The organism is Kitasatospora sp. NPDC004289 (assembly GCF_053602875.1).
Genome location: NZ_JBSGEL010000035.1, coordinates 1 through 85,486 on the forward strand (window position 1 = coordinate 1; position 85,486 = coordinate 85,486).

At 74.0% G+C, this 85,486-nt stretch carries 80 protein-coding genes and 1 riboswitch; of the genes, 39 read left to right on the forward strand and 41 right to left on the reverse strand.

The annotated features are described in order from the left end of the window. Positions 1–62: 62 nt before the first annotated feature. Positions 63–2,552 (reverse strand): M60 family metallopeptidase, encoded by a 2,490-nt coding sequence (locus ACWEPF_RS23265; protein ID WP_452173977.1) that lies wholly within the window; start codon positions 2,550–2,552, stop codon positions 63–65. A 108-nt stretch (positions 2,553–2,660) separates the two neighbouring features. Here ACWEPF_RS23265 and ACWEPF_RS23270 point away from each other — a divergent pair, with 108 nt between their 5' ends. Beyond that, a complete protein-coding gene (locus ACWEPF_RS23270; protein WP_345281439.1) occupies positions 2,661–2,990 on the forward strand; it encodes a hypothetical protein in 330 nt (109 codons plus the stop codon). Between the two features lie 81 nt (positions 2,991–3,071). On the opposite strand, the gene ACWEPF_RS23275 is transcribed toward ACWEPF_RS23270, so the two are convergent. Continuing rightward, entirely contained in the window at positions 3,072–6,626 is a 3,555-nt protein-coding gene (locus tag ACWEPF_RS23275) for a S8 family serine peptidase (protein ID WP_452173978.1), read from the reverse strand. A gap of 244 nt (positions 6,627–6,870) precedes the next feature. Here ACWEPF_RS23275 and ACWEPF_RS23280 point away from each other — a divergent pair, with 244 nt between their 5' ends. From ACWEPF_RS23280 to ACWEPF_RS23300, 5 genes are all read left to right on the forward strand, one after another. Further along, a complete protein-coding gene (locus ACWEPF_RS23280) occupies positions 6,871–7,200 on the forward strand; it encodes a hypothetical protein (RefSeq protein WP_452173979.1) in 330 nt (109 codons plus the stop codon). A 113-nt stretch (positions 7,201–7,313) separates the two neighbouring features. Further along, complete coding sequence (locus ACWEPF_RS23285; RefSeq protein ID WP_452173980.1) at positions 7,314–7,982, forward strand: hypothetical protein; 669 nt, start codon at positions 7,314–7,316, stop codon at positions 7,980–7,982. Positions 7,983–8,206: 224 nt separating this feature from the next. Further along, positions 8,207–8,998 (forward strand): hypothetical protein, encoded by a 792-nt coding sequence (locus ACWEPF_RS23290; protein ID WP_452173981.1) that lies wholly within the window; start codon positions 8,207–8,209, stop codon positions 8,996–8,998. 26 nt (positions 8,999–9,024) lie between these two features. After that, on the forward strand, positions 9,025–9,411 hold the full coding sequence (locus tag ACWEPF_RS23295) for a VOC family protein (RefSeq protein WP_345281429.1): 387 nt from the start codon (positions 9,025–9,027) through the stop codon (positions 9,409–9,411). An 87-nt stretch (positions 9,412–9,498) separates the two neighbouring features. Then, positions 9,499–10,011 (forward strand): DinB family protein, encoded by a 513-nt coding sequence (locus tag ACWEPF_RS23300; protein WP_452173982.1) that lies wholly within the window; start codon positions 9,499–9,501, stop codon positions 10,009–10,011. Between the two features lie 7 nt (positions 10,012–10,018). On the opposite strand, the gene ACWEPF_RS23305 is transcribed toward ACWEPF_RS23300, so the two are convergent. The 5 genes from ACWEPF_RS23305 to ACWEPF_RS23325 all read right to left on the reverse strand — a co-directional run bounded on the left by ACWEPF_RS23305 (position 10,019) and on the right by ACWEPF_RS23325 (position 13,127). Continuing rightward, positions 10,019–10,567: a GNAT family N-acetyltransferase gene (locus tag ACWEPF_RS23305; protein ID WP_452173983.1), complete on the reverse strand. Its 549-nt coding sequence runs from the start codon at positions 10,565–10,567 to the stop codon at positions 10,019–10,021. Positions 10,568–10,623: 56 nt separating this feature from the next. Continuing rightward, the gene (locus ACWEPF_RS23310) at positions 10,624–11,289 is read right to left on the reverse strand and encodes a class I SAM-dependent methyltransferase (protein WP_452173984.1); all 666 of its coding nucleotides are present in this window, start codon (positions 11,287–11,289) and stop codon (positions 10,624–10,626) included. Positions 11,290–11,351: 62 nt separating this feature from the next. Then, on the reverse strand, positions 11,352–11,810 hold the full coding sequence (locus tag ACWEPF_RS23315; protein WP_452173985.1) for a GNAT family N-acetyltransferase: 459 nt from the start codon (positions 11,808–11,810) through the stop codon (positions 11,352–11,354). A gap of 5 nt (positions 11,811–11,815) precedes the next feature. Next, the gene (locus tag ACWEPF_RS23320; RefSeq protein ID WP_452173986.1) at positions 11,816–12,445 is read right to left on the reverse strand and encodes a transglutaminase-like domain-containing protein; all 630 of its coding nucleotides are present in this window, start codon (positions 12,443–12,445) and stop codon (positions 11,816–11,818) included. 85 nt (positions 12,446–12,530) lie between these two features. Then, a complete protein-coding gene (locus ACWEPF_RS23325) occupies positions 12,531–13,127 on the reverse strand; it encodes a hypothetical protein (protein WP_452173987.1) in 597 nt (198 codons plus the stop codon). 132 nt (positions 13,128–13,259) lie between these two features. Between ACWEPF_RS23325 and ACWEPF_RS23330 the strand changes: the two genes are divergently transcribed. Both ACWEPF_RS23330 and ACWEPF_RS23335 read left to right on the forward strand, forming a co-directional pair. After that, positions 13,260–14,075 carry an ATP-binding cassette domain-containing protein gene (locus ACWEPF_RS23330; protein WP_452173988.1) on the forward strand — a complete coding sequence of 272 codons (816 nt, stop codon included), beginning with the start codon at positions 13,260–13,262 and terminating at the stop codon, positions 14,073–14,075. Next, on the forward strand, positions 14,072–14,722 hold the full coding sequence (locus ACWEPF_RS23335; protein WP_452173989.1) for a hypothetical protein: 651 nt from the start codon (positions 14,072–14,074) through the stop codon (positions 14,720–14,722). The genes ACWEPF_RS23330 and ACWEPF_RS23335 overlap by 4 nt, the downstream gene beginning before the upstream one ends. Before the next feature lie 204 nt (positions 14,723–14,926). On the opposite strand, the gene ACWEPF_RS23340 is transcribed toward ACWEPF_RS23335, so the two are convergent. Beyond that, positions 14,927–17,842, reverse strand: coding sequence for an FAD-binding and (Fe-S)-binding domain-containing protein (locus ACWEPF_RS23340; RefSeq protein WP_452173990.1), 2,916 nt, complete (start codon positions 17,840–17,842; stop codon positions 14,927–14,929). Between the two features lie 165 nt (positions 17,843–18,007). On the opposite strand from ACWEPF_RS23340, the gene ACWEPF_RS23345 reads away from it, so the two are divergent. After that, on the forward strand, positions 18,008–18,421 hold the full coding sequence (locus ACWEPF_RS23345) for a VOC family protein (RefSeq protein ID WP_452173991.1): 414 nt from the start codon (positions 18,008–18,010) through the stop codon (positions 18,419–18,421). Positions 18,422–18,433: 12 nt separating this feature from the next. On the opposite strand, the gene ACWEPF_RS23350 is transcribed toward ACWEPF_RS23345, so the two are convergent. Then, positions 18,434–19,378, reverse strand: a complete 945-nt coding sequence (locus tag ACWEPF_RS23350; protein WP_452173992.1) for a quinone oxidoreductase family protein — start codon at positions 19,376–19,378, stop codon at positions 18,434–18,436. A gap of 109 nt (positions 19,379–19,487) precedes the next feature. Here ACWEPF_RS23350 and ACWEPF_RS23355 point away from each other — a divergent pair, with 109 nt between their 5' ends. Next, a complete protein-coding gene (locus ACWEPF_RS23355; protein WP_452173993.1) occupies positions 19,488–19,934 on the forward strand; it encodes a MarR family winged helix-turn-helix transcriptional regulator in 447 nt (148 codons plus the stop codon). A gap of 218 nt (positions 19,935–20,152) precedes the next feature. Here ACWEPF_RS23355 and ACWEPF_RS23360 read toward each other — a convergent pair whose 3' ends face one another. Further along, a complete protein-coding gene (locus ACWEPF_RS23360) occupies positions 20,153–20,518 on the reverse strand; it encodes a hypothetical protein (protein ID WP_452173994.1) in 366 nt (121 codons plus the stop codon). 195 nt (positions 20,519–20,713) lie between these two features. Between ACWEPF_RS23360 and ACWEPF_RS23365 the strand changes: the two genes are divergently transcribed. From ACWEPF_RS23365 to ACWEPF_RS23375, 3 genes are all read left to right on the forward strand, one after another. Continuing rightward, a complete protein-coding gene (locus tag ACWEPF_RS23365) occupies positions 20,714–22,741 on the forward strand; it encodes a DHA2 family efflux MFS transporter permease subunit (protein ID WP_452173995.1) in 2,028 nt (675 codons plus the stop codon). Positions 22,742–22,777: 36 nt separating this feature from the next. Continuing rightward, positions 22,778–23,248, forward strand: coding sequence for an SRPBCC domain-containing protein (locus ACWEPF_RS23370; RefSeq protein WP_452173996.1), 471 nt, complete (start codon positions 22,778–22,780; stop codon positions 23,246–23,248). 373 nt (positions 23,249–23,621) lie between these two features. Next, complete coding sequence (locus tag ACWEPF_RS23375; RefSeq protein WP_452173997.1) at positions 23,622–27,962, forward strand: galactose-binding domain-containing protein; 4,341 nt, start codon at positions 23,622–23,624, stop codon at positions 27,960–27,962. A 61-nt stretch (positions 27,963–28,023) separates the two neighbouring features. Here the strand turns inward: ACWEPF_RS23375 and ACWEPF_RS23380 are convergent, their stop codons facing one another. Beyond that, a complete protein-coding gene (locus ACWEPF_RS23380; RefSeq protein ID WP_452173998.1) occupies positions 28,024–28,674 on the reverse strand; it encodes an MSMEG_1061 family FMN-dependent PPOX-type flavoprotein in 651 nt (216 codons plus the stop codon). 160 nt (positions 28,675–28,834) lie between these two features. After that, positions 28,835–28,962, forward strand: a riboswitch (FMN riboswitch). Positions 28,963–29,140: 178 nt separating this feature from the next. On the opposite strand from ACWEPF_RS23380, the gene ACWEPF_RS23385 reads away from it, so the two are divergent. The 10 genes from ACWEPF_RS23385 to ACWEPF_RS23430 all read left to right on the forward strand — a co-directional run bounded on the left by ACWEPF_RS23385 (position 29,141) and on the right by ACWEPF_RS23430 (position 38,054). Then, positions 29,141–29,815, forward strand: coding sequence for a riboflavin synthase (locus tag ACWEPF_RS23385; RefSeq protein ID WP_452173999.1), 675 nt, complete (start codon positions 29,141–29,143; stop codon positions 29,813–29,815). A 56-nt stretch (positions 29,816–29,871) separates the two neighbouring features. Next, the gene (locus ACWEPF_RS23390; RefSeq protein WP_345281020.1) at positions 29,872–30,459 is read left to right on the forward strand and encodes a nicotinamide mononucleotide transporter family protein; all 588 of its coding nucleotides are present in this window, start codon (positions 29,872–29,874) and stop codon (positions 30,457–30,459) included. Beyond that, positions 30,456–31,739 (forward strand): bifunctional 3,4-dihydroxy-2-butanone-4-phosphate synthase/GTP cyclohydrolase II, encoded by a 1,284-nt coding sequence (locus tag ACWEPF_RS23395; protein WP_345281004.1) that lies wholly within the window; start codon positions 30,456–30,458, stop codon positions 31,737–31,739. The genes ACWEPF_RS23390 and ACWEPF_RS23395 overlap by 4 nt, the downstream gene beginning before the upstream one ends. 98 nt (positions 31,740–31,837) lie before the next feature. Beyond that, positions 31,838–32,323: a 6,7-dimethyl-8-ribityllumazine synthase gene (gene ribH / locus ACWEPF_RS23400; protein ID WP_345281002.1), complete on the forward strand. Its 486-nt coding sequence runs from the start codon at positions 31,838–31,840 to the stop codon at positions 32,321–32,323. 110 nt (positions 32,324–32,433) lie between these two features. Continuing rightward, positions 32,434–32,706 (forward strand): phosphoribosyl-ATP diphosphatase, encoded by a 273-nt coding sequence (locus tag ACWEPF_RS23405; protein WP_345281000.1) that lies wholly within the window; start codon positions 32,434–32,436, stop codon positions 32,704–32,706. Positions 32,707–32,760: 54 nt separating this feature from the next. Next, the gene (hisG, locus tag ACWEPF_RS23410) at positions 32,761–33,609 is read left to right on the forward strand and encodes an ATP phosphoribosyltransferase (protein ID WP_345280998.1); all 849 of its coding nucleotides are present in this window, start codon (positions 32,761–32,763) and stop codon (positions 33,607–33,609) included. Between the two features lie 119 nt (positions 33,610–33,728). Continuing rightward, positions 33,729–34,187 carry a PH domain-containing protein gene (locus tag ACWEPF_RS23415; RefSeq protein ID WP_452174000.1) on the forward strand — a complete coding sequence of 153 codons (459 nt, stop codon included), beginning with the start codon at positions 33,729–33,731 and terminating at the stop codon, positions 34,185–34,187. A 137-nt stretch (positions 34,188–34,324) separates the two neighbouring features. After that, the gene (locus ACWEPF_RS23420; protein WP_452174001.1) at positions 34,325–35,644 is read left to right on the forward strand and encodes a hemolysin family protein; all 1,320 of its coding nucleotides are present in this window, start codon (positions 34,325–34,327) and stop codon (positions 35,642–35,644) included. Next, positions 35,641–36,675 carry a hemolysin family protein gene (locus tag ACWEPF_RS23425; RefSeq protein WP_452174002.1) on the forward strand — a complete coding sequence of 345 codons (1,035 nt, stop codon included), beginning with the start codon at positions 35,641–35,643 and terminating at the stop codon, positions 36,673–36,675. The genes ACWEPF_RS23420 and ACWEPF_RS23425 overlap by 4 nt, the downstream gene beginning before the upstream one ends. A gap of 164 nt (positions 36,676–36,839) precedes the next feature. Next, positions 36,840–38,054 carry a C40 family peptidase gene (locus ACWEPF_RS23430; RefSeq protein WP_452174003.1) on the forward strand — a complete coding sequence of 405 codons (1,215 nt, stop codon included), beginning with the start codon at positions 36,840–36,842 and terminating at the stop codon, positions 38,052–38,054. Here ACWEPF_RS23430 and ACWEPF_RS23435 read toward each other — a convergent pair. From ACWEPF_RS23435 to ACWEPF_RS23445, 3 genes are all read right to left on the reverse strand, one after another. Then, positions 38,045–39,943, reverse strand: a complete 1,899-nt coding sequence (locus tag ACWEPF_RS23435) for a PP2C family protein-serine/threonine phosphatase (RefSeq protein ID WP_452174004.1) — start codon at positions 39,941–39,943, stop codon at positions 38,045–38,047. The two genes, ACWEPF_RS23430 and ACWEPF_RS23435, sit on opposite strands and share 10 nt — an antisense overlap. Before the next feature lie 157 nt (positions 39,944–40,100). Then, on the reverse strand, positions 40,101–41,969 hold the full coding sequence (locus ACWEPF_RS23440; protein ID WP_452174005.1) for an AAA family ATPase: 1,869 nt from the start codon (positions 41,967–41,969) through the stop codon (positions 40,101–40,103). A 242-nt stretch (positions 41,970–42,211) separates the two neighbouring features. Further along, a complete protein-coding gene (locus ACWEPF_RS23445; RefSeq protein WP_452174006.1) occupies positions 42,212–42,829 on the reverse strand; it encodes a uridine kinase family protein in 618 nt (205 codons plus the stop codon). A gap of 238 nt (positions 42,830–43,067) precedes the next feature. On the opposite strand from ACWEPF_RS23445, the gene ACWEPF_RS23450 reads away from it, so the two are divergent. Then, positions 43,068–44,231 (forward strand): acyl-CoA dehydrogenase family protein, encoded by a 1,164-nt coding sequence (locus ACWEPF_RS23450; protein ID WP_345280984.1) that lies wholly within the window; start codon positions 43,068–43,070, stop codon positions 44,229–44,231. Between the two features lie 96 nt (positions 44,232–44,327). Here the strand turns inward: ACWEPF_RS23450 and ACWEPF_RS23455 are convergent, their stop codons facing one another. The 4 genes from ACWEPF_RS23455 to ACWEPF_RS23470 all read right to left on the reverse strand — a co-directional run bounded on the left by ACWEPF_RS23455 (position 44,328) and on the right by ACWEPF_RS23470 (position 47,377). Continuing rightward, positions 44,328–44,759: a hypothetical protein gene (locus tag ACWEPF_RS23455; RefSeq protein WP_345280982.1), complete on the reverse strand. Its 432-nt coding sequence runs from the start codon at positions 44,757–44,759 to the stop codon at positions 44,328–44,330. Positions 44,760–45,034: 275 nt separating this feature from the next. Further along, positions 45,035–45,370: a DUF6204 family protein gene (locus ACWEPF_RS23460; protein ID WP_452174007.1), complete on the reverse strand. Its 336-nt coding sequence runs from the start codon at positions 45,368–45,370 to the stop codon at positions 45,035–45,037. Next, on the reverse strand, positions 45,367–46,077 hold the full coding sequence (locus ACWEPF_RS23465) for a TetR/AcrR family transcriptional regulator (RefSeq protein ID WP_452174008.1): 711 nt from the start codon (positions 46,075–46,077) through the stop codon (positions 45,367–45,369). Before ACWEPF_RS23465 ends, ACWEPF_RS23460 begins: the two co-directional genes overlap by 4 nt. Positions 46,078–46,165: 88 nt before the next feature. Further along, a complete protein-coding gene (locus ACWEPF_RS23470; RefSeq protein ID WP_452174009.1) occupies positions 46,166–47,377 on the reverse strand; it encodes a serine hydrolase domain-containing protein in 1,212 nt (403 codons plus the stop codon). Positions 47,378–47,538: 161 nt separating this feature from the next. On the opposite strand from ACWEPF_RS23470, the gene ACWEPF_RS23475 reads away from it, so the two are divergent. Next, the gene (locus ACWEPF_RS23475; RefSeq protein WP_345280974.1) at positions 47,539–47,979 is read left to right on the forward strand and encodes an Lrp/AsnC family transcriptional regulator; all 441 of its coding nucleotides are present in this window, start codon (positions 47,539–47,541) and stop codon (positions 47,977–47,979) included. 30 nt (positions 47,980–48,009) lie between these two features. Further along, entirely contained in the window at positions 48,010–49,620 is a 1,611-nt protein-coding gene (locus ACWEPF_RS23480) for an amidohydrolase (protein ID WP_452174010.1), read from the forward strand. Between the two features lie 9 nt (positions 49,621–49,629). Here the strand turns inward: ACWEPF_RS23480 and ACWEPF_RS23485 are convergent, their stop codons facing one another. After that, positions 49,630–50,139: a hypothetical protein gene (locus ACWEPF_RS23485; RefSeq protein ID WP_452174011.1), complete on the reverse strand. Its 510-nt coding sequence runs from the start codon at positions 50,137–50,139 to the stop codon at positions 49,630–49,632. 161 nt (positions 50,140–50,300) lie between these two features. On the opposite strand from ACWEPF_RS23485, the gene lnt reads away from it, so the two are divergent. Together lnt and fxsA are read left to right on the forward strand one after the other, a co-directional pair. Further along, positions 50,301–51,932, forward strand: a complete 1,632-nt coding sequence (lnt, locus tag ACWEPF_RS23490) for an apolipoprotein N-acyltransferase (protein WP_452174012.1) — start codon at positions 50,301–50,303, stop codon at positions 51,930–51,932. Positions 51,933–52,018: 86 nt separating this feature from the next. Beyond that, positions 52,019–52,594, forward strand: a complete 576-nt coding sequence (fxsA, locus tag ACWEPF_RS23495; RefSeq protein ID WP_449795302.1) for an FxsA family membrane protein — start codon at positions 52,019–52,021, stop codon at positions 52,592–52,594. Between the two features lie 93 nt (positions 52,595–52,687). Here fxsA and ACWEPF_RS23500 read toward each other — a convergent pair whose 3' ends face one another. The 3 genes from ACWEPF_RS23500 to ACWEPF_RS23510 form a co-directional block, all read right to left on the reverse strand. After that, positions 52,688–53,062, reverse strand: a complete 375-nt coding sequence (locus ACWEPF_RS23500) for an RNA polymerase-binding protein RbpA (protein ID WP_345286024.1) — start codon at positions 53,060–53,062, stop codon at positions 52,688–52,690. Between the two features lie 241 nt (positions 53,063–53,303). Beyond that, positions 53,304–54,914, reverse strand: a complete 1,611-nt coding sequence (locus tag ACWEPF_RS23505) for a hypothetical protein (protein ID WP_452174013.1) — start codon at positions 54,912–54,914, stop codon at positions 53,304–53,306. Positions 54,915–55,011: 97 nt separating this feature from the next. After that, complete coding sequence (locus ACWEPF_RS23510; RefSeq protein ID WP_345286020.1) at positions 55,012–55,206, reverse strand: hypothetical protein; 195 nt, start codon at positions 55,204–55,206, stop codon at positions 55,012–55,014. A 246-nt stretch (positions 55,207–55,452) separates the two neighbouring features. Between ACWEPF_RS23510 and ACWEPF_RS23515 the strand changes: the two genes are divergently transcribed. Together ACWEPF_RS23515 and ACWEPF_RS23520 are read left to right on the forward strand one after the other, a co-directional pair. After that, positions 55,453–55,863, forward strand: coding sequence for an ankyrin repeat domain-containing protein (locus ACWEPF_RS23515; protein WP_345286018.1), 411 nt, complete (start codon positions 55,453–55,455; stop codon positions 55,861–55,863). Between the two features lie 36 nt (positions 55,864–55,899). Further along, positions 55,900–56,385 (forward strand): GNAT family N-acetyltransferase, encoded by a 486-nt coding sequence (locus ACWEPF_RS23520; RefSeq protein WP_345286016.1) that lies wholly within the window; start codon positions 55,900–55,902, stop codon positions 56,383–56,385. A 21-nt stretch (positions 56,386–56,406) separates the two neighbouring features. Here the strand turns inward: ACWEPF_RS23520 and ACWEPF_RS23525 are convergent, their stop codons facing one another. From ACWEPF_RS23525 to ACWEPF_RS23535, 3 genes are all read right to left on the reverse strand, one after another. After that, complete coding sequence (locus ACWEPF_RS23525; protein ID WP_452174014.1) at positions 56,407–57,945, reverse strand: protein kinase domain-containing protein; 1,539 nt, start codon at positions 57,943–57,945, stop codon at positions 56,407–56,409. Beyond that, complete coding sequence (locus tag ACWEPF_RS23530; protein ID WP_452174015.1) at positions 57,942–58,457, reverse strand: hypothetical protein; 516 nt, start codon at positions 58,455–58,457, stop codon at positions 57,942–57,944. Before ACWEPF_RS23530 ends, ACWEPF_RS23525 begins: the two co-directional genes overlap by 4 nt. Before the next feature lie 85 nt (positions 58,458–58,542). Further along, positions 58,543–60,567: an N-6 DNA methylase gene (locus ACWEPF_RS23535; protein WP_452174016.1), complete on the reverse strand. Its 2,025-nt coding sequence runs from the start codon at positions 60,565–60,567 to the stop codon at positions 58,543–58,545. Between the two features lie 151 nt (positions 60,568–60,718). Between ACWEPF_RS23535 and ACWEPF_RS23540 the strand changes: the two genes are divergently transcribed. Beyond that, positions 60,719–61,462 carry a hypothetical protein gene (locus tag ACWEPF_RS23540; protein ID WP_452174017.1) on the forward strand — a complete coding sequence of 248 codons (744 nt, stop codon included), beginning with the start codon at positions 60,719–60,721 and terminating at the stop codon, positions 61,460–61,462. Positions 61,463–61,550: 88 nt separating this feature from the next. Here the strand turns inward: ACWEPF_RS23540 and ACWEPF_RS23545 are convergent, their stop codons facing one another. Continuing rightward, entirely contained in the window at positions 61,551–62,117 is a 567-nt protein-coding gene (locus tag ACWEPF_RS23545) for a hypothetical protein (protein WP_452174018.1), read from the reverse strand. Positions 62,118–62,250: 133 nt separating this feature from the next. On the opposite strand from ACWEPF_RS23545, the gene ACWEPF_RS23550 reads away from it, so the two are divergent. Further along, positions 62,251–63,249, forward strand: coding sequence for a Gfo/Idh/MocA family protein (locus ACWEPF_RS23550; protein ID WP_452174019.1), 999 nt, complete (start codon positions 62,251–62,253; stop codon positions 63,247–63,249). A gap of 39 nt (positions 63,250–63,288) precedes the next feature. Here ACWEPF_RS23550 and ACWEPF_RS23555 read toward each other — a convergent pair whose 3' ends face one another. The 3 genes from ACWEPF_RS23555 to ACWEPF_RS23565 form a co-directional block, all read right to left on the reverse strand. Continuing rightward, positions 63,289–63,894 (reverse strand): vitamin K epoxide reductase family protein, encoded by a 606-nt coding sequence (locus ACWEPF_RS23555; protein ID WP_452174020.1) that lies wholly within the window; start codon positions 63,892–63,894, stop codon positions 63,289–63,291. Beyond that, positions 63,891–64,715: a DsbA family protein gene (locus ACWEPF_RS23560; protein WP_452174021.1), complete on the reverse strand. Its 825-nt coding sequence runs from the start codon at positions 64,713–64,715 to the stop codon at positions 63,891–63,893. The genes ACWEPF_RS23555 and ACWEPF_RS23560 overlap by 4 nt, the downstream gene beginning before the upstream one ends. Before the next feature lie 108 nt (positions 64,716–64,823). After that, positions 64,824–65,468: a hypothetical protein gene (locus ACWEPF_RS23565; RefSeq protein WP_452174022.1), complete on the reverse strand. Its 645-nt coding sequence runs from the start codon at positions 65,466–65,468 to the stop codon at positions 64,824–64,826. An 874-nt stretch (positions 65,469–66,342) separates the two neighbouring features. Between ACWEPF_RS23565 and ACWEPF_RS23570 the strand changes: the two genes are divergently transcribed. After that, positions 66,343–67,116 carry a CHAD domain-containing protein gene (locus ACWEPF_RS23570; RefSeq protein WP_452174023.1) on the forward strand — a complete coding sequence of 258 codons (774 nt, stop codon included), beginning with the start codon at positions 66,343–66,345 and terminating at the stop codon, positions 67,114–67,116. Positions 67,117–67,276: 160 nt separating this feature from the next. Here the strand turns inward: ACWEPF_RS23570 and ACWEPF_RS23575 are convergent, their stop codons facing one another. Beyond that, positions 67,277–67,756, reverse strand: a complete 480-nt coding sequence (locus tag ACWEPF_RS23575; protein ID WP_452174024.1) for a hypothetical protein — start codon at positions 67,754–67,756, stop codon at positions 67,277–67,279. 87 nt (positions 67,757–67,843) lie between these two features. Here ACWEPF_RS23575 and ACWEPF_RS23580 point away from each other — a divergent pair, with 87 nt between their 5' ends. Then, positions 67,844–68,581 carry a uracil-DNA glycosylase gene (locus ACWEPF_RS23580; RefSeq protein WP_452174025.1) on the forward strand — a complete coding sequence of 246 codons (738 nt, stop codon included), beginning with the start codon at positions 67,844–67,846 and terminating at the stop codon, positions 68,579–68,581. Between the two features lie 131 nt (positions 68,582–68,712). Here ACWEPF_RS23580 and ACWEPF_RS23585 read toward each other — a convergent pair whose 3' ends face one another. The 4 genes from ACWEPF_RS23585 to ACWEPF_RS23600 form a co-directional block, all read right to left on the reverse strand. Continuing rightward, positions 68,713–69,048 (reverse strand): hypothetical protein, encoded by a 336-nt coding sequence (locus tag ACWEPF_RS23585; RefSeq protein ID WP_452174026.1) that lies wholly within the window; start codon positions 69,046–69,048, stop codon positions 68,713–68,715. Positions 69,049–69,221: 173 nt separating this feature from the next. Then, on the reverse strand, positions 69,222–69,590 hold the full coding sequence (locus ACWEPF_RS23590; protein WP_452174027.1) for a hypothetical protein: 369 nt from the start codon (positions 69,588–69,590) through the stop codon (positions 69,222–69,224). A gap of 186 nt (positions 69,591–69,776) precedes the next feature. After that, positions 69,777–70,226, reverse strand: coding sequence for a hypothetical protein (locus ACWEPF_RS23595; protein WP_452174028.1), 450 nt, complete (start codon positions 70,224–70,226; stop codon positions 69,777–69,779). Positions 70,227–70,316: 90 nt separating this feature from the next. After that, a complete protein-coding gene (locus ACWEPF_RS23600; protein WP_452174029.1) occupies positions 70,317–70,751 on the reverse strand; it encodes a hypothetical protein in 435 nt (144 codons plus the stop codon). Positions 70,752–72,007: 1,256 nt separating this feature from the next. Between ACWEPF_RS23600 and ACWEPF_RS23605 the strand changes: the two genes are divergently transcribed. Both ACWEPF_RS23605 and ACWEPF_RS23610 read left to right on the forward strand, forming a co-directional pair. Continuing rightward, a complete protein-coding gene (locus ACWEPF_RS23605) occupies positions 72,008–72,964 on the forward strand; it encodes a slipin family protein (protein ID WP_452174030.1) in 957 nt (318 codons plus the stop codon). Next, entirely contained in the window at positions 72,961–73,389 is a 429-nt protein-coding gene (locus tag ACWEPF_RS23610) for a CBS domain-containing protein (RefSeq protein WP_452174031.1), read from the forward strand. Before ACWEPF_RS23605 ends, ACWEPF_RS23610 begins: the two co-directional genes overlap by 4 nt. 85 nt (positions 73,390–73,474) lie before the next feature. Here the strand turns inward: ACWEPF_RS23610 and ACWEPF_RS23615 are convergent, their stop codons facing one another. The 4 genes from ACWEPF_RS23615 to ACWEPF_RS23630 form a co-directional block, all read right to left on the reverse strand. Beyond that, positions 73,475–73,888: a PaaI family thioesterase gene (locus tag ACWEPF_RS23615; RefSeq protein WP_452174032.1), complete on the reverse strand. Its 414-nt coding sequence runs from the start codon at positions 73,886–73,888 to the stop codon at positions 73,475–73,477. A gap of 70 nt (positions 73,889–73,958) precedes the next feature. Next, entirely contained in the window at positions 73,959–75,236 is a 1,278-nt protein-coding gene (locus tag ACWEPF_RS23620) for a serine-threonine protein kinase (RefSeq protein ID WP_452174033.1), read from the reverse strand. Between the two features lie 27 nt (positions 75,237–75,263). Further along, a complete protein-coding gene (locus ACWEPF_RS23625) occupies positions 75,264–76,742 on the reverse strand; it encodes a S8 family serine peptidase (protein WP_452174034.1) in 1,479 nt (492 codons plus the stop codon). A 68-nt stretch (positions 76,743–76,810) separates the two neighbouring features. Continuing rightward, positions 76,811–79,663, reverse strand: coding sequence for an FAD-binding and (Fe-S)-binding domain-containing protein (locus tag ACWEPF_RS23630; protein WP_452174035.1), 2,853 nt, complete (start codon positions 79,661–79,663; stop codon positions 76,811–76,813). Between the two features lie 73 nt (positions 79,664–79,736). Here ACWEPF_RS23630 and ACWEPF_RS23635 point away from each other — a divergent pair, with 73 nt between their 5' ends. Next, entirely contained in the window at positions 79,737–80,336 is a 600-nt protein-coding gene (locus ACWEPF_RS23635; protein ID WP_452174036.1) for a hypothetical protein, read from the forward strand. 29 nt (positions 80,337–80,365) lie between these two features. Here ACWEPF_RS23635 and ACWEPF_RS23640 read toward each other — a convergent pair whose 3' ends face one another. Both ACWEPF_RS23640 and ACWEPF_RS23645 read right to left on the reverse strand, forming a co-directional pair. Then, a complete protein-coding gene (locus tag ACWEPF_RS23640; protein WP_452174037.1) occupies positions 80,366–81,379 on the reverse strand; it encodes a glycosyltransferase family 2 protein in 1,014 nt (337 codons plus the stop codon). A gap of 177 nt (positions 81,380–81,556) precedes the next feature. After that, the gene (locus tag ACWEPF_RS23645; RefSeq protein ID WP_452174038.1) at positions 81,557–82,351 is read right to left on the reverse strand and encodes an aggregation-promoting factor C-terminal-like domain-containing protein; all 795 of its coding nucleotides are present in this window, start codon (positions 82,349–82,351) and stop codon (positions 81,557–81,559) included. A gap of 567 nt (positions 82,352–82,918) precedes the next feature. Here ACWEPF_RS23645 and ACWEPF_RS23650 point away from each other — a divergent pair. Further along, the gene (locus ACWEPF_RS23650; RefSeq protein ID WP_452174039.1) at positions 82,919–84,178 is read left to right on the forward strand and encodes a metallophosphoesterase; all 1,260 of its coding nucleotides are present in this window, start codon (positions 82,919–82,921) and stop codon (positions 84,176–84,178) included. Positions 84,179–84,322: 144 nt separating this feature from the next. After that, positions 84,323–84,718, forward strand: a complete 396-nt coding sequence (locus tag ACWEPF_RS23655; RefSeq protein WP_452174040.1) for a DUF1508 domain-containing protein — start codon at positions 84,323–84,325, stop codon at positions 84,716–84,718. 79 nt (positions 84,719–84,797) lie between these two features. On the opposite strand, the gene ACWEPF_RS23660 is transcribed toward ACWEPF_RS23655, so the two are convergent. Further along, a partial coding sequence (locus tag ACWEPF_RS23660) for a lysophospholipid acyltransferase family protein (protein WP_452174041.1) occupies positions 84,798–85,486 on the reverse strand: 689 nt, incomplete at its 5' end.

An 85,486-nucleotide genomic window follows, 5' to 3' on the forward strand; every position in this document is an offset into this window, starting at 1 on the left:
TGGAGCAGCTGGTCTGAACCGACGGTGGTGCCCGGCCCCTGCGGCCGGGTACCACCGTGCGGTCAGGGCTCCCGGCGACCCGTCAGACCGGCGGGGGCGGCCGGGAGTCCGAGCGCCGCCAGGTCCTGCCGGGCGGCGGCGGTGAGCGGGACGCCCCAGGCCAGGTAGAAGGCGGTCAGGTCCTGACTGGCCACCCGGCTGGTGGTCAGTGAGAGTCCGGCCCAGCGGTCGGTGCCCGTCGGCGGGTCGACCCGCACCGCGTGCTGGACGGCCGGCCAGAAGCCCTCGCCGTACTCGAGCGTCAACTGCTGGAGCATCACCAGCTGTTCGAAGGCGCCGAAGTCCGACCCGTAGGAGACGCCGGACCGTCCGAGCTTCGGCAGCGCGGTGTCGTAGGCCTTCTCGGCGACCAGCCGGGAGGGCCGGCCGAGCGCCTTGGCCACCGCGAGGGAGTGCAGGTTGACCGAGACCTCCGTCAACTCACCCGGCTTGACCGCCCGTTGCTGCCGGTGGTGGCCCTGCTCGTGCCAGACGCCCCAGCCCGCCGAGGCGCCGTCGGCGATCCAGGAGGCGGAGTCGTCCTGGAAGCCCATGTAGTCGTTGGTGGCGAAGGCGGCCCCGGCCCGCCGCTCCACCTCCACGTAGTGGAAGGGGAACACCCCGGGCGAGTCCGGCCCCGGCGCGGTGCTCGCGTCGGCGGCCCCGGGCGGGGTGAGCCCGGCGGAGGCGTCCTCGATCGCCCGGGCGCACTCCAGGTGCCGCAGCACCGGCTCCGGCGAGGCGGCCGCATACCGGGCGGCACCCTCCCGGGTGAGCGTCACCACCGTCCGACCGGCCACCAACTCGGCGTAGCGGGTGGGGCGTTCGGCCAGCAGGGTGCGCCACTCGGCGGCCGTGGTGCGGCCCAGCACGAAGACCGGGGCGGCCTGGCCGCCGTCCAGGGTGACGGTGACCCGGTCGGTGGCCGCACCGTCGAAGGCGAGGTACACCATGCCGCCGCGGTGGTCGTGGACCGGGGTGGAGCCGCTGGTGGCGACCGGGTAGCGGCGGGCGGAGACCAGCCGGGAGCCGACCGGCGGGCCGACCAGCACCCGCAGGCTCCCGGTGGCCGGGGCCCCGGTGACGGAGACGGTGAGCGTCCCGCCGGGCGGCAGGTGGAGACCGGTCGGCCGGATGTCGGAGGGCAGTTGGTCCAGCCCTTGGCGCTGCCGCTCCTGCTCCGCTGAGGGCAGGCCGGTGAGGGTGACGGCGTAGGGCCGGCCCGGTACCGGCGGGACGAAGGGCGGCAGGCCGTCCGGCCCGGTCGGGCTCGGACAGGCCGGGGCGGTGAGCACGGCCTCGGGGCTCGGGGCGGACTCGGCGCCGTCGGCGGAGACCGCGGTCACGGTGTAGCGGTGCAGGCCGCCCGGCCCCAGGCCGTCGTCCCGGAAGCTGCGCCCGGTGGTCACGCCGATCCGGCCGCCGTCGCGGCGGACGGCGTAGCCGGCCGGGGCGGGGCCGCTCGGGGCCGGCCAGGAGAGGGTGGCCGAGGTCGGTGAGGCGGCCTTGGCGGTGGGGGCGCCCGGAGCGGCCTGCACCCCGGCCGGGCCCGGTAGGTCGGTGGCGGGGACCGCGGCCCAGGACTGGTTGGCGCCGCCGTTCGCCCCGTACAGCCCGGCGGTGCCGGAGGAGCGGAAGTGGTCGAGCGCGAGCGTCGGGTCGGCGGCCCAGCGCAGCACGCCGGTGGCCGGGTCGTACTGCCAGCGGGCCCGGTCGGAGCCGTTGCTGACGGGGCGTCCGACCACGCTCCGGTCGGCGGTGACGTCCAGCACGGGGTACGGCGTGGTGGTGGACTGCACCCGGCCGTCGGAGGTGACCGTCCAGCGCTGGTTCGCCGGGGTGGGCGCCCCGTTGAGGGAGGCGCAGGGCTCGACGGTCAGGGTGCGGACCGGGGTCGGCACCGGATCGAGGGTCAGACAGCGGTTCTCGGTCCGCAGTTCGGTGGCGGTGCCGGTGGGCGGGGTGGTGGCCGTGACGGAGGGGGAGAAGGACCACTGCTGGTTCTCGCCGCCGTGCGGGGCGTAGAGCGAGGCCCGGTCCGCGCCGGTGTTGAAGTCCAGCACGTAGCGCGAGCCGTCCTGCCAGCCGAGGCGGCCGGTGGTGGTGTCGTAGGTCCACGGCCCGGTGGTCGCACCGCCGGAGCCGGTCACCGGGACGGCGGCCGTCAGCGCGCCGGAGACGGGGGCGCTCCCGGCGGGCAGGCCGAGCGCCAGGCCGCCGGGCAGGGCGCTGAGCAGCAGGCCCTGCCCGTCCAGCCGCCACTGCTGCCCGGCCGGGGTGGGCTCCCCGTACTGCGAGGCGCAGGAGCGCAGCCGTACCTCCCGGGATTCCTCGACGGTCAGGCACTGGCCGTAGGCGCGCAGCTCGGACCAGGGTCCGGCGGCCCGCGGCGGCGCGGCAGGCGGAGCGGCGGCGAGCAGCGGCAGGAGGGCCAGGCAGGAGGCGACGGGACGTCTCAGACGGCGGGGGAGGTGCACGGTTCCACCTTTACAAAAAGGGACAAAAGGGGACATGGCTGCGACCAGGATCACCGCACCCGTGGCTGAGGCACCGTCACCACAGCCCCCTGACCTGTGGAATCATCCCGTCGGAGGGGCCGGAAGTCGTCTACTCTGTCCGCCATGGCGACTGATGAGCTCCGCGCGGACGGGCCGGTGACGGCGTGGAACACGAGCTGCGGGCGGTGCGAGCAGGCCGACGGGCTGAGCCCGTTCACGGAACGGCGCACCTCGGTCACCGGGACCAGGGGCGTGCTGCGCTTCCTCGGTGCGGCGGTGCTGACGGTCACGGCCGTCGAGCTGCTGCTGCTCGGGAGCCCGACGGCCGCCACGGTCCTGCTCGCCCTCGCCGCCACGGCCGCGGCGGGCTGCGCGGTGGCGGTGCGCCGGGCCCGGGGGGAGACCGTCACCGTCCTGCACTGCCCGCACTGCCTGACCCGCACCGAGGTCTGAGGCGCCCCCGGGGAGTCCGGGAACGGCGGCGCGGGCCGCTCCCCCCGGAGAGGGGGAACGGCCCGCGCGGTGGGGAGCGGGTCAGCCCGTGAGGTCCGGGCGCTGGGTGACCCGGACCGCGTTGAGCAGGGTCTTGCCGTTGGCGGCGACGAAGCGCACGTCCAGACGGCCGTCGGTGACGGTGGCCGTGAAGGTCTGGGTGAGGGCCGTCCTGGTGCCGGACTTGAGGGCGATGTCCAGGTTGGGGATGACCTCCTTGTCCTCGATCAGCACGTCGAAGACCCGGGAGTTGGGCGACTTGCGGTCCAGCTCGGCGAAGTCCAGCTCGACGGTGTAGACGCCGTTCGGCACCTTGTCGAAGGCGTAGCCGTACATGCCCTCGCGGGCGGTCTGGAAGCGCTTGGGGTCGGCGGTGCCGGCGATGGCCTCCCGGGTGTCCTTGACGCCGGAGCGGCCCTGGTAGCCGTAGGAGCCGGCGGCGTACTCGCGGTCCTTGGTCCAGGTGTCGCCGAGCGAGTCGGTGAGGGTGCCCGAGGCCCCGGCGTCCAGGGCCACCTGGTAGGCCGGGACGACCAGGGTGACGGGCACCGTCAGCTGCGGGGCCCGGCCGCTCGCCGAGCGGACCAGCAGCTGGGCGGTGAGGACCGTGCCGGGCGTGACGCCGGTCGCGTCCAGCGCCAGGGTGACGGTCTGCTGCCCCCCGGTGGGCAGTTGACCGGCGGCCGGGGTGACCTTGAGCCAGGCCGCGTCCACCGCCTCGGTGACGGTGAACGCCGTCGCCGCACCGGAGTTGGCGAGCTGGAGGGTCCGGCTGCGGTTCTGCCCGGCCGGGACGACGGCGGTCAGGCCCGGTACGGACGCGGTGACCCGGCCGGTGGCCAGTGCGGTGGCGGGCCGCTGCACGGTGCCCGCGGTGACGGTGAACGGCGTACCGGAGGTCACGTAGTCGGGCGCCGCCACCTCCAGGGAGTAGTCCCCGGCGGCGGGCTGGACCAGGTAGCCGCCGTCGGTGCCGCTGACGGCGGTGCCGGCCGTGGCCCCGGCGGCTGTGAGCAGCTTGACGGTGGCTCCGGCCAGCGGCTTGCCGTCGTTGGCGTCGGTCACCGTGCCGCGCAGCAGACCGGTCCGGACCGGACGGAAGGTGAGCGCCAGACCGTCCGTCACCGATGCGGTGTTGAAGGAGTACTGGAAGCCGTCGGTGCCGGTGGCGTTCTCCAGGCCGACGGTGGCGCCGTTGCCGTTCGTGGGCGCGGCGCCGACGTCCTTGTACCGGTAGGTGAAGCTGCCGTCCTCCCCGATCGCCACCGAGAAGGAGAGCCGGGTGGTCTTGGCCGCGTAGAAGGCGGCGTTGCGCCACTCCACCACGAAGGTGCGGTTCGGCGCGGTGCCGGTGGTCGCGGTGTAGACCCCCGACTGGGCGTCCAGCCAGAGGTCGTCCCAGAACGGGTAGAGCGCCGCGTTGGGCAGCGAGGCCGAGGGCAGCGCGGTGTTGGCGTACACCGTGGAGGAGGCCGGGAAGGAGACGTGGCCGTCGGTGGAGAGGTACGCCGAGGTGTACACCGAGCCGTACAGGGCGACGGGGAAGGGGAGTTGGACCTGCTCGGCGGCGGTGTCGCCGGTCAGCGCCAGCTTGGTGGTGCCGGGCGTCCAGCCGCCGGTGGCGGCCGCGCAGGTGTAGCCGAAGGTGTCGCTGCGCACCGGGAGTTCGATGTCCAGCGCGGTGTCGGCGGCCAGCGCCACGTGGCGCCTGGCCTGGTCGGCGCAGCGGTACGGGGAGCTCGCGGTGAGGTCGTACTCGCCCAACGGGAGGGCGAGTTGGTAGCGGCCGGCGGCGTCCGTGGTGGCGCTGACCGGGGTGCCGGCGGCGGTGACCACCGAGCCGGCCGCCGGGGCGCCGCCGCTGCGGACGGTGCCGGAGACGGTGGCGCTCGGTGCCTGCTGCACGGCGAAGTCCCGGCTCACGGTCTGGTCGGCGACCACCGTCACCTCGGCGGTGGCGGCCAGGTAGCCGTACTTGGAGACCGTCAGGGTGTAGGCACCCTCGGCGAGGTTCGCCAGCGCGTATCCGCCGTCGGCACCCGTGGTGGCGGTGCGGTCGCCGCTCGCGCCGTGCACCAGCACGGTGGCCCCGGCCAGGGCCGAACCACCGGACGTGACGAGGCCGTTGACCGCGCCGACCGGCCCGTGCGGGGCGGCCGAGACGGCCGCGAAGGCGTCCAGCTTCCCCTCGCCGAAGACGTTGTTGCGGGCCGCGGTGCCGCCGCAGGCGGTGGCGTCGGTGTCGACGGCGGTGCGGTTGAGCAGCGCCTCGGTCTCGGCCACGTTGCCGCGCAGGGCGGGGGAGCGGGACCAGATCAGGGCCACCGTGGCGGCGGTGTGCGGCGAGGCCATCGAGGTGCCGCTGAAGGAGGCGTAGCCGCCGCCGGGCACGCTGGAGCGGACGTTCTCACCGGGGGCCGCCAGGTCCGGCTTCAGCTGGCCGTTCTCGCCCGGGCCGCGGGAGGAGAAGCTGGAGATGGCGCCGGCGCTGTTGAAGGAGCCGGAGGAGTAGCCGGTGGTGTAACCGCCCGGGTAGCCGTTGGAGTTGCAGCCCGGCCCGCTGTTGCCGTTGGAGAAGGCCGGGAAGATGCCCGCGTCGATCCAGGCCTGCACGGTCTGCCGGTACCAGGTGTCGTAGAGCGTGCCGCCCCAGGAGTTGTTGACCACGTCGGGTGCCAGGTCCGGGCGGGGGTTCTGCCCGGCCAGGTCGGTCGGGGCGATCACCCACTGGCCGGCCGCCAGCAGCGAGGCGTCCGAGCAGGAGTTGGACTCGCAGCCCTTGGCCGCCACCCACCTGGCGCCGGGCGCGACGCCGACCCGGTCGGCGCCGTTGGACCCGACCATGGTGCCCATGGTGTGGGTGCCGTGGTCGTTGTTGTCGCAGGGCGCGGCGGTGGAGCAGATCCCCGCCGGGTCGTACCAGTTGTAGTTGTGGTCGTAGCCGCCGCTCGCGGTCCGCCCGCGGTAGGCGCCGTTCACCGCCGGGTGGGTGTAGTCCACCCCCGAGTCGATGTTGGCCACCACGACGCCCTCGCCGCGGTCGCCCAGCTCGTCCCAGACCCGGGGCGCCCCGATCCGGTCCACGTTCCACTCGACCGCGTCGGCGGCCTTGGGTTCGGCCGTGCCCGGCAGCGCCTCGTCCAGCTTCACGGTCACGGCCGCCCGGACCTTGGCCACCTCCGGCTGACCGGCGATCAGCTCCAGCAGCTTGCGGTCGCCGGTGACCCGGATGGTGTTGACGATCCAGTACGAGCGGTACTCGGCCTGGGCGTTGTCCAGCAGGCCGCGCAGGTGCTTCTGGCTGGTGTCGGCGTGCTCGGTCTTGGAGCGGTAGAGCGCCTGGGTCTTGGCGGCCTTGGTGGTGGCGCGCTGCGCCTCCACCGTGCTGGCCTGGGAGTTGAGCTCGACCCAGTACACCGCCTTGTCCTCGTCGGCGAGTTGCTCCAGCACCTTGGGCTCGACCTTGGCCGCGACGGCGTCGGGTGTGCTGCCGGTCGGGGCGGCCTGGGCGGGAGCGGCCAGTGCGGCGGCCGGGATGGCGACGGCGGCGATCAGCGCGGTCAGCGCTGACCTCCATCGCCCGGTCGGATGTGCCACGGATTCTCCTTCACGCGGTGGCGGCGTACAGGGGGCGCCGCACGGTCGGACGAGATCGGTGGTGCGGTCGGCATCCCTGCCCGGCGGCCGGTGGCGGGGAAACGGATTTCACATGGCCGTGACATGACATGGCAGACAAGTGACGGACTGTGTCCTGAATCTGACGTTCGGTCAGCGGGCCGTCGGCCACACGGGTGGGCGATCCGGAGTTGCACGGCGCCGGCGACGTGCACAGAGTCGGATCATGACCGCCCCCGCGCATCCCCAGGCCGAGCGTCCGTCGCCCGAGTACCGGGGCCCCGCCGTCGTGCTGGCCGACGGTCGGGAGATCCCGGTCCGGGCCGAACTCACCGGCAACCTCCCGCAGCTCGGCCTGCCCAGCTGGACCGGCGAACTGCGGATGGCCGGGGCGGAAGGGGTCGGCGAGGCGGTGCGCACCGGCCGCCTGCGCCTCCCCGGCGGCTGGGAGGGCGGCTTCGCGGTGATCCGGCGGATCTTCGGCGTCTCCGCCGTCTGGGTGCGCGGCAACGACCCGGAGGTCTCCCCGGCGGACTGGCCGGGGCTGCCCGGCTGACCCGCCGTCGGGTGAGGGTCCACCCGTCGGGCGGAGGTTCGTCGAGGTGACTCCGCGCGTGACGTCGGCGGGTCGGCGGCCCGGCCGTGTACGCACGGGTATCGTGATGCCGCGTGACGGCAACGGGCTGGAAGGGCGTCGGGCTGCTGCTCTGCGGGCTGGCGATGGTCACCGGATGCTCCGGCGGTGGTTCGGGCGGTGGCTCGGGCGCAACGGCGACCACGACCGCACCGCCCGGGGTGCAGGCGAACTCGGGTCTACCGCAAGGGACTTCGGAGGCCCTGCCCGGTGAGCCGGACTCCGCCCCCGCAGTCGAGGGCTCCGGGAGGAGCTCGCCGCAGGAGCGCACCTCCCCCGGAGGCAAGCAGGGCGGGTTCGACCGGGCCGGCATGGTGTCGTCCCGGATCGACGGGATCTGGCCCAACGCCCGGGTGTCGGTGGAGAACAGGACGGACCAGGCCCTCACCGTGGCCGTCAGCCAGGTGGGCGACTGCCACGGCAGGGTGGCGGTCCCGGTCGACGACGCCGCGGAGCCCCGGACGATCGCGGCCCGGGGCGACATCGCCGTCGCCTTCGCGTTCCAGGGCCCGAGCCCCGGCAGCTTCCCGCTCACCACCTGCGGCACCGTCACCGTGGAGGGCTCACCGGTCCCGGTCAAGGGGGCGTTGACCAGCCCGTCCTTCGAACAGCGGGCCCCCTCGCAGCCAGGGCCGAAGAGCGCCTCGCCCGGCGGGGCGGTCACCTCCTCCGGCAGGCCCACGCCTTCTGCGAGCACCTCCTGAACGGACCCGCGGCGGAGGAGGAACGGGCCGGTGCGGGGGACGGCGAACGGGCCGGTGCGGGGGACGGCGAACGGGCCGGCCCGGGGGACGGCGAACGGGCCGGTGCCGGGGAGTGGACCCCTGTCGGGGAGGCGACCGGAGCGGCGGACGACGGCCCGCGGCTGTGGAGCAGCTGGATCAGCCGGCTCGCCGGCTGGATCGCGCCGACCACCTTCGTCACCGCCTTGCTGCTCTACTTCGGGTACGCCTACACCGATGCGCTCTACGCCCACTTCGGGGTGGACGCCGCGACCCTGGGCTTCTCCGTCCAGGACTTCCTGCTGCGCAGCTCCGCCGCGCTCTATCTCCCGGCCGGGGTGCTGCTCTGCGCCGCCCTCGCGGGCGTGCTCGTCCACTACCTGGTCGCCGCCGCCGCCGATGCCGACCCCGGTGCGGGCGCCTCCGTCTGGGCCCGGCGCGTCCGCCGCGGGTGCCGCGGCCTGACGGTGGTGGCCGTCCTCTGCCTGCTGCTCGGGCTGTCCGCCGGGTTCGGGGTGATCGACGCCGGCGCGCTGGGCACCCCGCTGCTGATCGGGGGCGGCCTGGTACTGGTCCTCTACGCCCGGGTGCTGTCGGTGCACAGCACCGGTGCGCCCTACCCGGTCGCCCGGGAGAAGGCGGCCCTGGCCGTCCTCGCGGCGCTGATCGCCCTCTGCTCCTTCTGGGCCGTGGGTGCCTTCGCCCAGGAGAAGGGACGCCGGGAGGCGCAGCGGATGGCGGGCAACCTCGCGCTGCGCCCGGCGGTGGTCCTCGACACCACCGAGCGGCTCTACCTCCAGTGGCCGGGCGTGGAGGAGCGTCAACTGCCCGGCGCCGGTGCCGAGCAGCGCTTCAAGTACCGCTACCGGGGCCTGCGGCTGCTGACCGACTCCGACCACCGGCTGTTCCTCGTCTCGCAGGACTGGACCTGGCGCGACGGCAACGTGCTGGTCCTCCCGGTCGACGACAGGGTCCGCGTGGCGTTCCACCCGGGCTGACACCCCCGGATGGCAGGATCGGGCCCATGAGGATCCATCTGACCAGCGTCTTCGTGGACGACCAGGCCGCCGCCCAGACCTTCTACACGGAGGTCCTCGGCTTCCGCACCAAGGCCGACGTCCCCCTCGGAGAGGACCGCTGGCTCACCGTCGTCTCCGCCGAGGACCCCGACGGCCCCGAACTCCTCCTCGAACCCTCCGGCCACCGCGCCGTCAAGCCCTACAAGCAGGCCCTGGTCGAGGACGGCATCCCCGCCGCCTCCTTCCTCGTGGCCGACCTGGCGGCGGAGCACCGGCGCCTGCTCGACCTCGGAGTCCGCTTCACCCAGCCCCCGACCCCGATGGGCCCGGTCTCCACCGCCGTCCTCGACGACACCTGCGGCAACCTGATCCAGCTCATCCAGCACCACTGACCGGCCCGGCAGGCGGTAGCGTGGCCGCGTTGACCGTCCGTCAGGGGTGGTTCAGGTGTGGTTCAGGGGCGGAGAGGTGCGTGCGTGATGGGTGCAGCCGACGAGCGGGTCGGACCGCCGCTGCTGGGCGACGAGCGCGGGACGCTGCGGGGATTCCTGGAGTACCAGCGGGCGACCCTGGCCATGAAGTGCGCAGGGCTCACGGACGAGGAGCTGCGGCAGAAGTCCTCGCCGCCCTCCGAGCTGTCGCTGCTCGCCCTGGTCCGGCACATGGCGGAGGTCGAACGCGCCTGGTTCCGGCGGGTGTTCGAGGACAACGAAGTGCCGTTGGTCTGGTCCGATGAGATCGACTTCCAGGCCGCCTACGACGCCTCCCGTTCCAACCGGGCCGAGGCCTTCGCGGCCTGGGAGGCCGAGGTGGAGACCTCCCGCCGGATCGAACGGGAGGCCGCCTCGCTCGACCTGGTGGGGCGTCAGCCCCGGTGGGAGGAGGACGTGTCGCTGCGGATGGTGATGGTGCACGTCCTGGTGGAGTACGCGCGGCACAACGGGCACGCCGACTTCCTCCGGGAGTCCGTCGACGGCACGGTCGGGGCCTGACCGCGGGTCAGCCCCGGGGCCGCCACTCCTCGCGGAGCATGCCGAACAGCACCTCGTCGTGGCGGACGCCGCCGACCATCACGGCGGAGCGGCGGCGTCCCTCCTCCTGGAAGCCCAGCTTGGAGAAGGCCCGCACCGCCCGCTCGTTCCCGCTCCAGGTGTCCAACTGGACGCGGACCAGCGGGAACTGGCCGAACAGGTGGTCCACCAGGAGGCCGAGCGCGTCGGAGCCGTGGCCCGTTCCCCAGAAGTCGCGCTCGCCGATGGTGATGCCGACGGTCACGGAGCCGGCCCAGGGGTCGAGGTCGCGGTAGTCGACCATGCCGATCACCTGGCGGTCCGTCAGCGTCTCGACCGTGAGGACCGCGGACTCGTTCGGGATCAGCCTCAGCATCCTCTCGAAGCCGAGCCCGACCGCCTCCCGGGTGGCCGGCCCGAAGGTCGGGTCCCCGGCGCAGGCCCAGTGCACCACCTCCGGGTCGTTGCGCCAGCGCAGGTGGTGCTCCGCGTCCTCCCCGCGCAGGGCGCGGAGGGCGACGAGACGGCCTTCGATCATGCGGGTGTCCCCTTCGGGGTGGGTGAGGGTCGACCGCACACCGTACCCGCCGGTGATCACGCGAGCGAGGGGTTTTCCTCCCCGGAGCGCCGCGCCAGCAGGAACGCCTGCGGGGCCGTCTCCCCGCGTTCCACGTCCTGCGCGCGCCGTACCTCCGCCCGCACGGTGAACCCGGCGGCCCGGAGCAGCCCGGTGAGCTGCTCCGGCTGCCGACGGCGGAAGTCCAGTGCGACCGGACGTCCGAACGGCTCGGCGACGTGCAGCGGCTCGGTGCCGGACTGGAAGCCGAGCAGCAGCAGGCCGTCGGGGGCCAGGAGACGCCTGAACTCGGCCAGTGCCCGGGGGAGTTGACTGTCGGGCAGATGGATCAGGGAGTACCAGGCCAGCACCCCGGCCAGGCTCCCGTCCGCCCGGCCGACGGCCGTCAGCGTGCCCTCCTCGAAGCGCACCCCCGGGTGCGTCCGCCGCGCCAGCGCGACCATCCGCGGTGACAGGTCGACCCCGAAGACGTCCACCCCGAGGCTCGCCAGATACCCCGTCACCTCCCCGGGACCACACCCCAGATCGGCCACCTCCCCGCCGCCGACACCCTCGGCGAACGCCGCGAGCAGGGCCCGGTCCAGTGGCTGCCCGCCGAGCACGTCCCGGAAGTGCTCGGCGTAGTCCTCGGCGATCGCGTCGTAGAAGGTGCGGGTGGGCGCGAGGAAGTCGTCGTCGGTCATACGGCGAACCTAGCGGTCGGCGGGGCGCGGCGGGTCGTCGCACGGTCCCGTCGGGCAGGCGCTCAGGGGCTGACGGAGAGGAGCAGCTGCGGGAGCACCCGGCCGGGGATCGACTCGGACGGGACGGTGCCGGTGCGGACGGCGCCCATCGCGCGGTAGAAGGGCTCGGCGTTCGGGTCGGCGTCGATGGTGAGGCCGGTGAAGCCCAGCTCCCGGGCAGTGGTCACCAGATGGTCGAGGAGCAGCCGGCCGATGCCCTGGCTGATCGCCTCCGGGGCGACGAACAGCATGCCCAGGTCGCCGGTGAGCGGTTCCCCGTCGAGCGTCGCGAAGCCCAGCACCCGGTCGCGGTCGTCGACGGCCACGGTCGCCCGTCGGGGGGCGATCTCGGCCGGAACGAGGGTGAGTTCGTCTCGGCAAGCCGCCATGAATGCGGCGTCGTAGCCCCAGTACGCCTTCGAGCGAAGGGCCAACTCGCTGAGGAGCCCCGCCTCGTCGGCCCGCGCCGCCCTGATCCGCATCGCCGTCACACAGCGACCAACGGCGGTGGCATCGGTGGCGTTCCCGACGGGGCGGAGTCGACGGTGACGGGCAGTTCGCCCGGCAGGTACCCGAAGCCGGCGCGGCCCGGCACGGCGCGGGCGAGGTCCTCGACCAGTGAGGCCGGCGGCGCGGCGAAGATCATCGGGTAGTCCCGCTCGCCCAGCTCCGGCCTGACCGGCCAGGCCAGGCGCTCCCGTACGAGGTCGTACTGCGCGTCCACCCCCTCCCGATTGCCCCGGGCGTCCAGCCGGGACCAACGGCCGTTGAGGTGTACGGCGTTGAGCGCGTGCAGCACGAACCCGCCCTCGTCGTCCTCCAGTCGCTGGTAACACAGGCCCGTCGGCACGCCCTGGGCCCGCATCAGCGCGGCCAGCAGGTGGGCCTTGCCGTGGCAGACCGCGTTCCCCGCCCCCAGCACCTCCGACGCCCGGAACGCCCCGCTCCACACCCCCACGTCGGCGGAGTGCGACACCTCGTCACGGACGAAGCGGAACGCCGCCTCGGGCCCGTCCAACCCGGCGGCCAGCGCTGCCAGCTCCGGGCGCCGATGGTCGATCACGTCGTCCGCCACCAGGTAGGCGGCCAGGTCCTCGGTCTCCGCTCGCAGCATCATGCCGCCCACTCTGTCGCCGACGGCGTCCGTCGCACGCGGGATTCCAGTCCGCGGACAGACCCCGGGACGCGGGTGCCGCCGGGCCTCACAACGGCACGTCCGCGCCGAACCCGCGGTCGGGGTGGGTGAGGGACGCGTTCAGCTCGCGCGCCACCACGCCACGGACGTGCGCGTCGGTCTCGGAGCGCCACATCCGCTCCAAGGCATCGGTACGCCGCTGCGCTCCCGAGTCGATCACGGAGACCAGCTCGGCCGCTCCGCTCCGCACGTGTGGTTCCGGGTGAGCCAACAGGGCGTAGTAGACGGGGCGTTCACGCAGCAGAAGGGCTTGGATCCGCTCCAGTTCGCCGTCGTCACCCGCCCTGGCCTCGTCGACGAACGGATACGAGCACGCGATCTCCGTCAGCAGGGAGACGGCACCGGCCACCGCATGGCCGTTCGGTGAGCCGCAGAGCCGGTTGAGGAACGGAACGACGTGCTCCGCGGTCCAGAAGTACCCGCCGGAGTGCGGATGGATGAGCACTCCCTCCAGCTCCGAGCGGATGTCCCAGACCTCATCCGGCCCGGCGCCCTCCAGCTGCCGAAGCAGCCCGGGGATGACCGACCGCAGCGAATGGAGACCCCACCCCTCGCGGATGCGCACCCACGGCACGTCGTCCAACCCGTCCAACAGCGATGTCATGCCGCGAGGCTAGAACCGGCCTCGGCCTGCCGTCGACCGGTTTCGCGGGCCGCGCGGCCGGCCGTGCCGACGACGCGGAGGCCGGAACCACCGGGGCGGGCCGGGCGTTGAGGGGCGGTCGGGTGATCGTGGGTGGAGGAACGGGTGCGGCTGGAGTCGGTGCGGGTGCGGTACGGGCGCCGGGGCGGGTTCGTGCTGGACGGGGTGACGCTGGAGCTGCCGGGCGGGGTGGTGACGGCGGTGGTCGGCGGGAACGGGTCGGGGAAGTCGACGCTGCTGAGGGTGGCGGCGGGGCTGGTGCGGGCGGACGGCGGGGTGGTGCGCGGGCGGCCCGGAAGGGTGGGGTACGTGCCGGAGCGGCTGCCGGCCGGGCTGCGGCTGTCGGCGCGTTCGTACCTGCGGCACATGGGGCGGATCCAGGGGCTCGGGACCGCCGCCGCGGCCCGGCGCGGCGACGAGCTGCTGGAGCGGTTCGCGCTCGCCGGGGACCCGGAGGCGCCGGTGGCCACCCTGTCGAAGGGGAACGCGCAGAAGGTGGCGCTGGCCCAGGCGCTGCTGGCGGAGCCGGAGTTGCTGGTGCTGGACGAGCCGTGGTCGGGGCTGGACAGCGAGGCGCACCGGGCGCTGGGGGAGTGCCTGGCCGAGCGGCGGGAGGCCGGGGCGGTGGTGCTGCTGACGGAGCACCAGCAGGGGACGGTGGCCGCCACCGCCGACGCCGTGCACCACCTGCGGGGCGGGCGGCTGGCGGGGGAGGAGACGCCGGCCGTGGTGGTGGTGCGGCTCGCGCGGCCGGCCGAGGAGCGGCTGAGCTCGCTGGCCGGTGTGCGGGCCCACGACGGCGACCGTCTGGAGGTCGACCCCGAGTACGCGGACGCGGTGCTCGCCGAGCTGCTGCGGCGCGGGCACTCGATTCACGAGGTCACCCGGGGCGGAGGGCGGCCCGCATGACCGCCGTCGCCCGCTACGCGCTCGCCGATTTCCTCCGCTCGCAGCGCTACCTGCCCCAACTGGTGCTCTACCTGTCCCTGCTGGCCGTGCTGCACGCCGTGCCCGGGCCGGTCCTCCAGGGCTACGGCGCTTCGGCCGGTGCGCTGCTGCCCGTCACGGTCTGGCTGGCGCTGGCCCTGCACAACACCGAGGACCCGCTCCAGGCCGCCGTCACCGCCGTCAACGCGGGCGGCCGCACCCGCGCCCTGCTCGGCCGCACCGCCGCCGCCGTGCTCTGCGGCCTGGCCCTGGCCGCCGTCGCGCTGGTCTGGCCGATGGCGGCGGGCGGGACGCTCCACACCGCGACGGAGCTGACGGACGGTCTGCTCGCCCACACCACCGCCGTCCTGACCGGCACCGCCCTCGGCGGGCTCTGCGCCCGCCCGGTGATCCGCCGCCCCGGCCACGCCTTCGCGACCGCAGCGGTGCTCAGCCTCACCGCCCTGGTCAGCCGCACCGCGAGCCCGGTGAACGGGACCGTCCGCCTGCTCAGTGCGGCCCCGCCCACCCCGGCCACCGCCACCCTGCTGGCACTCACCGCCTGGGCCGCCGCGCTGCTGGCCGTCCTCACCGCCGCCACCAGCCGGCTTGCCGCTCGCCGCCGCTGACTCGAACCGATCGGCAACGGGGCGGGCGCGTGGTGGTGCGCCCGGGGGCGCGGGGCTCTGCTGACCTGCGGCTCCGCCGCGGCGCGCGCGGGGGAACGGCACCACGGGCAACCGGCTCGGATGCCCCGATCCAGCGCTGGTCCGCCTTCCGATTCGCGCGGTTCCTCGCGCCCCTGCGGCGCACTCGCCGGTCGCCGGCCGGTCTCAAGGCCGGGTGGCGCGCTCCAGGTCGAGCAGGACGGAGTGGTACGGCCGGCCGGTGGCGTGCTCCATGCCGACCTCGCACATCCGGTTGGCCGAGACGTGGGTGGAGAACTGGCGGGCCGTCACCTCGGCGGCCTCGCGGGCGGTGGCGGACTCGGTCAGTTCGCGGTGCAGCATGCCCCGGTCGCCCGCGAAGGCGCAGCAGCCGGCGTCGTCGGGGACGACCACCTCGTCCGCGCAGGCCTCGGCCACCGCCCGGAGCTCGGTCTCGTCGCCGAGGTGCCGCATGGAGCAGGTGGGGTGGAGCACGGCGGAGTCCACGGTGCGCAGCACGGTCAGCGAAGGGAGCAGCTCGGCGGCCCACACGATCGAGTCCACCACCGTGAGTTCGGCGTGGAGTTCGCGGTTGAGGTCGGTGAGGTAGGGGACCACCTCGTGGGCGATGCCGAGGGTGCAGGAGGAGGCGTCCACCACCAGCGGCCGCTTGCCGCCGCCGGTCCAGCCCCAGGCAGCCTCGACGATCCGGTTGGCCATCAGGATGTTGCCCTCCTCGTAGCCCTTGGAGTGCCAGATGGTGGCGCAGCAGGTGCCGGCCACGTCCTCGGGGATCCAGACCGGACGCCCGGCCCGCTCGGAGACGGCGACCAAGGCCTCGGGCAGGGTGGGGCCCTTGTGGCCGGCCGGCTCGCCGAAGATGCGGTTGACGCAGGCGGGGTAGTAGACGGCTGCGGCGCCGACCCGGGAGGTCGGCGGCATCCGGCGGGTGGCTGCGCCGGGGATCTCGGGCAGCCACTCGGGCACCAGATCGGGCCGGACGGCCTTGCGGGCGGCCTCGGTGACGGTGGCCAGCAGCCGGTCGGAGATCCGTTCGGCGGCGCCGACCGCGAGCCGGGCGGAGGCCTCGACCTGCTTGTAGCGGGCGGCCAGCAGGGCGGCAGTGCGCTCCTCGCGCGGGGTGTGGCGCCGGTGCCGGAAGTCCTTCATCATGGCGCCGGTGTCGATGCCGACGGGGCAGGCCAGCTTGCAGGTGGAGTCGCCGGCGCAGGTGTCCACGGCGTCGTAGCCGTAGGCGTCGAGCAGCTCCACGGCGACCGGGGAGGATTCCGGTTGGCGCATCAACTCCCGGCGCAGCACGATCCGTTGGCGGGGCGTGGTGGTGAGGTCGGCGCTCGGGCAGGTGGGCTCGCAGAAGCCGCACTCGATGCAGGGGTCGGCCACCGGCTCGATCCGGGGGATGGTCTTGAGGCCGCGCAGGTGGCCCAGCGGGTCGCGGTCCAGCACCACCCTGGGCGCCAGGATGCCCTGCGGGTCGAGGAGTTGCTTGGTGCGCCACATCAACTCGGTGGCCTGCGGCCCCCATTCGAGCTCCAGGAACGGCGCGATGTTGCGCCCGGTGGCGTGCTCGGCCTTCAGCGAGCCGTCGAAGCGCTCCACGGTGAGCTCGCAGAACGCGGCCATGAAGGCGGCGTAGCGGTCCAGGTCGCCCTGGTCGGCCGGGTCGAAGGAGAGCAGGAAGTGCAGGTTGCCGTGGGCCGCGTGGCCGGCCACGGCGGCGTCGAAGCCGTGCTCGGCCTGGAGCTCCAGCAGGGCCTCGCAGGCCTCGGCCAGCCGGGACGGCGGCACCGCGAAGTCCTCGGTGAGCAGGGTGGTGCCGGGCGGCCGGGCCGAGCCGATCGCGGTGACGAAGGCCTTGCGGGCCTTCCAGTACCCGGCCACGGTGGCGGCGTCCCGGGTGAACGCGTTGGTCACCGAGGCGGCGGGGGTGGCCAGTTGGAGCTTGCCGAGCAGCTCGGCGGCCCGGGCCTCGGCGGTGGCCAGCGAGGCCTCGTCGGGGGCGCGGAACTCCACCAGCAGGGCGGCGGTCTCCTTCGGGAGGCCCGCCCAGTCGGCGGGTACCCCCGGCACGGCGGTGGAGGCGCGCAGCGTGTTGCCGTCCATCAGCTCGACCGCCAGTGCGCCGGCCTCGGCGAACAGCGGGACGGCCGCCGCGGCGTCCCGCAGCGAGGGGAAGAAGAGCAGCGCGGCGGAGGCGAGGCGGTGCAGCGGCAGGGTGTCGAAGACCGTCTCGGCGACGAAGCCGAAGGTGCCCTCGGAGCCGACCATCAGGCCGCGCAGGATCCGCACCGGGGTGTCGCCGTCGAGGAAGGCGTCCAGCCGGTAGCCGTTGGTGTTCTTGATCTCGTACTTGGCGCGGATCCGCGCCACCAGCGCCGGGTCGGCCTCGATCTCCGCCTTGAGGGCCAACAGGCCCGCGCAGAGCGCCGGTTCACGCTCCGCCAGCCGCCTGTCGGCCTCGGGGTCGGCGGTGTCGACCACGGTGCCGGACGGCAGCACGACGGTGAGCGACGCCAGGGTGCGGTAGGAGTTGCGGGTGGTGCCGGCGGTCATGCCGGAGGCGTTGTTGGCCACCACGCCGCCGATGGTGGCGGCGATGGCACTGGCCGGGTCGGGGCCGAGCACCCGGCCGTGCCGGGCCAGCGCGGCGTTGGCGCGGGCCACCGTGGTGCCGGGACGGATCCGGGCCCGTTCGCCCTCGACGGTGATCCCGGCCCAGTGCCGGCGCACGTCCACCAGCACGTCCTCGCCCTGCGCCTGCCCGTTGAGGCTGGTGCCGCCCGCCCGGAGCACCACCTGACGGCCCTTCCGGTGGGCGTAGGCGAAGACGGCCGAGACGTCCGCGACCGTCTCGGCGATCACCACCACCTGCGGCACGAAGCGGTACGGGCTGGCGTCCGAGGCGTACCGGACCAGGTCGGAGACCTTGCTCAGCACCTTGCCGGGCCCGAGCAGCGCGACCAAATCCTCCCGCAGTCCGGCCGGGGTGCCCTCCGCCCGCGCGTCGGCCACCCGGTCACCCGCCGGGGTGGTCGGTGCGGCGGGCCTCAGCGCCCGCGGGTCCGGCTCCAGCAGCGGCATGACGCGACACCCTCTCCTCGTCCCGAACGGCTCCGTCCATCTCTACACGAGGGCGGGCCGGGCACCAACGCGCCCGGCCGACCGCCCCGTTCGAGGTGTGGCGCGCGCACGGTGGTGCCAAGCTCGGTTCTGTCCCACCGAGCCGCGACAGAAACGGGCAGCACCATGCCTACGATGATCTTCGTCAATCTCCCCGTGCGTGACCTCGACCGCTCGCTCGCCTTCTTCAAGGCGATGGGGTACTCGCACAACCCGCAGTTCACCGACGAGACGGCCGCCTGTCTGGTCATCAGCGACACCATCTTCGTGATGCTGCTGACCGAGGCGAAGTTCAAGGAGTTCACGAAGAAGCAACTGGCGGACACGAACACCACCACCGAGGTGATCCTCGCCCTCAGCGCGGAGAGCCGGGAGCAGGTGGACGAGGTGGTGACCAAGGCCATCGCGGCCGGGGCCGGTCCGGCCAACGACCCGATGGACCTCGGCTTCATGTACAGCCGCAGCTTCCACGACCTGGACGGCCACCAGTGGGAGTACCTCTGGATGGACGAGAACGCGGAGCCCCCGCACGAGGGCTGACCCGACGGACCGTCAGGGGGCGAGCACGACCTTGCCCAGGTTGGCCCGGGCCTCGATCACCGCGTGCGCCCGGGCCGCCTGGGCCAGCGGCAGACGCGCGTGCACGGCGGCCCGCAGCCGGCCGGCCAGCGCCAGTTCCCAGAGCTGCTCGCCGTGCTCGCGGTACAGCTCCGGCCGGGTGCGCACGAAGCGGGACATCGAGAGGCCGGTGACGGTCTTGCCGCCGGCCAGCAGGTCGTAGGCGGGCAGGCTGCCGCCGCCGGAGGAGAAGTAGACCATCCGGCCGCCGGGGACCACCGCGTCCAGCGCCCGGGGGAGCAGCTCGCCGCCGACCCCGTCCAGCACCACGTCGGCCGGATCGCCCCACTTCTCGTCGGCGTACGACACCACCTCGTCGGCGCCCAGGCCGCGGACGAAGTCGGCCTTGGCCTCCGAGCTCACCGCGGCCACCACCCGGCGCACCCCGCGCAGCTTGGCCAGCTGCACCAGCAGGTGCCCGACGCCGCCGGCCGCGGCGGTCACCAGGACCGACTCCTCGGGCAGCGGCGCGGCGGTGGCCAGCACGGCCAGCGCCACCTGGCCGTTGCGGCGCAGCGCCAGCGCCTGCTCGGTCTCCAGCTTCGGCGGGATCCGCTCCGTCATGGCGACCGGGACGACGGCCAGTTCGGCGTACGCCTCGCCGAAGGCGAGCGAGACCACCCGCTCGCCGATCGCGAAGCCCTCGACCCCGGGGCCGCCCGCGACCACCCGGCCGGCCACCTCGCCGCCGATCACCCCGGCGCCCTCCGGCAGCGGTCCGGCCGCGCCGGCGCCGCGCACCTTGCGGACGCCGGGGAGGCTGACGCCGATCACCTCGGTGCGCACCAGCAGCTCGCCGGGGCCGGGCTCGGGCACCTCGCCGCGCTCGACCCTGAGCACCTCCGGGGCCCCGTACGCGTGGAAGCGGACCCGTCGCATCAGGACCTCCCGGGTGCTGTTCGTTGGTGTACCCAACGGATTCGTCGGCGACCCCACGGTATACCCAGATCATGGGGAGGTCCAACGATCATCGGGCTAGGCTTGTAAGGTGAACCAACCACCGCAGGCCCCCGACGCGATCCGGACCCTCCCGAGCTGGCTGCTCGGCCGGGCGTCGGCCCGGGGCCACCGGCTGGTCGGCGAAGCGCTGGCCCTGGCGGGCCTGCGGATGCCGCAGTACGCGGTGCTGGCCGCCGTCGCCGAACTGGCGCCCGTCTCCCAGGCCGAGCTCAGCCGCAGCACCGGGATCGACCCGAAGGACATGGTCACCCTGGTCGGCGAGCTCCAGGAGGACGGACTGGTCGAGCGGGCACCCGACACCCGGGACCGGCGCAAGAACGTCATCACCCTCGCCCCGGCCGGGGTCCGGCGGCTGCGCCGCGGCGACCAGCTCTGCCGCGAGGCCAACGACGAACTCACCGTCGCCCTCAGCTCGTCCGAGCGGGAGCAGCTGGCGGAGCTGCTGGCCCGGCTGGTCCGCTCCGGCGAGCTCTGAGCGGCCGCCCCGCGCGGGGGCGTCACGCTCGACCGGGAGCCGGGAGCCGGGAGCCGGGAGCCGGGAGCCGGGAGCCGGGAGCCGGGAGCCGGGAGCCGGGAGCCGGGAGCCGGGAGCCGGCGCGGCCCGCCGGTGCCCGTTGGCCTCGGCTCGTGCCCGGTCGTCGCCGCACCGCTCCGTCACGCCCGTGCTCCCCGTCGCTGCGGCCCGGGCCCGGGTCAGCCCAGGTAGCCGGCGAGCCGTGCGGCGTCGGCGCGGAGCTGCGCGGCCTGCTCGTCGCGGCCCAACCGCTCGTACTCGGCGGCCGCGTCCTCCCGTTCGGCCAGCTCGGCGCGGACGATCGCCGCCACGTCCGCCTCGGTGAGCTCGCGGCGCTCGGCCTCGGCGGCGCCGGCCCCGACCGGCAGCAGCTCGACGGCCAGCGGGCCGGTGGGCTCCGGCACCGCCACCGCCTCGGCGTTCTCGATCGCGGCCAGGGTGGCGCGCAGCACGGACGCGGCGGCGCGGTCACGGGCCTTCAGGGCGGTGGTCAGGTCGGAGCGCAGCCGCTCGCGGAGCGGGGCGGGGGTGGAGTCGGTCGACATACCGTCAGACCCTAGGCAGCGGGCGGGCGCCGAAGCGAGCGGGTTTCGGGCGGCCGGATCCGCGGCGGCGCGAGGGTGGCCGCCAGGGGTACCGGATCACCCGGTCCGCCGTCAGCGGTGGCGGCCCGGGCCCGGCGGCCCAAGGCTGGCGGTACCTGTCAGCCCGAACGCCCGCCAGCCCGAACGGGAGGCCGTGTGTCCGCCACCGCCGTCGCCGAAGCGTCCAAGGCGCCACCGGCGCTGAGCCGCCGTCAGACCAACGTGGTCTTCGCGACCATCGTGCTCGGCATGCTGATGGCCGCGCTCGACCAGACGATCGTCTCCACCGCGCTGCCCACCATCGTGGCCGAGCTGGGCGGCGGCGGGCACATGGCCTGGGTGGTGACGGCGTACCTGCTGGCCGAGACGGTGGCCACCGTGCTGGTCGGCAAGTTCGGTGACCTGTTCGGCCGCAAGATCGTCTTCCAGGTCAGCGCGGTGGTCTTCGTCGCCGGCTCGGTGGTCTCCGGCGCGGCCAACGGCATGCTGCTGCTGATCGTCGGCCGCGCCGTCCAGGGCATCGGCGGCGGCGGGCTGATGGTCACCGCGATGGCGCTGATCGCGGACGTGATCCCGCTGCGCGAGCGCGGCAAGTACCAGGGCGCGCTGGGCGCGGTCTTCGGCGTGACCACGGTGGTCGGCCCGACCCTGGGCGGGCTCTTCACCGACCACGCCTCCTGGCGCTGGTGCTTCTACGTCAACGTGCCGATCGCGGTCGTGATGGTGGTGATGGCGGCCAGGACGATCCCGTCGGTCCGGGCCGCCGTCCGTCCGGTGATCGACTACGCGGGAATCGTGCTGATCGCGCTCGGCGCCTCGGGGCTGGTGCTGGGGCTGGAGTGGGGCGGCAACGAGTACGCCTGGGGCTCGCCGGTGATCATCGGGCTGTTCGTCGGCTCGGTGCTGCTGCTGGCAGCCTTCGTGGTGGTGGAGTTCCGGGCGAAGGAGCCGATGCTGCCGATGCACCTGTTCCGGAACTCGGTGTTCACGGTCTGCTCGATCCTCTCCTTCATCGTCGGCTTCGCCATGCTCGGCGCGATGACCTACCTGCCGACCTACCTGCAGTTCGTGGACGGGGTCTCGGCCACCATGTCGGGCGTGCGGACGCTGCCGATGGTGGCCGGTCTGCTGGGCACCTCGATGCTCTCCGGCGTGGTGGTCAGCCGGACGGGGAAGTACCGGATCTTCCCGATCCTGGGCACCGCGGTGATGGCGCTCGGCCTCTGGATGATGTCCACCATGGGCCCGGGCACCGGGGTCTGGCTGGAGTCGCTGTACATGCTGGTGCTCGGCCTCGGCATCGGGCTGGCCATGCAGGTGCTGACCATCGCCGTGCAGAACACCGTGCCCTACCACGAACTCGGCACCGCCACCTCGGGCGTGACCTTCTTCCGCACGCTCGGCAGCTCCTTCGGGACGGCGGTCTTCGGCACGCTGTTCAGCAGCCAGCTGACGCCCAACCTGGCGAAGGCCTCCGCCGAGCAGCCCTCGGTGCCGCCCGCCGCCGTGCAGAGCCCGGCCGGGCTGGACGCGCTGCCCGCCGAGCAGGCCGCGCCCTTCGTCACCGCGTACGCGGACACGGTGAACTACGTCTTCCAGTGGGTGGTGCCGGTCGCACTGGTCGGCTTCGTGGTGGCCTGGTTCCTCAAGGAGGTGCCGCTGCGCGACAGCGCCCGGGCCGGGGCCGGGGACATCGGCGAGGGCTTCGGCGCGCCGGACTCGGCGGACGCCGACCGGCAGCTGGAGCGGGCGGTCTCCAACCTGCTGCGCCAAACCAAGGGGCGCCAGGCGGTCAAGGAGCGGATCCTCGCCGACTCCGGCACCGCGCTGACGCCCGGTCAGGCCTGGGCGGTCGGGCAGGTGTACTGGCGCGGCCGGTACGGCGGGGGAGCGGACGTGGAGTCGATCGCGGTCGCCCACCACGTGCCGGGCGAGGTGCTGGAGCCCGCCTTCGAGAAGGTGGTGGACAGCGGTCACGTGACGGCCGCGGACGGCCGGCTCGCCCTCACCCCGGCCGGGCAGGCCGAGGTGGACCGGATCGGCGAGGCCTGGCGCCAGTGGCTGGGCCACCACCTGGACGACTGGGACGTCACCGATCCGGAGGACCGGGCCCGGCTGGACCGGGCGATCGAGACCATGGCGGCCCGGCTCTACCAGGAGGAGCAGGAACACGCCCCGGCGTGACGGGGGCGGCGGGCTCCGAGGGCGCATGATCGTGCCATGGAACGACTGGAGCTGACCCACGAGCCCGCCGCCTACGCCTGCATGATGGTCCGTCGCCCGGCGGCGGAGGTCTTCGCGGCCTTCGCCGACCCGGCGGTGACCACCCGGGTCTGGTACACCCGCAGCAGCGGCCCGATGGTGGAGGGCGCCGAGCTGACCTGGGAGTGGGCCACCTACGGGGTCTCGGTCGAGGTCCGGGTCCGGGAGGTGGTCGACCACCGGATGATCCGCTTCGAGTGGGGCAACTACGACCAGCCGACCAGCGTCGAGCTGACCTTCACCCCGCGCACGGCGGACACCACCTTCGTGGAGGTCACCGAGACCGGCTTCCAGGGCAGCGGCGACGAGGCCGTGCGGTGGGTGAACGACACGGTGGGCGGTTTCACCACGGTGCTCTGCGCGGTGAAGGCCCTGCTGGAGCACGGCATCGAGCTGAACGCCGTCCCTGACCACCACCCGGCGGACTGACGGACCGTCCGAGCGGCACCCGACTCGACGGCCGGTACCGGATCGAGCGACGGTTCGCGGGCGCGGGCCGCCCGACATGGATGGTCGGTATGCGGAGTGCCTCACTGGCCCCGATGGAGGGCTCCTTCGGGGTCAGTCCGCCCGGGAGCTCGGTGACGTCGTGATCGATGCCGACGGCGCCGCCCGGACCAGGGGCGAGGACCCGGCACGGACGGGCGGTCGACCAGCTCTCCCGACTGGGTGTGGATGCCGCCGCCGTTGACACTTTTGACATCTCTCTGTAACTCTTGGCGCACCCTCACGCAAAAACTGAACAAGCAGCGATCAAATTCTCGACTCCCACCCCCACCTACTGCAGAGACAGAGGGACGTCATGAGATCGAATCGCATACTCCCGCGACTGACGGCGACGTCGGTCGCGGTGGGCATGCTGCTGCTCGCCGGGCCCGTCCTGCCGACCCACGCGGCGGGCGGGCCCAACCTCGCCGCCGGGCGGACGGTGACCGCGAGCAGTGCCAACGGCCAGTACGTGGCCGGGAACGTCAACGACGGGAACCAGGCCAGCTACTGGGAGAGCGGCAACGGCGCGCTCCCGCAGTGGGTCCAGGTGGACCTCGGTGCCACCGCCTCGATCGACCAGGTGGCGCTCAAGCTGCCGGCCGGCTGGGGGAGCCGCAGCGAGACGCTGACGGTGCTCGGCTCGACCGACGGCTCCGCCCTCTCGGCGATCGTGGCCTCGGCGGCCTACACCTTCGATCCGGCCGCCGGGAACACCGTCCGGATCAACTTCCCTGTCACCAGTGCCCGTTGGGTCCGCATCCAGGTCGCGGCGAACACGGCCTGGCCGGCCGCCCAGTTCTCCGAGTTCGAGGTCTACGGCGCCGCCACCGCCTCGGCCGACCTGCTCCGGGGCCGCACCCTGACGGCGAGCAGCGCCAACGGCCAGTACGGCACCGGCAACGTCAACGACGCCAACCAGGCCAGCTACTGGGAGAGTTCGTCCAACGCCTTCCCGCAGTGGATCCAGGGCGACCTGGGCGCGGCCACCCAGGTCAACCGCCTGGTGCTCAAGCTGCCGGCCGGCTGGGAGCAGCGCAGCCAGACCGTCAAGGTGCAGGGCTCCACCGACGGCAGTGCCTTCACCGACCTGCTGGCCCAGGCCGCCTACAGCTTCGACCCGGCGGCGGGCAACGTCGTCACGGTCTCGCTGCCCACCGCGACCACCCGCTACCTGCGGCTGCTGTTCACCGCCAACTCCGCCTGGCCGGCCGCCCAACTGTCCGAGTTCGAGGCGTACGGCCCGGTCGGCGGCGACACCCAGGCGCCCACCGCCCCGGCCGACCTGACGTACAGCCAGCCCGAGACGGGCAAGATCCGGCTGGCCTGGACGGCCGCCACCGACAACGTCGGGGTGACCGGGTACGACGTGTACGCCAACGGGGCGCTGCTCGCCTCCGTCGCGGCCGGCGTGCTGACCTACACCGACACCCGCCCGGCCACCGAGAGCGTCACCTACACCGTGCGGGCCAAGGACGCGGCGGGCAACCAGTCCAACCCGAGTGCCCCGGTCACCCGTCCCGGGGAGAACCCCGGCGACACCGTGAAGCCGACCGCGCCCGGGAACCTCGCCTACACCGAGCCCGCCGCCGGACAGATCCGGCTGACCTGGGACGCGGCCACCGACAACGTCGGCGTGACCGGCTACGAGGTCTACGCCGACGGGCAGTTGAAGGCGAGCACGGCCGCCACCGTCCGCACCTTCACCGACAGCCAGCCCGCCTCCGCCACCGTGACCTACACGGTGCGGGCCAAGGACGCGGCGGGCAACCTCTCCGACCCGAGCGCCGCCGTGACCCGCCCCGGCGACCCGGGCACCCCCGGGAGCAACCTGGCGGGCGGCAAGCCGATCGAGGCGTCCGGGCAGGCCTGGACCTTCGCCCCGGCCAACGCCAACGACAACAACACGGCCACCTACTGGGAGGGGAACGCCGGCGCGTACCCCAACACCCTGACCGTGAAGCTGGGTTCGGACGCCGACCTGCAGCGCATCGTGCTCAAGCTCAACCCCGACGCCGCCTGGGGCGCCCGCACCCAGAACGTCCAGGTGCTCGGCCGGGCCGACGCCGCCACCGGCTTCACCAGCCTCAAGGCCGCCGCCGACTACCGCTTCGACCCGGCGAGCGGAGCCAACACGGTGACCATCCCGGTCACCGGCCGGGCCTCGGACGTCCAGCTGAGGATCACCTCCAACTCCGGTGCGCCGGCCGGGCAGGTGGCCGAGTACCAGGTCATCGGCACCCCCGCGCCCAACCCCGACCTCACCGTCACCGACGTCTCCTGGACACCGGGGACGCCGAACGAGACCACCCCGATCACCCTGCGCGCCACCGTGAAGAACGTCGGGAACCTGCCCTCGCCCGCCGACACCGTCGACTTCCTGCTCGGCGGCGCGCTCGCCGACAGCGTGGCCGTCCCGGCGCTCGCCGCCGGCGAGTCGGCGACGGTCTCGAAGTCGATCGGCACCCGCCCGCAGGGCTCCTACCTGCCGAGCGCCCGGGTGGACGCCGACAACTCGGTGCGGGAGCGGAACGAGGACAACAACCTGCTGGCGGCCGCCGGCCCGATCACGGTGACCCAGGCCCCCGGCCCGGACTTGGAGGTCCTGGACGTCACGCCGAACCCGGCCAGCCCGGCCGCCGGCGCGCCCACCTCCTTCACCGTGCAGCTGCGCAACCGGGGCATCGACCCGGCCCCCGCCGGTGTCACCCGGCTCACCGTCGGCACCGCCACGCTGAACACCGCCACCCCGGCCGTCGCGGCCGGACAGACCGTCAGCCTGCCGGTCACCGGCACCTGGACGGCGGTTGCCGGCGGCGCGACGATCACCGTCACCGCCGACGCCACCGGCACCGCCGCGGAGACCAACGAGAACAACAACGTGCTCGCCAGGCCGATCGTGGTCGGCCGGGGCGCGGCCGCTCCCTACACCTCCTACGAGGCCGAGGACGGCGCCTACCAGGGCGAGTTGCTCCAGGCCGACGCGGAGCGCACGTTCGGGCACACCAACTTCGCCTCCGAGTCCTCCGGCCGCAAGTCCGTCCGGCTGACCTCCACCGGCCAGTACGTCGAGATCACCTCGACCGTGCCGACCAACTCCATCGTGGTCCGCAACTCCGTCCCGGACGCCCCGGGCGGCGGCGGCACCGACGCCACGCTGAGCCTCTACGCCAACGGCGTCTTCGTGCAGAAGCTCCAACTCTCCTCCAAGCACAGCTGGTTGTACGGCACCACCGACCAGCCCGAGGGCCTCACCCAGACCCCGCAGGCCGACGGCCGCCGGCTCTTCGACGAGGCGCACGCGCTGCTCCCGCAGAGCTACCCGGCCGGCACCAAGCTGCGGCTGCAGAAGGACGGTGGTGACGGCGCCGCCTTCTACGCGATCGACCTGATCGACCTGGAGCAGGTCGCCCCGCCGACCGCCAAGCCGGCCGAGTGCACCTCGATCGCCGACTTCGGCGCCGTGCCGAACGACGGGCTGGACGACACCTCCGCGATCCAGGCCGCCGTGACGGCCGATCAGAACGGCACCATCGCCTGCGTCTGGATCCCGGCCGGCCAGTGGCGCCAGGAGAAGAAGATCCTCACCGACGACCCGCTGAACCGGGGCGCCTACAACCAGGTGGGGATCCGGGACGTGACCGTCCGCGGCGCCGGCATGTGGCACTCGCAGCTCTACTCGCTGATCGAGCCGCAGAACGCCACGGGCTCCATCAACCACCCGCACGAGGGCAACTTCGGCTTCGACATCGACGACAACACCCAGATCTCCGACATCGCGATCTTCGGCTCCGGCCGGATCCGCGGCGCCTCGGACGGCTCGGAGGGCGGCGTCGCCCTGAACGGCCGGTTCGGCAAGAACACGAAGATCAGCAACGTCTGGATCGAGCACTCCAACGTCGGCGTCTGGGTCGGCCGCGACTACGACAACATCCCGGACCTGTGGGGCCCGGCGGACGGGCTGCAGTTCAGCGGCATGCGGATCCGCGACACCTACGCGGACGGCATCAACTTCTCCAACGGCACCCGCAACTCCAAGGTCTTCAACTCCACCTTCCGCACCACCGGTGACGACGCGATGGCCGTCTGGGCCAACAAGTACGTCAAGAACACCTCGGTGGACATCGGACACGACAACAGCTTCACCAACAACACCGTCCAACTCCCGTGGCGGGCAACGGGCATCGCGGTCTACGGCGGCTACGGCAACAAGATCGAGAACAACCTGGTCTACGACACCGCCAACTACCCCGGCATCATGCTCGCCACCGACCACGACCCGCTGCCCTTCTCCGGGCAGACGCTGATCGCCAACAACGCGATCGTCCGCAGCGGCGGCGCGTTCTGGAACGAGGACCAGGAGTTCGGCGCGCTCACGCTCTTCGCCGCCAACCAGGACATCCCGGGCGTGGTGATCCGGGACACCGAGATCCTCGACTCCACCTACGACGGCATCCAGTTCAAGACCGGAGGGGGCACCATCCCCGACGTGAAGGTCACCAACGTGCGGATCGACAGGTCCAACAACGGCGCGGGCATCCTGGCCATGTCCGGGGCCCGCGGCAGCGCGACCCTGACGAACGTGACCGTCACCAACTCCGCGAAGGGGGACGTGGTCCGCCAGCCCGGCACCACCTTCACCTTCACCAACGGGTAGCCGTCCGTCCCGGCCACGGGGTCGGTGGTCCGCCGTAGGGCGGACCACCGACCCCGTGGCGCTACTCGTACCGGTACAGCAGGGCCTCGCGCTCGGACTGCTCGATCATCTCGACGGTCAGCCCCGGGTCGCCGATGTTGGCCTGGGTGACGCGGGCCGAGCTGGGGGCGCGGTCGGGGGCGAGCCACTGCTCGGGCTTCCAGGCGGAGCCGCGCAGGAAGGCCTTGGGACAGTGGCCGTAGACCTCCTCGACCCGGACCACGATCGCGCTGCGCGGGGGCTTGCCGACGGCGGTGAGCCGGCCGAGCAGTTCGGCGTCGGAGGAGACCAGGGCGCGGCCGTTGACCCGCAGGGTGGTGTCCCGGCCCGGGACCACGAAGAGCAGGCCGACCCGGCCGGTCTCGACGATGTTGTGCAGGCTGTCGAGGCGCTTGTTGCCGGTGGCGTCCGGTATCGCGAGGGTCCGCTCGTCCAGGACCGAGACGAAGCCGGGCGGGCCGCCGCGCGGGGTGACGTCGCAGCTGCCGTCCGCGCCGTGGCTGGCGAGCATCACCAGCGAGGCGCAGGCGATGAGTTCGCGGGAGGTGTCGTTGACGTGGTCGACCTGCTTGCGGCGGGCCGTGTCGCCCGGGTGCTCGTACAGCTCGCGCAGCTGCTCGACGGAGGACAGGGCGCCGGCTCGGAGTGCCTCGAAGGCATCGGATGTCGTCACGTACCGGCACGGTAGCCCACGGACGATCTTGGCGGCAGGGGATATTCCCACCGATACGGCCGCACCGCGACCTGACGGAGTGAAACATGACACAGGAGCGGCCCCTCCCGGCCGGTTCCGCGCACGTGGCACAATGTCGGCAGAAACAGCAGTGACGTTCAGCGCACTCCGGGGTCGGTGAAAATCCGAACCGGCGGTTACAGTCCGCGACCCGTCCGCAGCCAGCGGCCGGTTGACCAGGTGAAATTCCTGGACCGACGGTTAAAGTCCGGATGGGAGGCGTGCGCGGGCGGGTAGTGAACAGCGGTGTGCGGTACCACGGCTCTTCCCCGAGGAGTCGTGTCTTCCACGGGAGAGCTCTCTGTCGAGGGCCGTCCCGGTGCACGCACCGTCGTCCAGGCACCCGTCGTGTCATCTCCCAGTGCCGCCCCGGAGTCCGCGCCCTAGCAGCGCGAGGAGAACCCGGGTGTTCACCGGCATCATCGAAGAGCTCGGCGAGGTCGTCTCCATCGAGGAGATCGGCGATTCCTCGCGCATCCGCCTGCGTGGCCCCGTGGTCTGTGCCGACGCCGGGCACGGCGACTCCATCGCGGTCAACGGCGTCTGCCTGACCGTGGTCGACAGCCCCGAGCAACTGGCAGCCGGCACCGGTGAGTTCAGTGCCGACGTGATGGCCGAGACGCTGCACCGCTCCAGCCTCGGCGCACTCGCCCCCGGCTCCCGGGTCAACCTGGAGCGGGCCATGGCGCTCGGCGCCCGGCTCGGCGGCCACCTGGTCCAGGGCCACGTGGACGCCACCGGCACCCTGCTCTCCCGCGAGCCCGGCGACCTGGACGCGGACGGCAACCTCCGCTGGGAGGTGCTCCGCTTCTCGCTGCCCCAGGGCATCACCCGCTACCTGGTGGAGAAGGGCTCGATCACGGTGGACGGCGTCAGCCTGACCGTGGTGGAGGCCGCCCTCGACAGCTTCACCGTCAGCCTCATCCCGGCCACCCTGGCCCTGACCACGCTCGGCGCCAAGCAGGTCGGCGACCCGGTCAACCTCGAGGTGGACGTCCTCGCCAAGTACGTCGAGCGGCTGCTCGACGCGCGCACCCTCCCCATCGACCTGCCCACCATCCTCCCCGGGGACGCCTCGTGAACTGGCTCAACGAAACCGCCTTCTCGATATTCGGCCAGACCGTCAAGTGGACCGACATGGTGGGCAACCTGCTCGGCCTGGCCGCGCTGGCCCTCGGCTGGCGCCGCTCGGTCTGGAGCTGGCCGGTCCAGCTGCTCTCCGGCGTGGTGCTGATCGGCGCCTACCTCTCGGCCCACCTGACCGGCCTGATCGGCAAGCAGGGCATCGTGATCGTGGCCGCCGTCTGGGGCTGGACCCAGTGGCAGCGCGGCCGCCGCGCGACCGGTGAGATCGAGGTCCGGTTCGCCACCGCCCGCGAGCGCGCCGCCCTGATCGGCGCCACCGCGGTGGCCACCGTCGCCCTCGCCGGGCTGTTCATCGCCGTCCCGGAGCTCTCCTGGAGCCCGTGGGCCGACGCCTACATCTTCACCGGCACGCTGGCCGCGATGTACGCGCAGGCCAGGGGCTGGGTGGAGTTCTGGTTCGCCTGGATCGCCGTCGACCTGGTCGGCGTCCCGCTCGCCTTCACCAGCGGCTACACCTTCTCCGGCATCACCTACGCCATCTACTTCGTGCTCGTGCTGCTGGGCCTGCAGGCCTGGTGGACCCGCACCCGCACCCCCCGGCCCGCCAACAAGGCCGTCCCGCAAGGAGTTTCGGCATGACCGTGCAGCCCGAGAACGACATCCGTCAGCTGGTCGACGACGCCTTCGCGCTCGACCCGGTGGAGCGGGCCGTGGCCGACATCGCGCTCGGCCGGCCGGTCATCGTGGTCGACGACGAGGACCGCGAGAACGAGGGCGACATCGTCTTCGCCGCCTCCGCCGCCACCCCCGAGCTGATGGCCTTCACCATCCGCTACTCCTCCGGCGTGATCTGCGTGCCGATGACCGGCGAGGAGCTGGACCGGCTCAAGCTGCCCCCGATGACCCAGGTCAACGAGGACCGCAAGGGCACCGCCTACGCGATCTCGGTGGACGCCCGCGACGGCGTGGACACCGGCATCTCGGCCGCCGACCGGGCCCGCACCGTCAAGCTGCTCTCCACGGTGGCCACCGAGCCGGGCGACCTCACCCGCCCCGGCCACGTCTTCCCGCTGCGCGCCGTCGAGGGCGGCGTGCTGGTCCGCCCCGGCCACACCGAGGCCGCCGTGGACCTGGCCCGCCTCGCCGGGCTGGCCCCGGCCGGTGCCATCGCCGAGGTGGTCAACGACGACGGCACCATGGCCCGGCTGCCCGAGCTGGTCGCCTTCGCCCGCGAGCACGGCCTGGCGATCATCTCGATCGAGGACCTGATCGCCTACCGGCGCCGCACCGAGCTGCACGTCAAGCGCACCGCCGTCACCCAACTGCCCACCGAGCACGGCGAGTTCACCGCCGTCGGGTACAAGGGCACGCTGGACGGGGTCGAGCACATCGCGCTGGTGGCCGGCGGGCTGACCGCCGACGGCAAGCTCCCGGTCGGCGAGGACGTGCTGGTGCGCCTGCACTCCGAGTGCCTCACCGGCGACGTCTTCGGCTCGCTCCGCTGCGACTGCGGCCCCCAGCTGGCCGCCTCGCTGGAGGAGGTGGCCGCCTCCGGCCGCGGCGTGGTGGTCTACCTGCGCGGCCACGAGGGCCGGGGCATCGGCCTCACCCACAAGCTGCGCGCCTACGAGCTCCAGGAGCAGGGCCGCGACACGGTGGACGCCAACCTCGAACTCGGCCTGCCGGCCGACGCCCGGGACTACAGCATCGGCGCCCACATGCTGGTCGACCTCGGGGTCCGCTCGCTGACCCTGCTCACCAACAACCCCGACAAGACCGCCGCGCTGACCGAGCACGGCATCAAGGTCAAGGGCCGTCGGGGCCTGGAGACCCAGCCCGGCGAGCACAACGCCGCCTACCTGCGCACCAAGCGGGACCGGATGGGCCACGAGCTGACCCGGCTCGACCCCGAGGCCTGACCCGCCACCGCGCACCCGCCACCGCGCACCCGCCACTGCGCACCCGCCGAACCCGCAGACCTGACGAACCACCACCACCCAGAGAACGGACCACCCACGTGAGCGGCCACGGAGCCCCCGAGCTGACCCTCAAGAACTGCGCCGACCTGCGGGTCGCGGTGATCGCCGCGCAGTGGCACCAGCAGGTGATGGACGGCCTGCTGGACGGCGCGCACCGCGCGCTCAAGGAGCTCGGCATCGAGGAGCCGACCATCGTCCGGGTGCCCGGCACCTTCGAACTCCCGGTCGCCGCCAAGGTGCTGGCCGAGCGCGGCTACGACGCCGTGGTCGCGCTCGGCGTGGTCATCCGCGGCGGCACCCCGCACTTCGACTACGTCTGCCAGGGCGCCACGATCGGCCTGACCGACGTCAGCGTGCAGACCGGCGTCCCGGTCGGCTTCGGCGTGCTGACCTGCGACAACGAGCAGCAGGCGCTGGACCGCGCCGGCCTGCCCGGCTCGGCCGAGGACAAGGGCCACGAGGCCGTCACCGCGGCGGTCGCCACCGCCGCCGCGCTGCGCTCCGTCTCCGAGCCCTGGCGCTGACCCGGCGCTGACCCGGTGACGGGCCGGCGTACGCCGGACGTCCAGCGGAGTGTCCACGCTCCGGAATCGTTTACCGTCCGTCAGCCCGCAAGCCGTAAGGTGAGCCCATCATGGCTTCGAAGACATTCGAGGAGCTGTTCACCGAGCTCCAGCAGAAGGCCGCCACGGCCGACCCCTCGACCTCCCGCACCGCGCAGCTCGTCCAGCAGGGCGTCCATGCGATCGGCAAGAAGGTCGTCGAGGAGGCGGCCGAGGTCTGGATGGCCGCCGAGTACCAGTCCACCGAGGAGACGGCGGAGGAGATCTCGCAGCTCCTCTACCACCTTCAGGTGATGATGGTCGCGCGCGGGCTGACGCTGGACGACGTCTACAAGTACCTCTGAAACACCCTCAGTACTCCGGAACACCCACACCTCCCGATGAAGGGCTCCTCTCTCATGCTGCGCATCGCCGTCCCCAACAAGGGTTCGCTCTCGGGTCCCGCGGCGGAGATGCTCCATGAGGCCGGCTACCGCCAGCGCAAGGACCCCAAGGAGCTGGTGCTGGTCGACCCGGAGAACCAGGTCGAGTTCTTCTTCCTCCGCCCGCGCGACATCGCCGTCTACGTCGGCTCCGGCCGCCTCGACGTCGGCATCACCGGCCGGGACCTGCTGCTGGACTCCGCCTCGGACGCCGAGGAGGTGCTGGCGCTGGGCTTCGGCGGCTCGACCTTCCGGTTCGCCAAGCCGGTCGGCGTGGAGGTCGCGGACGTGCAGGGCCTGGAGGGCCTGCGGATCGCCACCTCCTACACCGGCCTGGTCGAGCAGCACCTGGCCGAGCACGGCGTGAAGGCCACCGTCACCAAGCTGGACGGCGCGGTGGAGACCGCGGTCCAGCTCGGCGTGGCCGACGTGATCGCCGACGTGGTGGAGACCGGCACCAGCCTGCGCAACGCCGGTCTGGAGATCTTCGGCGAGCCGATCCTGGTCTCCGACGCGGTGGTCATCCGGCCCAAGGGCGCGGGCGAGGACGCCCGGGTCGAGGGCTTCCTGCGCCGGCTGCAGGGCGTGCTGGTGGCCCGCCGCTACGTGCTGATGGACTACGACATCCGGGCCGAGAAGGTCAGCGAGGCCGTCGCCCTGACGCCGGGCCTGGAGTCGCCGACCGTCTCCCCGCTGCACACCGAGGGCTGGGTCGCGGTCCGCTCCATGGTGCTGCGCAAGGAGGCCCAGCGGATCATGGACGACCTCTGGGCGATCGGTGCCCGGGCCATCCTGGTCACCAACATCCACGCCTGCCGCATCTGAGCCAGGCCCTCTGAGCCCGGCGCGTCCGAGCCTGCCGTCTCGGAGCGTGTAAGCACCTCGTAGGGTGGGACGTCGTCAGCGACGTCCCACCCTTCGGCTTTCCCCGTCTGGAGAACCACGTGTCCAGCCCCGCCGCCCCGCCCGCCGTCGACCTCCCCGTCACCTGGGCCCCGCGCCGCAACCGGGTCGTGCTCGCGGTGATCTGCGCCGTCTTCCTGGTGCTCTTCACCACCATGGCCGTGGCCCTGCCGCCGCACTGGCACTTCAACGACCGGGTGGCGATGTTCTGCTCCGGCCTGCTGTTCGCCTCGGTCGGCGTGATGCTCGCCCGCCCGCAGGTGAAGGCCGACGCGGAGGGGGTCACGGTGACCAACTTCGTCCGCAGCCACCGGTTGAGCTGGGCCCAGGTCGTCCGGGTGAACTTCCGTCAGGGCGACCCCTGGGTGACCCTCGACCTGGCCGACGGCACCGCGCTGGCCGCCGTCGGCATCCAGGCGGGCGGCGGCCGCGCGCAGGCCGTCCGGGCCGCCCGGGCCCTGCGCGACCTGGTGGAGCACCGGGGCGCGGCGCGGGTCTGACGGGTCCTCCGTTCCCGTACGGCCATCGTCTACGCTGGCCGGTGACCCTTACGACCTGAGGAGTGACACCTCCCCTCGATGGACGATCCGTCCGGTAGCAGTACCGACGCCGCCTCTCCCGACCGGGAGGCGGCACCGTGACCACCGCCTGGCTGCTGCTGCTCGCGGCCCTGCTGCTGATCCTCGCCAACGGCCTGTTCGTGGCCGCCGAGTTCGCCCTCGTCACGGTCGACCGGGGGACGATCGAACGCTCCGCCGCCGAGGGGGACCGCAGGGCGCAGCGCGTGCAGAAGGCGCAGCGGCACCTCTCCTTCCAGCTCTCCGGGGCCCAACTCGGCATCACCGTCACCTCCTTGGTGGTCGGCATGCTCGCCGAGCCCGCCCTCTCGGTGCTGCTCGCTCCCGTGCTCACCGGCCTGGGCGTGCCGGAGGCCGCCGCGCACGGCCTCGCGGTGGCGGTCGGGATGGCGCTGGCCACCGTGGTGCAGATGGTGACGGGCGAGCTGGTGCCGAAGAACTGGGCCATCTCCCACCCGGTACAGGTCGCCTACGCGGTGGTCGGCCCGCAGCGGGTCTTCTCCGCCGTATGCCGCCCGCTGATCCGCCTCCTGAACGGCTCCGCCGACCGGATGGTCCGGGCGCTCGGCATCGAGCCGCAGGAGGAGTTGGACCATGCCCGCACCCCCGAGGAGCTGGTCTCACTGGCCCGGCACTCCGCCAAGGAGGGGGCGCTGGACGAGCAGTCGGCCAAGCTCTTCGTGAAGACCCTGGCGCTGGCCGAGCTCACCGCCGGGAGCGTGATGACCCCGAGGATCGACGTCGCCGCCCTCCAGCGCGACGCCACCGCCTCCGACGTGCTCAACCTGACCAGGGCCACCGGCTACTCCCGCTTCCCGGTCTACGCCGAGGGCCTGGACGAGGTCACCGGCACCGTCACCCTCAAGGACGCGCTGGCCGTGGCGGCCGAGCGCCGCCCGGGCATCCGGGTGGCCCAACTCGCCCACCCCGCCCTGCTGGTGCCCGAGACGCTGCCCTGCGAGGAGCTGCTCGACCGGCTGCGGCGCGAGCAGCCGATGGCCGTCGTGGTGGACGAGTACGGCGGCACCGCCGGGGTGGTCACCCTGGAGGACATCGTCGAGGAGATCGTCGGCGAGGTGCAGGACGAGCACGACCTCGCCGACCTGCCCGACCTGCGGCCGCTGCCGGCCCAGGACGGCCTGCCCGCCTGGGAGGCCGACGGCCGGGCCCGGCTCGACCAGTTGGAGGCGATCGGCCTGCACGCGCCCGACGGCCCGTACGAGACCCTCGGCGGACTGCTCTCCGACCTGCTCGGCAAGCTCCCGGCTCCCGGTGAGGAGGCGTCACTGCCCGGCTGGCGGTTCACCGTGCTGGCCGTGGAGCGGCACCGCACCAGCCGGGTGCTGGTGCGGCGCACCGCCGAGGGGAGGGACGCATGAGTGTCCTGCAACTGGCCGCCTCGCTGCTCCTGCTGCTGGGCAACGCCTTCTTCGTCGGCGCCGAGTTCGCCGTCATCTCGGTGCGGCGCAGCCAGATCGAACCGCTGGCGGAGGCGGGCAACCGCCGGGCGCGGACGGTGCTGCACGCGCTGTCGAACGTCTCGGCGATGCTGGCCGCCGCCCAACTCGGCATCACCGTCTGCTCCTTGCTGCTGGGCGCGCTGGCCGAGCCGACCATCGCCGGCCTGCTGGAGGGGCCGTTGACGGCGGTCGGGATCCCGGAGCAGCTGATCCACCCGATCGGCTACGCGGTGGCGCTGGCGCTGGTGGTCTTCCTGCACATGGTGGTCGGCGAGATGGTGCCCAAGAACATCGCGCTGGCCGGGCCGGAGAAGGCCGCCCTCTGGCTCGGCCCGCCGCTGGACCGGCTGGCGCGCGGGCTCTCGCCCGTGATCCGCTTCCTCAACGCCCTCGCCAACGGGGTGCTGCGGCTGTTCCGGGTCGAGCCCAAGGACGAGGTCGAGTCCGTCTTCACCACGGAGCAGCTGCTCTACCTGCTGACCGACTCCAGGGAGGCCGGGCTGCTGGACGAACAGCGGCAGGAACGGCTGGAGGACGCCCTGGAGTTGGGGGTGCGGCCGGTCACCGACGTCCTGCTGGCCCCGGACCAGCTGGTCACGGTCGGGCCGGCGGTGACGGCCGCCGAGATCGAGGACCTCGCGGTGCGGACCGGCTTCTCGCGCTTCCCCGTCCTCGACGGGGCCGGGCAGGTGCGGGGCTACCTGCACGTCAAGGACGCGCTGGACGTGGACGACCGCGAGGCCCCGGTGCCGGAGCGGCTCTGGCGGCCCGTCACCGTACTGCGCGGGTCGCTGCCGCTGGACGACGCGCTGGCCGCGATGCAGCGGGCCGCCTCGCACCTGGCCGCGGTGGTGGACCAGGACGGGAAGGCGCTGGGGCTGGTGGCCCTGGAGGACGTCCTGGAGGAGCTGGTCGGCGAGATGCACGACCCGGACCACCGGCGGCCGTAGCGGGGACGGGGCGGCCGTGCGCGGCCGGGGGCGGTTCGGCCGAACGCGTGGACGGGGTGGGCCGGACGGAGTGCCTCCCGTGACCCGGGCCGGGGGCGGGGTGAGCATGGCCGACGGTACGCCGGGCGGCGAGGCGCTCGGCGGCCGGGCGAAGGGAAGACCGGATGACGGTCGGTCAGGGCGGTGCCCCGGGTCAGCGGACGCTCCGGCGTTCGGCGGTCGCGACGGCGGTGGCGGTCGCCCTCTGGGCGGGCCCGCTCGGCGCCCTCGCCCACGCGGACCCGGGGCCCCCGCCGGCCGACGACCGGCCCGGAGCGGCCCGGGTGCCGGGGCCGTTCGCCCAGCCGGGAGCCTTCGCCGAGCCGGGAGCCTTCACCCGGCCCGGTGATCCGGCCGTGGTGGTGCCGCAGCCCGGGGTGTCCGCGCTCCCGGCGGCCGAGATCGGTGACCCGGTGCTGGTGCGGCTCGCCCTGGACATCGCCGAACTGCGGCCCGCCGCCGACGCGGCGCGGGTACTGGCGGAGCGTCAGGCGGGCGAGGCGGCGGGCCTTCGGCAGGCCGCCGACGTGCTCGGCGCGGAGCGGGCGGCGGCGGGGGCCCGGCTCCAGGACGGTGAACTGGGAGCGGCGCAGCTGGCGGGCTCCGACTACCGGGGGCAGGGCCTCTCCGGCTTCCTGCGGCTGCTGGTCACCGGGCCGACGGCGCTGGTGCCCGACGGCGTGCCGATGGCCGGGGCGCGGGCCCAGGCCGACCTGGTCCGGCAGCTGCGCGGCACCTACGCCGAGGTCAGCGGGCGGCAGGAGGCGGCGGAGCGGGCGGCGCAGGAGGCGGGGGCGGCGGCCGGGGCGAGCCGGGCCGCACAGGCGGACCTGGAGCGGCGGCTGGCCGACACGGTGGCGGAGCTGGCGCGGGACGCACGGGCCAAGGCGGCGCCCGGCGGCGGGGTGACGATGGTTCAGGCGGAGGACTCGGCCGCGCTGCCGGAGACGGACGCCGCACCGAGCGGGGCGGGGGCGCGGGCGGTCGCCGAGGCGCTGGGGCAGCTCGGCCGCCCGTACGTCTGGGGCGGCGCCGGCCCCGAGGTCTTCGACTGCTCCGGCCTCACCTCCTGGGCCTGGCAGCACGCCGGGACCCCGATCCCACGCACCAGCCAGGACCAGTGGGCGGGCCTGACCCGTGTCCCCCTCCACGAGCTCCGCCCGGGCGACCTGGTGATCTACGACCCCGGCGCCACCCACGTCTCGATGTACCTCGGCGGCGGCCTGGTCGTCCACGCCCCCCACCCCAGGACCGTCGTCAAGATCGCCCCCCTCGGCCTCCTCCCCGTCCTCGGCGCGGTCCGCCCGGACGCCGACCCGCGGTCGGCCCTTCAGGACTGACGGGCCAGCAGCAGCACGGTGGCGTCGTCCTGGTGGCCGGTCGCCCCGGCGAGCGGGAGCAGTCGGTCGGCCAGGGGTTCCAGGGAGTCCCCGGGCCAGGCCGAGAGCACGGCGCCGAGCGCCGCCAGGCCCTGCTCCAGGGGGAGTGCGGGCCCTTCCACCAGGCCGTCGGTGCACAGCGCCAGCAGGGCGCCGGGCGGGAGGTCGACCGGTTCGGTGGGGTACCCCTGGCCCGGCAGGACACCGAGCGGCAGACCTCCGGTGACGTTCTCGGTCCGGACGGCGCCGTCGGGGCCGACCACCAGCAGCGGGGGGTGCGCGGCGCGGGCGACCAGGGTGGAGCCGGTGCGCGGGTCGAGCCGCAGCAGGGTGCAGGTGGCGGTGGCCGAGACCGGGAAGCGGTCCAGGAAGTCGTTGACCAGACCGAGCACCGTACCCGGGTCGGGGGAGCCCAGGGAGTACGCCCGCACCAGGGTGCGCAGCCGGGCCATCAGCGGGGCGGCGTGCGCGCCGTGGCCCTGGACGTCGCCGACGCAGACCATCACCGTGCCGTCGCGCAGGTCGATCAGGTCGTACCAGTCACCGCCGAGGCCGAGGTCGTGCTGGGCCGGCAGGTGACGGACCGTCACGGTCAGGCCGTCCACGGCGTCCGGCGGAAGCGGCGCGGCGCCGGCCTGGAACGCGTCGGCCAGGTCCAGGTACGGCTGGGTGCGGCCGGTGCGCGCCAGTGCCTGCCCGGCCAGCCGGGCCACCTCGCGGATCGCGGCGACGGCGGTCGGTGCCAGGCCGTCCGGGCCCTCGTGGCCCAGCGCCCACGCGCCGAGCGGTGCGCCGCCGGGCTCGGTGAGCGGCAGGATGCTCCAGGAACGCGTCCGGGGCTCGGCCACCAGGGTGCCGCCGTCCGGGGCCAGGGCCAGGTACTCGTCCCGGGTGAGGAAGCTGGGCCGCCCGGTGCGGGCCACCACCGCCAGCGGCAGGGCGGCGTCGAGCGGCACCACCCAGGGAGCGCCGTGCCCGGCCGGCGGCTCGGGCCGCCGCTCGATCCGCAGCCGCCGCCCCCGGTCGCCGTCCAGCAGTCCGACGGTGGCCTGGGTCGCGCCGATCAGCGCCGGGAACCGCTCCAGCAGCAGGTCCGCCACCCGCTCCTGGGAGGGCGCCAGCAGGAGCTCCTCGGCCGGGCGGCGCACCCGGCGGGCGATCCGGGCCCCCTCGTCGGACCTCCCGTCGACCGGCCCGCCGTCGAGCGCCGCGCTCACCCCGACCAGCAGCGGACGGCCCATCACCGTGAACGAGCAGGCCCAGGTGAGCAGCCAGCGCCAGCCGCCGTCGTCGCCCTGGAAGCGGAAGTGCGCCTGGACGGTGCGGCCGGGCTGCTCGGTGGCGTCCAGCTGGAGGCTCAGCAGGTCCGGGACGTCGTCCGGATGCACCCGGGCCAGGAACTCCGCGACCGTCAACTGCCGGGCCCCGGGCACCCCGTAGAGCAGGGCGGCGGAGTCGTCCCGCTGGTTCACCCCCTCCGTCGGGTCGGCGCACCACAGGCCGAGCGGGGTGCGCTCCAGCAGCCATTCGCGCGGGCCGGTGCCGATCAGCAGCTCCACCACGGGCAGCTCCGGGGCCGAGGTGAGCACCGGCCGGGCCCGGACCCAGACCGACTGGGCCGGTCCGCCCTCGGCGGAGGTGGCCAGCAGGGCGGGCACCAGTCCGCCGTCCGGTGCGGCCAGCAGCCCGGCGACCTTCTCGCCCGAGGCGGGTTCGAACAGCCGCGAGGCCGGCTGCCCGAGCACCCGCGCGGCCGGCAGACCGCCCACCGTCGCCTCCTGCGGGCAGACGGCGGCCACCCGTCCCTGACGGTCCACCAGCAGCGACACCGCCTGCACGACCCGGTCCACGCTGCTCCTCACCCTGGGCGGCCCCTCCGACCGAGCCTGCCACCGGACGGGCGGCCCGGCGCGCGGTCGCCTCCGGCGGGGTGAGGAGGGACGGCGCGAGGGGCGTGGTGAGTGGCTGACGGACCGTTGCCTCCGGCGTCCCCGCCGGAGGTGTGGGTCAGGAGCGGCCGGCGATGAGCTCGCCGTAGGCCTGCATGAGGTCGGGGAGGCGGAGGGTGATCAGGTCCTCGCGGCCGGGGGTGGTGGTGAGGGTGGAGAGGCGCAGGTCGCGGTAGGCGCAGGACTTCTCGTAGAGGGTGCGGATGAAGCGGCCGTTGCCGAGGTCGTCGATCCAGCCCTCGGCGACCACGTGGGTGCAGATGCTGGCCAGCTCCTCCGCGGCGTCCGGGTCCCAGCCGTCGCCGCTGCCGGCGGCGAGGGTGCGGCCGATGGCGGTGAGTTCGGCGGGGCGGTAGCTGGGGAAGTCGACCCGGGTGGTGAAGCGGGAGTTGAGGCCGGGGTTGGTGGCGAGCAGGCGGTTCATGCCCTCGGGGTAGCCGGCCAGGATGACGACCAGGCGGTCGCGGTTGTCCTCGGCGCGCTTGAGCAGGACCTGGAGCGCCTCGTCCCCGTAGGCGTCGCCCTGGCTGTAGCCGGAGTTGGAGAGGCTGTAGGCCTCGTCGATGAAGAGGACGCCGTCCAGCGCGGAGTCGATCAGCTCGTTGGCCTTGACCGCCGTCTGCCCGAGGTACTCGCCGACCAGGTCGGCGCGCTGGGCCTCCACCAGGTGGTCGCCGGAGAGCAGGCCGAGCGCGTGGAAGACCTGGCCGAGGATCCGCGCGACGGTGGTCTTGCCGGTGCCGGAGGGGCCGGAGAAGACGAAGTGCCGCTTGGGCGGGGCGACCGGCAGCGACTGGTCGGCCCGCAGCCGGGACATCCGCAACTGGGCCGAGAGCGCCCGGACCTGACGCTTCACCGGGTCCAGCCCGACCATCTGCTCCAGCTGGGCGAGCGCCGCCTCCAGGCCGTCGCTGCCGCCGGAGCGCAGCGGCACCGGGCCGGACGGCGGAGCGGCGCCGACGGCGGTGGCCCGGACCGGCGTCTGGGTGGGCTCGGGCGTGGTCTCGGGCTCCGGTGCCTGCTCGGGCGAGGCGGAGGCCGCAGGCTCCGCCGGGGGAGCGACGGGGGGTTCGGCGGGCTCCGCGGCGTCGAGGAACTCCTCGTCGGGGAAGGGGAGTTCGCCCGAGGTGAGGGCGGGCAGCAGCAGTTCGTCGAGCACCCCGTCCTCGGTGGCGATGGCGGCCAGCCGGGCTGCGGTGTCCATGAAGCCGGGGTCGGCGCGGTGCACGGCGCGGTAGAGCGGGAGGGCGGCGGCGCTGCGCCCGGCGCCCTCGTAGGCGCGGGCCAGCCAGTAGCGCAGCTCCTTGCGCTGGGGCTGCTCGGAGCGGCAGCGGGCCAGCGAGACGGCCAGCGGGTGCTGGGCCTGGGCGCACATGTCGAGGCGGACCCGGGCCATGCCGGCGAACAACCCGGCCTCGATGCCGAGGAGTTGGTCGTCCAGCAGCGGCTCGGTGTCGCGGATCAGCTGCTCCCAGTCCTTGAGCAGGTAGGAGCGGCAGGCGTGCAGGAAGCGGACGGAGGGGTCGTCCTCGGGGGAGGAGCAGGAGGCCAGGGCGGTGTCCAGCTCCGCCAGGTGCCGGCCGTCCAGCCAGTGCGAGGCGTGCGCCAGGGCGAGGTCGCGGGCGTCCTCCAGGACGGGCTGCACCCACCAGCCGAGCCAGTACCAGGAGCTGAGCGGCCGCCGGTGCTGGGCGCGCTGCTCGCCGAAACGTTTCTGGTGGCGGTGCATCTCGACCAGTGCGGCGGAGGTGTCGCAGCGCAGCGCGTGCAGGCCGAGCCAGGCGTCCGCCATCCCCGGGTCGAGCCGCACGGCGGTGCGGAACTCCTCCTCCGCGCGCGCGTACGAGCCCGCGGCGTAGGCGTCCATCGCCCGCAGCCAGGCCCGGTCGGCCAGCCGGTCCGGCCCGGTGGAATCGGAACTCGCCATGACACTCAGCCCCCCGCCGTGTGCACCAGCACACCCCCTTGCGGAAATCGTACCGGTGGGAGGCTGATCCGGAAGGGTGGCGCGCGAAGCCAATCCGGCATCAAATCCGGTGGGGCGGCGCGGGATTGGACGATCTTCGGCGGAGCGCCGGGAGGGGGACGGCACCTCCGGCTCACGGGGGAACAAGCCGGAGGTGCCGTGTCTGTGGTTGCGCGCTCAACCAACCGCGCGCTGAGCTGAACCTAAATGCTGCCGATCCCCCAGGTCAAGGGCCCTGCGGAGGTCTCACTTAGGGTGCCCTCAGCGATCCGGCCGGTGACTCCGTGCACCAGGAGATCGGCGTACGGACGGCTCGGGTCGGCGGCGAAGTGGGCCCGCTCGGCGACCGCCCAGCCGGCCCAGAAGCCGGCCAGCTCCGGCCCGTCCCGCAGTTCGCCGCGGGCCCGGGCGGCGGCCTGGCCCAGCTCCATCCAGACCAGCAGCGCCAGATCGGGCCGCACCTCGCGCCGTCCGGCGCCCACCCCCTCCAGCAGCACCACGGGCGCGGGCGGGACCTGACGGACCGTCGCGAACCGGCGCTCGACCCAGTCGTAGACCCGGTGCTCGGCGGTGCGGCCGCGCGCCAGCGGCTCCAGCACCTCGGTGCGCAGGCGCCGCGTCCAGCCGAACGGCTCCTCGTGGGTGGCCAGGTCGTCCAGGTGCACCACGGGGGCGCCGCCCAGCGCCTCGGCCAGGCGTCCGGCGAAGGTGGTCTTGCCCGAGCCCGCGTGCCCGTCGACGGCGACCAGCCGCACCGGGCCGAGCGACGGCGGCAGGGCGCGCAGCCGGTCGGCGAGCGGGGCGAGGTCGGCGGCGGTCACCGGCCCACTCTACGGGCGGCCGCAGGTCGCGGCCCCGCGGCCGGTTCTGACGTTGTGGCACCGGAGCTCGGGTGATGTGCCGTTCCGGACCGTGACGGCGCGCCCGGCATCGGGCATACTGCACAACGCCAAGCCCTGTGAACGAGCGTTCACCGCGATCCGGTGGTGCTCGGGCCGACCTGCCGCGCCGACCCGTACCCTCCGGGCCGGCGCCCGACCGAGGAGGCGACGAACCCTCATGACTTCCGCCGCTGCCAAGCCCGTGGACCGCCAGCTGCCGAGCGAGGAGGCCCGCGAGCTCCTCGCCCTGACCCGGGACCTGGTGCAGAACGAGCTCCGCCCCCGCGCGGCCGAGGACGAGGCCGCCAACCGCTTCCCGCGCGAGGTGTTCGCCACCCTCGGCGAGGCCGGGCTGCTCTCCCTCCCCTACGGCGAGGAGTACGGCGGCGGCGAGCAGCCGTACGAGGTCTACCTCCAGGTGCTGGAGGAGCTGGCCGCCGGCTGGCTCGCGGTCGGCCTCGGCGTCAGCGTCCACACCCTCTCCTGCCACGCCCTGGCCACCTTCGGCTCCGAGGAGCAGAAGCGCCGCTGGCTGCCCGGCATGCTCGGCGGGGCCCAGCTCGGCGCCTACTGCCTCTCCGAGCCGCAGTCCGGCTCCGACGCGGCCGCGCTGCGCACCCGGGCCGAGAAGGACGGCGGCCAGTACGTGGTGAACGGCACCAAGGCCTGGATCACCCACGGCGGGCAGGCCGACTTCTACAGCTCGATGGTGCGCACCGGCGAGGACGGCCCGCGCGGGATCAGCTGCCTGCTGGTGCCGGGCGACGCCGAGGGCCTGTCGGCCGCGCCGCCGGAGCACAAGATGGGCATGCGCTCCTCGCCCACCGCCCAGCTGCACTTCGACGGCGTGCGGGTGGACGAGGACCGGCTGGTCGGCGAGGAGGGCCAGGGCTTCCAGATCGCCCTCTCCGCGCTGGACTCCGGCCGGCTGGGCATCGCCGCCTGCGCGATCGGCGTGGCCCAGGCCGCGCTCGACCTGGCGGTGGAGTACGCGGGCACCCGGCAGCAGTTCGGCCGCCCGATCGCCGAGTTCCAGGGCCTGTCCTTCATGCTGGCCGACATGGCCACCAAGATCGAGGCCGGGCGTTCGCTCTACCTCGCGGCGGCCCGCCGCCGGGACGCCGGGATGGCGTTCTCCAAGGAGGCCGCGATGGCCAAGCTGTTCTGCACCGACGCGGCGATGAGCGTCACGGTCGACGCCGTCCAGGTGCTCGGCGGCGCCGGCTACACCCAGGACTTCCCGGCCGAGCGCTACATGCGCGAGGCCAAGGTGCTGCAGATCGTGGAGGGCACCAACCAGATCCAGCGGCTGGTGATCGGGCGTCACCTCAGCGGCCGCTGAAGCGTGTAGTCACCACGGAGGGCGCCGGTCCGCACGGGGGGACCGGCGCCCTACGGGTTCGTACGAGGCTTCAGGGGCGTCGCGGCGGACGGCCGGTCAGTGCCGGACCAGGCCGCGCGAACGCTGCTGGGGCACCCGGGCGCGGCGCTCCAGCGGGCCCGAGCCCGGGGCGCCCGCGTGCGAGAACGGGTGGGTGCGCCAGTCGAAGTCGGCCGGCAGGCTGATCAGCTCCATGCCGTTCGGCTCGGCGTGCTCGGCCGAGTCGCACTCCGCGAGCTCGGCGGTCGGCGCGCCGGTGCCCGGGCAGAGCTGGGCGGAGAAGGGGTGCCAGGCGGTGGGCAGGACGGCGTGCTGCGGCAGCCGGTCCTCGTCGCCGAGCAGCGCGATCGGGCGGTCGCACTCGGGGCAGTGCACCCGGAAGATCTCCCAGGTCTCCATCTCGCCCGGGTCGACACCCGGGAAGTCCTCGAAGTCGAGGCGTTCGTGATCCTCCGCAGCGGTGCGGGAAGGCTGTTCGACAGCAGGCATGTGATCCCCCTCGGATCTGGCCCGGCCTTCGTCGGCCCCGGCCAAGAGCAGCACTTCCCGCTGACGGGGCCTCATAACCCTGCGGAGGGCCGCAGTGTGATGCACACCGTGTGCTCTGGGCCACATTCACGCGGCATGTGCCACCTGCGCGCCCCTCGCGACCTCGTCACGACCTGGTCACGTCCTCCGCGCTTCCTCCCCACGGACCCGGAGCCGCCCCGGCCGCCGGCCAGGGCGGCGCCCCGGCCCCAGGCCCCCGGCCGCCGCTGCGGTCGTCAGCCCCGGCGGGGCCGGCGGATCTTCATGTCGTCCATGCTGGTGACCTGGCTGCGCAGTTCGCCGTGGCCGACCCCGCGGGCCGCCAGTGCCGCCGCGGCCCGCTCCTCGGCGGCCGGGCCCGCCGCCTCGTCCGCCAGCTCGGCCGGCTGGCGGACCACGCAGCGGTAGCTGAAGGCGTGCAGCTGCTCGTCGTAGACCAGGGTGCCCTCGTCGGTGAAGGCGGCGAACAGGTGGCTGTGCTGCGGGGCCTGCGCCAGCAGGGTGGTGCGGTGGTCCTCGTCCAGGTCGGCGAAGACGCCGCGGACGATCACGCGGTAGGTGCGCTCGGTCATGGGTGGTGCCCTTCCGGGGTGGTGGGGTCCTGCCCGGCGAGCAGGACGGCGAGTCCGTCGAGGAGGCGTTCGAGGCCGAACTCGAACCGCTCGTCCATGCCCGGGCCGGTCAGGGCGCCGGCCAGGGCGGTCAGGTGCGGGAAGTCCTCCGGCGGCAGTGCGGCCAGCTGTGCCCCGGCGGCGTCGGCGGCCGCCCGGCGGTCGGCGCCCATCGCCTCGGCGGCGGAGAGCGGCCCCTGCTCCTGGAGCACGAAGCCCTGGACGAACGCGCCCAGCAGGTAGTTGACCATCGCCGCGTCCGGGTCCGAGAACCCCGCCGCGCGCAGGCGCCCCAGCTGATCGTCCATCAGACGCAGCAGCGCCGGCCCGGGCGCCAGGCGCCCCGCCACCACCTTCGCCGCGTCCCGCCGGTCCAGCAGGTGGCGTCGGTACCGCAGGCAGTACTCCCGCAGCTGCTCCCGCCAGCTCCCGACCGGCGGCGGGGCTTCGGCGTCCGCCATCAGCGCGTCGGAGAGGAGGTCGAGGATCTCCTCCTTGTTCCGCACGTGCCAGTAGAGCGAGGGTGCCTGCACCCCGAGCTCGGCCGCCACCTTGCGCATGGACAGCCCGTTCACGCCCTCGCGCTCCAGCACCAGCAGAGCGGCGGCGGCGATCGCCGGACGGCTCAGCGGCGGCGGGCCCTCAGTGCCGGTGGCTGTGCCGGGCATGGGCGTACCTCCTCTAACGGTGTTAGGTGGAGCCTATCCCTAACACCGTTAGAGGAGGTACCGAATTTTCCCGGTCCCGGTCCCGGCCTCAGCCGAAGTCGGGGATGGGGTGGTCCGGGGCGAGGGCGGTGGCGATGCGTTGGGTGATGGTCTGGGCGGTGTGGCCGGCGGGGGTGGTCGGGCCCTTGGTGGTGGTGACGGCGATGGAGAGGTCGTCGCAGGGGAGGTGGGCCTGGGAGGCGGTGTAGCCGTAGAACAGGGGGTGCTGGGAGATCCAGTCGCCGAGGACCACGACGCCCATGCCGTAGTGGGTGGCCTCGGTCTGGGGGAGGCAGACGGTGTCGGGGCAGCGCTCGGTGGGGTGGCCGAGGCCGACCGTGCCGGGGTTCAGGAGTTCCGCGCGGGAAGCCTCGGAGAGGAGTTCGCCGCCGCCGATGCCGCCGGCCGAGCGGGCCAGGTCGCAGATGTCGGTGGTCTGGACGGCGCCCGGGGCGGTGGTCCAGGAGGGGTTCCAGAAACTGGACTCCTCGTAGGTGCCGCGTTCGGCGGTGAAGGCGTGCAGGACCGGGGCGGGGATGTCCGGGGTGGAGGAGTTCCTGGTCTCGGCCAGGCCCAGCGGGTCGAGGACCTCCTGCTGGAGGAGCTGCTCCAGCGGCATCTTCGCGATCTTCTCCAGGGCGGCCCCGAGCAGCACGAAGTTGGCGTGCGAGTAGCTCCAGTTGGTGCCCGGGTCGTACCAGGGGTGGTGACCGAGCGAGACGTCCACCAGCTCCCGCGCCGTCCACTGCCGGAACGGGTCCGCGTACAGGCCCTCGCCGAAGCCGGGGGAGGTCACGTAGTCGACCAGGCCGGAGGTGGAGGAGCCGAGCATCCGCAGGGTGATGCGCCCGCCGTCCGGCAGGTCCGGCAGCCAGGTGGAGACCGGGTCGTCCAGGCTCACCGCGCCCTCGTCGACCAGCCGGAGCAGGGCGGTGCCCAGGTAGCTGATCGCGATGTTGCCGTTGCGGAAGTGCATGGCCGGCTCGGCAGGCACCCCGGTCATCGACTCGCCGAGCGCGGTGGTGATCAGCTCCCGGCCGCCCCGGCTCACCCGCAGGATCACCGAGTTGAGCCCCATCTCGGCCTTCGCCGCCTCGGCGATCCGCAGCACCTCGCGGGCCGGGCCCTCCGCGGGCACCTGCGAGCCGACGCAGGGCCGGTGGCGCGGCTCACCGGCCGTCGAGGTGGCCGGGACGGCGAGGGCGAGCAGCGCGGTGGCGGCGGCCAGACGCAGCAGGGTGCCGGGGCGGGAGGCTCTCATCCGGCCAGTCTTCGGTCGGGGTACCCCCGATCCGGGCAGCGCACCGCGGACCCGCCGCCGCCGTCACCCGTCGGGCCCTGACCCGCCGTCAGCCCGGCCGTGGCGGGAACCGGACGCCCGGTGTCGGCGGAACGTCACCGGGCGCGCTAGGTTTGCGCCTTGTGGAGGATCTCGACCAACGCATCGTCCGGCTGCTGCTCGAAGACGGCCGGATGAGCTACACGGACCTGGGCAAGGCCACCGGCCTGTCCACCTCGGCGGTGCACCAGCGGGTGCGGCGCCTGGAGCAGCGCGGCGTCATCCGCGGCTACACCGCCATCATCGACCCGGACGCGGTCGACCTGGCGCTGACCGCGTTCATCTCGGTGAAGCCCTTCGACCCGAGCAGCCCCGACGACACCCCCGAACGCCTCGCCGGGCTGCCGGAGATCGAGGCCTGCCACAGCGTCGCGGGCGACGAGAACTACATCCTCAAGGTCCGGGTCTCCGCCCCCGGCGACCTGGAGGACCTGCTCGCCCGCATCCGCAGCGCGGCCGGCGTCTCCACCCGCACCACCGTGGTGCTCTCCACCCCGTACGAGGCCCGACCCCCGAAGCTCTGACGGGAACCGTCCGGGTGCAGACTGGTGCCCATGAGCGCACCCACCACCCACCGCACCGTGCTGCTGCGCGGCGGTTCCGTCTACAGCCCCGCCGACCCGTTCGCCACCGCGATGCTGGTCGAGGGGGAACACATCGCCTGGGTCGGCAGCGACGGCGCCGCCGAGGCGTACGCGGCGACCGCCGACGAGGTGGTGGAGCTGGACGGCGCGCTGGTCACCCCCGCGTTCGTGGACGCCCACGTGCACGCCACCTCGGCCGGCCTGGCGCTGACCGGTCTCGACCTGACCGGCTGCCCCTCGCTGGCCGAGGCCCTGGAGCGGATCGCCGCCTTCGCCGCGGCCGGTGAGGGCGTGCTGATCGGCCACGGCTGGGACGAGGCCAAGTGGCCCGAGGGCCGCGCCCCGAGCCTCGCCGAACTGGACGCGGCCGCCGGGGGAGCGGCCCTCTACCTCTCCCGCACCGACGTGCACTCCGCCCTGGCCTCCACCGCCCTGCGGGAGCTGACGGAGGGTCTGGCCTCGCTCCCCGGGTACCACCCCGAGGGCCCGGTGAGCCGGGACGCCCACCACGCCGTCCGGCAGACCGCCCTCGCCGAGCTGACGGACGCTCAGCGCCGGGCCGCCCAGCAGGCCACCCTGCGCCGCGCCGCCGAGCTCGGCATCGGCGCGCTGCACGAGTGCGCCGGGCCCGAGATCTCCTCCGAGCAGGACCTCGCCGCGCTGCTCGCGCTGGCCGCCGAGGGCGAGGGTCCCGAGGTCTTCGGCTACTGGGGCGAGCTCGCCCCGGCGGGCGTCGAGACCGCCCTTCGCCTCGGCGCCCTCGGGGCGGGCGGCGACCTCTTCGCGGACGGCGCGATCGGCTCGCGCACCGCCTGCCTGCACGCGCCCTACGAGGACGCCGACCACACCACCGGCACCGCCTACCTGACGGCCGCTCAGATCGCCGACCACGTCACGGCCTGCACCGAGGCGGGCCTGCAGGCCGGCTTCCACGCCATCGGGGACGCCGCGATCGAGGCCGTCCTGGAGGGCGTGCGGACCGCCGCCGGGCGGGTCGGCCTGGAGGCCGTCCGGGCCCGTCGGCACCGGGTCGAGCACGCCGAGGCGCTCGACGAGAAGTCCATCGCCGCCTTCGCGGAGCTCGGCCTGACCGCCTCGGTGCAGCCCGCCTTCGACGCCTTCTGGGGCGGCGAGGACGGCATGTACGTCCAGCGGCTGGGCGCGGAGCGGGCCGCCGCCCTGAACCCCTTCGCGGCGCTGCTGCGGGCCGGCGTCCCGCTGGCCTTCTCCTCGGACGCCCCCGTCACCCCGCTCGACCCCTGGGGCACCGTCCGGGCCGCCGCCTTCCACCGGACCCTGGAGCACCGGGTCTCGGTCCGCGCCGCCTTCACCGCCCACACCCGGGGCGGCTGGCGCGCGATCGGCCGTGACCAGGACGGCGTCCTCGTCCCCGGCGCCGTCGCCAGCTACGCGGTCTGGGCCGCCGGCGACCTGGTCGTCCAGGCCCCCGACTCCCGCGTCGCCGGCTGGTCCACCGACCCCCGCTCCGGCACCCCGGGCCTGCCCGACCTCACCCCGGGCACCCCGCTCCCGACCTGCCTGCGCACCGTCGTCCGGGGCCGCACCGTCCACGCCGCCTGAGCGGGCCCGCTACAGGTCGCCGTACACGCCCTGGAGGGAGCCGACCAGCAGGACCACCACCCCGCCCAGGGCGGCGAGGCCGCAGACGGACAGGCCCAGCGCGAAGGCGGCCTCCCGGGCGGTGCGCGCACCCGGCCGGCGGACGACCACCTCCGACGGGTCCCCGGGGGCGTAGGCGACCTCCAGGGTGGCGGAGCCGCTCTTGGCCCACAGGGAGCGGCTCACGCCGTCGGTGTCGGTGTACGCGTACGTCCAGGGATCGTCCGGGAGCCGCTCCGCCTCGACGGTGATGCCGTGGCGGAGCAGGTACCGCTGACGGTGCGCCAGCCAGAGCCCGCCGAGGCCGACCGCCGTCATCGCCACGCCCAGGGCACCGCACAGCAGGCTCATCACGCCGAGGCCGATCCCCGTGAGCCCGCCCGTGGCGGTGCCGGTGAGGGCGGCCACGGCCGTCACCACGAGGCCGAGCACGAGCGCCCAGCGCCTGAGCAGGCGGATCCACCGCTGCGGCCGCGTCACGGTGAGGCGGTGGTGCCCCGACCGCCCCGCAGGACGGGTACCGGTGACGTGATCGACATGATCGTGATCGTAGGAGCGGACGGGGACCGGCGGAAGTCCACGGGGCGCACGGGCCTGGCTCCCGTGTTCCGCGGTCTCCGGGGTACCGTCTTCCGACCAGAATGGAAGCGCGTGCACAGCAGAGAGGTGGTGCGCAGGTGGCACTGCCCGTCGAACAGGAACGCCCCGTGGCGGCAACCGAGCCCGAGACCCCCGTACAGCGGCGGCTGATCAGGCTGCCGGACCTGCGCCGGACCGGCCTGGCCGTGGCCGCCGGGCTGCTGCTCGCGCTGGCCTTCCCGCCGTACGGCGTGTGGCCGCTGTCGCTCGTCGGCGTCGCCGCCCTGTCGCTGCTCACCCGTGGGCGGACGGCCCGTCAGGGGGCGTGGACGGGCTTCGCGTTCGGCCTGCCGTTCTTCCTGCTGCTGCTCAGCTGGCTGCGGGTGATCGGCTGGGACGCCACCGTCGGACTCTCCGTCATCGAGGCGCTGTTCATGGCTGCCCTGGGCTCCGGCCTGGCCGCCACCTCCCGCCTGCGCGGCTGGCCGCTCTGGGCGGCCTGCCTCTGGGTCGCCCAGGAGTGGGCCCGGGACCGGATACCGCTGGGCGGCTTCCCCTGGGGCCGGCTGGCGTTCGCCAACACCGCCAGCCCGTTCACTCCGCTCGCGGCGCTGGGCGGCGCCCCGCTGGTGACCTTCGCCGTCGCGCTGAGCGGCGCCCTGCTGGCCTGGGCCGCGCTCCGGCTGCGCCGCGGTGCCCGGCCCGCCGCGGCGGCCGGCGTGGCGGGCGCGGTGGCCGCGCTGCTGGCCGGGTACCTGGTGCCCGTCCCGACCGCCGCCGACGACACCCTCAAGGTCGCGGTGGTCCAGGGCGACGTGCCGAGCCCCGGCATGCACTTCCTGGGCCGCCCGATGACGGTGCTGAACAACCACGCCCGGGCCACCGAGAAGCTGGCCGCCGACATCGCGGCCGGCAAGGCGGAGAAGCCCGACGTGGTCATCTGGCCGGAGAACTCCTCCGACCTCGACCCGTTCTCCGAGCCGCTCGCGTACGCCCGGATCGACGAGGCCGTGAAGGCGATCGGCGTGCCCGTCCTGGTCGGCACCCTGGTCGACGGCCCGGACGCCCAGCACGTGCAGAACCAGGGCATCGTCTGGGACCCGAAGACCGGCCCCGGCGCCTCGTACACCAAGCAGCACCCGGTGCCGTTCGGCGAGTACGTGCCCTTCCGTGACCAGCTGTCCAAGGTGATCACCCGGCTGCAGATGGTCGCCCGCGACTTCTACCCGGGCACGAAGAACGGCGTCATGGACCTCGGCCCGGCCCGGATCGGCGACGTGATCTGCTTCGAGGTCGCCTACGACGGCATCGTCCGCGACACCGTCAACGAGGGCGGCCGGGTGCTGGTCGTGCAGACCAACAACGCCACCTACTCGGAGACCGGCCAGCCCCAGCAGCAGCTGGCGATGTCCCGCCTGCGGGCGGTCGAGCACGGCCGCGCGGTGCTGATCGCCGCCACCAACGGGATCAGCGCGATCATCGCCCCCGACGGCACGGTGGTGCAGGAGAGCAGGCTGATGACCGCCGCCGAGCTCAGCGCGGTGGTCCCGCTGCGGGACGGCAGGACGGTCGCGGACCGGGTCGGTGCCGGGCCCGAGTGGGTGCTGGCGCTGACCGGCCTCGGCGCCTGCGCGCTGGTCGCGCTGGGGGCGCTGCGCCGGCGGAGGGGCTCCGGAACACCGGCCGGTTCCTGACCGTTGTCCCAGGTGGCGCCCGGGGTGCGGGCCGGAGAAGCCGGCCCGGTCCAGAGCCGGGTGCCACGACGGAGTGGATCAGAACCGTGAGCCAGCACGTACCCCCGGCCCCCTCTGCCCCGCCGCGCAGCCGTGTGCGCCGGGTGCTGCCGCTGCTGATCGCCGCCTGGCTGGTGCTGGAGATCTGGCTGCTGACCGTGGTCGCCTCGGCGACCAGCTGGTTCGCCGTGATCCTGCTGCTGGCCGGCGGTGCCTTCCTCGGCGGCTGGCTGATCAAGCGCGCCGGGATGAAGGCGATCTCGGCCGCGATCGAGCAGAGCAGGTCCCCGCAGTCCGCCCAGCCGCAGACCGGCACCAGCATGACCGTGCTGGCCGGGACGCTGCTGATCCTGCCGGGCTTCCTCTCCGACGTGCTCGGCCTCTCGCTGCTCTTCCCGCCCACCAGGGCGCTCTGGCGCTCGCTGGGCCGCCGCCTGGCGGGCAAGGCGCTGCGCTCCACCTCCCCGGTCGGTGCGGACCGCCTGGCGGACGCCGTGCGCCTGCAGGAGCAGCTGCGCATCCACCGCCCCGACGGCAAGGTCATCCAGGGCGAGGTGGTCGACCCGGCCACCGGCCCGGCCAAGGGGCCGGACACCGACTACCGTCCCCCGATCGCCGGCTGAGGGACGAGCTCGGAAACACCGAGGGGCCCGGGCTTCCTGATCGGAAGCTCGGGCCCCTTCGGTGCTACGGGGTACTGCACGGGTACTACGGGGTCAGGCGCTCTTGCGGGTGTCCCGCGGGTGCACCGCGAGGTTCATCCCACCGGAGCGGAGGACGGCCAAGCGCTCTGCCAGGACCTCCTCGAGCTCCTCGCGCGTCCGACGCTCCATCAGCATGTCCCAATGGGTACGCGTCGGCTTGGTCTTCTTCTCCTCCGGCTCATCACCGTCGAGCAGCATGGCCTCCTGGCCACAGAACCGGCATTCCCAGGCCGAGGGGATCTCCGCCTCGACGGAGAAGGGAACCTCGAACCGGTGTCCGTTCTGACATGCGTACTCGACGGTCTGGCGGGGAGCCAGGTCGATTCCACGGTCGGTCTCGTAGCTGGTCGCCCCGAGTCGCGTGCCGCGGAGAGCTCGCTCGCTCATGAAATCGTGCCTCCCGGGCTTCTGGCCCACAGGACTAGTGGTCTGTCATCTTCGTTCGGTCAACGCTCGGCCACCGACGAAGATTCCCGTTCCGGGGCGTGCGTCGCCTGTCGTGCCGCCACTGTTTGTACCCATCGTCGCCCGATTTGTCACATCTGAACGTATTTATCACCCAGTGTGCCGTCATCGTTGCGCAGAGTTGTCCAGTTGGTCGCGGCCAGACAGCTTAGCGGTTACGGATTCACCACAAGGGACGGGGGCGGATCGCGGGCGGTTCCTTCGGCATGTCGGGCACCGCGGGGGCGGGCCCGTCGGTGGCGGAGGACGCGGCCGGGGCCTTCACCAGCGGGTCGGCGGCCGCCTCGGTGCGGGTGTCGCGGTGGGGGAGCAGGGCGATCACCGCCTCGCGCTGCGCGGTGGGGGCCTCCTCGTCGAGCGGGTCCACCGTGACCGGCACCTGGAGGCGGACGGGGGCGGCGGTGCCGAGGCGGGCGTAGCCGCGGCCGGGCTCGGTCCGGCCGGCCGCCGGGGTGATGTCCAGCGCGGTGGCGAGGGCGGCGGAGGCGGTCTCGGCGGTGGTCTGGCCGAGCACCACCCGGGCCCGGGTGGTGGCCCGGGCGGTCGGGGAGATCCGCTCGTACGCCGTCAGGTCCTCGGCGATCACCACGGTGACCCGGGCCGCCCGGCCGTGCCGCAGCGGCAGCTCCAGCAGCTCCTGCGGGTCCGGGCGGCCCTCGGCGTGGGCCAGCTCGGTGAGCTCCGTGGGGTGGTCGAGCAGCAGCCAGAGCGGGCGGGTGACGTCCTCGGGGACGGCCACCCCGTGGTGGCGGGCCGCGTTGAGGGCGGAGAGGCGGCGCTCGGTCTCGTTGGCGGCCCACTCCAGGGCGGCCAGGGTGCCGCGCAGGCTGGTCTCCACGGTGTGCACGCCGGGGCGGTTGACCAGGCAGGCGTGCTCGCCGGTGCCCGCGCCGTCGATCACCATCAGGTCGCCGTGGCGCAGCGCCTGGAGGGCGATCGAGCGCAGCAGGGTGGAGGTGCCGGAGCCGGCCGTGCCGAGGGCCAGCAGGTGCGGCTCGCCGGCCCGCGGGCCGGTGCGCCAGATCACCGGGGGCTGCTGTGCGGTGGCGCCGCCCTGGGTGACCGGGATGGTGCGCTGGCTGTCGTGGCCGTCGGTGAAGCCGAGCACGATCTCGCCGGGGGCGGTGACGAAGGGCTGGGCCCAGACGTCGGTGGGCAGCGGGGCCAGGGCGCTCACCCGCAGCCGGTTGGACTCCTCGTCCCAGTCGAAGCGGTACTCGCGGCCGCGGCCGGCCTTGCCCTGGATCACCTGCTCGATCCGGGCCCGGGCGGAGGGCTCGGTGTCGGTGAACCAGGCGGGGTAGGCGAGGTCCAGGGTGGACAGGCGGCCCTCCCCGTCGAACTCCCAGCCGCTGAAGGCCGCCTTGTGGCTGCCCTCGGCGGAGTACAGCGGGCTCGGGTCGTCCAGCCCGGCCAGGTACGGGGTCAGTGCGGCGTAGAGGGCCGCCAACTTGAGGTCGCCGGCGTCCGGGGCGGGTGCCGCGGGGGCGGCCTTGGGGGAGCGTCCGTACCAGGCGGCGCTGGCCATCACGGCGATCAGGGCGAACAGCGGGCCGCGCGGGATCAGGAAGACGCCGAGCACGGCGGCGGCGGTCAGGAAGAGCGTCGGACCGCGCTTCTCCTTGGGGGTGGCGGCCCAGCGGGCCTTGGCCCAGTCGGAGTGGTGGCGCAGGCCGCGGCCGAGCACGGTGAGCGGGGCGAACATGTCGGCGGCGTGGTCGCCGGCGGTGCGGGCCAGGTCGCGGCCTCGGCTGAGGTGGCGGGTGACGGACATTCGGCGGGACTCTCCGGGGACGGGGGAAGGGGACGGGAAGACGCTTCAGGCCCGGGGCGGTGGGGATCCGCACCCGGGCCGAACGGAGACCGGATCGTCAGAACTTGATGCCGCCGAGCAGGCTCGCGAGGCTCGCGCCGCCGGCCTGGATGCTCGGGGCGATCGAAGAGCCCGCGATGTAGAAACCGAGGAGTGCGCAGACGATCGCGTGCGAGACCTTGAGCCCGTCTCGGCGGAAGAACAGGAATGCGATGGTGCCGAACAGGACGATGCCGGAGATGGAGAGAATCACGCGACGGCTCCTCGGTCTGGGGACGACGGGACACACAGGAATTCGGCGTAACCGAAAGTGTCCTTATCGTGACAAAAAGTAATAGATGATGGAACGTGGCAAATGGGTGGTTTCCCGGAGAACCCCGACGTAGGGCGTACACGAGCGGCGAAATTCGCCCGAACGGCTGCCCCTACCGTCCGTGCGCGTGTCGTCCGCTACGGTGCGTACGGCACCACCGACCCCGATCCGAGAGAGGCCCCGTCAATGTCAGACTCCGCCGACGCTCCCAAGACCCCGGACGCCGAGGTCATCGCACTCGCCGGCAAGCTCTTCGACGCCGCCCGCCAGGGCGACACCGCACTGCTCGGCGCCTACCTGGACGCCGGGGCCCCGGCCGACCTGTCGAACGACCGCGGTGACTCCCTGGTGATGCTGGCCGCGTACCACGGCCACGCCGACACCGTCCGGGTCCTGCTCGGGCACGGCGCCGATCCGGACCGGGTCAACGACCGGGGCCAGACGCCGCTCGCGGGCGCCGTCTTCAAGGGCGAGGCCGCGGTGATCGACGCGCTGCTGGAGGGGAACGCCGACCCCAGGGCGGGCGCGCCGACCGCCGTCGAGACGGCCCGGATGTTCGGCAAGGACGATCTGGTGGCCCGGTTCGAAGGCCGCTGATCACGTCCGGACGGTGAGGCCGTAGGCTTGGCGGCCATGGAGATCCGCACCACCGGTTTCGCGCACCCCGACGCCGCCAAGCTCTCGGCCGAGGTCCAGCAGGAGTACGTCCAGCGGTACGGCGAGGGCGACCTGACGGTCATCCACCCCGAGCACTTCGACCCGCCGGCCGGGCTCTTCGTGGTGGGCTACCTGGACGGCGTGCCGGTCGCCTGCGGCGGCTTCCGGGTCAAGCAGGCCGGGCCGGACGACGTCCGGGACGGCGACGGCGAGCTGAAGCGGATGTACGTCTCGGCCTCCGCCCGCGGCCGGGGCCTGTCCCGGGCGGTGCTGCGGCACCTGGAGGCCGAGGCGCTGGCCGCCGGTCTGACCAGGCTGATCCTGGAGACCGGCACCGAGCAGCCGGAGGCGATCGGGCTGTACGAGTCCGAGGGCTACCGGCCGATCACCAAGTACGGCTACTACCGCGACCACCCGGAGAGCCTCTGCTACGGCAAGGAGCTCGTCCCGGCCGTCGCCTGACGGTCCGTCACCCGGCGGTCCTCAGCGGCCGTCCAGCCGCTCCAGGAACCGGCGGGTCTCGGTGGCGAGCGGGTGGTGCGGGCCGTAGTGCCGCTCGGCGCCGAGCAGCACCTGGAGCAGTGTCGTCCGGGCCTCGGCGTCGGCACCGGCCTGCAGCTGCAGCCGGGCGATGCGGTGGCGGGCGTCGAGTGCGGGCGCCGCATCGGTGGCCGCGAGCCGGTCCAGCCCGGGGAGCGCGGCGCGGTACTCGGCGAGTGCGCCCGCGTGGTCGCCGAGGCGGTCCAAGCACTGCGCCGCCTCGGCCCGCAGGTGCGCGGTCCGGGGATCGTCCGGGCCGTTCCCGGTGACGGACTCCTCGATCAGCAGCCGGAGTTCGGGGAGCGCCGTGCCGAACATCCCGGCCTCCAGCAGCGTCGCGGCGTACTGCCTGCGCAGCATCAGGACGACGGCCGAGTGCGGGCCGTGGGTCTCCACCGCGACGGGCAGGGCCCGGCCGAGCGGGCCGACCGCGTCCGAGAGCCGTCCGGCGTCCAGCAGCCGTCTGGCCTCCTCGACGGCGGCGGCCACGTCCGTCTCCGGGGTGTCCGCCGCACGCGGGGCCGTCACGGGCGGTGCGGGCGGTACGGGCGTCGGACGGTCGGTCCAGGGGGCGTACGGCCGGCGGAAGGGCCGGGTCGGGTCCGTCGGTGGTCCTCCGCCGGAGGCGGCCGTCGGGCCTTCGGCCGGCCTCGGGAGCAGGGGTTCGAGCGCTCGGTACACCGCCGTCGCGTCGGCCGGCCGGTCGCGCGGGTCCTTGGCGAGCAGGTGGAGGACCAGCGCCTCGAGCGGCTCGGGAACCTCCGGCCTGATCGTGCGCAGCGGGGCCGGCGGCTCGTGGAGGTGCTGGTGCAGCAGGCCGAGCGGGGCGGTGCGGGTGAACGGGACGCTCCCGCTCAGCAGTTCGTGCAGGATCACGCCGAGCGAGTAGAGGTCGGTGCGCGGGCCGACCGGATCGCCGATGGCCTGCTCCGGAGCCGTGTACGCCGGGCTGCCGAGGTGCGTCCCGGTGAGGGTGAGCCGGGAGGCGTCGCTGTCCAGGACGGTGGCGAGGCCGAGGTCCAGCAGGACCACGGTGCCGTCGGTGCGGACCATCACGTTGCGCGGCTTGAGGTCGCGGTGCACGGCCGGCAGCGCGTGCACGGCGGCCAGCACCGAGCAGAGCTGGGCCGCCACGGCGACCGCCCAGGGCCAGGGGTACGGGTCCTGCTCGGCCAGGTGGTCGGCCAGGTCCGACCCGCGGACGTACTGCATCACCAGGCAGAGGTCGTCCCCGTCGTGCGCGACGTCGTGCACCGTGACCAGACCCGGGTGGTCGATCCGGGCGGTGACGCGGCACTCGCGGGCGAACCGGCGCCGTAGGTCCCCGGCGTGCTCGGAACCGGTGATCCGGTCCGGCCGGAGGAGTTTGACGGCGACCCGGCGGTCGAGGGTGTGGTCGTGCGCCGTCCACACCTGGCCCATGCCGCCCTGGCCGATCAGGGTGGTCAACTCGTAGCGTCCGCTGATCAGACGGGCCCTCACGGAGCGTCCTGCTGCTTCAGGTAGGCGCTCAGTTCGTCAAGTCCGGAGCGGACTTGGTCGACCCGCCGCTGGTTCGGCACGGCCGGGAGGGCGTAGCCGGTCACGGGTGGCAGCCCGGCGGCGGGCGGCGCGGGCAGCGCGTGGCCGTACCAGACGGGCGGGTTGCCGGGCACCGCCGGGGGCGGCGGAGCCTGACGACGGGTCAGACCGACCGCCCCGGTGTAGGCCGACACGAGGGCCGCCTGGCTGAGCAGGATCAGCACGGCGATCGCGACGGAGGTGTCGTCCGACCTGCCGATCAGGAACCCGCTGCCCAGGACCACGGCGAGCGAGGTGCAGAAGAGCAGCCAGTCGCGGAGCCGCCGGTGGATCAGGGCCGGCACCAGCAACGGCAACCACGCGAGGAAGCCGAGGCTGCAGACCGCGATCAGGGCCAGAGCCGCCCGCAGGAGCACGAGCCACACCCGTACCGCACTGCCGGGCGCCGGCGGGGCCGGGGTCGGGCCGTACATGGCGGGACTCCTCCGGCGCTGTGGGTGGGGGCTGGCTGTCTGCCGGAGGGCAGCTTACAGATCGCTCCGGGGTCCGTCTGCCGGTCTAACGAGGCGCCAGGCTCCCGTCGGTGAGGCCGTCGTAGAGGCCCTGGACGAGCTGCTCGCCCAGCCCGGCCGCCGTCCGGTACGCCGCCTCGAAGTCGGCCAGGGCGCGGAACCGCTCGCCGTACAGCCGCTGGTCGGACAGGGGCAGCCGCGGCACCTGGAGGCGGCGCACGTCCAGCCGGACGGCGGACGAGGTGAAACTGCTGGCCTGCTGGTTGTTGGCGGTGCCACGCACGAAGCCGGACAGGAACCACGGGTCCAGGACGGCGGCATCGGGCCTCAGCAGGTGCACGTTGCGCCCGAGGGCGGCCCCGGCGGTGGCCGGGCCGACGACCCGGGTGACCGTGCCGCGGCCGAGAACCGGTACCAGGACGTCCCCGACCCGGAGGAGCACCGCCTCCTCGGCCGCGCCCTCGGGCAGGGCGCCGGACGGCGGTCCGCCGGTCAGCACGTCGTGCTCGGTCAGGATCGGCGGGCCGCCGCCCTGGCCGCTCCCGGGGCCGCCGCTGAGGACCACCAGGGCGCCGCTGCGGGCGAGTTCACCGATGCTGGTCATCGCCCAGCGGCCGGGCCGGGTGGCCGGCCCGGCCTTCGGCGCCAGGTCGGTGGCGCTCCGCAGAGCTGCGGTGAGTTGCTGGTGGAGCCCGGCCAGGGCGGCCCGGCCGGGCTCGACCGCCCGGGCCGGCAGGTGGCGGGCCGGGGTCACGTCCACGTCGTCGTCGAGCAGGTCGACCAGCGGGACGGTGCGGCTGAGGCCGGGGCGCTCCGTGGTCGCGCCGTCCCGGTCGAACTCCTGCCAGGCCGTCAGCACCGCGCCGCGCAACTCGGGCCAGGGCAGCCGGTCCTGGCCGTCCGGGCGGTCCGCGACGTTCACCACCAGCAGCTGCTGCGGCTGGGGCGCGTGGGCCGCCGGGCGGCGCAGCACCCACAGGTGCAGCGGGATGCCGAACGGCGGGGCCGCACCGGCGGGCAGGGCGACCACCGCGCGCAGGGCGCCGCGCCGCAGCAGGTCGGCCCGGATGCGGCGGCCCGAGCGGCGGGAGGCCGCCGCCGGGGGCATCAGCAGGACGGCGGGGGCGCCGTCGTCCAGGTGGCCGAGGGCGTGCTGGACCCAGGCCAGTTCGGACTCGGTCCTGGGCGGCAGGCCGTACTCCCAGCGGAGGTCGTAGGCGAGCTCCTCGTGGCCCCAGGAGCGCTCGTTGAACGGGGGGTGGCAGAGCACCGCGTCGGCCCGCAGGTCCGGGTGGGCGTCGGTGCGCAGGCTGTCGCCGACCCGGATCCGGACGGGCGCGTCGGTGTGCAGGGCGAGCCGCAGCGCGGTGAGCGCGGCGAGGTCGGGGTCGGACTCCTGGCCGGTCACGGTGGAGCCGGGGCCGGTGGCCAGCAGCAGGCCGCCGAAGCCGCAGGCGGGGTCCAGGACCAGCTCGGCGCGGCCGGCCAGCGCGGCCATCAGCTCGGACAGCGGCGCGGGGGTGAGGGTGTACTGGCGCGGCCCGGCCTCCAGATGACGGCCCATCAGGAACTCGTACGCCTGCCGGGCCCCGGTCTCCTCGGCCAGCTCCGCGCACCCGCGCACCAGCGGCAGACGGTCCGTCAGCCCGGGTCCGTCCGGTACGGCGACGGGGTGGTCCTCGCCGAGGCGCGCGCGCAGGGCCTCGGCGAGCGCGGAGGGCAGCTCGCGGGCCAGCTCGCCGTCGTCGGTGGCGATCAGCCGCTGCCAGGCGGCGGGGTGCTCGCGCAGCAGCAGGACGGCGCCGATCAGGCGCAGCGCGGTGGCCGCCCCGGCCGGGTCCTGCTCGACCTGCTGCCAGAGCCGCTCGCGCAGCGGGACCTGGTCGACCTTGCCCTGGTCGCGCAGCCAGCGTTCGACCTCGGCCAGGTCGAAGACCGGGCTGGTGTCGGTGCCGCCGACCGGCTTGGGGAAGTCGCCGTGCCGCCGCCGCCAGTTGCTCACCGCGGCTCGGCCGACGCCGGCGAAGCGGGCGATTCCGGCGGCGGTGACCTCGGTCCTGTTCTCCGTCACTGAGCGGGCCCTTCCGTGGCGGCGTGCTGGGTGCGCTCGCATCCTACAACCTTCCTCACGGCGTGAACGGCTGTTGACGCGGTTCACAGTGCATGCTGTGATTGGCGCGCCACTCACCTGGTCCCGTCCGCCCGAAAGGTGCCCACCCCTCATGTCGCAGTTCCTCCGCAGATCCGCCGTCCTCACCTGCGGCGCCGGTCTGGTCCTCGGTCTCGTCGCCTGCCAGCCGAAGGGCGACATCCAGACCGGTGGTGCGTCCCCCGCGGCCACCGCGAGCACGTCGTCCTCGCCGAGCCCCCGCAAGTCCACCGGCACCGAGGGGTTGCCCAACGGCGCCCAGCTCGCCGCGATGCTGCTGCCCGCCGAGGCGCTGCCGACGCTCAAGCTCAACCCCGACAGCGTCCGCAGCACCGGCACCGGCTTCAATCCGCCGATATCCCCGAGCGCCGTCCCCCAGGACCAGGTCTGCAAGGCCTTCGACGGCTCGGCCTGGAGCAACGTGGCCGGGTACAGCTACGCGTCCTTCGCGCAGAACGACTACACCGACGAGTCGCAGGACATGTTCGCCCAGGAGCTGGAGACCTACCGGGGCGACGACGCCCGGGTGGTGATGGGCAAGCTCCGGGAGGCCCTGACCGCCTGCCACGGCTACGTCTCCGAGCAGGACGGCGTGAAGCACAAGGTCACCATCGAGCTGAAGGAGCTGCCCGGCGTCGGGGACGAGGCCGTCCAGGCCGTCCGCACCGCCCCGACCTGGACCGGCGGCGCCACCCTGGTGGCCGCCCGGGTCGGCAGCGTCGTGGTGACCACCTACTACAACGACCAGCGCAACACCGGGTCCGCCGGCATCGACCTGACCAAGGCCCTGGTCAAGAACGTGACCGCCGCGCGCTGACCGCGCAGCCCGGCGGTCGGCCACCGAACGGCGGCGGGCCCGGCACCACGAGGGGTGTGCCGGGCCCGCCGCTCCCACGGGGCCGCCGTCAGGCGGACTCCCCGGCGAACAGCCGGGCCAGGGCGACGGCGACGGGCTCCGCGTACCCCTCCGGCAGCCGCTCGGCGGCCCAGGCGGCGGCCAGCGCCCGGAAGTCCGCGAGGTCCCGCTCCACCCCGGCCAGCAGCCGCTCCAGCTCGCCGTGCGTGAGCTCGATGACCGCGCTCGCCGGGTCCTCGGCGTCGACGGTGAGCCGGACCGAGCGACCGTCGCCGTCCGCATACGGGCTCAACGGCGGGTGCCCGTACCAGAGTTCGCCACCCTGCGGGACGGCGTACCAGTCCTGCCACGACTCCAGACCGTCGCAGCAGGCCGGGTTGAACACCACGCCGGTGCCGGTGTCGGTGACCTGCAGCCCGCCGAAGGCCACCAGGTCCTCCGGGGCCAGCAGGCCCTGGAGGAGGGCGGCCGCGGACGCGAACGCCCGGTCGTCGTGCTCGCCGTCGTGGGAGCGGATCCGGTTGGCGGAGGCGATCGCCAGCAGGGCCGTGCCGACCTCGGCCGGCGTCAGGCCGCCGTGCAGGGGCTGGAAGGAGAAGTCGGGAACCACGGACACGGGCCAGAGGGCGAAGTCCGCTGAACCGTTGACTTCCACCACGGGCTTCATCACGATCATCCCGGCAGTGTTCCGTACCCGAAGCCGGGGCCGCACCCGGTTTGCCGCGGGGGCCCGTTGACGAGGAGAGTCCGTGCAGCCGATCACCGACCGTCCGATCCGCTGGGGGATCCTGGCCACCGGTGGGATCGCCGCCGCCTTCACCGAGGACCTGGCGGCGGTGGAGGGGGCCGTGGCGCACGCCGTCGCCTCGCGCACCGAGGCCGCGGCGCGGGAGTTCGCCGGGCGGTACGGCATCCCCCGTGCGTACGGGAGCTGGCGTGAGCTGGCCGCCGACCCCGAGGTGGACGTGGTGTACGTGGCCACCCCGCACTCCGCGCACCACGAGGCCACCGCGCTGCTGCTGGAGGCCGGCAAGGCGGTGCTGTGCGAGAAGCCGTTCACGCTGAACAGCGGCCAGAGCGCCGAGCTGATCGCCACCGCGCGCAAGCGCGAGCTGTTCCTGATGGAGGCGATGTGGACCTACCTCAACCCCGCCGTGCGCCGTCTCGTCGAGCTGGTGGCGGACGGCGCGATCGGTGAAGTCCGGTCCGTCCAGGCCGAGTTCTCCTTCGCGGGCCCGACCGACCCGGGCCACCGGCTCTGGGACCCTGCGCTCGGCGGCGGCGCCCTGCTCGACCTCGGCGTCTACCCCGTCTCCTTCGCCCAACTCCTGCTCGGCGAACCGGAGTCGGTGCAGGCCCGGGCCTCGCTCAGCGACCGCGGCGTGGACGCCAACACCGCCGTGCTGCTCGGCCACCCGGGCGGCGCCACCGCACTGCTGCACTGCTCCCTGGTCGCCCAGAGCGGCCAGCGCGCCGCCGTCCACGGGACCGGGGGCTGGATCGAACTGGAGCGGGACTTCTTCCACGCCGCCGGCTTCACCCTGCACCGTGAGGGCCGCGACCCCGAGCCGTACCGGGCCGCCCCGAGCGCCGGCCACGGCTACGGGCCGGAGGCCGCCGAGGTGGTCCGCTGCCTGCGGGCCGGGCTCACCGAGTCCCCCTACGTGCCGCTGGACTCGACGCTCGCGGTGATGCGCACCCTGGACGCCGTCCGCGAACGGATCGGCGTGCGCTACCCGGGCGAGTGAGACCCCGCCCGGGCAGCCGCCCGCTGCCCTGACCCGGCGTCAGGGCAGCAGGGTGCGCCAGTAGGACCAGAACCGCTCCAGCACCAGCATCGCCAGGACGGCGTACCAGAGCAGCGGTACCGTCCAGTGGTAGCGGCCCACCACCCGGCGCAGCCACGCCGAGTTGTGCAGCGAGAGGTACCAGGCGAGCGGTGCCACCACCGCCCAGACCACCAGGCAGTACGGGCAGAGCGCGCCGATCTCGTACAGCGCCTGGTCGGCCAGCCAGAGCACGAAGCCGACCCCGGCCAGACTGCCGAGCTGGAGGCCGGTCCAGTACCAGCGGCGGTAGGTGGCGCCCGCGAACAACCCCGCGCCGGTGGCCAGCACGACCGCGAAGGCGGCCAGACCGAACAGCGAGTTGGGGACGCCGAAGGCGCTGGCCTGGTCGGTGCGCATGACCGAGCCGCAGCTGATGACCGGGTTGATGTTGCAGCTGGGCACGTAGGCCGGGTCCTGGAGCAGCCGCAGCTTGTCGACCGTCAGGACGCCCGAGGCGGCCAGGCCCAGGGCGCCGCAGACGGTGAGCAGCCAGGCCACCCGGCGGTCGGCCGAGGCGGCGGGGACCGAGGTGGCGGGGACCGGGGCGGTGGTGGCGGCGGTCACGGTGTGCCCACGCTCTGGCGGACCAGCGCGGCGAAGGCGTCGCCGGTGATGATCTGGTTGTTCGGGAAGACGTTCAGCGGCTTGTCGTCGAGCAGGACGGTGGGGGTGCCGCGCACGCCGCTGGCGTTGAAGGCCTTCGCCACCTTGGCGGCCCAGGGCAGGTAGGTGCCCTCCTGGACGGCCTTGACGAAGGCCTCGGTCTTCAGGCCCGGCACCTTCCCGGCCAGGTCGAGGATGGTGTTGACGTCACCGAAGCCGTCCTTGCGCTCGTCCGGCTGGTTGGCGTAGAGCACGTCGTGGAAGGCCTTGAACTTGTCCGGGCCCTCGTTGAGCGCGGCCCCGGCGGCGGCCAGCGCGGTCTTGGAGCCCTTGCCGCCGAGGTTGTCGTCGAGGAAGGCGGCGAGGTGGAACTCGATCTTGTAGGTGCCCTCGTCGGCCAGCTGCTGGATGGCCTTCCCTGCGCTGGTCTCCAGCTTCTCGCAGATCGGGCAGCGGAAGTCCTCGTAGACCTTGAGGGTGTGCGGGGCGTCGGCCTTGCCGTAGGTGACCACGGTGGAGTCCGGGCCGGTGGCGTTGGCCGGGACCACCAGTGCGGTCGGGGCGGAGACGGAGGCGGAGGCGGGCTCGGCGGTGGTGCGGGTGGCGGAGACCACGGCGACGGTGGCGCCGGCGAGGGCGAGCACGGCGACCACGGCGCCGGCCGTGGCGAGGCGGCGCCGGACGGTGGCGCGGCGGGTCTCCGCCTCGCGGGCCTCGGCGAGGCGCTCGCGGGCGGCGCCGGTCTTCTGGGCGCTCTTCTGGGTGTTCTTCTGGGTGGTCATGACGGTCCGTCAACTCCTGGGGCGCGGGCAGGCCGGGACACGGCCGTGCCGTCGGTGGGGTGAGCCGCCGGAGGGTCGGACCAGCAGGGGTGCGGGTGACGCGCTCCGTCAGCGGGCGAGGGCGAACTCGCGCGCCGGGGGCCCGCGCCGGGGCGCCGGAGTGAGGACCACGCCTTCACGCCGGGGGAGCAGCACGTCCGCGCGGAGCGGGGGCGTGAGCGCCCGCTCGGGAAGCGGAAGGGGGGCGAGCAGCAGCGCCCGCAGCGGCGGCGGCAGCAACTCCGCCAGCAGCCGCAGTGCCTCGGCCAGGCCGGTCAGCGCCGCCTCGCCCAGCCGCAGCCAGCACGCGGCGCCCAGCGCCAGCGCCAGGTGCACCAGCAGCACCAGCGCCTGCGCGCTGGTGGCGGCGGAGCCCGGAGCGTCGGTGAACAGCGGCCCGTTCAGCGAACCGCCGCCGCAGACCAGCAGGTCCACGCTGCGCGCCGGGGCGGCACAGGCGTCCTGCCCGAGGTTGAAGGCCGCGTTCAGCAGCAGCTCGACCGGCACCATCACGGCCACCAGGTGCAGCAGCTTGCGCTGCCGCGCCCCGCAGGCCGCCAGGGCGACCAGGAAGACCGCCAGGGTGGCCACCAGGACGAGCGAGAGCGGCAGCGGACGGCCGGTCACCAGCACCTGGCCGAGCGCGGACAGCGGAACGGCGAGCGCGGTGAACACCGCTGCCCGCACCGCCTTCACCGCTCGGTCGCCACTCATCGTGGGGAGTATGTCACGCCGCCGCAGGGCCGCACGAGCCCCCGCACCACCCGACGGCCGCTCCACGGCGGGCACCTGACGGACTGTCGGCCCGCCTTCCGGGGCTCGCGCGTGGCGCTGCCGCGAGTTGACACGCACTCAGGGCGGCCAGGGGCGGCGGGGGTGCGGCGGCGTGGTGGTCCGATGGCGTGGGGACGGCACGGACCTCCGGTTCCTCGGCACGGCCGCGTCCGTCCGCTCGGCCCGCGCGGGCGGCTCCGCCGCGTCGGGCCTGCCGGGGGAGTCCGGTCGTGCCGGGGGGCGATGGCCGTGGGCCACGCCTTGGCGGCCCGGGTACGGCAGGCCCCACCTACTTTCTGCCCGTAGCCTTCGCCCGCTCGGTCCGTGCCGCCGCGTCGGGCCCGCCAGGCGAGTCCGGTTGTGCCGGGTGGCCGCCCGCTGGCCGATGAGCGACGGCTTGGCGGCCGGGTACGGCCGCGTCCGCCTGCTCGGTCCGCGACGGCGGCTCCGCCGTGCCGCCGCGTTGGGCCTGGGGACAGGTCGTGCCGGGTCCTCGGGATCCCTCCGCCCGATGGCCGGTGGGCGACGGCTTGGCGGCCCGGGCACGGCAGGGCCCCGCCCGCCCTTGGCACGTTGCCTTCGCGTGCTCGCGTGCTCGCGCCGGCCGCTCGGCGGCGTCGGGCCTACCAGGGACGCCACTCCGTCCCGCGTTTTCGTCGCCCCTCCGCCCCGGGGACCCGGCGGCGCGCGCGTGGCGCAGCCCCTCGGGTCTGCTCCGCCTGCCCAGCCTGCTCAGTCGGGCCCTGCCAGGGTGCGGCGGGCGCGGGGGTGGCGAAATCTGGAGGGGTCGGTCCGGAGAGAGGTGAGGGCAGTGGTGGCGGAGTCCACGGTGGAGCTGTTGGCGGTGCGGGTGGCCCAGCAGGTGGTGGTGCTGTCGGGGCTGGAGCCGCTGGTGCGGGCCGACGTGCCGGACTCCGTGCACCGGATGCGGGTCGCCGCCCGGCGGCTGCGCAGCGCCCTGCGCGAGTACGGTGGCCCCGGCCGCGCGCTCGCGGCCGAGCTGCGCTGGCTGGGCCGTGCGTTGGGCGGCGCCCGGGACGCCGAGGTGCTCGGTGCGGCCCTGGTCGAGGACGCCCTGGCCCTGCCGCCCGAGCTCGGCCCCGAGGAGATCGCCGCCGAACTGGCCGCCTGGACCCGCCACCGCAGCGAGCGGGGCCGGGCCACCGCCTTGGCCGCGCTCGACAGCCCCCGCTACCGCGCCCTGCTCGGCGACCTCGGGGACCTGACGGCCCGTCCGCTCGACGGTGACGGCCTCCCGGAGCCCGCCGAGCTGGTGACGGCCGCCAAGCGACGGGTCCGCCGCCGCCTCAAGCGCGCCCGCAAGGCCACCGGCGCCGAGCGTGACGCCGCGCTGCACGAGGCCCGCAAGGCCGCCAAGCGGGCCCGCTACCTCGGCGAGACCCTCGGGGTGCCCAAGCTCGCCGGCCGGATGAAGGCCCTCCAGGACGTGCTCGGGCTGCACCAGGACTCGGTGGTGGCCCGCGCGGCCCTGCGGGAGCTGGCCCGCGAGGGCCACGCCTTCGAGTACGGGGTCCTCTACGCCGGACAGGCGGCGGTCGCCCGGGCGGTCGAGCGCCAGGTCTGCTGACGTCGGGCCGGCCCCGCGCGCCGCCCGCATGACCGTCCGTCATACCGCCCGCGCACGGCCCGCAAGAGCGCCGATCGCACCCTGCCGCCCGGCGCAGCCCCAAGTGGCCGGCCCGCGCCCCGGCGGCGAGCGCATGACGCCCCGTCAGCACGGCAGCGGGTCAGTCGATCCCCAGCGGCCCGATGCCCAGGTCCTCGCGCATCAGCTGCCGCATCCGCGCCATGGCCGCGCGCCGCCGCTCGACCAGCGGCGCGTCGTCCGCCGAGCCGATCGCCACGCCCCGGGCGTAGGCGTCGCGGAGCGCCCGCAGGCAGTGGAACGCCTCGTTCCCGGCCTCCACCACCTGGGGCGGGCCCACCAGCCAGAGGCGCTCGCTCGCCGGGTAGACGCCCGAGCGCCGGACGGCCTCCCGCACCGCCGCGTCACGCGCCGACTCGGACAGGTGGTCGCCGAGGGCGACGGCCCGTACCTCCTCGCCGGCGGCCTTCAGCGCGGACACGTACTCGGTGTACGCCTCGCGCCGCACCTGCCGGGCGTGCCGGATCTCCTCCCGCCGCCAGCGGTTGCGGTCGGCGAGCAGGGTGGCGGCGATGCCGATTCCGGCACCGGTCAGGGTCGAGAGCAGGGGCATCCAGTCCATGGGGCACAGCCTTTCCAGTTGTCCAAAGCGGCACGCGCGCACCGGCGTTCGGGGTGGTGGCCCCTACGGGCGGCCTAGGATCGGGGCATGCATCCCGCCGAGGCGCACGCACTGCCCGACCTGGCCGCCCTGGACCGCGAGGTCACCCACTGCGGGGCCTGCCCGCGGCTGGTCGCCTGGCGCGAGGAGGCCGCCCGGGTCAAGCGCCGCGCCTACCAGGACTGGGACTACTGGGCCCGGCCGATCCCCGGCTTCGGCCCGCCGGACGCCTCCTTGCTGCTGGTCGGCCTGGCCCCCGCCGCCCACGGCGCCAACCGCACCGGCCGGATCTTCACCGGCGACCCCTCCGGCGACGTCCTCTACCGCACCCTGCACGGCCTCGGCCTGGCCAACCGCCCGGAGTCCGTGGTGCACGGCGACGGCCTGGAGCTGTACGGGGTGCGGATCACCGACCCGGTGCGCTGCGCGCCGCCGGAGAACAAGCCGAGCACCGAGGAGCGTGACACCTGCCGCCCTTGGATCGCACGGGAGTTGGAGTTCCTGCGCCCCACCGTGCGCACCGTCGTCGCCCTCGGCGGCTTCGCCTGGCAGGCCGTCCTGCCCGCCCTCGCCACCGCCGGCTGGCAGGTCCCGCGCCCACGCCCGAAGTTCGGCCACGGCGCCGTCGCCGTCCTCCCGGCTGCCGACGGCGGCCCGCCGCTGCGGCTCGTCGGCTGCTACCACGTCAGCCCGCGCAACACCTACACCGGCCGCCTCACCACCGCCATGCTCCGCGAGCTGCTCGCCGAGGCGGCCCGCTCGGCCGGGCTGGAGCCCACCGAGTAGGAGTCGCGCACCCCGTCAGTCCACTGCGCTCGCGGCGCAGTTGTCCTTTCGGCAGAGGCCGAGGGGCTGTAACCGGGGTGGGTGTGTTCGAGGGGGCCGGATGTCCGACCCTCTCGGCACTACCCGAGCCGTCAAATGGCGTGATGGGGAAGTGCGACGACAATGCGCCAGGCCCGCAGGGCGACCAACTCGAATTGGCTGTAAGGGAATTCGGCGAAGCTGACGCCATCTGGCAAGCGTGCCAGGCAATCGCCGACTGGGCGGCAGCCGATCGTGCGAAAGCGATGCGAGCAGTCGTCGCCCTCGCAGGCAGCCAACCCGCAGCGGAGTCGCTGCTCCGCCTCGACCAGTCGACCATCAGCCGCACCCTCAGTCGGCAGGCCAACGGTGCCGCACCAGGTCCCCGCCGTCGTGGTGGCGGCCAGGGCGAGCATCAAGGCGGTGCTGCCGCCGCTGGTCGACGCCACCCGGCCGGGCTGGACGCCGGGCTGAGGCAGAGGGCCAGGGCCGCCACGCGCAACAACGACTGCTGCGGCGGCGAGATCTTCGAGTCCATCCACGGCGCCTTCCACGGCACGGAGTGCACAGCGGCCCTCGCCGAGCCGGGCTCGGCGAGGGCCGTCCTCGTGCGCGGTGGGTTTCAGGAGGTCTTCAGGCACACGGCGTGGGCGGTACCCGCGCTGTCGCCTTCCTCCAGATCGGCTGCGACGTCGTCCTTGGCCACCTCGTCGGTGAACGCCGACCAGGTACGGCCCTCCGCCCAGGTCTCCAGCAGTTCCCACGGGTGGGAGAGTTCGACCCCGCCCGAGACGGCCACGGTGCCTTCGGGGCATTCGAGCGTGGCGTACGCCTCCCACAGCTGCGTCTCGTCGTCCGAGATGTCGTGGACCGTCATCGGGCCCGAGACGGTGACGAACTCGGCGGGCGTGGAGTCGGCGTGTGCGGTGGTGGCGCAGAGCGTGAGGACCAGGGCTGCGGAGGCAGTAGCAGCGGTGAGGCGTCGCATCATGACCGCAGCATGCGCCAGCCGGACGCCGAGGCGCGCCCCGGTGCCTGCCAATGGCTGCGACGGTTCACCGGGAACGGTGACCCACCGGGTCCCCTGGCCGAGGAGAGGGGATCAGCCGGTTCCGAACGTTCTCCTCGGTCCGGGCCGGCTTCCGGCCATGGGCCGGGCCACCGGCGGGGCCGGCGGCTACGTGATCGTCTTCTTTTCCTGGAATGTGATGGCGGGCAGGATCTTGTTTCCTTCGGCGCCCCTGAGCCGCACCGTGATGTAGGCGGGCTTGCCGACCTCCCAGGTGATCTTCCGGGCGGCTTCGTCATCGGGGATGACCACGGCGGCTTGGGTCTTCGGGAATTCCTTCTTCTTCCCCGTGCAGACCATGTCTACGGAGATCTTCTTCCCGTCCCTGTCGCTGTATCGGGCCCGGCCAGTGAATTCAACGACATACCCGCGAATGGGTTTCCCCTTCGGGCACTTGAGCCAGCCCCGGACGAACAGGACTCCCGGGTTCTTCGCCGGTGTGACCTTGGTGATGGCGACCTCGACATCCCCGGCGTGCACCTCGGAGCCGAACGCCGGGGAGGCCAGTGCCACGACGGCCGCCAGGGCCGCAACCGGGGTGATGATTCTGCTGATCACAATGCTTCCGATCTCTGTGAGCGTTCCGGAGAAGGTGCAGGCAGCCGAACAGGGGTTATCTCCGGCCTGGACGCTTGCGGCGGCGAGCGGCTACTGGATCTTCATCGCCATCGACTTCTCGATGGTGAACTCGGTGCCGGTGCGGTCTGCGCCGCGAACCGTCAGATTGAGGTTCGCCGTAGCCCCGCGCGTCCACTTGCCTCCCTTGTCGGATTCAGATTTTCCGAGGGGGATATCGATTTCCCACGCAGCCTGCTTTCCGGCGCACTTGACGGTCTTGCGCCTGAGCGCCGCTCCCGACTTCACCTTGAGATAGCCCGACACCTCGAGGGAGAGCCCGTTCTTGTAGGCTGTCGTCGCACACTTCGCTCTTCCGTGGACCGTCAGCCAGAGCGGATTCTCGTCGCTGACGACAGCCCTGTCCACGGAGGCCGAGAATTCATGCACCTCCAACGCCGACGCCGTCGGCGCACAGACAGCCGGGGCCAAGGTTGCCGCCGCCACCGCAAATGCGAGCAGGCCCATGCGCATATGATGACCCTTCCCTGAACACGCGAACATCGCAGGCCGATGCTCTCCCGGACCGCATCGACCGCAATGTGGCATTGCGCTGAATGGCAGAGTGAAATCAGCAGACAGCGTGGCGAAGGGTGCCTGCAGGACGCGCGCCCTACCGTCCGCAATCCGGATTTGCCAACTACGGCGAACGGTCAGAAGGCGTTGTCGTACCGGTCTTGACGGACGTGGGTTCGATTGGTGCGGCTCGGTCGGGTGGTCCTGCCGTGTGCCGGGCATGAAGGCAGGGCCCCTGGTGGAGCTTGGGGTTGTCGAGACCGTGAGCACACCAGGAGGCCCAGTTGCAGCCGCTGTACGCCCTCGCGCTCGCGGGTTCCAGTGCGGCCACCCGGGAGCGTGATTGTCTCGCCCACAGGTTCGGGAACGCCGGGGATCGTCCGTACGGGCGTCCGAGGTGCCCCTCGGGCAGCCGGAGGGCTACCGCCACCGCCAACTGGTCGACGCGGTGCGCTACCTGGTCGCCGGCGGGATCGCCCGGCGGCCGATGCCTGCCGAAAAGGTGGCTGGTGGAGCGGACGTTCGCGTGGCCGATGCGCTCACGCCGCCTCGCGCGCGACTACGAGAGGCACCCCGACACCTCGGAGGCGATGATCCGCTGGTCGCTGACCATGGTCATGAGCCGCCGACTCACCTCCCCGCTCCTGTCGGTCAGGCCCTCCACGAGCCGTTGGCAGTCCGGCGCGAGCGAGTCGAGAGCGAGCCCTTCCCGCCAGGGCGGGAACCGCCGGTCCGGGCACCGCCCCCGCCGCCCGCGCAGGCCGTTCACCGGTCGCCCCGGCCGGCGACACCTCCTCGCCCGCGGCAGGCTCCGCCAGCACCTCGGCCACCGTCTGACGGGTCATCACTAACCGCTGCTCGAGCGAAAATGGTCGCGCTCGCTCAACAGGCTGCGATCAAGTACGCAATGCGATCGCCCATGGCGGCCCCGTCACCGCTGCTGCTGGACAGCCTCACGAGTCTTCCGGAAGGCCAACACCAAGTGGGGCGCCGCGAGGCGACGCGGGAGGAGGCAGCGAACTGGGTGAAGCTGCTGCTTTCCGGGACACCTACGTCTGCGGTCTTCGCCGCCTCCACGCGGGCTGCTTGATGAGTGATTCGTCGGATGGTGCTCCCACGGGCTGACCGGGAACACGCTGCGGCGGGGCTGTGGAGCCGGAGTAGCGTGGACGGTGGGTCCGCCGTATCGCCGTGCCGAGGTGACGGGCATGATCGTGCTGGACGTGGTGATTGCCGTGCTGCTGCTGGCCGCGGTGGTGGCGGGGCTCGGGTTCCGGGTGGTGCAGCAGTACCAGCGCGGGGTGGTGTTCCGGTTCGGACGGGTGCGGGAGGAGATCCGGCAGCCGGGGCTGGCGCTGATCGTGCCGGTGGTGGACCGGATGAGGCGGGTCAACGTCCAGATCGTCACCATGCCGATCCCGGCCCAGGAGGGCATCACCCGGGACAACGTGACGGTGAAGGTGGACGCCGTCGTGTACTTCAACGTGGTGGACCCGGTCCGGGCCTCGGTGAACGTGCAGGACTACGAGTTCGCGATCTCCCAGGTGGCGCAGACCTCGCTGCGCTCGATCATCGGCAAGAGCGAACTGGACGACCTGCTGGCCAACCGGGAGCCGCTCAACCAGGGCCTGGCGCTGATGCTGGACAGCCCGGCCCTGGGCTGGGGCATCCAGATCGACCGGGTGGAGATCAAGGACGTGGCGCTGCCCGAGTCGATGAAGCGTTCGATGTCCCGGCAGGCGGAGGCCGAGCGGGAGCGGCGGGCCAGGATCATCACCGCCGACGGCGAGTACCAGGCCTCGGCCCGGCTCTCGGAGGCGGCCACCATCATGAGCCGGGCGCCGGCGGCGCTCCAACTGCGGCTGCTGCAGACCGTGGTGGAGGTGGCGGCGGAGAAGAACTCGACCCTGGTACTGCCCTTCCCGGTGGAGCTGCTGCGCTTCCTGGACGTGGCGACCAAGGAGAAGGAGACGGCGAGCGGCGGTGACCCGGTCGTGCCGGAGCCGCCCGCGCCGGAGTCGGTCGAGCGCGCGGTGGAGCAGCTCGAACTGCCGGATCCGGACGAGGTGCTGGGCCGCCCCGCGGTCGGGCCGGGCAGCGGTGGCGAGGGTCTGGAGGGCGGCCCAGGATGGGAGGGGACCCGAGGTCAGGAGGCCGGACGATGAGTATGGCGAGAGACATCATGCACACCGGCGCCGAGTGCGTCCGGGAGCACCAGACCCTGGCCGAGGCGGCTCGGATCATGAAGGAGCGGGACGTCGGCGCGCTGCCGATCTGCGGCGAGGACGAGAAGCTGCTGGGCATCCTCACCGACCGGGACATCGTGCTCAGGTGCGTGGCCGACGGGCGTGACCCGGCCTCCGTGACGGCCGGTGAACTCGGCCAGGGCAGGCCGATGGTGGTGGAGGCGGACGAGGACACCGAGCAGGTGCTGCGCGTGATGGAGCAGTACCGGGTGCGGCGGCTGCCGGTGATCAACCACCCGGAGCACAAGCTGGTCGGCATGATCAGCGAGGCCGACATCGCGCGCGGGATGCCGCAGGAGCGGGTGGCGGAGTTCGTCTCCGCGATCTGCGCCGAGGCGGACTGAACGCTTCGTGGCGGAGCAGGGGCGCCGGTCCGTGGCAGCGGACCGGCGCCCCTGGCGTGTGCGGGCCTGCGGGCCCGGCGGTGCCTCAGCCCGGGAAGGCGTAGACGGTGGTGGCGTGGGCGGCCACCGCCTCGGTGCCCTCGGCGGTCAGGGTGACGTCGAGGAAGGCCAGCCGGCGGCCGAGCTTGGTGATCCGGGCCTCCACCAGGACGTCGGCGCCGAGCACCGCGCGCTGGAAGGTGATGGACTGCTGGGCGGTGGTCATCGGGCCGAAGCCGCCGAGGGCGGCGGAGACCGCGATCACGCTGGCGGTGTCGGCGGCGGCCATCAGGGCCTGTCCGGAGAGTCCGCCGCCCTCCCGGGCCAGTTGGTCGGACCACGGCAGCCGGAGCACCGCGTGCCGCTCGCCCGTCTCGGTCACCGACAGGCCCAGGGCCTGCACCCAGGGCGCGAAGTTGTCGGCCAGGATCTTGTCCGCCTCGGCGGTGGTGATGGTCACCGGGTCATTGTGGCGTCCGGGACGGCCCGGACGCCAGGGACCGAACGGGGTGACGGGGCCTGACGCCCGGTCAGGCGGCCAGGGCCACGCCCGTGGTGGCTCCGGCGAGGGCGGCCCAGACCACCTCGGGGTGCCTGATGTCGCTGTGCGCGCCGGAGAACGGCGACTGGTCCTCCTTGATCACCTCGTCGCCGCGCAGCCGGTAGAAGTGCCCGGCCCGCAGCGGGTACGGCTGCCCGGCGGCCTTGAGGTCGAACTGCTCCGCCCCGCCCTGCTGGAAGCCGTCGTGGCCCATGCCGCCCCAGCGGTAGGTGAGGTCGGATGCGGCCTGGTCGTCCTCGTTGTTGAGCAGGGAGGCCGCCGGGTACCACCAGCCGACCGCCCGGTCGCCGAGCGAGAAGGTGGAGAGCAGCGGGCCGGCCACCCGGTCGAAGTAGGGGGCCAGGAAGCCGTTGTGGCCGGTGTCGACCGGGATCGGCGCGGCGAAGGAGAAGTGCGAGAAGGCCCCTTGGACCAGCAGCAGCGAGGCGACCGGGCTGCCGATGCCCTCCGGGAGGCCGGGCAGTGCGAAGGAGACCAGCCGGGCGCCGAAGCTGTGGCCGATCAGGTGGACGCGCAGCCCGCCGCGCGCCGCGGTCGCGTGCGCGCAGCTGCCGAGCATCGGGCCGAGCCCGTCGCGGCCGACCACGCCCGCCCGGTTCTTCATCTCGTAGTAGCTGGCGGTGCGCAGCGCCTCCCGGGCGCCGTGCCAGAGCACCTTGAAGGGGTTGGGGAGCCCCTGGGCGTCGCCCGGTTCGCTGGAGAGACCGGCCAGCGCGCTGAACACCTCGCCGGTCGGCCGGTCCAGCACCGCCTGCTGCCCGCTGTCCTCCCCGGCCAGCGCGGGGGAGGTGACCAGGCCGCTGACCAGCTGGTGGCACCGGCTCAACTGCTCTGCGCTCTCCGGCTGTTGCTCCAGCAGTGCGGTGACGGCGGCCAGCTTGTCCTGTTCGGCCGGGGCGAAGGCGGGGCCGAGCGCGGCGGCCAGCTCGGCCGGGGTGGAGGGGTCGGACGGGTTGTCGGGGGCGTCCTCGGGGAAGAGCAGCGAGGGCCAGTACACCCCGGCCACCCCCACCTTCCCCTGCCAGGACGGGGCGAACGCGGCGATCTGGCGGGCCAGTTCGCCGAAGGTGTAGGCGTAGAGCGCCCTGGCTCCGGCGTCCGAGGTGTTCCAGCCGTGGGAGAAGACGAACAGCTCCCGCACTCCGCTGCCGGGCAGGTCGGCCACCAGGCCGTCGTCCGCCAGCAGTGTCCCGTCGCTGTCGAACCGCAGCTCCCAGTACGGGAGTCCGGCAATCGGTGCAGCCATCTGTGGTCAACTCCTCATCGCAGGTCGCTAGACGGCGGACATCACGCGCATCAGGTCGAGCAGGCCGTGGCCCTCCAGGTAGCGGTCGCGGCCGAGCGAGGTGGCGTTGGCGCAGAACAGCTCCTTGATCTCGCGCGGCCGGCCGATGAACTCCGACCGGACGGAGAGGAAGGCGGCGACCGCGCCGGAGACGTGCGGGGCGGCCATCGAGGTGCCGCTCAGCTCGGTGTAGACGGCGGTGCCCGAACTCCCCTCCGGCAGCAGACCGGTGAGGTCTCCGGTGAGCGAGCCGGTGGCGCAGGAGGTGATCCGCTCGCCGGGGGCCAGCAGGTCGGGCTTGAGGCGGCCGTCCAGGGTGGGGCCCTTGGAGGAGTTGTAGGTGACGCCGTACTCGTGCGGGCGGTCGCGGTGGGTGGAGCCGACGGTGATCGCGCCGTCCGCGTTGCCCGGGTCGGTGATGGAGGCGAGCACGCCGCGGGCGTCGGTGCCGCCCTCGCCGGGCAGCCGGGTGCCGAAGCCGCCGTTGCCCGCGCTCACCACGACCACCACCCCGCTGGCGGCCAGCAGGTTGACCTCCCGGCAGACCGGGCTCTGGCCGCAGGCGTACTCGCTGGCGTCCCAGGGGCAGCCCAGGCTGAGGTTCACCCCGTGCACCACCAGCATCCGGCCGCCGGTGTTCACCTTCTCGCGCAGGTAGTAGAGCGCCTCGATCACCGCGCTGGACGAGGTCACCAGTGAACTCCCGCGCTGCGCCAGGACCTTGAGGCTGACCAGGCGGGTTCTGGGGGCGATGCCGCGCAGCGTCCGGCCCTCGGCGAGCTCCCGGGTCTTGCGGACGGGCAGGCCGCCGATCTCCTCCAGGTGGGTGATCAGCGGGACGGTGCCGCCGGGCAGCGATCCGGCGATGATGCCGGCCACGTGGGTGCCGTGGCCCTCGGGGTCGGCGAGCGGCCGGTCCAGCCCGCCGACCGGGTCCTCGCCGGGTACCAGGGCGGTGAAGTCCCGGTGCAGGGCGGCGGCTTGGCCGCCCAGGGTGCCGCCGGCGAAGTGCGGGTGGTGCTCGTCGATGCCGCTGTCCATCACTGCCCAGACCACGCCCTCGCCGCTGGCCCCGTAGCAGCGGGCCACGGCGTCGGCCTTGATGGTGGAGACCGAGCGGTCGATGTGCGCCTCCAGCGTGTAGTCCGGCCAGACCCGGAAGACGGTGGGGCGGCCGGACTCGCGGTCGCGGCGCAGCAGGCGCTGGATCTCCTCGGGGCTGAGCAGGCAGCGCAGGTAGCTGGCGGCGATCCGGACCGGCACCCGCTCGGTGGAGAACAGCTCGGCATAGAGCTCGACGAAGGCCGTCCTGGTCACCTCGGTGTCCGCGTCCCGGGTGAGGTCCACCTCGACCAGCACCGGGCTGCGGTCGCCCGCCATGACCGGCACCACGTGCTCGCGGGTGGACGAGGGGGTGGAGGGCTGGAGCATCGGGCCGACCTGACTCCGGGACGGGTCCGTCCGCATCCCGACCACCTCCCGAGGCGGCACGACGACACCCCCTCGCTCCACCATGCGCCCGGCCGCCGGGGCTGTCATCCGGGCTCGGTGCGGAGCGCGTCCCGCAGCAGTTCGGCCAGGTGGACGGCGCGGCGGCCGTCGGCGAGTTGGGCGATCTGGGTGCGGCAGCTGAAGCCGTCGGCCAGCACCACCGTCTGCGGGTCGGCGGCCCGGACGGCGGGGAGCAGGACGCGTTCGGCGGCCGCGGTGGAGACCTCGTAGTGGCCGCGCTCGAAGCCGAAGTTCCCGGCTAGTCCGCAGCAGCCCGAGTCGAGCACCTCGTTGTGCAGGCCGAGCCGGGCGTCCAGGCGGCGGTCGGCGGCGGTGCCCAGTACGGCGTGCTGGTGGCAGTGGGTCTGGGTGATCGCGCGCACGCCGTCCAGACGGGGGAGCTCGACCTCGTCCAGGTCGAGGAACTCGGCCAGGGTGTGCACCCGGCCCGGGACGTCCCCGGCGGCCGGGCCGAGCAGCCGGGGCAGCTCCTCGCGCAGCGCGGCGGTGCAGCTCGGGTCCAGTCCGACGATCGGCAGATCGGGCGGCAGGGCGCGCAGGCTGCGGCGCAACACGGCCCGGGCGACGCCGAGTTGGCCGGTGGAGTACCAGGTGAGCCCGCAGCAGACCGGGCCGTCGGGGAGCCGGACGGCGTAGCCGAGGTGCTCCAGCACCTCGACGGCGGCCCGGGCCGGGGCCGGGTCCAGGTGGTTGGTGAAGGTGTCCGGCCAGAGCAGCACGGGGGTGCCGGCGGCCGGGGGCCGGGCGCGGTGCCAGCGCTCGAAGGTCTGCTCGGCGAGCGGTGGGAGCGTCCGGCGCGGTTCGATCCCGCCGATCCGCTTGAGCAGGGCCGCCGCGGGGGAGCGGAACAGGCGGTTGACCAGCCGCGGCGCCACCGCGGCCCGCAGGGTCAGCGGCAGCCAACCCATCGCGTAGTGCGAGCGCGGGCGCAGCCGGCGGCGGTGGTGCTGGTGCAGGAACTCGGCGCGGTAGGTGGCCATGTCGACGTGCACCGGGCAGTCGCTCGCGCAGCCCTTGCAGCCCAGGCAGAGGTCCAGTGCCTCGCGGACCTCCTCGGAGCGCCAGCCGTCGGTGATCAGCGACTCGCCGGGCAGCAGCTCGCCCCGGAGCATCTCGGCCAGCAGCCGGGCCCGGCCCCGGGTGGAGTGCCGCTCCTCCTCGGTGGCCATGTAGCTCGGGCACATCACCCCCGTGCCGGTGTCCACGCACTTGCCGACCCCGACGCAGCGGTGCACGGCCCTGAGCAGGCTGCCGCCGTCCCGCTCGTACGGCAGCGCCAGCGGCAGCAGGTCCCGCCCGGGGAAGCGCAGGTCGGCGTCGAGCGGGCGCGGGTCGACCAGGGCGCCCGGATTGAGCAGGCCGGCCGGGTCCCAGATCCGCTTGAAGGCGCCGAACAGGGCGATCACCTCCGGCGGGTACATCCGGGGCAGCAGCTCGGCCCGGGCCTGGCCGTCGCCGTGCTCGCCGGAGAGCGAGCCGCCGTGCGCGACCACCAGGTCGGCCGCCTCGGTCATGAACTCCCGGTACTCGGGCAGGCGTTGAGGATCCGTCAGCGGGAAGTCCAGTCGCAGGTGGATGCAGCCCTCGCCGAAGTGCCCGTACGGGACGCCGCGCAGGCCGTGCCGGGCCAGCAGGGCCCGCAGCCCGCGCAGGTAGTCGCCGAGCCGCTCCACCGGCACGGCCGAGTCCTCCCACCCGGGCCAGGCCTCGCCGCCGGAGGGCGTGCGGGTGACGATCCCGGCACCGGCCTCCCGGACGGCCCAGAGCTGGCGCTGCTCGCCCGGGTCGGTGACCACGGCCACGCTCGCCCGGCGCTCGCGCCGGACGGCCCCGGCGAGCTCCCGGGCGGCGGCCAGGGCCTCGGCGGGGGTGGCGCCGCCGGTCTCCAGGAAGAGCCAGCAGCTGCCCTCCGGCAGGCGGTCCAGCGCGGGCGGGCGGGGGCCGGCGGCGAGCAGCGCCTCGACCAGGTCGGCCGCCATCCCCTCGGCGGTCAGCGGGCGCAGCGGCAGCAGCGCGGGCACCGCGTCGGCGGCGGCCGTCTCGTCCGGGTAGCCGGCCACCACCAGGGCGGTCGCGGCGGGGGCCTCGACCAGGCCGACCGTGGCGCCCAGCAGCAGGGCGCAGGTGCCCTCGGTGCCGGTCAGCGCCCGGGCCAGGTCGTGGCCGCGCTCGGGCAGCAGGGCGTCCAGCGGGTACCCGGAGCCGCGGCGGGGCAGGGTCGGCATCCCCTGCCGCAGCACGGCCAGGTGGGAGTCCGTCAGCTCCTGGAGCGCGCGGTGCAGTTCGCCCTCGCGGCCCGGGCGCCCGCGCAGCCGGGCGCGTTCGGCGGGGGTGAGCGGGCCGGTGACCGTCAGTTCGGTGGAGTCGGACAGCAGCAGGTCGAGGGAGCGCAGGTTGTCGGAGGTGCGGCCCCAGGCGAGGGAGTGCGAGCCGCAGGAGTCGTTGCCGATCATCCCGCCGAGGGTGCAGCGGCTGTGCGTGGACGGGTCCGGCCCGAAGCGCAGCCCGTACGGGCGGGCGGCGGCCTGCAGGGTGTCCAGCACGGTGCCCGGTTCGACGGTGGCGGTGCGGGCGTGCGGGTCGATCTCCAGCACCCGGCCGAGGTGGCGGCGGAAGTCCAGCACCACCGCGCCCGGGCCGATCGCCTGGCCGCCGATGCTGGTGCCCGCCCCGCGCGGCACCAGGGGCACCCCGTGCTCCCGGCAGAGCGCGAGGGCCGCGCGGACGTCGTCCAGGTCGGCGGGTTTGACCACGCCCAGCGGCGGGTGGCGGTAGTTGGAGGCGTCGTGGCCGTAGACGGTGCGCTCGGCGGTGGAGAAGCGGACCTCGCCGCGGAGCTCTCGGCGCAGGGCACGGGCCAGATCGGCAGTCGGCATGGAGCCGATCATCCCAGCAAGCGCCAGACCCCGGTGGGAGGTGACGCCATGTCATGTGGCACTGTGTGGGGGCATGAGCGATCTTGAGGAGAACCCTTACATCGCAGGGCTGCCCTACGGCCAGGACCTGCCCGTGCCCGACGCCGCCTCCTGGGAGATCTTTCCGCTGGCCGGCGAGCTGACCGTCAAGCACCTGGAGCGCCCCGTGCTCCCCGAGCCGCCCCGGCACGGCGAGGACGGTCCGGAGAGCTGCGACGAGTGCAAGCGGCCCGACGAGTCCTTCCTCTGGACGGACGAGCACTGGCGGCTGACCGCGATGCGCGAGCCCGGCGCGCTGCCCGCAACCCTGCTGCTCTTCCCGCGCGCCCACCACGACCTGGCCGACCTGCCGCTGGAGCGCTCGGCCGAGATCGGCCCGCTGCTCCAGCGGATCGAACGGGCGGTCAAGGAGATCGGCGGCGTCGGCCGGGTGCACGTGAACCGCTGGGGCGACGGCGCCGCCCACCTCCACCTGTGGCTGCTGGCCCGGCCCGAGGGCATGCTCCAGCTGCGCGGCAGCTTCCTGCCGCTCTGGGACGAGGTGCTCCCGCCGGTCGGCTCCGAGCTCTGGGCCGCGCACAACAAGGTGATCGCCGCCGCGATGGCGAAGGACGGCGGCACCGCGCACGTCTGATCCGCCCGCCGGGCGCCGCTGACCGGCCGTCAGCGGCGCCCGGACACCGCCGTGCGGGCGATCTGGCCCAGCTTGGCCACCTCGAAGGCCGGGTAGGCGCCGTTCGCCAGCAGGGAGAACTTGACGCCCTCGCGCCCGCCCGGGCGGCGGTAGCCCTCCGGCAGGTACCTGCGGTAGGCCTCGGCGGCGCGCTGGAAGAACTGCGGGCGCTCGGCCCGGTCCACGCAGCCGGCCAGGTCGAAGACGAACAGCAGGTGCCGCACCATCCGGGTGAACAGGTGTGCGCGGAACGGCTCCAACTCCGGCTGGCCGTCCAGGAGTTCGAAGCCGTGCTGGTACTGCTCGAACAGGTCGAAGTGGCTGCTGCCCGGCGAGCCGGTCGGGTGCACCGTCTGCCGGCGGCGGATCCGCACGCACTCCCGGTCCAGCACCGCGACCCGACGGGCCGTCAGCATCGCCCGGTGCACCACCGGGACCTCCTCGTAGGCGCCGTCCGGGAAGGGCGACACCAGCCCCCGCCGGAGCAGCCGGTCCCAGGCCAGCGGCGGTGCGCCCAGCAGCTCCGGGTGGTCCAGCGGGGAGAACACCTCCCGCCCGGTCTCGGCCCCGGTGGCCGCCAGCTCCGCCAGCAGCCCGGCCGAGCCGCCGGGCCAGACCCGGCCGCCGTGCTCGCGGGTGTGGCCGAACAGCAGCGCGTCCACCGGCCCGGTCTCGGTCAGCCGCTCCGCCATCACGCCGAGCGCGTCGGGGTCGAGCAGGTGGTCGCTGTCCAGGAAGAGCAGGTACTCGCCGAGCGCACGGGCCGCCCCCGCGTTCCGGGCCCGGCCGACGCCGACCGCCGCGTTCAGCCGGAGCATCCGCACGCGCGGGTCGCGCAGCTCGTACGCGGCCGCCACGCGCTCGGGGGAGTCCGGGGAGCGGTCCACGACGAGGAGCACCTCGAAGTCGCGCAGGGTCTGCGCGAGGAGGGAGTCCAGGCAGTCCGTCAGCTGGTGCTGCCGGTCGTAGACGGGGAGCACCACGGAGATCAGCGGGTTGTGCATGGCCGGGAGGCTAGGTGTGCGTACACGGCCAGGCAAAGGTCGGAAAAGCCGCATAGCGGCGGATCCCCGGGCAGAGCCGGAGCAACGTGCCCAGGATCTTCACCTCGCCCGCACGGAATGCCGCAGGGCGGTCACCCTCTGTTCGGGTGACCGCCCTGCGGGTGGGCTGACCTGGGATCAGTACCAGTTGTGGGACTGCCAGAAGCTCCAGGCGGCGCACGGGCTGCCGTAGCGCTCGTTCATGTAGGACAGGCCCCACTTGATCTGGGTGGCGGCGTTGGTGCGCCAGTCCGCGCCGGCCGAGGCCATCTTGGAGCCGGGCAGCGCCTGGACCAGGCCGTACGCGCCGGAGGAGGCGTTGGTGGCGGTGACGTTCCAGCCGCTCTCGCGCTCGACGATGTTGGAGAAGCACTGGAGCTGGCCGGCCGGGACGATCTGCGCGGCGATCTGCTTCGGCGAGCCGGCCGGGGCGGCCAGCGCGCTGCGCTGCTGGCTGCGGGAGGCGGCCTCGGCGTCGGACTTGGCCTTCGCGTCGGCGGCGGCCTTGGCGTCCGCGGCGGCCTTCGCGTCGGCCTTCGCCTTGGCGTCGGCGGCGGCCTTGGCATCCGCCTTGGCCTTGGCATCGGCGGCGGCCTTGGCGTCGGCGTCCGCCTTGGCCTTGGCATCGGCGGCCGCCTGGGCCTCCTGGGCGGCCTTGGCGTCGGCCGCGGTCTTGGCGTCCGCGTCGGCCTTGGCCTGCGCCTGGGCGGAGGCCTCGGCGAGCGCCTTGGCGTCGGCCTCGGCGGTGCGCTGGGCCTCGGCGGCGGAGCTCGCGGCGGCGGCCGACACGGAGGCGGCGGCCTGCGGGGCGGCCTGGGCGTTGGTGGTGTCCTGCGGCAGCGCCAGCGCGAGGGTGGCGGAGCCCGCCACGGCGAGGGTGGCGACACCGGTGATGATGGCGTTGCGGCGGTTCTTGGGGAGCGGGAACTGCATGGAGGGGACGACCTCTTCCGTCGGGCGGCCGCACCGGGCACGCGGGTACCGCAGAACCTGTTCGGGGAACAGTCCGCGTGCCGTGCGTCGGCGGCCAGGGCGCTCCGGGGTGAGCCGGGGCTGGCGGGGGAGGGCGGGACCGGGCCTGCTGGACCGACCGCGCTGCCTTGTGGACCTGGCCATTCTTGGCAGACCGTTCCGGCGGAGGCAAAGACCGCCGAAACGACTCCCGGTAGTAGATGTGGCGACGGGCGCGGCCGCCGTCGGACGGCCCGCAAAGCCATGCCCGGGCCGCCCCGGACCTCCGATCCCGACCCCCGGCACCCCCGGGACCAGCACGGTTCCCGGCCCCGGACGGGTCCTGGGGGCGGGTCAGGGCGGGATAAGGGGGCTTACCCCGTGTTTATCTCCTATGCAGGGCAGTAGACCCGTCGGGGCGTGTGGGCGGCCTCACAGGTTTGGCGCCCCGAGGTCGGCGCAGCGTTGCCGGCCGCTCACGCACCCGGGGCCGCCGCAAGGGCGGACCCGCTGCCGGGGCGCGGTCGGCCACCTTCCATACTGGGGCCCGTGATCTTCCTGCTGATCGTGCCGCTGGTCCTCGGTCTCTACGCGCTGGTGCACTGGTACCTGTGGCGCCGGTTGGTCCGCGACGTCTCCGCGCCGGGCGGACGCTGGCGCCGGAGCGGCACGGTGGCGGCGGTGGCACTGCCGCTGCTCGGGCTCGGGGCGCTGGTCGGCGGCCGGGCCCTGCCGCTGAGCGCGGAGCGGTGGGTGGCCTGGCCCGGGTACATGTGGCTGGCGACGCTGATCTACCTGATGCTGGCGCTGTTCGCGGGCGAGGTGGTCCGGGCGGTCTGGCTCCGGCTGCCGGCCCGTGCGGCGACGCCCGCCGACGCGGCCCGGTGGACGCCGCAGGAGCCCGGCGAGGACGGGCCGGGGTCGGGCGCGGAGGTGCCGGAGCCCGTCACCGCCGAGGAGAAGAAGGAGGAGACGGCCGGGGACCCGTCGCGGCGGCTGTTCGTGGCCCGCACGGTGGCGATCGGCGCGGCCGGGGTGGCCGCGGCCGTGGTCGGCACCGGGACGTACGGGGTGTTGAACGGGCCGAGCCTGAAGAAGGTGACCGTGCCGCTGGCCAAGCTGCCCCGGCGGGCGCACGGCTACCGGATCGCGGTGGTCAGCGACATCCACCTCGGCCCGATCCTGGGCCGCTCGCACACCCGGCGGATCGTCGACACCATCAACGGCGTCCAGCCCGACCTGATCGCGATCGTCGGCGACCTGGTAGACGGCACCGTGCCCGAACTCGGCCCGGCCGCACTGCCGTTGGCCGATCTGCGGGCCAAGGACGGTGCGTACTTCGTCACCGGCAACCACGAGTACTTCTCCGGCGCGCGCCCCTGGGTCGAGTTCGTCCGCTCGCTGGGCGTGCGGCCGCTGGAGAACGCCCGCACCGAACTGCCCTGGTTCGACCTGGCCGGAGTGAACGACCTCGCGGGCGAGAGCGAGGGCGAGGGCCCGGACTTCGTCCGCGCGCTCGGCGACCGCGACCCTTCGCGGGCGGCGGTCCTGATGGCCCATCAGCCGGTGAACATCCACGACGCGGTCCGCCACGGCGTGGACCTCCAACTCTCCGGCCACACCCACGGCGGCCAGCTCTGGCCCGGCAACTACCTTGCGGAGCTGGCCAATCCGACCGTAGCCGGGCTGGAGCGCTACGGCGACACCCAGCTCTACGTCACCCGTGGCGCGGGCGCCTGGGGCCCGCCGGTCCGGGTCGGCGCCCCCTCCGACATCACCGTCCTCACCCTCGCCTCGCTCCAGGCCTGACCGCCCGGGGGCCTCCCGGGGCGGTGAACGAGGGAGAACTTCGGGGCCAACAGAGCGTCGATGCGGTCGGCAAGTCCCAAGTGCACACGTAGCGTTGGGGAGCGCGCCGGGACGGGTCCGTGGCGCCCTGGGGAGGCGACGCGGATGGCAGTGCAGCGGGTGGGCTGCGAGGCGGAAGCCGTGGCGGTCCGCCGTGCCACGGTGCAGACCGACCGGGACGTGAACGGGCGGTACCGCTGGTCGCTGAAGGCGCCGAACGGGCGGATCGTCGCGGTCTCGGCCCCGGTCTACGAGACGGCCGTCCGGGCCTTCCAGGGCTTCGAACAACTCTGTTCGGACTCCGGGGACCTGGTGGCCCGGATCACCCACGTGCAGGGCGGCATCGGCTGGACCTGGGCGGTGCCCGGCCCGGGCGGGGTCCCGTCCGCCTGCTCCCAGCGGGCCTACGAGCGCTACGCGACCTGCCAGAACGCGTTCCGCCGGGTGCGGCTCCTGCTGAACCAACCGGAGCTCATCCAGCGCGTCGGCCCGCACGGTTAGCCCTCCCGCAGGCCCCCTCCCGCAGGCTCCCGCCCGCCGTGCTGGTCGCCCGCCGTGCTGCTGGCGCGGCCGGGGCCGCTCAGCGCCAGGCGGCGGTGCTGCCCGCCCGGCGGCGGACCTGGGCCGGGACGGCGCCGGGGGCGACGGCGGGGCGGGGAGCGACGAGGTGGCCGGCGGCCGGAGGGCTGCCGACGGCGGCCTCGGCGGCCCGGGCCAGCTCGCGGCGGTCGGTGCCGGACACCGGTGGGTGGAAGGTGAGTTCGGCCACCAGGCCGCGGGCGGCCAGCACCCGGCGGATCGAGGGCAGCAGCTCGTCGTCGCCGACGAAGGCGGCCGCGGTGCTCGGCGTGCCGTCGGCGAGGAGGTAGCGGATCGTCACCGGCTGGACCGGCACCCCGGCGTCGAGGGCGGCCTGGAAGGCGGCCCGGCGGAAGGTCCCGCCGGCCCGGCCGCACCAGGTGCTTCCCTCCGGGAAGACCCCGACCGCCCGGCCGGCCCGCAGCGCGTCCGCGATCTGCCCGACCGTCTCCGGGAGGCGGCGGATGCGGTCGCGGTCGACGAAGATCGTGCTGCCCCGGGTGGTCAGCGGCCCGAGCAGCGGCCAGCTCCCGACCTCGGTCTTGGCCACCATCGGGCCGGGCCGGACGGTGCCGAAGAGCACGATGTCCAGCCAGGAGACGTGGTTGGCCACCAGCAGGACGCCGCCCGGCTGCGGGGCGGCACCGGTGACGCGCAGCCGCACCCCGAGCGCGCCGACGACGGTGCGGG

Excerpts from the sequence above, each read along its gene's own strand:
- ACWEPF_RS23265 (WP_452173977.1), bottom strand. The coding sequence starts at position 2,552 with ATGTCCCCTTTTGTCCCTTTTTGTAAAGGTGGAACCGTGCACCTCCCC.
- ACWEPF_RS23270 (WP_345281439.1), top strand. The coding sequence starts at position 2,661 with ATGGCGACTGATGAGCTCCGCGCGGACGGGCCGGTGACGGCGTGGAAC.
- ACWEPF_RS23280 (WP_452173979.1), top strand. The coding sequence starts at position 6,871 with ATGACCGCCCCCGCGCATCCCCAGGCCGAGCGTCCGTCGCCCGAGTAC.
- ACWEPF_RS23295 (WP_345281429.1), top strand. The coding sequence starts at position 9,025 with ATGAGGATCCATCTGACCAGCGTCTTCGTGGACGACCAGGCCGCCGCC.
- ACWEPF_RS23300 (WP_452173982.1), top strand. The coding sequence starts at position 9,499 with ATGGGTGCAGCCGACGAGCGGGTCGGACCGCCGCTGCTGGGCGACGAG.
- ACWEPF_RS23305 (WP_452173983.1), bottom strand. The coding sequence starts at position 10,567 with ATGATCGAAGGCCGTCTCGTCGCCCTCCGCGCCCTGCGCGGGGAGGAC.
- ACWEPF_RS23310 (WP_452173984.1), bottom strand. The coding sequence starts at position 11,289 with ATGACCGACGACGACTTCCTCGCGCCCACCCGCACCTTCTACGACGCG.
- ACWEPF_RS23315 (WP_452173985.1), bottom strand. The coding sequence starts at position 11,810 with ATGCGGATCAGGGCGGCGCGGGCCGACGAGGCGGGGCTCCTCAGCGAG.
- ACWEPF_RS23320 (WP_452173986.1), bottom strand. The coding sequence starts at position 12,445 with ATGATGCTGCGAGCGGAGACCGAGGACCTGGCCGCCTACCTGGTGGCG.
- ACWEPF_RS23325 (WP_452173987.1), bottom strand. The coding sequence starts at position 13,127 with ATGACATCGCTGTTGGACGGGTTGGACGACGTGCCGTGGGTGCGCATC.
- ACWEPF_RS23335 (WP_452173989.1), top strand. The coding sequence starts at position 14,072 with ATGACCGCCGTCGCCCGCTACGCGCTCGCCGATTTCCTCCGCTCGCAG.
- ACWEPF_RS23340 (WP_452173990.1), bottom strand. The coding sequence starts at position 17,842 with ATGCCGCTGCTGGAGCCGGACCCGCGGGCGCTGAGGCCCGCCGCACCG.
- ACWEPF_RS23345 (WP_452173991.1), top strand. The coding sequence starts at position 18,008 with ATGCCTACGATGATCTTCGTCAATCTCCCCGTGCGTGACCTCGACCGC.
- ACWEPF_RS23350 (WP_452173992.1), bottom strand. The coding sequence starts at position 19,378 with ATGCGACGGGTCCGCTTCCACGCGTACGGGGCCCCGGAGGTGCTCAGG.
- ACWEPF_RS23360 (WP_452173994.1), bottom strand. The coding sequence starts at position 20,518 with ATGTCGACCGACTCCACCCCCGCCCCGCTCCGCGAGCGGCTGCGCTCC.
- ACWEPF_RS23370 (WP_452173996.1), top strand. The coding sequence starts at position 22,778 with ATGGAACGACTGGAGCTGACCCACGAGCCCGCCGCCTACGCCTGCATG.
- ACWEPF_RS23375 (WP_452173997.1), top strand. The coding sequence starts at position 23,622 with ATGAGATCGAATCGCATACTCCCGCGACTGACGGCGACGTCGGTCGCG.
- ACWEPF_RS23390 (WP_345281020.1), top strand. The coding sequence starts at position 29,872 with ATGGTGGGCAACCTGCTCGGCCTGGCCGCGCTGGCCCTCGGCTGGCGC.
- ACWEPF_RS23395 (WP_345281004.1), top strand. The coding sequence starts at position 30,456 with ATGACCGTGCAGCCCGAGAACGACATCCGTCAGCTGGTCGACGACGCC.
- ACWEPF_RS23405 (WP_345281000.1), top strand. The coding sequence starts at position 32,434 with ATGGCTTCGAAGACATTCGAGGAGCTGTTCACCGAGCTCCAGCAGAAG.
- hisG (WP_345280998.1), top strand. The coding sequence starts at position 32,761 with ATGCTGCGCATCGCCGTCCCCAACAAGGGTTCGCTCTCGGGTCCCGCG.
- ACWEPF_RS23425 (WP_452174002.1), top strand. The coding sequence starts at position 35,641 with ATGAGTGTCCTGCAACTGGCCGCCTCGCTGCTCCTGCTGCTGGGCAAC.
- ACWEPF_RS23430 (WP_452174003.1), top strand. The coding sequence starts at position 36,840 with ATGACGGTCGGTCAGGGCGGTGCCCCGGGTCAGCGGACGCTCCGGCGT.
- ACWEPF_RS23440 (WP_452174005.1), bottom strand. The coding sequence starts at position 41,969 with ATGGCGAGTTCCGATTCCACCGGGCCGGACCGGCTGGCCGACCGGGCC.
- ACWEPF_RS23450 (WP_345280984.1), top strand. The coding sequence starts at position 43,068 with ATGACTTCCGCCGCTGCCAAGCCCGTGGACCGCCAGCTGCCGAGCGAG.
- ACWEPF_RS23455 (WP_345280982.1), bottom strand. The coding sequence starts at position 44,759 with ATGCCTGCTGTCGAACAGCCTTCCCGCACCGCTGCGGAGGATCACGAA.
- ACWEPF_RS23460 (WP_452174007.1), bottom strand. The coding sequence starts at position 45,370 with ATGACCGAGCGCACCTACCGCGTGATCGTCCGCGGCGTCTTCGCCGAC.
- ACWEPF_RS23465 (WP_452174008.1), bottom strand. The coding sequence starts at position 46,077 with ATGCCCGGCACAGCCACCGGCACTGAGGGCCCGCCGCCGCTGAGCCGT.
- ACWEPF_RS23470 (WP_452174009.1), bottom strand. The coding sequence starts at position 47,377 with ATGAGAGCCTCCCGCCCCGGCACCCTGCTGCGTCTGGCCGCCGCCACC.
- ACWEPF_RS23480 (WP_452174010.1), top strand. The coding sequence starts at position 48,010 with ATGAGCGCACCCACCACCCACCGCACCGTGCTGCTGCGCGGCGGTTCC.
- lnt (WP_452174012.1), top strand. The coding sequence starts at position 50,301 with ATGGAAGCGCGTGCACAGCAGAGAGGTGGTGCGCAGGTGGCACTGCCC.
- ACWEPF_RS23500 (WP_345286024.1), bottom strand. The coding sequence starts at position 53,062 with ATGAGCGAGCGAGCTCTCCGCGGCACGCGACTCGGGGCGACCAGCTAC.
- ACWEPF_RS23505 (WP_452174013.1), bottom strand. The coding sequence starts at position 54,914 with ATGTCCGTCACCCGCCACCTCAGCCGAGGCCGCGACCTGGCCCGCACC.
- ACWEPF_RS23515 (WP_345286018.1), top strand. The coding sequence starts at position 55,453 with ATGTCAGACTCCGCCGACGCTCCCAAGACCCCGGACGCCGAGGTCATC.
- ACWEPF_RS23520 (WP_345286016.1), top strand. The coding sequence starts at position 55,900 with ATGGAGATCCGCACCACCGGTTTCGCGCACCCCGACGCCGCCAAGCTC.
- ACWEPF_RS23530 (WP_452174015.1), bottom strand. The coding sequence starts at position 58,457 with ATGTACGGCCCGACCCCGGCCCCGCCGGCGCCCGGCAGTGCGGTACGG.
- ACWEPF_RS23540 (WP_452174017.1), top strand. The coding sequence starts at position 60,719 with ATGTCGCAGTTCCTCCGCAGATCCGCCGTCCTCACCTGCGGCGCCGGT.
- ACWEPF_RS23560 (WP_452174021.1), bottom strand. The coding sequence starts at position 64,715 with ATGACCACCCAGAAGAACACCCAGAAGAGCGCCCAGAAGACCGGCGCC.
- ACWEPF_RS23565 (WP_452174022.1), bottom strand. The coding sequence starts at position 65,468 with ATGAGTGGCGACCGAGCGGTGAAGGCGGTGCGGGCAGCGGTGTTCACC.
- ACWEPF_RS23575 (WP_452174024.1), bottom strand. The coding sequence starts at position 67,756 with ATGGACTGGATGCCCCTGCTCTCGACCCTGACCGGTGCCGGAATCGGC.
- ACWEPF_RS23580 (WP_452174025.1), top strand. The coding sequence starts at position 67,844 with ATGCATCCCGCCGAGGCGCACGCACTGCCCGACCTGGCCGCCCTGGAC.
- ACWEPF_RS23590 (WP_452174027.1), bottom strand. The coding sequence starts at position 69,590 with ATGATGCGACGCCTCACCGCTGCTACTGCCTCCGCAGCCCTGGTCCTC.
- ACWEPF_RS23600 (WP_452174029.1), bottom strand. The coding sequence starts at position 70,751 with ATGGGCCTGCTCGCATTTGCGGTGGCGGCGGCAACCTTGGCCCCGGCT.
- ACWEPF_RS23605 (WP_452174030.1), top strand. The coding sequence starts at position 72,008 with ATGATCGTGCTGGACGTGGTGATTGCCGTGCTGCTGCTGGCCGCGGTG.
- ACWEPF_RS23610 (WP_452174031.1), top strand. The coding sequence starts at position 72,961 with ATGAGTATGGCGAGAGACATCATGCACACCGGCGCCGAGTGCGTCCGG.
- ACWEPF_RS23620 (WP_452174033.1), bottom strand. The coding sequence starts at position 75,236 with ATGGCTGCACCGATTGCCGGACTCCCGTACTGGGAGCTGCGGTTCGAC.
- ACWEPF_RS23625 (WP_452174034.1), bottom strand. The coding sequence starts at position 76,742 with ATGCGGACGGACCCGTCCCGGAGTCAGGTCGGCCCGATGCTCCAGCCC.
- ACWEPF_RS23630 (WP_452174035.1), bottom strand. The coding sequence starts at position 79,663 with ATGCCGACTGCCGATCTGGCCCGTGCCCTGCGCCGAGAGCTCCGCGGC.
- ACWEPF_RS23635 (WP_452174036.1), top strand. The coding sequence starts at position 79,737 with ATGAGCGATCTTGAGGAGAACCCTTACATCGCAGGGCTGCCCTACGGC.
- ACWEPF_RS23640 (WP_452174037.1), bottom strand. The coding sequence starts at position 81,379 with ATGCACAACCCGCTGATCTCCGTGGTGCTCCCCGTCTACGACCGGCAG.
- ACWEPF_RS23645 (WP_452174038.1), bottom strand. The coding sequence starts at position 82,351 with ATGCAGTTCCCGCTCCCCAAGAACCGCCGCAACGCCATCATCACCGGT.
- ACWEPF_RS23655 (WP_452174040.1), top strand. The coding sequence starts at position 84,323 with ATGGCAGTGCAGCGGGTGGGCTGCGAGGCGGAAGCCGTGGCGGTCCGC.